At 42.4% G+C, this 115,343-nt stretch carries 113 protein-coding genes, 1 rRNA gene and 1 other annotated feature; of the genes, 30 read left to right on the top strand and 84 right to left on the bottom strand.

The annotated features are described in order from the left end of the window. Window positions 1-106 precede the first annotated feature (106 nt). Both A5868_RS00570 and A5868_RS00565 read right to left on the bottom strand, forming a co-directional pair. Entirely contained in the window at window positions 107-1,456 is a 1,350-nt protein-coding gene (locus A5868_RS00570) for an FAD-binding oxidoreductase (RefSeq protein WP_086305942.1), read from the bottom strand. Between the two features lie 170 nt (window positions 1,457-1,626). Further along, window positions 1,627-2,259, bottom strand: coding sequence for a GntR family transcriptional regulator (locus tag A5868_RS00565; protein ID WP_010782166.1), 633 nt, complete (start codon window positions 2,257-2,259; stop codon window positions 1,627-1,629). A gap of 367 nt (window positions 2,260-2,626) precedes the next feature. Between A5868_RS00565 and A5868_RS00560 the strand changes: the two genes are divergently transcribed. Then, the gene (locus tag A5868_RS00560; protein ID WP_086305943.1) at window positions 2,627-3,802 is read left to right on the top strand and encodes a NupC/NupG family nucleoside CNT transporter; all 1,176 of its coding nucleotides are present in this window, start codon (window positions 2,627-2,629) and stop codon (window positions 3,800-3,802) included. A gap of 103 nt (window positions 3,803-3,905) precedes the next feature. Here A5868_RS00560 and A5868_RS00555 read toward each other — a convergent pair whose 3' ends face one another. The 8 genes from A5868_RS00555 to rbsR all read right to left on the bottom strand — a co-directional run bounded on the left by A5868_RS00555 (window position 3,906) and on the right by rbsR (window position 8,942). Continuing rightward, window positions 3,906-4,223, bottom strand: a complete 318-nt coding sequence (locus tag A5868_RS00555; RefSeq protein WP_254908389.1) for a hypothetical protein — start codon at window positions 4,221-4,223, stop codon at window positions 3,906-3,908. 5 nt (window positions 4,224-4,228) lie between these two features. After that, window positions 4,229-4,558 (bottom strand): hypothetical protein, encoded by a 330-nt coding sequence (locus A5868_RS00550; protein WP_086305944.1) that lies wholly within the window; start codon window positions 4,556-4,558, stop codon window positions 4,229-4,231. Window positions 4,559-4,751: 193 nt separating this feature from the next. Then, window positions 4,752-5,054 carry a DUF5960 family protein gene (locus A5868_RS00545; RefSeq protein WP_086305945.1) on the bottom strand — a complete coding sequence of 101 codons (303 nt, stop codon included), beginning with the start codon at window positions 5,052-5,054 and terminating at the stop codon, window positions 4,752-4,754. A gap of 59 nt (window positions 5,055-5,113) precedes the next feature. Continuing rightward, window positions 5,114-5,515 carry a hypothetical protein gene (locus A5868_RS00540; RefSeq protein WP_086305946.1) on the bottom strand — a complete coding sequence of 134 codons (402 nt, stop codon included), beginning with the start codon at window positions 5,513-5,515 and terminating at the stop codon, window positions 5,114-5,116. Window positions 5,516-5,622: 107 nt separating this feature from the next. Continuing rightward, the gene (gene rbsU / locus A5868_RS00535) at window positions 5,623-6,510 is read right to left on the bottom strand and encodes a ribose/proton symporter RbsU (protein WP_010782172.1); all 888 of its coding nucleotides are present in this window, start codon (window positions 6,508-6,510) and stop codon (window positions 5,623-5,625) included. Between the two features lie 24 nt (window positions 6,511-6,534). Beyond that, window positions 6,535-6,930 carry a D-ribose pyranase gene (gene rbsD / locus A5868_RS00530; protein ID WP_086305947.1) on the bottom strand — a complete coding sequence of 132 codons (396 nt, stop codon included), beginning with the start codon at window positions 6,928-6,930 and terminating at the stop codon, window positions 6,535-6,537. 15 nt (window positions 6,931-6,945) lie between these two features. Further along, window positions 6,946-7,851, bottom strand: coding sequence for a ribokinase (rbsK, locus tag A5868_RS00525; RefSeq protein WP_086305948.1), 906 nt, complete (start codon window positions 7,849-7,851; stop codon window positions 6,946-6,948). Between the two features lie 98 nt (window positions 7,852-7,949). Then, on the bottom strand, window positions 7,950-8,942 hold the full coding sequence (rbsR, locus tag A5868_RS00520) for a ribose utilization transcriptional repressor RbsR (protein ID WP_010782175.1): 993 nt from the start codon (window positions 8,940-8,942) through the stop codon (window positions 7,950-7,952). A 168-nt stretch (window positions 8,943-9,110) separates the two neighbouring features. On the opposite strand from rbsR, the gene A5868_RS00515 reads away from it, so the two are divergent. Continuing rightward, window positions 9,111-10,043, top strand: coding sequence for an alpha/beta hydrolase (locus tag A5868_RS00515; protein WP_086305949.1), 933 nt, complete (start codon window positions 9,111-9,113; stop codon window positions 10,041-10,043). A 57-nt stretch (window positions 10,044-10,100) separates the two neighbouring features. Here the strand turns inward: A5868_RS00515 and A5868_RS00510 are convergent, their stop codons facing one another. The 31 genes from A5868_RS00510 to A5868_RS00360 all read right to left on the bottom strand — a co-directional run bounded on the left by A5868_RS00510 (window position 10,101) and on the right by A5868_RS00360 (window position 42,418). Further along, window positions 10,101-11,063, bottom strand: a complete 963-nt coding sequence (locus tag A5868_RS00510) for a sugar-binding transcriptional regulator (protein WP_086305950.1) — start codon at window positions 11,061-11,063, stop codon at window positions 10,101-10,103. A gap of 195 nt (window positions 11,064-11,258) precedes the next feature. Further along, window positions 11,259-11,612, bottom strand: a complete 354-nt coding sequence (locus A5868_RS00505) for a PTS glucitol/sorbitol transporter subunit IIA (protein WP_086305951.1) — start codon at window positions 11,610-11,612, stop codon at window positions 11,259-11,261. A gap of 28 nt (window positions 11,613-11,640) precedes the next feature. After that, a complete protein-coding gene (gene srlE, locus A5868_RS00500; RefSeq protein WP_086305952.1) occupies window positions 11,641-12,711 on the bottom strand; it encodes a PTS glucitol/sorbitol transporter subunit IIB in 1,071 nt (356 codons plus the stop codon). Between the two features lie 13 nt (window positions 12,712-12,724). After that, a complete protein-coding gene (gene srlA / locus A5868_RS00495) occupies window positions 12,725-13,258 on the bottom strand; it encodes a PTS glucitol/sorbitol transporter subunit IIC (RefSeq protein ID WP_086305953.1) in 534 nt (177 codons plus the stop codon). Between the two features lie 62 nt (window positions 13,259-13,320). Further along, a complete protein-coding gene (locus A5868_RS00490) occupies window positions 13,321-13,698 on the bottom strand; it encodes a transcriptional regulator GutM (RefSeq protein ID WP_010782181.1) in 378 nt (125 codons plus the stop codon). Between the two features lie 64 nt (window positions 13,699-13,762). Then, complete coding sequence (locus A5868_RS00485) at window positions 13,763-15,013, bottom strand: NAD(P)H-dependent oxidoreductase (RefSeq protein ID WP_086305954.1); 1,251 nt, start codon at window positions 15,011-15,013, stop codon at window positions 13,763-13,765. A 520-nt stretch (window positions 15,014-15,533) separates the two neighbouring features. Continuing rightward, window positions 15,534-16,175, bottom strand: coding sequence for an L-fuculose-phosphate aldolase (locus tag A5868_RS00480; RefSeq protein WP_086305955.1), 642 nt, complete (start codon window positions 16,173-16,175; stop codon window positions 15,534-15,536). 12 nt (window positions 16,176-16,187) lie between these two features. Then, window positions 16,188-17,243 carry an S-methyl-5-thioribose-1-phosphate isomerase gene (locus tag A5868_RS00475; RefSeq protein ID WP_086305956.1) on the bottom strand — a complete coding sequence of 352 codons (1,056 nt, stop codon included), beginning with the start codon at window positions 17,241-17,243 and terminating at the stop codon, window positions 16,188-16,190. 35 nt (window positions 17,244-17,278) lie between these two features. Next, window positions 17,279-18,505 carry an S-methyl-5-thioribose kinase gene (gene mtnK, locus A5868_RS00470; RefSeq protein WP_086305957.1) on the bottom strand — a complete coding sequence of 409 codons (1,227 nt, stop codon included), beginning with the start codon at window positions 18,503-18,505 and terminating at the stop codon, window positions 17,279-17,281. Window positions 18,506-18,842: 337 nt separating this feature from the next. Continuing rightward, the gene (locus tag A5868_RS00465) at window positions 18,843-19,196 is read right to left on the bottom strand and encodes a PTS glucitol/sorbitol transporter subunit IIA (protein ID WP_086305958.1); all 354 of its coding nucleotides are present in this window, start codon (window positions 19,194-19,196) and stop codon (window positions 18,843-18,845) included. Between the two features lie 21 nt (window positions 19,197-19,217). Then, window positions 19,218-20,222 (bottom strand): PTS glucitol/sorbitol transporter subunit IIB, encoded by a 1,005-nt coding sequence (gene srlE, locus A5868_RS00460; RefSeq protein WP_010782187.1) that lies wholly within the window; start codon window positions 20,220-20,222, stop codon window positions 19,218-19,220. Between the two features lie 42 nt (window positions 20,223-20,264). Further along, on the bottom strand, window positions 20,265-20,825 hold the full coding sequence (gene srlA, locus A5868_RS00455; RefSeq protein ID WP_010782188.1) for a PTS glucitol/sorbitol transporter subunit IIC: 561 nt from the start codon (window positions 20,823-20,825) through the stop codon (window positions 20,265-20,267). 3 nt (window positions 20,826-20,828) lie between these two features. Beyond that, window positions 20,829-21,308 (bottom strand): transcriptional regulator GutM, encoded by a 480-nt coding sequence (locus tag A5868_RS00450; RefSeq protein ID WP_086305959.1) that lies wholly within the window; start codon window positions 21,306-21,308, stop codon window positions 20,829-20,831. A gap of 39 nt (window positions 21,309-21,347) precedes the next feature. Then, window positions 21,348-23,189, bottom strand: a complete 1,842-nt coding sequence (locus A5868_RS00445; RefSeq protein WP_086305960.1) for a BglG family transcription antiterminator — start codon at window positions 23,187-23,189, stop codon at window positions 21,348-21,350. A 19-nt stretch (window positions 23,190-23,208) separates the two neighbouring features. Continuing rightward, on the bottom strand, window positions 23,209-24,009 hold the full coding sequence (locus A5868_RS00440; RefSeq protein WP_086305961.1) for an SDR family oxidoreductase: 801 nt from the start codon (window positions 24,007-24,009) through the stop codon (window positions 23,209-23,211). A 137-nt stretch (window positions 24,010-24,146) separates the two neighbouring features. Then, window positions 24,147-25,175: an NAD(P)-dependent oxidoreductase gene (locus tag A5868_RS00435; protein WP_086305962.1), complete on the bottom strand. Its 1,029-nt coding sequence runs from the start codon at window positions 25,173-25,175 to the stop codon at window positions 24,147-24,149. Further along, window positions 25,168-26,013, bottom strand: a complete 846-nt coding sequence (gene rhaD, locus A5868_RS00430; RefSeq protein ID WP_086305963.1) for a rhamnulose-1-phosphate aldolase — start codon at window positions 26,011-26,013, stop codon at window positions 25,168-25,170. The genes A5868_RS00435 and rhaD overlap by 8 nt, the downstream gene beginning before the upstream one ends. Before the next feature lie 26 nt (window positions 26,014-26,039). After that, a complete protein-coding gene (locus tag A5868_RS00425) occupies window positions 26,040-26,222 on the bottom strand; it encodes a hypothetical protein (RefSeq protein ID WP_086305964.1) in 183 nt (60 codons plus the stop codon). A 25-nt stretch (window positions 26,223-26,247) separates the two neighbouring features. Then, a complete protein-coding gene (locus A5868_RS00420; RefSeq protein WP_086305965.1) occupies window positions 26,248-26,943 on the bottom strand; it encodes an L-ribulose-5-phosphate 4-epimerase in 696 nt (231 codons plus the stop codon). 15 nt (window positions 26,944-26,958) lie between these two features. Next, entirely contained in the window at window positions 26,959-28,020 is a 1,062-nt protein-coding gene (locus A5868_RS00415; RefSeq protein WP_086305966.1) for a galactitol-1-phosphate 5-dehydrogenase, read from the bottom strand. A 19-nt stretch (window positions 28,021-28,039) separates the two neighbouring features. Then, a complete protein-coding gene (locus A5868_RS00410; RefSeq protein ID WP_010782197.1) occupies window positions 28,040-29,461 on the bottom strand; it encodes a PTS galactitol transporter subunit IIC in 1,422 nt (473 codons plus the stop codon). Window positions 29,462-29,545: 84 nt separating this feature from the next. Next, window positions 29,546-29,848, bottom strand: a complete 303-nt coding sequence (locus tag A5868_RS00405) for a hypothetical protein (protein WP_010782198.1) — start codon at window positions 29,846-29,848, stop codon at window positions 29,546-29,548. A 22-nt stretch (window positions 29,849-29,870) separates the two neighbouring features. Then, window positions 29,871-30,329, bottom strand: coding sequence for a PTS sugar transporter subunit IIA (locus A5868_RS00400; protein WP_086305967.1), 459 nt, complete (start codon window positions 30,327-30,329; stop codon window positions 29,871-29,873). A 226-nt stretch (window positions 30,330-30,555) separates the two neighbouring features. After that, complete coding sequence (locus A5868_RS00395; RefSeq protein ID WP_086305968.1) at window positions 30,556-32,646, bottom strand: PTS sugar transporter subunit IIA; 2,091 nt, start codon at window positions 32,644-32,646, stop codon at window positions 30,556-30,558. 148 nt (window positions 32,647-32,794) lie between these two features. Next, window positions 32,795-33,853, bottom strand: coding sequence for a zinc-binding dehydrogenase (locus A5868_RS00390; protein ID WP_086305969.1), 1,059 nt, complete (start codon window positions 33,851-33,853; stop codon window positions 32,795-32,797). 13 nt (window positions 33,854-33,866) lie between these two features. Then, window positions 33,867-35,135, bottom strand: a complete 1,269-nt coding sequence (locus tag A5868_RS00385) for a PTS galactitol transporter subunit IIC (RefSeq protein ID WP_010782202.1) — start codon at window positions 35,133-35,135, stop codon at window positions 33,867-33,869. Between the two features lie 186 nt (window positions 35,136-35,321). Further along, the gene (locus A5868_RS00380) at window positions 35,322-35,612 is read right to left on the bottom strand and encodes a PTS sugar transporter subunit IIB (protein ID WP_086306022.1); all 291 of its coding nucleotides are present in this window, start codon (window positions 35,610-35,612) and stop codon (window positions 35,322-35,324) included. A 261-nt stretch (window positions 35,613-35,873) separates the two neighbouring features. Continuing rightward, window positions 35,874-36,347, bottom strand: a complete 474-nt coding sequence (locus A5868_RS00375; protein ID WP_010782204.1) for a PTS sugar transporter subunit IIA — start codon at window positions 36,345-36,347, stop codon at window positions 35,874-35,876. Further along, window positions 36,347-38,422: a BglG family transcription antiterminator gene (locus A5868_RS00370; protein ID WP_086305970.1), complete on the bottom strand. Its 2,076-nt coding sequence runs from the start codon at window positions 38,420-38,422 to the stop codon at window positions 36,347-36,349. The genes A5868_RS00375 and A5868_RS00370 overlap by 1 nt, the downstream gene beginning before the upstream one ends. 374 nt (window positions 38,423-38,796) lie before the next feature. Continuing rightward, the gene (locus tag A5868_RS00365; protein ID WP_086305971.1) at window positions 38,797-40,257 is read right to left on the bottom strand and encodes an aldehyde dehydrogenase family protein; all 1,461 of its coding nucleotides are present in this window, start codon (window positions 40,255-40,257) and stop codon (window positions 38,797-38,799) included. A gap of 196 nt (window positions 40,258-40,453) precedes the next feature. Beyond that, window positions 40,454-42,418, bottom strand: a complete 1,965-nt coding sequence (locus A5868_RS00360; protein ID WP_176281382.1) for a MucBP domain-containing protein — start codon at window positions 42,416-42,418, stop codon at window positions 40,454-40,456. Between the two features lie 295 nt (window positions 42,419-42,713). Here A5868_RS00360 and A5868_RS00355 point away from each other — a divergent pair, with 295 nt between their 5' ends. Continuing rightward, on the top strand, window positions 42,714-44,201 hold the full coding sequence (locus tag A5868_RS00355) for a helix-turn-helix domain-containing protein (protein WP_176281383.1): 1,488 nt from the start codon (window positions 42,714-42,716) through the stop codon (window positions 44,199-44,201). Window positions 44,202-44,355: 154 nt separating this feature from the next. Here the strand turns inward: A5868_RS00355 and A5868_RS00350 are convergent, their stop codons facing one another. After that, the gene (locus tag A5868_RS00350; protein WP_086305974.1) at window positions 44,356-44,763 is read right to left on the bottom strand and encodes a DUF4809 family protein; all 408 of its coding nucleotides are present in this window, start codon (window positions 44,761-44,763) and stop codon (window positions 44,356-44,358) included. After that, window positions 44,756-45,433 carry an HAD family hydrolase gene (locus A5868_RS00345; protein ID WP_086305975.1) on the bottom strand — a complete coding sequence of 226 codons (678 nt, stop codon included), beginning with the start codon at window positions 45,431-45,433 and terminating at the stop codon, window positions 44,756-44,758. The genes A5868_RS00350 and A5868_RS00345 overlap by 8 nt, the downstream gene beginning before the upstream one ends. A gap of 397 nt (window positions 45,434-45,830) precedes the next feature. Between A5868_RS00345 and A5868_RS00335 the strand changes: the two genes are divergently transcribed. The 5 genes from A5868_RS00335 (at window position 45,831) to A5868_RS18730 (ending at window position 47,584) form a co-directional block, all read left to right on the top strand. Continuing rightward, window positions 45,831-46,034 (top strand): hypothetical protein, encoded by a 204-nt coding sequence (locus A5868_RS00335; protein WP_086305977.1) that lies wholly within the window; start codon window positions 45,831-45,833, stop codon window positions 46,032-46,034. 14 nt (window positions 46,035-46,048) lie between these two features. Further along, a complete protein-coding gene (locus tag A5868_RS00330; RefSeq protein WP_010782225.1) occupies window positions 46,049-46,261 on the top strand; it encodes a DUF2922 family protein in 213 nt (70 codons plus the stop codon). A gap of 68 nt (window positions 46,262-46,329) precedes the next feature. Next, complete coding sequence (locus A5868_RS00325; RefSeq protein ID WP_086305978.1) at window positions 46,330-46,755, top strand: hypothetical protein; 426 nt, start codon at window positions 46,330-46,332, stop codon at window positions 46,753-46,755. A gap of 56 nt (window positions 46,756-46,811) precedes the next feature. After that, entirely contained in the window at window positions 46,812-47,399 is a 588-nt protein-coding gene (locus tag A5868_RS00320) for a DUF2922 family protein (protein ID WP_086305979.1), read from the top strand. Between the two features lie 92 nt (window positions 47,400-47,491). Beyond that, window positions 47,492-47,584, top strand: coding sequence for a type I toxin-antitoxin system Fst family toxin (locus A5868_RS18730; RefSeq protein WP_114525190.1), 93 nt, complete (start codon window positions 47,492-47,494; stop codon window positions 47,582-47,584). 89 nt (window positions 47,585-47,673) lie between these two features. Here the strand turns inward: A5868_RS18730 and A5868_RS00315 are convergent, their stop codons facing one another. Then, window positions 47,674-48,414 carry a CPBP family intramembrane glutamic endopeptidase gene (locus tag A5868_RS00315; protein WP_086305980.1) on the bottom strand — a complete coding sequence of 247 codons (741 nt, stop codon included), beginning with the start codon at window positions 48,412-48,414 and terminating at the stop codon, window positions 47,674-47,676. Between the two features lie 100 nt (window positions 48,415-48,514). Between A5868_RS00315 and A5868_RS18870 the strand changes: the two genes are divergently transcribed. Next, on the top strand, window positions 48,515-49,399 hold the full coding sequence (locus tag A5868_RS18870; RefSeq protein ID WP_176281384.1) for a helix-turn-helix domain-containing protein: 885 nt from the start codon (window positions 48,515-48,517) through the stop codon (window positions 49,397-49,399). Between the two features lie 68 nt (window positions 49,400-49,467). On the opposite strand, the gene A5868_RS00305 is transcribed toward A5868_RS18870, so the two are convergent. Then, a complete protein-coding gene (locus tag A5868_RS00305) occupies window positions 49,468-50,331 on the bottom strand; it encodes an SDR family NAD(P)-dependent oxidoreductase (RefSeq protein WP_086305981.1) in 864 nt (287 codons plus the stop codon). 275 nt (window positions 50,332-50,606) lie between these two features. On the opposite strand from A5868_RS00305, the gene A5868_RS00300 reads away from it, so the two are divergent. Then, a complete protein-coding gene (locus A5868_RS00300; protein ID WP_086305982.1) occupies window positions 50,607-51,506 on the top strand; it encodes a LysR family transcriptional regulator in 900 nt (299 codons plus the stop codon). Between the two features lie 109 nt (window positions 51,507-51,615). Here the strand turns inward: A5868_RS00300 and A5868_RS00295 are convergent, their stop codons facing one another. Both A5868_RS00295 and A5868_RS00290 read right to left on the bottom strand, forming a co-directional pair. Continuing rightward, a complete protein-coding gene (locus A5868_RS00295) occupies window positions 51,616-52,584 on the bottom strand; it encodes an Rpn family recombination-promoting nuclease/putative transposase (RefSeq protein ID WP_086305983.1) in 969 nt (322 codons plus the stop codon). Window positions 52,585-52,774: 190 nt separating this feature from the next. After that, the gene (locus tag A5868_RS00290) at window positions 52,775-53,347 is read right to left on the bottom strand and encodes a TMEM175 family protein (RefSeq protein WP_010782233.1); all 573 of its coding nucleotides are present in this window, start codon (window positions 53,345-53,347) and stop codon (window positions 52,775-52,777) included. A 297-nt stretch (window positions 53,348-53,644) separates the two neighbouring features. Between A5868_RS00290 and A5868_RS00285 the strand changes: the two genes are divergently transcribed. Beyond that, entirely contained in the window at window positions 53,645-53,842 is a 198-nt protein-coding gene (locus A5868_RS00285; protein WP_086305984.1) for a hypothetical protein, read from the top strand. A gap of 53 nt (window positions 53,843-53,895) precedes the next feature. Here the strand turns inward: A5868_RS00285 and lpdA are convergent, their stop codons facing one another. The 12 genes from lpdA to A5868_RS00225 form a co-directional block, all read right to left on the bottom strand. After that, on the bottom strand, window positions 53,896-55,272 hold the full coding sequence (lpdA, locus tag A5868_RS00280) for a dihydrolipoyl dehydrogenase (protein WP_086305985.1): 1,377 nt from the start codon (window positions 55,270-55,272) through the stop codon (window positions 53,896-53,898). 13 nt (window positions 55,273-55,285) lie between these two features. Next, window positions 55,286-55,963 carry a 2-oxo acid dehydrogenase subunit E2 gene (locus tag A5868_RS00275; RefSeq protein WP_086305986.1) on the bottom strand — a complete coding sequence of 226 codons (678 nt, stop codon included), beginning with the start codon at window positions 55,961-55,963 and terminating at the stop codon, window positions 55,286-55,288. After that, window positions 55,956-56,198: a biotin/lipoyl-containing protein gene (locus A5868_RS00270; RefSeq protein ID WP_086305987.1), complete on the bottom strand. Its 243-nt coding sequence runs from the start codon at window positions 56,196-56,198 to the stop codon at window positions 55,956-55,958. The genes A5868_RS00275 and A5868_RS00270 overlap by 8 nt, the downstream gene beginning before the upstream one ends. Next, a complete protein-coding gene (locus A5868_RS00265; RefSeq protein ID WP_010782238.1) occupies window positions 56,195-57,181 on the bottom strand; it encodes an alpha-ketoacid dehydrogenase subunit beta in 987 nt (328 codons plus the stop codon). The genes A5868_RS00270 and A5868_RS00265 overlap by 4 nt, the downstream gene beginning before the upstream one ends. A 12-nt stretch (window positions 57,182-57,193) precedes the next feature. After that, on the bottom strand, window positions 57,194-58,195 hold the full coding sequence (locus tag A5868_RS00260) for a thiamine pyrophosphate-dependent dehydrogenase E1 component subunit alpha (protein WP_086306024.1): 1,002 nt from the start codon (window positions 58,193-58,195) through the stop codon (window positions 57,194-57,196). Between the two features lie 22 nt (window positions 58,196-58,217). Beyond that, on the bottom strand, window positions 58,218-59,450 hold the full coding sequence (locus A5868_RS00255; protein WP_086305988.1) for a RuBisCO large subunit C-terminal-like domain-containing protein: 1,233 nt from the start codon (window positions 59,448-59,450) through the stop codon (window positions 58,218-58,220). A gap of 66 nt (window positions 59,451-59,516) precedes the next feature. Beyond that, a complete protein-coding gene (locus A5868_RS00250) occupies window positions 59,517-62,405 on the bottom strand; it encodes a sigma 54-interacting transcriptional regulator (protein WP_086305989.1) in 2,889 nt (962 codons plus the stop codon). A 116-nt stretch (window positions 62,406-62,521) separates the two neighbouring features. After that, window positions 62,522-63,793, bottom strand: a complete 1,272-nt coding sequence (locus A5868_RS00245) for a PTS transporter subunit IIC (RefSeq protein WP_010782242.1) — start codon at window positions 63,791-63,793, stop codon at window positions 62,522-62,524. Window positions 63,794-63,837: 44 nt separating this feature from the next. After that, a complete protein-coding gene (locus tag A5868_RS00240) occupies window positions 63,838-64,134 on the bottom strand; it encodes a PTS sugar transporter subunit IIB (RefSeq protein WP_010782243.1) in 297 nt (98 codons plus the stop codon). A gap of 21 nt (window positions 64,135-64,155) precedes the next feature. Next, window positions 64,156-64,668: a PTS sugar transporter subunit IIA gene (locus A5868_RS00235; protein WP_425268415.1), complete on the bottom strand. Its 513-nt coding sequence runs from the start codon at window positions 64,666-64,668 to the stop codon at window positions 64,156-64,158. Window positions 64,669-64,698: 30 nt separating this feature from the next. Continuing rightward, window positions 64,699-65,739, bottom strand: a complete 1,041-nt coding sequence (locus A5868_RS00230; RefSeq protein ID WP_010782245.1) for a zinc-binding dehydrogenase — start codon at window positions 65,737-65,739, stop codon at window positions 64,699-64,701. A gap of 234 nt (window positions 65,740-65,973) precedes the next feature. Further along, window positions 65,974-66,792: a ZIP family metal transporter gene (locus A5868_RS00225; RefSeq protein ID WP_086305990.1), complete on the bottom strand. Its 819-nt coding sequence runs from the start codon at window positions 66,790-66,792 to the stop codon at window positions 65,974-65,976. Between the two features lie 225 nt (window positions 66,793-67,017). Here A5868_RS00225 and spxB point away from each other — a divergent pair, with 225 nt between their 5' ends. Then, a complete protein-coding gene (gene spxB / locus A5868_RS00220; RefSeq protein ID WP_086305991.1) occupies window positions 67,018-68,739 on the top strand; it encodes a pyruvate oxidase in 1,722 nt (573 codons plus the stop codon). 39 nt (window positions 68,740-68,778) lie between these two features. Here spxB and A5868_RS00215 read toward each other — a convergent pair whose 3' ends face one another. Beyond that, on the bottom strand, window positions 68,779-69,156 hold the full coding sequence (locus A5868_RS00215) for a PTS sugar transporter subunit IIA (protein WP_240318362.1): 378 nt from the start codon (window positions 69,154-69,156) through the stop codon (window positions 68,779-68,781). Between the two features lie 139 nt (window positions 69,157-69,295). Here A5868_RS00215 and A5868_RS00210 point away from each other — a divergent pair, with 139 nt between their 5' ends. Further along, on the top strand, window positions 69,296-70,915 hold the full coding sequence (locus tag A5868_RS00210; protein WP_086305992.1) for an ABC-F family ATP-binding cassette domain-containing protein: 1,620 nt from the start codon (window positions 69,296-69,298) through the stop codon (window positions 70,913-70,915). Window positions 70,916-70,982: 67 nt separating this feature from the next. Here A5868_RS00210 and A5868_RS00205 read toward each other — a convergent pair whose 3' ends face one another. Then, complete coding sequence (locus A5868_RS00205) at window positions 70,983-71,948, bottom strand: AEC family transporter (protein ID WP_086305993.1); 966 nt, start codon at window positions 71,946-71,948, stop codon at window positions 70,983-70,985. A gap of 14 nt (window positions 71,949-71,962) precedes the next feature. Further along, window positions 71,963-73,603, bottom strand: coding sequence for a malolactic enzyme (locus A5868_RS00200; RefSeq protein ID WP_010782251.1), 1,641 nt, complete (start codon window positions 73,601-73,603; stop codon window positions 71,963-71,965). Between the two features lie 122 nt (window positions 73,604-73,725). Here A5868_RS00200 and A5868_RS00195 point away from each other — a divergent pair, with 122 nt between their 5' ends. Beyond that, a complete protein-coding gene (locus tag A5868_RS00195; protein WP_010782252.1) occupies window positions 73,726-74,619 on the top strand; it encodes a LysR family transcriptional regulator in 894 nt (297 codons plus the stop codon). An 85-nt stretch (window positions 74,620-74,704) separates the two neighbouring features. Here A5868_RS00195 and A5868_RS00190 read toward each other — a convergent pair whose 3' ends face one another. The 14 genes from A5868_RS00190 to dnaA all read right to left on the bottom strand — a co-directional run bounded on the left by A5868_RS00190 (window position 74,705) and on the right by dnaA (window position 91,329). Continuing rightward, window positions 74,705-75,571 carry a DegV family protein gene (locus tag A5868_RS00190; protein WP_086305994.1) on the bottom strand — a complete coding sequence of 289 codons (867 nt, stop codon included), beginning with the start codon at window positions 75,569-75,571 and terminating at the stop codon, window positions 74,705-74,707. Between the two features lie 74 nt (window positions 75,572-75,645). After that, window positions 75,646-76,938, bottom strand: a complete 1,293-nt coding sequence (locus A5868_RS00185; protein ID WP_010782254.1) for an adenylosuccinate synthase — start codon at window positions 76,936-76,938, stop codon at window positions 75,646-75,648. 264 nt (window positions 76,939-77,202) lie between these two features. Continuing rightward, complete coding sequence (gene dnaB / locus A5868_RS00180; protein WP_010782255.1) at window positions 77,203-78,564, bottom strand: replicative DNA helicase; 1,362 nt, start codon at window positions 78,562-78,564, stop codon at window positions 77,203-77,205. A 129-nt stretch (window positions 78,565-78,693) separates the two neighbouring features. Next, on the bottom strand, window positions 78,694-79,146 hold the full coding sequence (gene rplI, locus A5868_RS00175) for a 50S ribosomal protein L9 (RefSeq protein ID WP_010782256.1): 453 nt from the start codon (window positions 79,144-79,146) through the stop codon (window positions 78,694-78,696). Further along, the gene (locus tag A5868_RS00170) at window positions 79,143-81,107 is read right to left on the bottom strand and encodes a DHH family phosphoesterase (protein WP_086305995.1); all 1,965 of its coding nucleotides are present in this window, start codon (window positions 81,105-81,107) and stop codon (window positions 79,143-79,145) included. The genes rplI and A5868_RS00170 overlap by 4 nt, the downstream gene beginning before the upstream one ends. 181 nt (window positions 81,108-81,288) lie before the next feature. After that, entirely contained in the window at window positions 81,289-81,522 is a 234-nt protein-coding gene (gene rpsR / locus A5868_RS00165; RefSeq protein WP_010742563.1) for a 30S ribosomal protein S18, read from the bottom strand. A gap of 23 nt (window positions 81,523-81,545) precedes the next feature. Further along, window positions 81,546-82,058 carry a single-stranded DNA-binding protein gene (gene ssb / locus A5868_RS00160; protein ID WP_086305996.1) on the bottom strand — a complete coding sequence of 171 codons (513 nt, stop codon included), beginning with the start codon at window positions 82,056-82,058 and terminating at the stop codon, window positions 81,546-81,548. A gap of 44 nt (window positions 82,059-82,102) precedes the next feature. Next, entirely contained in the window at window positions 82,103-82,405 is a 303-nt protein-coding gene (gene rpsF / locus A5868_RS00155; RefSeq protein WP_010742561.1) for a 30S ribosomal protein S6, read from the bottom strand. Between the two features lie 182 nt (window positions 82,406-82,587). Then, the gene (gene gyrA / locus A5868_RS00150; RefSeq protein WP_086305997.1) at window positions 82,588-85,092 is read right to left on the bottom strand and encodes a DNA gyrase subunit A; all 2,505 of its coding nucleotides are present in this window, start codon (window positions 85,090-85,092) and stop codon (window positions 82,588-82,590) included. A 14-nt stretch (window positions 85,093-85,106) separates the two neighbouring features. After that, window positions 85,107-87,056, bottom strand: a complete 1,950-nt coding sequence (gene gyrB / locus A5868_RS00145; RefSeq protein ID WP_010782260.1) for a DNA topoisomerase (ATP-hydrolyzing) subunit B — start codon at window positions 87,054-87,056, stop codon at window positions 85,107-85,109. Continuing rightward, a complete protein-coding gene (recF, locus tag A5868_RS00140) occupies window positions 87,057-88,175 on the bottom strand; it encodes a DNA replication/repair protein RecF (protein ID WP_086305998.1) in 1,119 nt (372 codons plus the stop codon). Next, a complete protein-coding gene (yaaA, locus tag A5868_RS00135) occupies window positions 88,162-88,404 on the bottom strand; it encodes a S4 domain-containing protein YaaA (RefSeq protein WP_086306025.1) in 243 nt (80 codons plus the stop codon). Before yaaA ends, recF begins: the two co-directional genes overlap by 14 nt. Before the next feature lie 235 nt (window positions 88,405-88,639). Next, window positions 88,640-89,770 (bottom strand): DNA polymerase III subunit beta, encoded by a 1,131-nt coding sequence (gene dnaN, locus A5868_RS00130; protein ID WP_010782263.1) that lies wholly within the window; start codon window positions 89,768-89,770, stop codon window positions 88,640-88,642. 233 nt (window positions 89,771-90,003) lie between these two features. Then, window positions 90,004-91,329, bottom strand: a complete 1,326-nt coding sequence (gene dnaA, locus A5868_RS00125) for a chromosomal replication initiator protein DnaA (protein ID WP_086305999.1) — start codon at window positions 91,327-91,329, stop codon at window positions 90,004-90,006. 543 nt (window positions 91,330-91,872) lie between these two features. Between dnaA and rpmH the strand changes: the two genes are divergently transcribed. The 6 genes from rpmH (at window position 91,873) to mnmG (ending at window position 97,673) form a co-directional block, all read left to right on the top strand. Then, on the top strand, window positions 91,873-92,007 hold the full coding sequence (gene rpmH / locus A5868_RS00120; RefSeq protein ID WP_006703104.1) for a 50S ribosomal protein L34: 135 nt from the start codon (window positions 91,873-91,875) through the stop codon (window positions 92,005-92,007). Window positions 92,008-92,144: 137 nt separating this feature from the next. Next, window positions 92,145-92,480 carry a ribonuclease P protein component gene (gene rnpA / locus A5868_RS00115; protein ID WP_086306000.1) on the top strand — a complete coding sequence of 112 codons (336 nt, stop codon included), beginning with the start codon at window positions 92,145-92,147 and terminating at the stop codon, window positions 92,478-92,480. A gap of 17 nt (window positions 92,481-92,497) precedes the next feature. Then, window positions 92,498-93,319: a YidC/Oxa1 family membrane protein insertase gene (locus A5868_RS00110; RefSeq protein WP_010782266.1), complete on the top strand. Its 822-nt coding sequence runs from the start codon at window positions 92,498-92,500 to the stop codon at window positions 93,317-93,319. A gap of 61 nt (window positions 93,320-93,380) precedes the next feature. After that, on the top strand, window positions 93,381-94,139 hold the full coding sequence (jag, locus tag A5868_RS00105; RefSeq protein WP_086306001.1) for an RNA-binding cell elongation regulator Jag/EloR: 759 nt from the start codon (window positions 93,381-93,383) through the stop codon (window positions 94,137-94,139). A gap of 217 nt (window positions 94,140-94,356) precedes the next feature. Then, window positions 94,357-95,754, top strand: a complete 1,398-nt coding sequence (gene mnmE, locus A5868_RS00100; protein ID WP_086306002.1) for a tRNA uridine-5-carboxymethylaminomethyl(34) synthesis GTPase MnmE — start codon at window positions 94,357-94,359, stop codon at window positions 95,752-95,754. Window positions 95,755-95,771: 17 nt separating this feature from the next. Continuing rightward, window positions 95,772-97,673, top strand: coding sequence for a tRNA uridine-5-carboxymethylaminomethyl(34) synthesis enzyme MnmG (gene mnmG, locus A5868_RS00095; protein ID WP_086306003.1), 1,902 nt, complete (start codon window positions 95,772-95,774; stop codon window positions 97,671-97,673). A gap of 165 nt (window positions 97,674-97,838) precedes the next feature. Here mnmG and aroD read toward each other — a convergent pair whose 3' ends face one another. The 3 genes from aroD to A5868_RS00080 form a co-directional block, all read right to left on the bottom strand. After that, a complete protein-coding gene (gene aroD, locus A5868_RS00090) occupies window positions 97,839-98,591 on the bottom strand; it encodes a type I 3-dehydroquinate dehydratase (RefSeq protein WP_086306004.1) in 753 nt (250 codons plus the stop codon). A 10-nt stretch (window positions 98,592-98,601) separates the two neighbouring features. Next, window positions 98,602-99,480 (bottom strand): shikimate dehydrogenase, encoded by an 879-nt coding sequence (locus A5868_RS00085; RefSeq protein ID WP_086306005.1) that lies wholly within the window; start codon window positions 99,478-99,480, stop codon window positions 98,602-98,604. Window positions 99,481-99,651: 171 nt separating this feature from the next. Continuing rightward, window positions 99,652-100,860 (bottom strand): MFS transporter, encoded by a 1,209-nt coding sequence (locus A5868_RS00080; RefSeq protein WP_086306006.1) that lies wholly within the window; start codon window positions 100,858-100,860, stop codon window positions 99,652-99,654. 148 nt (window positions 100,861-101,008) lie between these two features. Between A5868_RS00080 and A5868_RS00075 the strand changes: the two genes are divergently transcribed. The 7 genes from A5868_RS00075 (at window position 101,009) to A5868_RS00045 (ending at window position 106,537) form a co-directional block, all read left to right on the top strand. Then, the gene (locus tag A5868_RS00075; RefSeq protein ID WP_086306007.1) at window positions 101,009-101,899 is read left to right on the top strand and encodes a LysR family transcriptional regulator; all 891 of its coding nucleotides are present in this window, start codon (window positions 101,009-101,011) and stop codon (window positions 101,897-101,899) included. A gap of 119 nt (window positions 101,900-102,018) precedes the next feature. Continuing rightward, window positions 102,019-102,732 carry a 16S rRNA (guanine(527)-N(7))-methyltransferase RsmG gene (rsmG, locus tag A5868_RS00070; RefSeq protein ID WP_086306008.1) on the top strand — a complete coding sequence of 238 codons (714 nt, stop codon included), beginning with the start codon at window positions 102,019-102,021 and terminating at the stop codon, window positions 102,730-102,732. Window positions 102,733-102,798: 66 nt separating this feature from the next. Next, window positions 102,799-103,566 (top strand): ParA family protein, encoded by a 768-nt coding sequence (locus tag A5868_RS00065; protein WP_010782275.1) that lies wholly within the window; start codon window positions 102,799-102,801, stop codon window positions 103,564-103,566. Beyond that, complete coding sequence (locus A5868_RS00060; protein ID WP_010782276.1) at window positions 103,553-104,443, top strand: ParB/RepB/Spo0J family partition protein; 891 nt, start codon at window positions 103,553-103,555, stop codon at window positions 104,441-104,443. The genes A5868_RS00065 and A5868_RS00060 overlap by 14 nt, the downstream gene beginning before the upstream one ends. A gap of 47 nt (window positions 104,444-104,490) precedes the next feature. Beyond that, entirely contained in the window at window positions 104,491-104,685 is a 195-nt protein-coding gene (locus A5868_RS00055) for a DUF951 domain-containing protein (protein WP_010782277.1), read from the top strand. Between the two features lie 33 nt (window positions 104,686-104,718). Further along, on the top strand, window positions 104,719-105,819 hold the full coding sequence (ychF, locus tag A5868_RS00050) for a redox-regulated ATPase YchF (RefSeq protein ID WP_086306009.1): 1,101 nt from the start codon (window positions 104,719-104,721) through the stop codon (window positions 105,817-105,819). Between the two features lie 13 nt (window positions 105,820-105,832). After that, window positions 105,833-106,537 carry a DUF1129 domain-containing protein gene (locus A5868_RS00045; protein ID WP_010782279.1) on the top strand — a complete coding sequence of 235 codons (705 nt, stop codon included), beginning with the start codon at window positions 105,833-105,835 and terminating at the stop codon, window positions 106,535-106,537. Window positions 106,538-106,664: 127 nt separating this feature from the next. On the opposite strand, the gene A5868_RS00040 is transcribed toward A5868_RS00045, so the two are convergent. Together A5868_RS00040 and A5868_RS00035 are read right to left on the bottom strand one after the other, a co-directional pair. Further along, window positions 106,665-107,375, bottom strand: a complete 711-nt coding sequence (locus A5868_RS00040) for a DUF4811 domain-containing protein (RefSeq protein WP_086306010.1) — start codon at window positions 107,373-107,375, stop codon at window positions 106,665-106,667. Beyond that, window positions 107,372-108,838 carry an MDR family MFS transporter gene (locus A5868_RS00035; RefSeq protein ID WP_086306011.1) on the bottom strand — a complete coding sequence of 489 codons (1,467 nt, stop codon included), beginning with the start codon at window positions 108,836-108,838 and terminating at the stop codon, window positions 107,372-107,374. Before A5868_RS00035 ends, A5868_RS00040 begins: the two co-directional genes overlap by 4 nt. Before the next feature lie 142 nt (window positions 108,839-108,980). Here A5868_RS00035 and A5868_RS00030 point away from each other — a divergent pair, with 142 nt between their 5' ends. Together A5868_RS00030 and guaB are read left to right on the top strand one after the other, a co-directional pair. Next, window positions 108,981-109,463, top strand: a complete 483-nt coding sequence (locus A5868_RS00030) for a MerR family transcriptional regulator (protein WP_010782282.1) — start codon at window positions 108,981-108,983, stop codon at window positions 109,461-109,463. A gap of 95 nt (window positions 109,464-109,558) precedes the next feature. Next, on the top strand, window positions 109,559-111,043 hold the full coding sequence (gene guaB / locus A5868_RS00025) for an IMP dehydrogenase (RefSeq protein ID WP_010782283.1): 1,485 nt from the start codon (window positions 109,559-109,561) through the stop codon (window positions 111,041-111,043). 60 nt (window positions 111,044-111,103) lie between these two features. On the opposite strand, the gene serS is transcribed toward guaB, so the two are convergent. The 3 genes from serS to A5868_RS00010 form a co-directional block, all read right to left on the bottom strand. Continuing rightward, entirely contained in the window at window positions 111,104-112,384 is a 1,281-nt protein-coding gene (serS, locus tag A5868_RS00020) for a serine--tRNA ligase (RefSeq protein WP_086306012.1), read from the bottom strand. 44 nt (window positions 112,385-112,428) lie between these two features. Then, window positions 112,429-112,638: a binding site (T-box leader), on the bottom strand. 30 nt (window positions 112,639-112,668) lie between these two features. Then, on the bottom strand, window positions 112,669-113,850 hold the full coding sequence (locus A5868_RS00015) for a sensor histidine kinase (RefSeq protein WP_086306013.1): 1,182 nt from the start codon (window positions 113,848-113,850) through the stop codon (window positions 112,669-112,671). Further along, window positions 113,840-114,529, bottom strand: a complete 690-nt coding sequence (locus A5868_RS00010; RefSeq protein WP_010782286.1) for a response regulator transcription factor — start codon at window positions 114,527-114,529, stop codon at window positions 113,840-113,842. The genes A5868_RS00015 and A5868_RS00010 overlap by 11 nt, the downstream gene beginning before the upstream one ends. Window positions 114,530-115,132: 603 nt before the next feature. Between A5868_RS00010 and A5868_RS00005 the strand changes: the two genes are divergently transcribed. Then, a 16S ribosomal RNA gene (locus A5868_RS00005) occupies window positions 115,133-115,343 on the top strand; the annotation flags it as partial.

Raw genomic sequence — 115,343 nt, 5'->3', positions numbered from 1 at the left:
TTTTCAGAAATAGTGGAAATGCGTCCTAAAATGCCGCCTCCTTCAAAAATTGCCGCAAAAAAGAACCTAGCGTCAGACACTAGGTTCTTCACATATAAAAACAGCCTCATGCTTCACGATTTTCCGTAAATACATTCATCGGATCGTACTGTTGCTTCAGCCCTCGCAATTTATTCGCCGTCGGTACAGACCAGACACGCATCGTTTCCTCATGACTGGTATCACTGGAATAGGCACCATAGACCCCTTGACCAAATTCCAAAATAGGCTGGAACAATTGGATCGCCTCCGCCGCGGAGTCCTTGTTGAACCAATAAGCGATCATGATCTCCGCATCCCTAAATGACCACGCATTGAAATCGGAAGTCTTCTCGTTCACAGCGCCGCCAAGTGCACGCAGTTCAATGCCATAAACAAAATCCGGCTCAAGAAGCTTTTCCATTTCAGCAACGATCTCATAAGGAATATCCGCCACCAAGGTATTTTTCCCAAAGGCGGTATTTTTCCCTTCGATCCGTGCATGCTCATCTGGGAAAAAGTCTGCATAGTTCATCGCAACTTCCGTATTCGCGGTGCTATCACTTAATTGAAGTGCCTGTGCCAACACTTCTTTTGCTTGCGGTGTCTCTTCCCCGTACCAAAAGTTTCTCGCTTGGACTGTGACCGTTTGGTCCGCGCCTCGATTCAACAGCATGATACTCGTCAGTTGGTTGGAGGCCTGCTTGAACCACCCATGCCACGCTTGGATGAATTCAAAAAGGTCCGTTACCGTATAGCTGATCGTTTGAACGATGATCGGTGTAGTGAACACGGGATTTGTCGATACGACCGTATCCGCTTGGAAAAGAAATTCCGTCACCACGCCAAATTGCCCGCCGCCGCCTCGGATTCCCCAGAAAAGCTCCGGCTCGTGTGCGGCATCCACGACATGCTTTTCACCATCCGCGGTAATGATCGTCGCACCGACCACGCAATCGATCGTAAGTCCCATGGCCCGTACGACTGTCCCCATCCCGCCAGAGACGGCCAGACCGCCAACACCTGTATCTCCATGATCGCCACTGGAAAGAACCAAGTGATCGGCGTGCAGCTTCGTCGCAACGTCTCCCCAAAGAGCACCTGATTGGATACGGACGAGGCCTTTTTCTTTATCGACAACGGTTATTTGGTTCATTTTCGAGAGATCAAGAATCAGTCCGCCATCATTGACTGACGTCGCAGACAACCCATGGCCTCCGCTTCGCACGGAAAATGGAAACGGCGCTTCCTGCCCGTGCTTCACACTTGCGGCATAGGTGATCGCTTCACTGACCTGTTCTTCTGTTTCTGCTAAAAGGACGATTTTTGGCTGGCCGACTTTATAATCATTTGAACGAACGGTATCGTAACGAGGGTCTTCTGGAAATATCGCGATTTCTTTGAGCGAATGCGGCAATTCGTATAGCTTTTTTCCCATGATACATCCTCCATTTCACAAAAGGGTCGTTTATTAGGAAAGTGTCTCATGCTCGCTAAGAATAGTAAAAGAAGAAGGCTTCAAATCGGAAAGCGTTATCATTTTTTTACGATTCAATTCTGACCAATCAAAAAAGGACCCCTCACGGTCCTCTTTTTGATCCGGCAGCACTACGGATAAAACAACCGCTGCATCCGTTGCAAGACCAATTCGTTCCCTACAAAAAACAACGTGTCGCCGGCACAGATCTTCGCATACGGACCCGGTGACAACAGCAGCTCATCCTTTTGCTGGATCGCAATGATCGTCGCCCCGGTCTCGTGCCAAATGTTCAGCTCATTGACCGTACTTTCGAGGTGGGCCGCCTCGGATGTCAGGGTCAATTCATACGGAGCGAAGGGCGCACCGTTGTGGACGCGTTTTGTCTGAGACAACAATTGATTGAGCAAGTGGCTGACATTGTCCAATTCTTGCTTTTGCTTATCGACACTGGCTTGAATGTCATTTTTGATCTCTTGAATCGTTTGTACATCTTGGTACTTTTCAAAATAGGCCTGCGCTTTTTCCCGCGACAGAACGTAAGCGCCGCTGCCATGACGCACTTCCATGATCCCAAGATCGACTAATACATTGATGGCTTTTCGAGCCGTTTCCGGCGACACGTTGAAGTTGCTGGCAAGTGTCGAACGCGCGTGGATTTTTGAGCCTACTTGGTACCGTTTGTCCGCAATTCGTTCAGCGATCTCTACTGCTACTTGCTGATACCGCGGAAGTAAAACCCGTTTTTTATTTTCCCCTTCCATTTCGATCCCTCCTAGTTCGTCTATCATTCCGTTAAAGTGACTTAGCCTTAAATAAAGGAGGAAGTATATAGCTTACTTTGTACTCTATACACTGCGAAAAACGGAACTGACAGCTTTTTCTGAAGATTTCTTTTCAAGCATAGCATATTTTTTTTAGAAAATCTGTACTCAGATTAAAGGAGCAAAAAATGAAGTTGTTAGTGCTTTCGTCTTTAGAATTTATTCATAGAAGCTGATTTTTTGAGTTAATCTTCGCAATTTATCCTTAAAACAGCTAAGATAATCCAGATTATTTTTTTGCTATTCTGTTTTTCTTCGCTGAAACGTGTAGGAAATTCAGTTGAATTCATATATTAGGAGTGATTTTTTGCATTTTGTGATAGGTATTATTGGGCTGATCCTTGTTTTGGCTCTAGGTTTTTGGATTAGCAGCGACCGTAAGAACATTCGTTATTCGCCTATTCTGGTCATGTTAGTTTTGCAATTTTTATTAGGCTTTGTTTTATTGCGCACAACGGTAGGAACGACGATCGTTGGCAGTCTGGCTGGCGTGTTTGATGCTTTGCTGCGCTTTGCAGGAGCAGGAGTCGAATTTGTTTTTGGCGGCATCGCCAACAAGGGCAGCTTCCCTTTCTTTCTAAATGTCTTGATGCCGATCGTCTTCATCTCTGCCATTATCGGGATCTTGCGCTACATCAAAATCTTGCCCCTCTTCATGAAGGGCGTCGGCCTCGGTCTTAGTAAAATCAACGGCATGGGAAAATTGGAATCCTACAACGGGATCGCCTCCGCTATCTTAGGTCAATCGGAAGTCTTTATTTCCATTAAAAAAGAATTGCCTACCTTAACAGAACAGCGTCTGACCTCTATGAGTATTTCAGCGATGTCCACTGTTTCTATGTCGATCGTCGGTTCGTACATGGCACTGATCCAGCCACGTTATGTGATCACGGCACTTGTGTTGAATTTATTCGGCGGGTTCATCATCGCTTCCGTCGTGAATCCTTACCAATTGGAGGATGACGACTTGGTGATCGAGGAGGACAAGGAACAAACCTTTTTCCAAATGCTGGGGGAATACATCCTTGACGGCTTCCATGTCGCGGTCACTGTAGCGGCTATGCTGATTGGATTCGTCGCATTGATCGCCATGATCAATTTTATTTTCTCCAAGCTCACAGGCCTGACCTTCCAAGAAATTTTAGGGTATGTCTTTGCGCCACTGGCGTTTCTTACAGGAATTCCTTGGAAAGAAGCCGTGGATGCTGGAAGTTTGATGGCCACAAAGCTTGTGACCAATGAATTTGTCGCTATGACAGAATTGGCTAAAGGAAGCTGGGATTTTACCCCGCGTACAACAGCCATCCTTTCGGTTTTCCTAGTTTCCTTCGCGAATTTCTCTTCTATCGGGATCATCTCTGGTGCGATGAAGGGACTGAATGAAGAAAAGGGCAATCTAGTAGCAAAGCATGGCTTGAAAATTTTGCTAAGTGCCAGTTTGGTCAGCTTTTTAAGCGCGATCATCACAGGTTTGATCTTTTAACCCACGCAACCCTTCAGCTTTCTTTAATGCTGAACGGTTGTTTTTTTATTGAAAAACTTCTTCTTCTCAAAAAAAAAAGAGCCGCACACCTGTGCGACTGCTTTTAAATGGTTTTTATTAGTTTTAACTTGATGTAATACCCTTCTGCTGATTCGACGATCTGCTCGACTTTATGATGAGGGACAAACACAGGCTCATCTACTTCTAACAGCGTCACTTCTTTCCCATAGCCAGGAATACCGACGACTAAATTCTCTGTTTTTAAATGTAATTGCATCACACGCTGCAGGTGCTCGGATAGTTCCAGCAGCGCCTTTCTATCCTTGCCTCGATACCATGCAGGTTGATGCAGCAGTCGCAAGCCGCTTCGCAAGATCGTGTTTTGAACCGTCTCTTCTCGAATGACCTCTTTCCACATCATTGGATTTAAGCAGCCGCTTCTGCCACTGTGACGGTGACCCGCACGCCTGAAGCACGTCCAGCGTCGATCAACTGCTCCGCTGCTTCTGTTGAGCACGCGACATAAAAGACAAACGCAGAATAATCCTTCGCAAAGCTGTCTAAAAATTTCTTTCCTTCTTCTAACAAAAAATTCTCCGTCAGACTTTCATAAAAAATAACTTGCTTGTTTCGCAGGAAGGTTTGCGGCAATTGCTTGTTTACGCCAACAACTGCTACTTTTTCTCCTTGATAGTGCCGTTTGATATGGGTCCATATTTGTTGCTTGGATTCCGCTTTCTTTTCAAGAATAAACAATGGATTAGCTCCTTTTCAGTTTTAATTCATTGCGTACAGGAAATAGCCCTGCTGCTCGTTGGTCATGCAAGACCATCACCTCCCATTCTTGCTAAAAAATAACAAACCATATTATATCTATCATACCAGCTTCTTTTTTTAAAGCAAGTCAAAAAAAGCCGTTCAAGCATTTCTGCCTGAACGACTGGGGGTATTAACGTTGTTCTTCATCTAAAACTTCGTATTCCACGGGAGAGCCTTCGTAAAAGAATTGCGTCGAAACCCTGGCTTCCTGATCCATCGCGATCAGTTCTTTACGAAATGGGAAACGTACGGAACGCCCGCTTACGGTCTCTGAACCAGGCAGAATGTACGACAATTTGTCGTCCGGTGTTGGCTTGTTCAATTGATCCATCACCGCATCGATCACCTTTTGGGAATCGATCGTTTCTGCTTTTGCGGCTTTTTTATAATCTTCTAAAAATACGTCTTGTCCTTCAAAATAGGTCATATCCATTTTCTTCACCCTTTCTCTTTCACTTTACCATCTGGTGGCCGTTTACTGAACTAACACGCTTACGCTTCTAAATCTAACTGCCCTGCCTCCGTTTGGAAAACAGGCCAGCTGCCCGTAAGCTCCACTCGAATGACGTTCAACTCCGGCGCACTCTGAAAGGCTGTGATCGTTGCGTCCATCAAGTGGCCTTGCTTCGTCAGATGCTCTTGCGGCGTCAGTACCGTATCTTTATCTAACGCTTCACGGTATTCCTGATTTTTCTGTAGAATCTCATGAAATGCCGTTTTGACTATCCGTTCCGTCTTACGAGCAAACTTCGCTTCATTTTCCGCCGTATAAGCCACCTGAGATTTTTCTGCTAAAAAAGTGACGTAGATCAGCGGCACCGTTGAAACTGGCTTGACCGGTGAAACATAATAAAAGGCCTCTTCTAAAATATCCATTGAAACCGTCAGCTTCATAACCTCTCCCCTTTTCTTCTAATTGATTATAGCATTCAGCGGAAAATTCTTAGTTCATTTGCTCTCCAAATAAAAAAAGCCGCCAATACCCGGCAGCTTTCCTTCTTTTAGATCATCACTGTCATCGCAGCGGCAGCCAAAATCAGAACCAGCCCGATGATCGTAACGGTCATTTCTTTTTTTGTTTTCTTTTGTCCCAAGAACCAGATCCCTGTCAGTGTTGCCAGAACGACGGAGGTTTGAGATAAGATGAAGCCCGTCGCCAACCCATTCATATCTGGTTGCGCGGAGATCAAGTAAGTCAATGCGGCGAAGGCGAAAAAGAATCCTGAGAAGATATGCTTATACGACACTGGCTCTGCTAGTGCAGATTTTTCTTTGTCCTTCACACTTAAGATCACTGAATACACAAGGGCCACTAGCAGCATCCCGATCGCTTGCGGCAAGAATGCGTGCATGCCATCGATACTCGTTGCCTGCGGTGCCGCTGAATAGGCCCAATAGCCAATCTCACCAACGGCCAACAACAGAACAGCTTTTTTCAAAATGCTGGCCTTTTCTTGTGTTTTTTCTTCCGTCCAAACCGTCATCCAAGCACCCAAAATGATCAATACCAACGCCAATCCGCCTAACAGCTTCGCGCTCACACCCGGCCAGTCGCCTAAAGCGATCACGCCCCATAAAGAAGCGCCTAACAATTGAAAAGCTGTCGTGATCGGCATCGCACGAGAGGAGCCGATCAACGTAAAGGATTGGAAGGTAATGATTTGAGCAATCGCCCAGCCCACACCTGACAAGATCGAGAAGACCAGATCCATGCCCGATGGGAGTCCCATGCCGTTGACCATGGCAAAGATCAAGGCAAAAATCAAGGTACCTAACGTCGACCCTAAAATTTGATTGACCGGACGCCCGCCGATTTTTGAGGCGATCGTAGGGTAAAGCCCCCAACCAAGTAACGGCCCTAAACCGATTAAAATCGCTGTTGTATTCATAGTTGTTCCTCCTTCTATCGACGTTTAAAAGACGACGCCGCTTTCTAATAGGATGTTGGCATAGGGGGTCATTTCGCCCGTTCGGATGAATGCTTTGCTGTCATTCAACGCCGCCTTCATCTCGCTATGAGGAATAAAGGATACCGGTGTTTCAGGCAATCGTTCTTGGATTCTTTTCAACATATCAGGGTTTTCTGTTTTGATCTCTTCTGCCAAATAAATGCGTTGTACTTCAAGTTCTTCCAATACATTGTTTAGAACATCCATAAAACTAGGAATCCCATTATCGACAGCGAGGTCGATTTTTTCCGTTGTCATAGGGACGGGCATGCCGGCATCGCCAATACTTAATTGATCAAAGTGACCCATTTGAGCGATGACACGAGAGATATCTGAGTTTATGACTTTACTTTTTTTCATGAGAAGGTTCCTTTCTTAGTTCAATTCATTTTTATAAGGGATAGAAGGTTGTGCACCGAAACGTTGAACGGTAATTGAAGACGCCTGATTTCCATAGTGGATCGCCTCTTCTAAATTGCTGAAATCTTTTTTCAAGATGCTGCTCATGGCACCGATGAAAGTATCTCCTGCCGCAGTAGTATCTACGGCGTTCACTTTGAACGCTGGAACCACTCCGCTACGACCCTGCACATCGTAAAAAGCGCCTTTGCTGCCGATCGTAATGATCACCGCTTCGATGCCCAATTGATGCAACTGTTCTGCTGCCGCCTTCATGCTGGCTTCATCCGTCACAGTGATGCCGGTGATGATCTCTGTTTCAGTCTCATTTGGGACGATCATGTCGGTCACCTTCAAGAGTTCCTCTGGCACATGCTCCAACGCTGGCGCTGGATTTAAAATCGTTTTTACTCCCGCCTTTTGAGCTATCTCGAAGGCTTCGATCGTACTTTCTAAAGTGCTTTCAAATTGCGCAATGACAAAATCACTCGCTTCGATCAGATCTGCATGGTCTTGAACATCTTTTGGCATAAATGCGTTATTGGCACCTGAATGGATCATGATGCTGTTTTCTCCTTGATCGTCCACGATGATGTAGGCCTGTCCAGTCGCTTGATTCTCCAAGGTTTGTACACCGGCTAAGTCGATGCCTTCTTCTGATAATAGCTGATGCATCATTTCGCCTGCCGCGTCATTGCCGATCGCGCCAATAAAATTCGTCGCTGCTTCCGAACGTTTCGCCGCAACGGCTTGATTGGCTCCTTTTCCACCACCAGCAGAAAAAATTTCTTTTGTGTGCATCGTTTCGCCAGGTTTGGGCATTTTTTTCACACGAATCGTGCGATCCAAGTTGATACTTCCAATAATCGTAACCGTATTCATTTTAGTCACTCCATTTCAGATTCGTTCATTTGATTTAAATTAAAACGTTTTATTAAAACGTTTTAATTCGACACCAAAAATATAGCACAGCTTGAAAGCTATTTCAAGTGTGCTGTTGAAAAACGTTTGATCAATTTTACCGGCAGGGTCTTTTCTTCCCAATCTTTCGCGGGCTGCTCCACTCTTTCCAATAATAATGCGGCAGTGGTTTGACCCAATTCATAGATCGGCTGGGCGATCGTAGTCAGTTGCGGCGTGACATATTCGCACATATCGATATTGTCGTACCCGATCACACTGTAATCCTCTGGAATTTTTTTCCCCAGTTCAGCCAATCCTAAATACAACCCAAAGGCCAATTCATCATTGACTGCAAAAATAGCCGTCGCTTCTGTCTGTAAAATGTTCGCCGCCGCATGACGCCCACCGATTTTCGTTAATTCACCAAAGATCAGGTCCGCCTTTGGATAGATTTGTTGAAAGCCCATCAGACGTTTTTGGATGTTCGCCGGCGCGTCCTTTGGCAGCACGATGGCGGCCTTCTCATGCCCCAGCGTCTTCAGGTGTTCCCCCGCGATCCGCCCGCCAGAAAGATCATCGGTCAGGACGGCATCGCTGAATCCTTCCGCCTTCTTTTGATCCAACACGATATAGGGCAGATTTTTTTTCCGCAAGGTGTCATTGATGGCTTGGTTAGAGATCACCGAACTGGCGATGATGTAGCCGTCAACGCCGCGGCGGCTCAATTCTTCCAAATAATCGGTTTCCTTCTTTGTGTCTAGATCCGCGTTGCAGAGCATCGTCACAAAGTTTTCACGGTACAATACGCCTTCGATCCCCCGTACCAATGTACCGAAAAAGGGATTGGTAATGTCTGGCACCAATACACCGATGGTCTTGCTTTTCTTCATGATCATACGCCGGGCAAAATAATCAGGCTCGTAATTCAGTTCCGCCTTTGCGGCCAGAACCTTCGCTACTGTTTTGGGGCTGAATTTATTTTCATTGCCGTTTAAAATCTGGGAGACGGTGGCGATGGAGACTCCCGATTGTTTGGCGACATCTTTGATGGTAATTTTTTTATTTTTCATGCGATTTCTCCTGCTTCAAACTTCGCTACATTTTCTCATGAATACGCGGAGCTGTAAATATGCCTGTCCATGAACTTGCTATGGGGACGAATTTTTTTTATACTGCTAATGATATCCCTCGTGATCGTCTACTTAAAAAGAATTATCCCAGAAGAAAGAAGGAAACAAATGAATAGAGCCACAAAAATTATTCTAGCCATCGTTCTAGTCTTAGTGATCGGGCTGATCGCCGCCGGAAATTATTTCTACTCATACGCGGTGGTTCCTGCAAAAAAAGATTTCTTGGCAGGCAGCTCCTCCAATAAATCGACGGAATTAGTAACGGCTGAGACTTGGTTCAATGATAAAAATAACCGCACCGATTGGCAGCTTGACTCAAAAGACGGCTTGAACCTGTCTGCTTACTATCTGCCGGCAGAAAAAGAATCGCATAAAACAGTGATCATCGCTCACGGCTACATGGGGCAAGCCTCCGATATGCCTCAATACGCCAAAATCTACCATGACCTTGGCTACAATGTTTTAATGCCGGATGCGCGTGGTCACGGACGGAGCGAAGGCGATTATATCGGATTTGGCTGGGATGAACGAAAGGATTACCTTCAATGGATCGATCGCGTCATCAAGAACGATCCAGCCTCCGAGATCGTTCTGCACGGTGTCAGCATGGGCGGCGCGACTGTCATGATGACCAGCGGTGAAAAATTGCCGGAGAATGTCAAAGCATTCATCGAAGATTGCGGGTACAGCTCCGTCAATGGAGAGCTCAGCTATCAATTGAAAGAAATGTTCAATCTGCCCGCTTTCCCCTTGATCCCAGTCACCAGTCTCGTCACAAAGGTCCGCGCGGGCTATTTCTTTGGGGAAGCAGATGCCATCAAGCAACTGCATAAGAACACGCGTCCAATGCTCTTTATCCACGGTGACAAAGACGACTTTGTGCCTTATGCCATGTTGGATGAGGTCTACAACGCTACAAAAGGACCGAAAGAAAAATACGTCGTACAAGGCGCCAAGCACGCGGAAGCCTTGAGCAAAGATCCTGCGATGTATCAGAAAAAAGTCACCGATTTCCTACAAAAATACGTTACTAACAACTAAAAAAAACTATAGACAGCATCCATAAAATGGACGTTGTCTATAGCCTGAAACGAAACCCTAACAGGTCTCGTTTTTTGCTTGCTCCAATAGGTATTCTGCTAAACTATCTGTCACGGTGATATGGGTGAAAATGTTTGTCTTAGTCCCTACATAAAGAACATCTTTCTTGCTTTCTTCATAGCAGGCCACCGCGACATTGGGGATTTTACGAACATCCTCGACCCCTAGCCCAATCACATTTTCATTGATCTCACACGGGACCTCTTTCCCCGCCCGATCAATGAATTTCGAATTGACATCGCCGATCACATTCAATGTCTCCAGCCCGTCGATATCCTGCTGATCCACATAGCCGATCTCTGTCATCGTATTGTTTTTAGAAAACGGGCTGGCGATACCGACGAGGGCAAAATCCACATTTTTCCCCGCTTCTAGCACATCACGGATGCCTTCATTTTCAACCAAGCTCTTTTTGATAAAGGCATTGTCTACCAATGCGGGGGCATACAAATATTTACATTTCGCCCGCAGCTTTTTCGATAGATCATACGCCAACTGATTCGAATGGACGTCCACCATCTCAGAGCCTAACCCGCCGATCAATGGAATGATCGTCGCCTCTGCATGATTCTCATACGGGTATTCATCGACGATCCCCCGCAGCATTTTTCCCCAGGATAGACCGATCGTTTTTGCTTTAGCGATTTCTTTTTGGAAGGCTGTGATCGCCGTCTGGACAAGCAAGCGTTCGACTTCGTCTTTTCGCAAACTGCTGGTGTCTAGGACCGTCGCCTTCTTTAATCCAAAAGCCTCTTCCAAAGCCAGCTCCAGTTCAATAGAGTAGGCACTCTCGCTCTTGATGAAGATATCCACGATGCCTTCATTTTTCGCATCATTCAAATACTTTGAAACCAGTGAACGAGAGATGCCCAGATATTTGGCGATCTCCGACTGCTTCAAGTTTTTCTTGTAATACATCGTCGCAACTTTTACGATGTCTCGATTGTGTTTTATAGCCATTTTGATCCCATCCTCTGAACAACTTTTTCATCTTATCCACTATACGGGTGATTTTCTAGGCGTGCAAGTGGGACTAGTGGAGGACAACGCTCAGTTTCCGCAGCTTTCTTAGAGTCTCACTCTTTTTTGCTGAAACAAGACCTGTTTAGACACATAAGAGGATGTACCTTTTTTGGCACACCCTCATACATTGGGCTAACGGATCTCGATGACATCACCCAGTTCAAATTTTGGAAATTCACCTGGGCTGACAATGATCGCTCCCGGTAAAATTTCTCCGACCGCATTCCGAAAATAGATCGAAATATGACCCAATTCTTCAAAATTCGCATTTGCCAGCGAACCAACTTCTTCAATCGTGAATTCCTGATCGCCAAAGATCACTTTACCGCCGATCTTCAATGCGTCTTTCGGACGATCCTCAAACTCATGGATCACACAAATGTCTCTTAATTCTGCAGTGGCAGAAGGGCCAAACAAAATGATCAATCGTTCTTCTTCAAATGCTGGAACCATGCTGCCGACCTCAATAATTTTAGATTTTACCATCAATAAATCCGCTCCATTCAAACAATTTTTAATACATTCCGAAACTAGCTAACCACGCCAAGATCACGGCGGTGAAGCCTGTCAGCATCCGACTATATAAAATCGCCGGCACACCGATTGAAACCGTTTCCGGTTTTGCCTCTCCTAATGATAACCCAACTGGAATAAAGTCGCATCCCGCATGTGCACTAATCGCGAACAATGCTGGCAGTGCATACTGTACTGGGATGGAGCCATTCGCGATCTGCGTACCGATCAATACTCCGATAACCTGAGAGATAACGGCACCCGGCCCTAAGATCGGGGACAGGATCGGGATACTACAAACGAGGGACAAGACGATCATTCCAGGTAACGAACCCGCCAATGGAGACAGGACTTTTGCCAACCAATCACCGATCCCGGTATAGTTGATGATCCCTACGATCATACTGATGAAGGCCATAAACGGAATGATGTTCTTCAAAAGCATATCTACCGCGTCACGCCCTGATTGATAGAACGTGCTCATCACTCCGCCGATTCCCCGAGAGAAACGAACTAAGAAACTGTCTTTTTTCGCCTGCTGCTCTGCGTGGTTTTCCTTAAGCTTGGAATATCTTTCTTTAAATTCTTCGTCCGACTCTCGGCCTTCTTGCTTCGTTACGATTTTTTCCGTCGCTGCTGCGGATGCTGCGTCACTCTTGTGGGCATGATCGATCGCTGCCATTTGGCGTTCCTCTAAATCTGAATGTTCAACAAGTGCCACGTCTTCTGGACGAACACCAGATACGAAAATATCTTCTGTGATATGTTTAGACAATGGCCCCGATGGCGAAGATGGCAGAATATCCACTGTTGGAATTCGTTTCATTGGATACACACCGATCCGTGCTGTCCCGCCGCAGTCGATAACGGCGCAAAGCGTTTCATCCTCTGGAATTTGATTTTTAAATCCATCGCAAGCAATCCCGCCAGTCAAATCCGCGATCTGCTGCGCAACCGGATGGATACCGCCGCCGGTAACAGACACAACTTTATTCATTTTTTCTGTCGGCGTTAACGTCAAGCCGACACCCCAACCTTTATTCCCAGGTTTTACAAATACTGTTTTGTACATTCCGATTCCTCCTTTACGCCGTCGCTTTTTTTGCTTCTCTGGCCATCATAAATTTCGTCAAGCGTTCCGTAACGATCCCTCGCATCAAGATCACGACGATCCCCACTAAGAAATACCGCACCGCCAAACTTGATTGGCTAAATCCGGCTTTGGTCACGCCATTTGCGATTCCCAGATACACAAACAACTCTCCTGCATTCGCGTAAGGGAACAAGCCCGTCACTGGATGGACGAAAGATACCGCAGCATCATAAAATGCAGGCTTTTCTTCTTCTCTTACGAATTTCCCAAAGGTATACGCCATCGGATTTGTTAACATCAAAACAGCCAAGACAGGCATCAATGAATACCTTAAAATCATATATTTTGAACAATACCGAATCGCTCTGTCTACACGCTCTTCACCGATAAAGGAGATGACGGAATAAGTAAAAGTCAAAAGGACGATCAACAGCGGCACGATCCCTGTCATGTATCCCATAAATTGCTCCCCGCCAGCCTCAAACATCCCAATAAAGTTTTTCCCTGCCCACTCGATGTATTTCATAAATAAAACCTCCTCATTCACTTTTTAAAATTTACCGTTTAACTTTATAAAAACTACCGCTCTTAGGTAACCGCTTCCAATTTCCGCGAATAAATTTGCCCTAACCCTTTTTCAACATGAGGCGTCCCTTTCTCTTTGACCCCGCGATGATACGCAGCTAAGTGAGCACCTCTATAAGAGGGTTCTTCCTTGAAGCGTGCAAAAATCGTCAAGCCTCTGCAAATATAGCAATGGATGACTTTTCCTTCCGTATCCACCACCACAGCAACGACCGTCCGCAGCACTTTTCCCTTAACGACTTCCGTATAAAATTCATACTCCGTTCCAGCCTGTTCCGTCGTGATTTTCTTGATAAAACCCTGATAATACTTTACCTGCACGATACTCAGCAAACTTTGACTAAGCATCAACACGATCAGCACGATCACTAAGCCGCTCATACGCTACATCCTTTCCAAAAGCAGCTGAGGAAACGAGCTTCCCCACCTGCTCCAACGTTCTTTTCTAGTCACCAAATGTTGAATCTTGCAGCTTCCGTAAACGATAAACCGTGGTTGATTCATCAATCTCAATATCCTCATAAGTCAAGAATGTTCCGTCTTTGATGTCGCGCTTCGCAACAGAAGAGCCGCCCACTAAACCGATCGGTACATTATTATTTTTGACTAGATCTTCATGCGTTTCCAGTACGCCGCGAACACAATACCCGCCGATACCGTCGATTTTCTCACCGGCTTTGATGTCCTTTTTCGCCACAGCCACTGTTTCTGAGATCGGTGCGCCTAATGGCACGATCGCATGGTCATGGTTCAGTACAGCTTTGGCGATCGTGATCGGTGTTTCTAAACTTGCTAAGTGGTACGGACGATACAAGATGTGGTGATCGCGATCCCCCTTCTTCATCAAATAGCTCAACTCATGACGAGCCCCTTCATTTTGCCCTTTGACGATGACAAATACCCCTGGAGCCAAGCCGTCTACATATTCAACGACGCCATACTTGCTTAAAACACCGCCATTTTCTTTCAAATCAAGATCCTTCACGACAGAATCAACATCTCCGCTGATCCCGTGCATGCCCACCTTATCAGGAACAAAACCAATCGCATTAGACAATAGATTCATCTCCGCCATGGTCTTCGTGCCGTCTTGGAAAGCAGCCAGCATATGGCTAGACATTTGTTTGGCATCCGCTTCTGCTTGAGCAGTGTCAGGATTCGCGCCTACCTTCAATTTATTGTTCTTCCCCTTACCAGCAACAAGGACTTCCATCCCCATACTCTTGGCAAATTCGAACAATTCGGTCGTTGCTGCAGGCTCATCGCCATCAGAACCTGTATAAACCAAGTTCGCAGAATCATACATTTTTTTCATCAATGGCCCGATCGTGATGTCTACTTCCACATTCAATAGAACGATGTGCTTCTTCGCCAGCAGCGTTTCTAATGAAATCTGTGCACCTACCTCTGGAACACCTGTCGCATCCACAATAACTTCTACCTTGTCTGAATGAATAATTTCTTTAAAATCTGAACTGACCAGGATGTCCACTTTCTTCTCTGCACTGGCATTGTAAGCATCTGCCGCACGCTGCGCTGCCTCCTTGTGAATGTCACTGATCCCTGTCACTGCCATGCCCGGAATCGTTGAGATCTGAGCGATCATTCCAAAACCCATTTGACCTGCACCAATTACCCCAACTCTGATCGGTGCGCCATTTTTTTCTCTTTCCAAAAGCTTCCCATAAAGTGTCATTATTACCCCTCCATACTTTTTTGACATATGACAAAGCTTTTGACATATGCCTTAAAACACTTTTAGTATAACATCGCAAAACACTATGTCAACGCTTTCTTTTCACAAAGTATCTTTTTCTATCAATTGGAACATATGTGAATGAAGAACTGAATTCCGTAAAAAACGTGATATATAAGCAACCAAATGATAATAGTTATTAAAAGGCAAATCCGTGAAAGAAACTATCGTATCCTATGCACATTCTTAAAATAACTAATGATTAAATAAATAAACAAATCAAGAACCAACTATTTTTAAGGTAAACCACTTAAATTGAATGTTTTTTCACAAACGTATGAGAAGTTTTTCACTAACAATTGGAAGCCGTTTCAACAGATAGCACTTAGACCAATTAAAAAGTAGATGTTTCTTTTTTATATTGTGAATTTTTGAACTGCCAAAACTTCTTCCTTCTCCCTCTTACCTTAGAAGAAAAATAAAACCGCACCATCGGCTCACGCCAACGTTGCGGTTCCTATTAGTGTTGTCCGTATGTCTCGAATTTCTCCAAGACTTCCTTCATCTGCTCTTGATTCAACAGTTTTGGCGTGCCGATACAGCGGGCACGATAGTCCAGTTTTGCCAAAAACTCTATGTCCTTGGCGACACCAAAGGCACTGGAAAGATCTGGACCGATCGTCAACACCCCATGATTTCCTAATAAGATGCCGTTGTCCTTGTGGATAAAATTGAAGGCTTCTTCAGCCAGCTCACGCGTGCCAAAAGTTTTGTAGTCGCAACAGCGAACTTTTTCCCCAACAGAACCGATAATATAATGCAACGGTTCAATCTCTTGCTGGAGGCAGGCAAAGGTCGTTGCATATTCCGAATGTGTATGCACAACGGATCGAACCTCCGGGCGATTGCTATAAAAGATACTGTGCAGTTCATATTCGCTGGAGGGTTTGCGTGTGCCTTCCAGTACGTTGCCCTGAAGATCCATCAATACGATATCTTCAGGCTTTGTATCAAAATAAGGAATGCCGCTTGGACTGATCAACAGGGCTTCTTCTTCAGGCAAGTAGATACTAATGTTGCCCCCCGTTCCCGTTGTTAACTTTTCTGTAATGAGTTTTTTACCGTAATCGACGATCTGTTCACGTTCTTTTTGATGTTTCATCGTATACTCCTATCAATAAAAATTATTTTCAGGCTGTTCCTTGATGTACCGTTTCAGATCGTAGGGCGAAAAGATCCCACGATCCGTCACGACAGCACCGATCAGTTCTGGCGGCGTGATATCAAAGGAAGGATAGATCGCTTTGACACCTTCTAATGTATGTTTGATGCCGTTCAGCTCCATAACCTGCGCCGGATCACGCATCTCGATCTTGATACTTTCATGACTTGCCTTGTCTGTATCAGGGATGCCGGTAACAAAATACGGAACACCAAAATGCTGCGCCAAGAGTGCGATTTGATACGTCCCGACTTTATTCGCGATGTAGCCGTCTTGAGCAATCGTATCCGCCGCCGAGGTAAAGAGGTCGATCTTCTCGTGTGTCATCAGGTACGCGATCATATTGTCAGAGACCACGGTGGTATCGAACCCCATTTCCTCACAACAGCTAGCTGTCAACCGAGCCCCTTGAAGGTACGGACGGGTCTCTGCACAAAAGAACCGCAGCGTTTTTTTCTGTTCGATCGCTTCACGCAGCAGCATTCCGATAATGGTTTCACCAAAGCACTGCGTCAGTACCGTCCCATTATCAGGGATTTTTTCAATCAAGTATTTGGCTACTTGAGCCATCGTGTAATAGCGGCGATTTAAGGAATCGATCGTGTTTTGTTTGATTGCTTCTGTCGGATCTTCCTTGTTTTCCAGTGCTTTTTCTGCCACAGCGACGCATTTTTCTGTGATCAATGTCATCCGGTTCGCCGTTGTCGGACGGGCATTCGCAATGGTCGACGCGGCTTTTTTTAAATACGCGAGCTGTTCTTTACGTCCTAATCCCTTGCTCTCTTCTGCTGCCAGGGCCATCCCCATGCCTGCCGCAGTGTAGGGACCCGCACTCTGTGTGACCATATCCGTGATAGCTTGTGCCACCGCTTGATGCGTCTCGCACTCGACATACTCTAGCCGAGTTGGGTAGATACGACGGTCTAAAATTCGAACCTTTCCGTCTTCGTACCAGGCAACGTGTTCATATTGCAAAAGCGTTGGCATTGTATAATCTTGTCTTTCCAACTTCTTCACCTTCTATTTTATTCTCTTGATCTTTTTTAGCGGAGGGTTCCTTCGTCGATACCTGCTACTAGCTGACTTCCATTAGTAACCTGCTGCCGATTGATGATGAGCTGGATGCCCAGCTTGATCAATACCCGTTCCGCTTCGATTTTTTCCTCTGGTGCAATCATAGCGAGTTCTTTTACCTTTGAATCTCCGACAACTCTGCGGATGATCTCTGTTCCAGCATAACCCACAGCATCCGTCACTATCTCCTGGATCATTGTGTCTTTGAACACCTGATTTTTGTACAACGAAAAGGGCACAGCTTCGTCGTAAAGAGCGGACAGCTTCAGTTTTACCTTATCGTAGACATCGCTGATCGTCTGCTTGCTCCATTGATGGAACGCTTGATCCACTGTCGGATCAAATAGATTTTTGACCATCGGAAAATACAGATGGGCTAGAACATTGCCGATATCATAGCCCGCTGGCCCATAAAAAGCAAACTCCGGATCAATGACCTTCAATCCTTTTTGATTAATAAAAATTGAGCCCGTATGAAGATCTCCATGCAGCAATGATTGTGCATGATTCATGAAATTGTCCCGCAGCATTGCGACTTCGACCCGCAGCGGTTCATTCATATAAAGAGTATCTGCCACAAATTCTTCATTGCCTTCAGTCAAAATATTTCGCTGCTTGTAGTCATCATAGGGTTCAGTAAAAACTAGGTCTTCACTGATATCACACATTTCTGGATTGATGAATTCCTTGACCTGCTGCTTTTTCAGCCTACGATCCATCACAAGATCACTTGTCAGCAGCAACGTCCGTGACAAATAATCTGCGATCTCTTCACTAAAATTAGGAAAGGTCTTCTTTTCGATCAATTCATAACGCATATTCTGATAATCCGAGACATCCTCCATAGCCAAGGCGTGCATCTTGGGATCGTAAGAATACACCTCTGGCACGAACTGCGGCGCCAATGTGTTTTGCAGCTGAAGAATCTCCGCTTCGATCCGATTTCGATCAATGTCTAGTGGACGGCCCGAAGAACGCAGCACACGATCCGCCTGTTTGATGATCAGGCTTTCCTGTGTCGCCTCGTTCACCACACGAAAAACATAATTGATGTTGCCATCCCCGATCTCCGTCACTGTTAACGGCGCATCAGACGGAAACGCACCAATTTTCTCAACCACATAGCGCTTGACCATGTGCGGGTCCATTAGAAAATGCTGCTGATAATCCTCCGATTTTTTTGGTGTATGTTTCATAATATCGCCTCATTCATTTAAATTTTGCTCGTTCGCTCGCAGCTAGTTCAGTTAGGGGTATTTATTTTCCTACGCATACGATTCCGCTAAACATGCACCTTCATTTTTATGTTTAAGCATTTAGAAAAGGCTTCTCCTCTAATAAACTGTGAAAAGCGGCACTCGCAGCTACCTCCGAAGTAAGGAAATCATTTTTCAAGAACCGAAAAATGATGTCATTCTCGTCACGCCTATCATTTCTCTAATCACGCATACGCGTGAAGAGAAACTGACAAAAAAACACTCACCTAAAAGTGTACATTTAAACGAGTTAAATGCAACTTTTTGGTGAATGTTCTTAATGAATCGCAATCTTTGTTCCGACGGTGATTGTGGGCATTTCTTTTTCTTCTACATATAGTGTTCCTGGCAGCTCTGCGGTTTGAGAGCCGTCAAAGCGTAAGGTTATGTGACCTAAATCATCGAGGTTCTTCTTAACGACGTCTCCGACTGCTGTGATTTTGTAAAGCTGATCATCGAAGGAGAAGGTCATTCCTGCTGTGATTTCATCCGTGGAGGGCGTCAATTGGATGTTGTAACAATAATCTGCTAACGTCTCCGGGGCGTCGTCTCCGAAAAAGATCAGCATTTTCTCTTGCTGGAACATCTCAGCTTCTGGTCCAATGTTCGTCACTTGCGTCTCAAAAATCATCTTTCATCTCTCCAAACATTTTTAACTGTATAATCCGAAACTTGCTAACCATGCAACAACTACACGCGGCACACCATTTAAGAAACGTGAATATAAAACAGAAGGTACACCGACTTCAACGGTTTCTGCTTCCGCCTCTTCTAGCCCTAAACCTACTGGGATAAAGTCACAAGCATTTTGTGTATTGATGGCAAACAACGCTGGCAGTGCCAATTGCGGCGGGATATTTCCTTTACCGATCTCAACACCGATCAAGGTTCCCAAGATTTGGCTGATAACTGCTCCAGGGCCTAATAATGGTGATAAAAATGGCAGCGAGCAGATAAAGCCGATAATGATCAAACCGAAAACATTTCCCGCCAACGGTTTCATCAAGTTCGCAAACACCGTTCCGATGCCTGATCCTTGAATGATCCCGATCAGCAGTGATACGAAGGCCATGAAGGGAATCACGGTATTGATCATCGTCTGCACGCCTTCACGTGCGGATTGGTTGAAGGTTGCTACGACTTTTCCGGCACCCATCCCGATTTTCGCGATAAAGCTTTTTTGCTCCGCTCGTTGTTCTGTAATCTTTTTATCTGTTGAATATTTGAATTCACGCTCAGGCTTTTCTTCCGTGACGAATGCGGGCTTGCTGGCCGCTTCCGATTCATCGGCTAACATGATTTGGTTTTCACCGACAGCCGAAACATAAATATCTTCATGGATGTACTGCGCCAATGGGCCGCTTTTTCCAGTAGGTACAATATTTACTGTGGGGATATTCTTTTTAGGATAGATCCCGCAGCGTAAGGTGCCGCCGCAATCAATGATAGCTAAAGCGATTTCATTGTCTGGGATCGATGTTTTGAAGCCATTGACCGACTCCATCCCAGTTAATTCTTCGATCTTATTAACAATACTCGGCTTGTCTCCGCCGCCTGTCACATAAACAAATTTATGCTTTTCTTCTGTTGGTGTGATCACTAAAGGTCCGCCGTAGCCGCCTGAACCTTTTACAATTTTGATACTATTATAAGCCATTTTTGCTCCTCCTAGTTCTTTTTAACGTACTTATTTTTTTAGCTATTCTGTAACTGCGACGTCATCGGCTGTTTTACTTAATTGAATGCCTTGCTGTTTACAAACAAGTGCAGTCGTAAAGTCAGTCGTCCATCCGCCGATAAAGTTCATGACCAGCCCAACGAACATATAGCGAATCGCTAGTTCCATCGAATTCAGGCCTAATTGTGTGATCCCTTGTGCGATCCCCATCCAAACGAACAGCTCTCCTGGGTTGATATGAGGAAAAACACCGTTACTAGTATGACAAAATTGTGCATTCGCTGCGTAATAGCTTGGCTTATAGAATTCTGGCAAAAAGCGCGCCATTGTAAAGGACATCGGATTCCCTAACATAAAGGCTGAAACAAATGGCAGTACGAGATAACGAGTTACTGGGTTTCTTGAGGAGACTTTTGCGACTTTCGTGACCCGCTCTTCTCCTAGAAAGGCGATCAAGGTGTTCATTGCGACCATCAGCATCAACACAACAGGAACGATCCCTGTCATCCAACTGATAAATGTTTCGGCCCCTGTTTGAAAAAGACTCATGAAGCCTTCCGCGAAACTTGTAATATAATCCATTTTTTAAACGCTCCTTTTTGCAAATTTAGTTTGAATTGACAATTTCATTAGTGACAATTGATTCCCTATGTTGAAAATAGGTGATACTGGCGCTTTGTCTTGATGATTTCCTTTTTCTACGTCTAAATAAATTTTCTGTGCATTCGCCGCCGCTTGGCGAGTAAGCTTATTTTCCTTTACCAAAAAATCCGCTTCAGATAGCCGATGGATATCCGCTCCTACAAATTGCGGACGTGCTTTGAAACGTGCCAAGATCGAGATCCCCTGCATCATTTCCGCTTCTTGCACGATCCCCTCAGCGTCGACGCCTAGTAATAAGATCGTTCCTGAAGCGATTTTCCCTGGGCGTCGCCCGATCGCTACTTTTCCTTTGCGTTTCATTCGAATATAAACGGTATTAAAATTCTTGATCTGCTTCATTCCTAAAAAGATTTGAAGCCCGTAAGCCATAATTGCAATTGCTCCTAAAACAAAGATGTTCATCTCTTGTCCGCTCCCTTCTGAGCCATTCCTTGTACGCGACTATCCATTTACCAATAATTGGCGGTATTCCTCTTTGCTGGTGATTCCTTTGACCTGCTCACGCAATTCTTCATTAGAAGAAATCACAAAAATCGTATCGTAAAAGCTTAACAGTTCATCTTCCATTGCCAACGTCAGATTCTCTGGAATCGCGACTAGAAAAACAAGCTCGATCTCTTCAACGGATTTTCCTGCCGGATAGCTGCCGATCGTCACTAGAATTTCCTCACTTTGACGATTGATCCCATGGGGAAAGGCAATGCCGTTATCGATCACCGCCGATTCTTCCTGCGCCTTTGTCAAAATGTAGTCCTTGAAAGCATCCTCGATCTGTTCGTTGGCAACAAGCTTCTCTAACAAATCAACGAGGTTCTCTTCATACGATTTTCTGCTGTCTAAGTCTTCAAATGAAAACTGGATGTGTTCAAACGCGGCGGCCTTTGAGGCAACGATCCGTTTCCATTCACTTAAAAGCCAGTTTTCATTGAATAGATCCGTCAGCTTGATCACCGCTGTCGTTGCTTTCGTGTGCTTCAAGGGAATCGTGGTAAATACAGCGAAATAACGATCCAAATCCTTTGTCTCATATTCTTCTTCGGAATAATGGGCGATTCGGATGTTGGGCCCTAAAACAGTTTCTAACTGTCGCTTGATCATCAACGCTGTTCCCTTGCCGGTATTGCAGACAACGGCGATTTCCTTCATTTTCGGTTGCGCGTCTGATTTTAACGCCAATTCAAAATAGATCGCCAAGTAGGAAAGCTCCGACTGTTGCGTTGGCTTTTGCAAAAACGTCGTCAATGCCGAAATCCCTAATTCCGCCAGCTCATGTGAAAAGGCGTGCTTCTGCTTGAATTCTTCTCGAAAAATATCATAGGTCTCGATTTGAAAAATAAGACGGTTGATCAAAAACATAAAATGGGCACGGATGTTGTTGAATAATTGCTCTTGATCCAAATGAATAATGACTGCCGCATTGATTTGGTTCATCATGTATTGAAACAAGACCTTGACTTCTGGATTGTCCGCCTTGCTTTCGGACACCAGATTATTATTGAAAATATTCAACGGGAAACAGAGAAAGTCAAAATCAAATTGACTGATCGTCAGACTGTAGTCGGTCGCCAAACTGACAAACAACTCATCCAGCAAATCATCTTCCGAAAAATAATTGACGTAATACGGAACTGCCTGAATCAACGGATGCCCCTTTTTGATCCGCTGAATCGTCAGAACGATCGTTTTTTGCAGCAGACCCAATGTCCGAAAATCCAGCTTCTTATCTAACGCGATTTCATCGATACGCTGCAACAGCTCGTCACTTAACGCCGGCTGCTCCAAATAATCATAGGCATGCTGCAAATAGAGTAAACGCAGCTGTGCTTCTGCACCAGCTATCCGCAATCCTTTGTTAGGTGTACCAATTAAAGAAATTTGATAATTTAAAAGAATGGCTTTCAAATTCCTTAGATCCTTATTGACCGTTGATCGACTGACACCCAGCATTTCTGACAAATCATCAATGACCACATAGCCTTCCTGCTGCATAAAGCAATCAATCAATACCGCGATACGCTTCGTACTCGAATTAAAATCCGTTTGTTGTTTTAAACTGCCATTCATGATTTCTGAGAACTGTTTAGAATCCATGATTTTCAATGAATAAATATGGTCGATTTCTTCGATCATGGCAATATGTTCCATTTGGTCATTCAACAATTGAATAGCCTTTTTGGTGGTTTGCGGGCTCGTATCCGTTATTTTTTGCAATTCATTCAAACTCAAACGATCATGAGTCATAAACTGCTGCAATAATTGATACCAGCGATTGATCAATGCCATCTCATCCCCCCACCTTCTTTTATCCTCGTGTTTTCCCTCCGGCAACATTGGTTGTAACACCTGTAATATAGCTAGACCGGTCAGATAAATAATAGCATACTAGATCCGCGACTTCACTGAGCTTTCCACTTCTTCCCAAGGGGATCGTCGTTGTTTTGTCGTAATTTTTACGAAGATCCTCCACCGTGATTCCACGCGTGTAGGCCAACGCTGTTTCATAAGCTTCTGTTCTTAACCCTGTTTCTTCCATGATTCCAGGAGCGATCCCTACTACTCTGATTCCCTGTTTGCCTAGCTCTTTTGACCACGAACGTGTGAAGCTGTTTACCGCGGCCTTCGTAGCTGCGTAGGGGCTTTGTCCTTCTGACCCTTCAAGACCGCATTCTGAGGACATGTTGATGATCACCCCTGCTTGATTTTTCACCATTGTTCGTGCGACTGCTTGTGTCATTAGAAACAAACCTTTTTGGTTGATCGCCAACATTTTGTCAAACACGGCATCTGACAGCTCAAACGGACCATGAGGATCTTCCTCATCCACTAACAAGCGAGGAACATTGATTCCGGCATTGTTCACCAATCCATCAATTTGACCGAGCGCCTCCTCGACTTTCGCGACATTTTCTTCTACTTGTTTTCGATCTGAAATATCTGTCTGGAAGTAATGAAGATTCTCATGTGCGACTTTCCCAGGCTGAAGATCAAAATTCGCAACAACGACCCCCTGACCCAGCAATTCATCAATAATACTGGCACCAATTCCTGAAGAACCGCCTGTAACGATCACTTTTTTTCCTACAACGTCTAACCAATCTGACATTCTGTGTTCCCTCCTCTTAATTACACGCCAAGTATAAAGCGCTTTCTGCAAATGATTAATACGCTCTTTTTTTATTCGTCTGAAAAAAAGGTGTACTAATTTGTGAAAAGTGAACAAAAAAAGCATGAGTAGACATTCTACTCACGCTTTTTCAATACACGATTGATTTCTGTTTGTAATAGCTGCGGCGACCGTTCGATGGCGTCGATCGTATCCCCTGCAATGTGGGAGGTGACGAGGACATTGTCTAATCTCAGCAGCGGATCATCGGCTGCCGCCGGCTCTTCCCATAAAACATCAAGACCTGCCCCAGCAATTTGTTTCGTTGCCAAACACGCGATCAAGTCCGATCGATTGATAATATCTGGTCGAGCCGTATTGATCAGATAGGCACTTGGTTTCATCAGTTTTAGCAACGATTGATCAATTAAATTCTGCGTTTCTGGTACGACCCTCAAATGCAGCGATACCACATCTGATTCGCTGAATATTTCCTCTAAAGGCTTCCATTTGATACAAAAGCCTTCCTTGTCCAATGCAGCTTGATCCAGCAGTGCATCATAAACACTTACATCCATCCCTAAAGCAACTAAACGCTTCGCAACGATTTTCCCGATATGTCCTAAGCCGACCAATCCGACTTTTAAATTCGAAAAAGAGGTTTTATACGCATCATTGGAAAAATTTTGCGGCCATTCGCCCTTCTTAACCTGAATCGCAGAAGCAACAATGTTTCTTACCGTTGCGTACATCAAGCCAATCGTGAAATCAGCCACAGGCTCGGCATTACGGATCACATTAATTACTGAAAGTCCCTCTAGTTCCTTTACGGCCTCTAAATCAATGTGCTCCAATCCGCCACGACACGTGCCGATCATCGTTAACTTTGTCGTATGGGTCAGTAATTTCTGTGAAACAGGTGCCAAATGTACCAACAAGCAGTCTGCCTCCGATGCCGCTGTCAGTACCTCTGGAGACCATTCAAAACCATTCGGCCCTTCCTGTTCCAACTGTTTGATCACCTCGCGAAATGCGGAACGAGATGTTCCTGCCTGCCACTCAAACGTCTGGATAGTTATGGGTTGGGGAAGCGACAAGCCTTTCGCTGCTTCGGCTAATGAATCTGCGGAGACAAAAGGGTCTCCGATCACAACGATATTAGTCATTTTGTTCGCCTTCTTCCAACAATACCCCTGCTTTCGGTTTCACGTGAAACTTTTTAGCCAAGTCTAAAAGCTGTTGGTCTGAGATACGTTGTTTGATTTCTTGTCTGGTCGAGGAGATTTCTAAATAGATCTTTGCGGCCTTTTCTGCCGTTTCGACCAAGCCAAACGCATCGTCCATCGTTTGCCCTGCACCCATGATCCCATGATGCGGCCAAACGACGATTCTAGCGTGCTGCATTTTTTCTGCTGAAGCGGTGCCTAATTGGCGGGTTCCCGCCACCATCCAGGGTACCACGGAGACACCATCTGGAAAGACGACTAAACATTCGGTGATCATCTGCCATAACGTTTTCGTAAATTTCAGTTCATCCAAATCATGAATGAAGGTCATCGCCGATATCGCTGTGGCATGGGTATGCAAGATCACCCGATGCGCAGGATCTTGCGCGAGGCGAACGGCGTGGCATTGGAGATGCGATGCCAATTCACTTGTTGGCAAATCACCACCCTCCAATCCCCACAGCAACTCATACTTATCCCCTTTCGCATTTATGCGAATGATCGCTAAACTATCGGCAGGATTCTTATAGATATTTTTAAAATACTTGCCTGATCCTGAAACGAGAAACAACTCTCCGGCCAAACTTTTGACAGTAAAATCTAACGCTACTGTTTTTTTAATTTGGTCAGTATTGAGATAATAGCGAACTTCCTCCTGTGGCAACCGGTAGCTGATATTCCCGCCGTTCCGCTCTGCCCAGCCGTAAGCCCATAACTGGCTAGTGGCTTCGCACATTTCGCGGATAAAGGGCGCTTGGCTGATCTCATGAAGTTTCATTTTCTCATCCTCCGTTATTTAAATGATTAAAGGAGGATCGTAATTAGCCGGGCGACGATCAGAAAAGCCAATCCTAACCCACCATGAATCCAATACGTTTTGCTCTTAATAACATCTCCATTCGTGCCAATAACCAGTTTTTTAGCACCATCAAAAAAGAGTTTGATAAAAAAGGCCAACCCGATCAATACAAGCAACTCGCTAATCATTGCAATCCTCCTTTCCATTCACTATTTATTTTTGCCCATAATACGCATTCGCACCATGCTTACGCAAATAATGTTTGTCCAGTACACGTTGCGGCAGTTCCTCCGCAAACGAATTTAATTGGCGCGTCAACAGGTTCATTTTGCAGACTTCTTCCAATACCACCGCGTTCATCACGGCACTATGGGCGTCCTTGCCCCAAGTAAATGGTCCATGCCCGTGAAGCAAGACTCCTGGAACTTCTAGCGGCTTGATCTCACGCTGTTTGAAGGTCTCGATAATGACACAGCCCGTTTCATGCTCATAGCCTTCATCGATTTCATATTGACTTAAAAAACGCGCGCAGGGGACAGAGCCATAAAAGGTATCCGCATGAGTCGTTCCCATTGCGGGTACATCCAGACCAGATTGCGCCCAAGCCGCCGCCCAAGTCGAGTGCGTGTGTACGATCCCTCCGATTTCTGGGAACTCTTTATATAAAACCGCGTGAGTCGGCGTGTCAGAGGAGGGATTCAATTCTCCTTCGATCACATTATTATCAAGATCGACCACGACCATATCTGAAGCCTTCATTCCCTCATAACTGACTCCGCTAGGTTTGATCACAAAATACTTTGTCTCGGGATCATAAGCGCTGACATTGCCCCAAGTATATTTAATTAAGCCATGCTTCGGTAAAGCTAGATTGGCTTGAAACACTTCTTCTTTTAATTGTTCTAACATGGATTCGGTCCCCTTTTACTCTGGATTGACTGCAACAACGATTTTGTTATAAGCAAGCTCACGTTTAAACATTTTAGGCAATACCTTCGGCAAATCCGCCATCGTGATCTCATGACTGACCATCTCTTTGAATTTGATCCGATGTTTCGACATTTCTTCTAATGTCGCTTCCCATGCACGCCCTGGATAAGGCGCTGTATAAGAATTCCACGAACCAGTGATCGTCAATTCCGCGCGCATGATCCGCTCGGCTTCCTGTTCGGATAACGGCAAATCTTGATGGGAGATTCCCACTAATACGACGGTTCCATGCTTGCGGGTAATCAACAATGCCTGCTTTTGCGTAAATTTACTGCCGGCTGTCTCGATCACTACGTGTACCCCTAATCCTGTTTCTGCTTTGATTGCTTCTTCCAAATCTTGCTCTTTGCTATTGATGATCACATCTGCCCCCAGCTGTTTTGCCAAAGCCAATTTTTCATCAAAAATATCAACAGCGATCACCTTTTTCGCGCCAAATATTTTCGCGATTTGAATCGCAAATTGTCCGATCGGGCCGCAGCCAAGAACCGCAACGGTATCCCCGACCTTCATATTTGCGCGCTGCATCGCGTGCCAACTGATCGTCGCCGGCTCTACCCCTGCTGCGGACAACAGGTCCAACTCCTCCGGCAGGATGACACAATGGGCTTCCGGGACTTTCACGTATTCTGCAAAGGCACCATTACTGCCAGTACCGATTATGTTATAATTATCACTGAGACCATAGTATCCTTCTTTTGTATATTCAGAATTAGGATCTGGGATCAGTGGTGCAACAGCGATCTTGTCTCCGACGTGAACTTTAGTGACGCGTGATCCTACCCGATCTACCGTGCCGCTGAATTCATGTCCTAAAATGAGCGGGTACATTCTTGCACCATCTTCTAAGTTTGCGCGGGGTACATCTGAGCCGCAGATTCCCGCGTAAGCGACTTTGACTAACACTTCTTCCTCACCGATTTCTGGCACCTCTACCTCTTGCACTTCCAACACACCAGGCTTTACTAAAACGCCGGCTTTCATCTTTTCTGTCATACTCTCTCACCCTTTTCTATTAAGCGACCTTTGTTTTGGCCTCTGGAACCTCACCGTTATTTTTCGCCGCAGCCCGTTCAACATACCCGTAAAAGGCTTCTTTGTTTTTGCGGAACAAGAAGTAAACGACAAAATAAGCGACGATCGTCAAGCCAATCAACAATGGATTCTGACTTAAAAAGGCTAAGAAAATTAGGCCAAAAATCGGTTTTCCCAAAATATTGAAGCTTGTAACCATCAAGGCCCCTGCTGGCAACGTAACGCCAACGGTCTGCGCAATTTCTGTAAACATCGGTGCTGTGTAAGAACACATGTATAAGCCTAAGCTGAACCAAATCACACCATTGATCAGTGTTTTGGCAATATTTCCGTTAGATAAACATACCAATGCCTGCACCATATACGGAATCGCCAACAAGTCAACGACTGGTAAGGTTTGGTTACCTGGCAGGATCATTGCGATAAAGACCATGATCGGGATCAACAGGATTCCAGAGATCAATGTCGCAGGCTCCCCATACCCTGTTGCATCATTGACGCCAAGGTACCATTCGCGTCCTTCATTATTGCCGCGAACATTTTTACTAGCCGCTTGCGAGATCGGGTTGAACGCTTGAGAGAAAATACCTGCTACTTTCGGGAAGATCGCCATTACCGCACTCGTTGCGATCGCGACTTCTGTGATTTGACCCCATGCAGACAATTCTGCCAAATTACTGATATTTCCCAAGATTCCTAAAAACAGTCCCAAGAACAATCCCAATGAGATTGGTTCACCTAAAAATCCTAATTTCTTTTGTAGTCCTTGAGGATTCAAACGAACTTTGTGCAGACCAATCATATTCCAAATCGGGTCCATCAACAGCGCGAAGATCCCCGGCTCAATGTTGTGCATCGCGATGATTGTACAATTCGGATAATGATAATAGCTGGACCATCTTCTAGCCAACATTTCTGATAACAATAAGCTGTACATATTCAGCAAGCACATCAAAACAACTGCTAAGATCATATTTTTTGTTGCTAGATAGACCATCGAACCCCAAACCATATAAGAATAATTGTTCCACAGATCTGAAGGCTGGAAGACGTTGGTCCATTTGACTAGGAACAGCACCGTCTGCAAAACTAATGCGATCACTAGATAGATCATGCCCGCTTCTGTCGAGTAGGCCACTAGTGCCGTTGCTTGCCAACCCACATCGAAAGCAGGAAGATTGATTCCCGTTTGATCCACCATCTGTTGAACGACTTTAGAGATAATGGGGGTGTATGAGTTCAAAATCAATGTAAAGCCCATCAATCCTACACCTGCATACAATCCAGATAAAAATGCTTTTTGAGTCTTTACCTTCAATACTTTGGCAACCGCAAAAATCATCACAGGAACAAAAACAGCCGATCCAAACGTATCAAAAACGCTCTTTAACGTATCTAACATCTCATTACTCCTTTTTCATATTTATGTTTTTATTTTATCCATTGCTTTTTGTTCGCAAGAAACCAAAACAACCTTTTCGACTGATTATTTGTCTAATGTTAGTAACACACCGTCTACTTCTTCTAAAAATTCTTCTTCGCCGAAGCCTGTTAAAAAGCCGATCGCATTGACTACTGGAATTCCATAGTCGCCATCCGGCAAAGGGCTGGTATACGTAATAAAATCAAACTTTCCTGTTTTTGCTAAAGACAGCGCCTCGTTCGGATTCGCTTCTGTCGTATCGACGATATAGCCCTTTTCTTCTAGTGTTTCTCTTAATTTTTCTGCCACCATTGACGATGTCACTGTTCCTGATCCGCAAACAGATAATACATTGTATCTTTTCATTATTGTTCCTCCTTAGTTTTTTTTAGACGTTTTCTAACGCCATTTTTGCCACGATAGTATACATTTCTTCGACAGAGGATGCTTGCTCTAACCGCTTCAATGTCTCGACGTCTTGAAAGAGCCCCATCAATTTACTCAACATTTTAACTTGACCATCTGGGTCTTCTACCGCCATTAAGATCACCAATGATACTTGGACCTTGTCTTCTGGATTGATCATTGAACGGACTTCGATCGGTGATGCCAAAGTCGCGATCGCTAACGCTGACTGATACACATGCTCGCGGTCCGTATGTGGAATCGCAATGCCATAATCCCCCATTTGCAGCCCTGTTGGAAATCCTTTTTCCCTTTCCAAGACGGCTGAGGTGTAGCTGGGTTTGACATACCCCTGCTCCTCCATTTTTTTTCCCAAAAATGCAATCATCTCTTCATAATCCTGCGGCTTCATTTTGCTAAAAAGCAACTCTCGTTTGATCACTCGATCCCTCCTACTCTGTTTTTTTGCTTCTTGCTTAAAGAAAAGATACCACGGAAACGCTTTCTTTAAAATTTCTTTTGAACTCATTTTTTACTGAACCTGTTCCTGAATATTTGTATGACTTGCTGAAAACATTGATTTCACAAGCCTTTGTTCTTCCTTGATTGTCCTTCTATATCCTAAGTGCACAAAAAATCCCGCTCATAGACGAGTGGGAAAGTGACGCTCATTTTTTATATTCTCGAATGATTGATAGGAGAGCTTGTTTGTCTGTCGCCTGGTCTAAACGTTGGATTACCTTAGGATCACTGGCAATTTTCAGTAATTGCATCATAGGCTGGATATGCATCTTCTTATCAATTGCAGAAATAACGACTACGTAACGGTACACCTGCCCTTGGCTAGTAAATCCCTGAGATACCTTCGCCAAACACATTCCCAATTCTCGAGCGCCGTTTTCAGGAACCGTATGAGGAATCACTATTTGATTTCCCAACACGATGTTCGGTGTGACTTCTGGAAACTGTTCTTCAAGATGCGTTAAGTAACGGGGCTCAACGATCCCGCGATCAATCAAATTTTGCGTTGCCTTCTGTAAAATCGTCGGCCAATGACACGTGTTCGGTAAAAAGATAATGCTCTCTTCCGTAATCAAATCGCTTAAATTCAGCTTTGCTTCGTTAGTCAAAATGTCCTGATCTTGAATTTGAAAAATCGAATTGTACGAGATCATCAATTCTTTGCGAATTTTCCCTTCCGTTTCTTGATTCATCGCGATATGTTTTTTGACGATCGATAAAATGTGCTCGGGCTGCAGCTTGTAACTATCGATTTTATAGATCAATCGAATGACCTCGTTGACGATCAATGTCTTATTCATTGCTGATAGATCATTGCCTACAACGATCACTGGCAGCGTCGTTGCCAATGGGTTCGTCGAAAAAATCAATTGGACATCGAGGTGGGCTTCTTTTTCATAAAATTCACGGATTGAAAAGGAACTGACAAAGTGGATCATAGGGAACCAGTTATCCAGTGTCCGCTCTAATAGCTTTGAGCTGATAATGCCGTTGGGACATACGACCGCGGCTTTGACGATCGTATGCTCTAGGTTGATGGGCTTTTCTTTTTGCATATAAGCACCAATGAACATCGTGATTAGATAGATTTCCTCATTGGGTATCCGCTCTTCAAAAAAATCTTCTAAAGGGGCGATCGAGGACTTTACGATAAAAAATAAAGGGTCCAACTGATTTTTGACAATGTCTGTAAGGGTGTAATCCGACGTGAGCCCGTAGCGAATGCGGTAATATGCCGGTGTCAAATGCAACGCTAGGTTCTCAATCAATTGCGCCTTGTCATTTAGCTGAATGATCGTATTTTTTTCAAGCCGATCAATGAACTGCTCGATGTGTGTCCGCAAGTCGTCTTTGTTAAGAGAAAAAATACTGCTGAGGTCCGTGATTTTTAAAGAAAGAATATACAAACATAAGTAAAGATGCTCCGTATACGATTTCGGAAGCGAACCTTGTACTGTCAATACCTTGACGATGGCCGCATACTCATTGGTATCCATGATCTCTTTAGCCAACAACCCAAAACGCTGCTCGATAATGTGCTGATTTTCAACGCGTCGTTCTAATAAAACTAAGAAATAAGGCGCTGTTTGGATTCGATTGTCTGTGTATTGAACTTGCAGTTCTTCTTCAACGAAACGCAACATTTTTCTCTTTTCGTTGATCTCCGCTGCTTGTATATGCAAATAGGTATCAAAAATAAGACGGTTGTAGATAGATTCCATCACCTGATCCGTCACAACAAGGATCAGCCCACGGATAGCCTCTTCATCCCCTCGAAAGTAATACCCGCCTTTTCTGGAATAATCAATGGACACATGGTGTCGTTTCAATTGCTTCTTAAGCTTCTTGATATCTGAAACGATCGTGTTTTTACTTACCTCCAGACTTTCTGAGAAGTGATACAAAGAAAGGTAATCGGCAGAAAAAATCAACAATAAAATAACCAGCATCCGGTGATGTTCATCCAAGAAGCTGTGTTCATCTGCCTGTAATTGGCTTTCGCTGTTCATAATTCCAGAGAAAGCATCGATCACTTTCGTGTCAATCACAAAACTCCCATTCCGAGAGCGAATGATTTTACGATAGTTATTTTCCTGCAAATAGTCATTTATTTTTTTTAAGGCATAATCTAATTGGTTGCGGGTAAGATCGTATTTCTCCATGATTTCCTTTGAAGAAATGTTCACTCTAGAGGCGACTGATTGCAGAATTTGAACGCTTCGATTATCAAGATCCATCTATTTTCCTCCTCCATCAATGTATCCTCTAGTCTAGCCTGAACAGAAAAAATAGTAAACGGTTTCTTTTTGTCTTAGTTTTTAAATAACGATATCTGAAGCAAAAAAAAGCTGCACCCACTCACGTGATGCAGCTTGATAATGTGTATTAAAATTCTCCCGGATTGGACTCGATCATCACTTTGATCTCGTTGCCCTCCATGACCTTGTCGAAGGCGTCACGCCATTCGGTCAGTGGGAATTTCTTCGTGATCATCTCGTCGATATTGATGGCGCCTTTGGCAAGCAGATGGATCGCGATCGGCCAATCGTACGGATTTTGCGAACGGCTGCCGATGTATTCGATCTCTCGCTGAATGATCGATTCGGTGTCCAGCTCCACCATTTTATTGGCGAACAAGCCCACTTGGATGAATTGTCCTTGCTTGCGAATCAACGGCAAGCTGGCATTGACTGCCGGCACCGCTCCAGAGGCATCGTAGACTTTGTCGACACCGTAGCCATTTGTCACGTCAGTAACAACCTTAGCCAAATCTTCAGTCATCGTATCAACGATCACATCCGCGCCCAATTTTTTCGCCAATTCTAGGCGATGAGCATCTTTGGTGATCCCCGTCATGATGACGAATGCGCCAATTTCTTTAGCGATTTGTAATAGGAACAGACCAATAGGTCCAGGCCCCATAATAATGATCGTGTCCTTCAATTCTAGCTGGCTCTTTTGGTACATCGCATGCACACAGCACGCCAACGGTTCACTCATCGCCGCACCTTCGTAGCTCAAATGATCCGGTAAAACATGGATGCTTTCTTCCCGAGCTAAAACATAATTCGCCATCGAGCCGTTTTGCTGGGTGCCGATGCCTTTGCGGTGAGGACAAAGATTGTATTGTTTTTCTTTACAGTAGTCGCATTCGTTGCAGACATAAAACGTCGTTTCGCTAGTGACACGATCGCCCACGTTGACCTTGGTCACCTGCTCGCCGACTGCAACGACCTCTCCAGAAAATTCATGCCCTAATACAACGGGCGTGGTGGGGTTTTTGTATTCCCCTTTAAACGTATGGATATCCGACCCGCAAATTCCAGTGTACGCGACTTTAATGAGTACCTTGTCCGCTTTCGCTTCAGGTACTGGCAAGTCAATAAATGCCATTTGGTCATAACCGGGTGCTTGTTTTGAGACGCCCTTCATCATTTTCGTCATTTCTATCTGCCTCCTACATTACTTGTGCAACAAATTCAGAAAGTTTTAAGAAGATCCATTTCAGGAAGTTCCCACCTGTATCCAAGTTGGTGATTTCTGCCGCGCCTTCTGGGAATTTCACGATTCCTTGAGCCATTTCCGTAATGACTGGGGCAAAGTTTGTCGCCATCAATAACGCTGCGGCCATGACTACCGTCAATGAAATCACAGAGTGTAAAATGTTCCCTTTACGACTTGGAACAACCAGTGCTGCGAAAAATGGGATCGTTGCTAAATCCCCAAATGGCAACACGCGGTTTCCTGGTAAAATAACCGCTAAGAACAAAGTGATCGGTACCATCAAAAGACCGGTCGATAGGGCTGCAGGTGAGCCTGTCGCTAACGCCGCATCCATCCCTAGATAGATCTCGCGATCGCCATAACGGCTTTGCAATAATTTTTGCGCGCCTTCTTGAATCGGGATCAACCCTTCCATCAAGATTTTTACCATCCGCGGCATTAAGAACATCACACCACCCATGTTCATTCCGATTTGCAGAATGCCGATGAAGTCATAGCCGCCTAACAACCCAAGGAACATCCCGATGATGATTCCCATGATCATTGGTTCCCCAAAAATACCAAAACGTTTTTGGATCGTTTCCGGTTTTACATCTAATTTATTGATTCCTGGGATCTTATCCACGAGCCAACCAACTGGCAACGCTAAGATCGCGTATCCTTGAGCGGAACCAGTAGTGATACTGATCCCTTCTAAGCCATAATATTCTTGAACTTTTGGTGCTGTTTTGTCTGCGATGATTTGGATAATAATCGTAAACAAAATCCCACACAGGATGCCAAAGAAAAAACTTTTTGTTACAATATAACCAGTTGCTGCCACAGAACTAACATGCCAGTAGTTCCAGATGTCAATATTCAGTGTCTTGGTCCGATTTAATGCCAGCATAATTAAATTTACGATCAAAATTACTGGAATCATCACAGCCGCGATTGGTTGCGCCCATGTCCCGGCTGAGACTGCTGGCCAGCCTGCATCGATGATCGTCAAGTTCAAACCGAACCGCTCTACCATCGCTTGTGCTGCTGGACCAACGTTTGTTGTCAATACTGTGATGACCAAGTTGATCCCGATCATCCCGATACCAACTGTAATTCCTGAAATAATTGCTTTCTTCACTGGAACTCTAAAAATAATTCCGACAATGAAAATGATGATAGGGAGCATGACACTCGGGCCAGCACCTAAAATACTCTGTACCACATCCATTAAGCCATCCATTCACTTATTCCTCCTAATTCGTTTTAAATGTATTTAATTTTTTCACCGAAAAAACACGCCTGATCCTCATCACATCTATCATCCCGTTACTTTTTCAATGAAAACTTAAACCTAGATCGTCGGTCTGTCTCATGTAGACGAATCCACTAGCGCGACTATCCCTAGTGGAACTCGCCAAGTAGCTGCTTATTGAATATTTTTTGCGGCTTCAATGATTTGATTTTCTACTTTATCTGCTCCGATACCTGTCAAAAAGGCCATTGCTTTGATCGCTGGAATCTTGTATTCCGTTGGAAGCATCGTCGTTGAGATCAGCATATCCGCTTCGTCCTGTTTTGATGCCGCTTCAGAGATTTTGATTTGCATGATCTCTACAGGCATATTATTTCTAGCGAATAAATCCTCTACTTTTTTCATAACTACCGTTGATGTTGCGATTCCTGCACCGCAAGCGACTAATACGCGAATTTTTTTCATGATTGATTTCTCCTTTTTCATCCTATTGAATTCATTTTTCTTGAGAAAAATGAGTCCTATTTTCAAGCCGTATACCATTCCACTATCTTTCTTCATTCTTATCGCGGACTCTTTTGTTGCATTGTTTTTTCACTATTCGTTCTGGGAAAAGTGGAACTGGCATCCTTTTTCATAGTAGTGAATTCATTTTTCTTGAGAAAAATGAGTCCTATTTTCAAGCCGTATACCATTTAAAAACTCATTTTCTGTCTGACGACATTCTTATAAATGATTCTTCTTGATTGTTTGGATCAATTCCTCTTCTGAGGTTGCTAACAATAGTTCTGATAAGACGGTTTCGTTTTGTAAGAGTCCCATCAGTGATTGCAGCATTTCCAGCTGTGCATGGGGTTGATTGAGTCCTAGAACAAAGACGACTTGCGCTTTGATCTGAAAGTTGTTGTCCTCCATGCTGTAAAAAACTACGGGGTCTTGCAACGTGATCACTGCTACGAATTCTTCCAAGACACACTCGGCGTCTGTGTGAGGGATCGCCGCTCCGAAATTCATCAATTGGATACCTGTCGGGAACGTCTCTTCTCTCTTTTTGATTCGCTCTAAGAAGTCCTCCCGTACCCAGCCAAGATCTAACGCTTTTTGCGCCACCTGATCAAATAATTCTGCTTGGGACGAAAAATTTTCTTGTGCGAAAACCAAAGGTTCTTTTACATAGGAACTTAGTGTCGTTTCTGCCATTAATTTGCCCTCCAATACTCATCGTTGAAACGAATCAACGCCTCCCGAATCTCTTCCTTCGTGGTTGCTTTTTCTAACTGTGCTAATTCCTCTGCGCCTGCCAAACTCATCATTTCAAAAATCAAATCCAAATGTTCTTCTTTATCATTGGAACCCAGTAAGATAACTGTATGGATTTTCCGACCATCTTCTGTTAAAACGCCTTTTTTTACTAATCCTAAGCTGATTCCTACACCGATCGCTCCTGCTTCTGTGACCGTATGCGGCAACGCGATCTTATGACGCAGCACCGTATAGGCTGGCAAGATCGGCATTTCTTTTTTCAGCGCCTTGACGTATGCCTTCGTAATGACCTGCTGCTGTTCCAGCGGCCGTGCCAAGGCCTCCAAAACTTCAGACCAGCTAATTGCTTCTTCAAAAATCTGGATCGTTTCTCCCTTTAACAGGTCGATCAGATGCGGTCGTTTCTTTTCTAAAATCTTGGATTCTTTTGGCGCAAACAGACTGAGCAATTCTTCATAAAGGCTCGCTTCGTCTGTCACATTCGCGTGCTTTTTGACGACCGTCAATATTTTTTCTGGTGTGACGATCTCCGTTTGGATGATCGCTGTGGACCGCAAGACCCGCTCTCTTAATTGCCGCTTTTCCTGGTCAGACAAGAAGTTGTTTACGACAAATACTTTCTTTTCTGTCTTTAACGGAACGGCTGAGAAAATGAAATCCACATCATACTCTGTGCGGTAAAATTCCCGCGCCGACATGGATGTGACAAAATCAATTTCTGGCAATAAATTTTTCAACGTGTTCTCTAGCAGCACGGCGATAGAGATGCCATTCGGACAAACGATGATCGCACGCTTTCGATTTTCCGGATGGACGATCTCCGAGCTTTCCACGATGTGACTGCCAATAAATAACGAAATGAAAAACAATTCTGCATCTGGGACCGATTGTCCAAAGTATGTTTCCAAAGGACCGCTAGCTTCTTTGACTAGATAGAACAGCGAGAAAAGATTGGCATCCTTGTTTTCCTGATAAAAGCGCGTCTGCAGGTTCAAATGGTATTTGATTCGATAATACGCTGGCCGCATGTGGACGAGGAGGCGTTCCAATAGCTTTTCCTTCTCTTCCAGGCTGACACTGGCGATCCGTTCAAAATTCGCGATGACTTTTTCCAACGCATCCTTCATCTTGTTGATCTCTTTCACCGACAGAATGTCGCCGCGGGAAAGATTCGTGGTCAGCAGCAGCATCGTGACATATACCCGCTCGTTCTCACTTAGACCATCGACATCCCAGATGACCCGGTCAGCAGCTAGATATTCCTTCGTGTCTGCCAGCTCCCGGTAGTTCACCTTGAAGCTGTAGGAAATCAATTTGCCCTTCTGCGCCCGTCGAATCATTAAAATGATCAGCAGCGGCAATGTTTTTAACCGCTCATCTGTAAATTGGACTTCCAGTTCTTCCTCTACCAGTTCTACCCGTTTCCGAAAAATGTCGATTTGCTGCGGGTCGATATTCGCGAACTGGATGATAAAGTTGACACCGTTGTACATCACCGCCAAGTTATTCAACAGGTTTGAAAGGATGTTTCGCTTGTTCCATTCATCGCCTTGGATAAAGTAGCCTTTCTGCCGTGTATACTTCAGAGCCAATTCATTCTTCTGAAGCTCCTGATCCACTTCCTTCAGATCCCGCAAAACGGTGTTGCGGCTGACCTTCAATTCATCAATAAAATGATTCAGTGATAAGTAATCTTCCTTACTCAATAACATCAATTCAATAATAGATGCTCGTTCTTTGCTGGAAAACACGTAACTCTCTGCGGGTTCTCCCAGCTGCTCATCGCCTCCTTTATAGGTTGAAAGAATATCATTTGTGATCAGAAAGTGACCGTTCTTTGTTCGTTTGATCTCACTCAGCTTTTCATCTACTAAAGAATCATTGATTTTCTTTAACGCGTAATTCAATTGTCCTCGCGTCAAATCAAATTTTTCACATAATGCTTTACTAGTGATCTGCGGGTTGTTGACTAACTCAACAAAAATTTGATTGGTTCGTTCTTCTAAATTCATCGTCATCCCTCTTTACATCTTCAATTTAATTGAAAAACGCTTACATTTCCATCATCTTTGTTCCCAAATAGTTCAGTGTTTTTTATGCAACTTGGTACTTACAAAAACTTTTTTTCACAAAAAAAAATGCACAAAAACCAGAAACTCCGAATTGATAGCTCTAACGAATCGTTGCGTTCCTGTTTTTTGCTGCATATTATGCAACTTGGTGCTCTTGTTCTTTCCCTATTTTAGCAAGAGTCTCATTATTTGTCTGTTCTTTATGTAAGTTAGACTTGGCGGTTTTTTTCTGCTTTCTCCCTTAAATACAAAAAACTAGCAGTGATCTGCGCGCAAAGCGCACGCCTCACTGCTAGTTTTTGACGTTCCTTTTTTTAGAATGGGTACTGTCCTTTTCCTGATTTGGTCGTTACCCATTGTGTCCGAGTAAATTCTTCTAGCACCCACTCGCCGTTAAAGCGGCCGATCCCAGAATTCTTCTCGCCGCCAAACGGTGCGTTCGGCTGATCATCCACGGTCAGGCCATTGATATGGCACATGCCGGACTCGATCTCGTTCGCCAACGCCCGTCCTTTGTCTAGGTCCTTCGTAAACAGCGCACTCGACAGCCCGTATTCAGTATCATTGGCTGCCTGGATCGCAGCTTCCGTATCCTTCACCTTTAAGATCGGAAGAACCGGGCCAAAAATCTCTTCATGGAAAATATCTAATGATGGATCATCTGAGACCAATACCACTGGGTCCACCACTTGACCATGGACTACTCCTTCTACTAAGAACGTCGCGTTTGCGTCTTTTGCTCGTTGAATGATTTCTTGGATCTGATCTGTCTGCTTTTGATTGATGATCGGACCAATGACCGTTCCCTCTTTCGCAGGATCACCTACAGCCAATCCCTTCACGCGTTCGACGACCTTAGCAACAAATTCATCAAAGACAGCTTCAACAACAATAGCACGATTGGCAGCCATACAGATCTGTCCTGAGTGCATAAATTTGCTGACGACAAGTGCTTGTGCCGCTTCTTCGATGTCCGCGTCCTCTAAGACGATAAACGGGGAATTTCCGCCAAGTTCTAAAGCAACTTGCTTGATCTTCTCCCCACTCATGGCATGACTGGCAATGTTTTTTCCGACAGCCGTAGAGCCTGTAAAGGAAATGAAGCTTGGGATCGGGTGTCCGACAAAGTAATCGCCGATCTCGCTGCCGCTTCCGACAGTCACATTGACTAAGCCTTCAGGAACACCGGCCGCTTCAAAGATGGCCGCTGGCAAAAGTCCGCCAGTCACTGGACTATCACTCGCGGGTTTGATCACGACGCCATTTCCCGCTGCAAGCGCCGGCGCCAAGGAACGCATCGTCAAATGGAACGGAAAATTCCATGGGCTGATGATCCCGATCACCCCAACTGGGCGATGGGTCACGAAGCTTTCTTCCCCGGGGGTATTCGTAGGCAAAAGCTTGCCCTCTAGACGCATCGGAAAACTGGCCGCTTCTTCTGTGATCCCTTTTGCGAGACTGGCTTCCAGACCGGCTTTGATTTGTGTCGCACCGCCTTCTTTGATCAGCCACTCGACGATCTCCGCCTGCTTTTCTTCCATTAATGCGGCTGCCTTTTCGATGATCGCACTGCGTTCCTGCGGTGTTTGCTTCATCCATTCCTTCTGTGCCTGTTGAGCGGCTTGATAGGCCTCATCGACATCCTCTGTATTCGCACCTTGGATCTTCAGGATCGTTTCTTGCGTATAAGGATTCTTATCCTCATTTACATGCGTTGAATCTTTACCTTGTCTCCATTTTCCGCCAATAAATTGTTTGTCGAACTGTTTTTCCATAGTCTCCACCTCTCCTATTATCCTTCCATCATAGAATACGGTTTCATTAAAAAGCAAAAATCCGGCTCAAAAAAAGTATGCAGCTAAAAAATATGCTGCATACTTCTTTTACGTCTATTTTCCAACAAAATCGTTGCGAGAAGCTGCTCGAGATTTTCTAAAAAATCCAGGGACTAGCCTCTTGCCAATACGTTCTTTAATTTACGCGCTTTTTTCTCAAGTAGCCATATATACACACAGAGACGGTCATCACTGCCCCAATCAGTACATAGCTTACATTCGCTTGATCACCCGTTTTTGGGTACGACTTTCCCGTGTAGGTCTCTCCACCTCTAGACACCCCTGTATAGAAGGTTGTCGTCTTTTGCTGACTGTTTCCATGGTTATTCGTTGGTGCTGCAGAATTCTTTTTGTACACATAAGTGACGGTTTGTTCTTTATCCGTGAAGAACCCTTTTTCATTTTCAGGTGTTTTTATCAACGTATACCCCTCAATTTTTTTAGCTTCTGACGTGTAGGCCTCATTGATTTTTCCTGACAATAGAATGGCGTCAGCCACTGCTTTTCCAGAGTCATCCACGTAGTTCACAGTGACCTTCTGAGCTTGATCCGGTTTCACAGGTGTCGGTGTATTTTTCGTATAAATGTACGTGACTGTTTGCGGTTCTGACGTGAAAGCACCCTTTGCATTCCCTTGAATTTCTTTGAATGTGTACCCGTCGATCGCTTGTTGTTCCGTCGTATACGTTTCTCCGACATTCCCAGACTTCGTTGCGTCGGGTGCAAGCTTAGTTCCCTCTTTATCTTGATACTTCACCGTGACGTCGCCCCCAGCCACCGGGATGACTGGATTTTTCGTATAGATATATGTCACTGTTTGCGGTTCTGACGTGAAGACACCCTTTGCATTTCCTCGAACCTCTTTAAACGTGTACCCTTCGATCGCCTTTTGTTCCGTCGTATATGTTTCCCCGATATTCCCAGATAATGTTTCATTCGAAACATCCGCAATTTGATTACCCGCCGTATCGACATAGTTTACTTTCACATCGGCACCCTTCACGGGGTTCTTAGAATATACATAGGTGACTGTTTGCGGCTGGTCGCTGAATACGCCAGTCGGACTTCCTTGAACTTCTTTGAATGTGTACCCGTCGATCACTTTTTGTTCCGTTGTGTATGCTTCTCCAATGTCCCCAGACTTCGTTTCATCGGGTACAATCTGATTTCCTTCCGTATCCTGATACTTTACAGTAACGTCCCCGCCGGCAACACCATAAGGTTTGAAATTGACTGTCAGTATGTGATTAAGGATTCCTGAAACAGAACCGCTGGATAAATTTGTTTGAATGTATGGTCCATCTGGAAAATGTGTAGCTTCACTTGTATTCTCGAAATGCTGTCCTGCCAAGTTGTCGTAATCAACATTGGTATTCGTCAGAGTAAAAGTTATTCCGTCCATCGCAGGAATCCCTGTATAGCTCAACGTGTCTGTCGGCATACTAATATATAAGTTGCTGTAATCGATCCCAGTTCTAAAATCCGTCAGTCCTAAGTCTTCATAGCTGATAAAAAAATTCTTATAATTAGTTTCATTCAAATTAATTGTAAGGTTCCGATTGTATACATTATGTGGATCGATTGAAATACTTTTGAATTGTGAGGTGAATGCCGCATCTAATCCATTAGGAAAAAGGGTCGTAAGATCACCATCTACTACGAGTGAGGTCTTACTTACCAACGCAGAATTCGATAGATAGTTGTTATCGGCAAATAAAAGCGACGTGTAGCCACTTATTTGAACATCAGAAGAATATTGCAGGCCTTCAAAATTTCTTATCGAGTAATACGGATTTGCAGTGGAACTGGCTTCGAAATCAATTTCTGAGGAAGCAAGAAGGTCTTTGGTTATCTGATTCGGATCACTTAAATTCAATGCTTGAGCAATGTAATTTTGGAGATTTTTATCCGGCATCCAAGAATCTATAGGTTCTGCTCTGTTACTCGTTGCATCCCTCTCTGATAAAGAAGGATCACTTTCAACATAGGCTCCGACCGTCGGAGTCGTTGATTCATCTGTTGCAGCTCCCCATACAGTTTGTATCGGATACACACCTTGTAAAAGCAGTACGATTATAATTAGTTTGACACTCTTCTTCATGTTTATCCCTCTTTCCATCTTTTCCCCTTTAGCGCTCCCCATCAGAAACAGTGATTCGGTGAAATATTTTCTTAATTATACAGTGAGGACCGCTTCCCGTTACGCCAAAAAAAAGGCGAAAAAATGAAAAAAATGTCATAGTTCACGTCACTCACTCTAAACTCGCCTAAAAACCAAGCGAAAGATGTCCCATTGATTCCCGCTAGCAGGGCGCTAAAAGTAAGCAATTTAATTGTGACATAATGATCTACTATGTTATATTTGTTAAAATTTTATTAGAGTGATGGAGAAATCAATGGATGACTACTTTTTAAATCGTGAGCAAAAAGCCACGTTAAACCTATTGAATTATGTTCTGTCTAGTCAAAAACAGGCTCATTCGAATAAAGAAATCATGGACCACTTGCATCTATCCGGGACTTATTTAAACAAATTGTATGAATCCTTGCACGCGCTAAGCCAAATATATCCAGAGTTCGAGTTTCAGGCCTCTTCTAAAGGATGCCTTGTCCACTTTAACGAGGAGTTTTCTCTAAGCAAGATACACAACTCATTTTTAAAATCCAGTATTGAATACAAACTGTTAGAAGAATTATTTTATGATCGCTTCGATAATCTTACCGCTTTTTCACATAGAGTGAATTTTAGTGTCCGTACGGTTCAACGTGCCATTGAAAAATTAAAAAAGCTATTGTCCCATTACAATCTATCCTTGAATTTTTTCAAACAAAGGCCTTTGGAAGGACAGGAATTTATCCTCCGATTCTTTTTCGAACGGTTGCAATGGGAGCTGTTCGATGAGACTTTGTTCATTCAATCTATGACTCGCAGTTCTGTAAATACTCGCTTATTTGACCGATTGAAGCAGCATCTTCCTTGGCTAAACGAGATTGATTACTTACATGTAATAAACATTATTGAGATTTCTACCTTGAGGATTCGCAAAGGGCATTTCATTCAGGATCTGCCGCCATCTATCTATGAAATTTCGAATCCGCAGATAACTTTTGATACCTTTAAAAAAACCATAATCCGGCCACATTTCATACAATTTCAACAAATAACAGTTGATTTTGAAAAGGAAGCTGTTTACTTATATAGCCTTCTTTCGTTGGCCGTCGATACGACTGGCAATACGGACGAGCCTTCAGTGATCACTAGCAATAAACAGTACATAGAAATATCCGATTTTTTCTTGCACCTTGTTCAAAAATCCCTTTCTAAACAAGTAAGCCAAACAGATAGAAACGACATTCAGCATCATTTTTTGTCTCTGTTCATTCGATTTACTCTTTTTAGGACCAATACGACGATCAGTCCGGCTCTTTTGGAGAAACAGGACCCTAACAATGAGTCCATTCATACGCTTTTATCTTGGGTCTTGGATAGATGTGCGACCAATTATTCAAAATATAAAACTATTTTTTTAGACCCCTTGTTCACTTATAGAGTGCTGTCCTTTTTTAAATGCATCATAAAAAAATACTTGCCTACAATTAAGATCTTGCTTCTGTCAAAAAATGGTCCTATCGAAGTTCTTAATTGGAAAGAAGAGCTGAAGCAGCTCAATGGAGGAAAGATCGAATATAAAACTCAAAACCGTGACATTGACCTGATACTCTCAGATTTTCCGATCGACAAGCTGACCCATAGAAAAAACTCGCCGGTAGCCAAATTTTTAATATGGGACCCCGCTTTACAGGAAAAGAACGTAAACAATGTGGACCGATTAATCCAAAAAATCCAAAAGGAAAAATTAGAAGAACTGTTTCAAAGCATCTGATTGCTTTGAAACAGTTCTCTTTTAGCGGCAATAGCCACTCATTATCCATATTCCTTGTATCTAACAGCCGGGTTTGGCATCAATGAAGAAAGATGCACCCTTACCTCTTTTCAACGAACCACATCCTGCCTGTTTTAAAAACAAACGTAGCGAACTAGTCGACCGCTAGTCTAATCTCATAAGGTTCGATTCCAAAAAGCTGTGTCAAAATCTGATTGACCTGCTTAAATAAAGCTTCCGTCTGGTCAAAGCGCTGCTTGGTTTGGAGGTGCTGACCCTGCGCCTGATAAAGGATCTGATCCCCAAGGATTTTAGGCTTTATCACCTGCGCACCCTTTTTCAAAACGACCTCTTCTTCACTGATCCCTACAGGAATGATCGACTCGCGCCAGCCATTTTTTAGCGCGATCGCTTGGACTAACGAGGGAACATCTAACTGGTCCACTATTGCGGAGCGCTGGTCTTCAAAATGGATCGTGAAGGTCTCCGTGTTTTGCAGCCCGCAGGCATTGCAGCCGCCCTCTATCAAAAAAGCTTTGCTGGAGATCGCTGCTCTAGGCATCCTGTGCCCTCACTTCTTCGTAGATTTTCGCCAATGACGCGGCATCTTCGGTCTCAAATGAAGAGACAACGACATCCGCATGAGCCAAATCCTGCTTTGGAAACGCTGGATTCGCGAATCCCACACAGACCATCCCTGCATTGCGAACTGCGCCCGTTCCATTCTTTGTGTCTTCGATCCCTAAACAATGTTCAGGGCGAATCCCGATACGTTCCGCTGCTGCTAAATACACATCGGGTGCCGGCTTCGAATGGGTAACTTCCTCTGTGCTGACGACCTCTGAAAAATACTCCGACAAGCCGATCTCCACTAAGTTCTTTTTGATTTCCGCCAATGAAGAAGACGACGCCACCGCCAATTTCAAGCCGCCCTCATACAAACGCTTCACGAACGCTTGAGCATGAGGAATCACCTGTACGCCATCTCGCTGGATCATCTCTTGACGCAGCGCGGTCATCTGTTCCACATATTCCGGTACCGACAACGGCAATGAAAATTCTTGTTTCATTTGCTCCCACATATAGTCGCTCGTCGTTCCCATGAACTGAAAATGGTAACTCTCCTCCACCTCATGGCCCGCTTCTTTTAAAATCTGTGATTTACTTTGGAAATACGTATATTCAGAATCAACCAATACACCATCCATATCGAAAATAATCGCTTCTAACATTGATACCCTCCTTGAACCTCTTGTATAAGATACATTCTTGGAATAGTTTACCATAGGAAACGCTTTAATGAAGAATTTGTTTGGAGGATTGACAGGTTAGATCGAAGCCCCCACAGATGAATCTGCCAATTTGGTTTAGACGAGCACGCCTTGTCTTACTTTTTTACAAGGGAAAATCCTCTATTTTCGCAACGTTTGCTTCACCTTGTCAACTGGCAAATTTACCAAACACCCCCCAAATTTACCAGTTAAAACGCTGGAACCCGCATTGGACCGTTTCAAACCTGCAAATTTGGGGGGTAAACGGCAAATTTGCCGTTTGCCTTATTTTTTTGAATCCGCTATCTTTTAGTCACCGGCCGGAACCAAAAAAAAAAAAGAAAACGGAGGAACCACCATGATTCAACCATTAGGAAAAAAAGTACAAGTACAGATCGACCAAGGATTAGAAAAAATGAAACGAGTGAACTTTCAAAACGTGATCGACGACCCAACGGAAGAAGCCATTTTGGAATTAGGCGAGATTATGACCGCCTTTGCCCCAGAGAACAGTGAATTTGACTGCGTGATCTTGACCAGCCAAACAGGGTATGTGAAATAGAAGGAGGAGAAAAAATGACCAAATTAGTCGCGATTTTTAAAACCAGTGAAGGCAAGAGCCATTCGTGGAGCTACGCCAATCCCGATACGACGAAGCAGCCCAGTGAAGTCAAAGGACTGTTGGAACGCTTCGCCGGATTGAAGCTATTTAAGAAGGACAACGTCGTTTTATTCGATACGGTAGAAAGTGCCGAGTACGTCGAAACCATCGAAACACCGATTTTTTAACTAATAACCATTGAGGAGAGGTGGAGTTTTTTCCGTCCTCCTCTCAACAATAAAGGAGGACGAGATCCATGAGAGAACAGAAACTCACTTTGAACCAGAACCAATTATTCCATTTACAAGCACCGACGTTAGAAACTCGCATCACTCGTTTTTATCAACTGACACAAAACAGCAGTACCGCCATCCAATACATTTTAGCCACAAAGGTCCGCCAACAATTAGGCGCACAGGAATTCAAAGGATTCCTCAAGGATCTCGTCCGTCATTTGTTTTTACACACGAAAGCTACTCGCACGATGAAACGTTTCTTCCATTACTTTGCGGATTATTTCATGGCGCCCGAATTTCGCGCACTGCGATTGAAACTGTTCCCAGTCCGCAACTTTATGGAAAAAGCTTCGTCCCTTGTCCGTTCCCTTTTGGCTCCTGTCCGTCCCAATGAAGAAACGGAAACATCCGAAGAAACTGTAAAAATAGAAACAACCGAAACGTGAACATAACTATTAATTAACCTACCTACGCAAAATTAGAAAAGAAAGGACAACCACCCATGACCAACGAACGAACAGACTTAGTCACGACCTTCGCCGATGGCAACGGCAAACCCTTCAACTGGCGCTATACAGATGTGGATACGAACTTAACTCCGCAAGAAATGAAAGCCGCCTGCGAACTATTAACGTCACTGGATATTTTTGAAATCGACGGTGTGAAGCAATTCGATACCGTCCTTACAGGCAAACTTGTCACGAAAAAACGCCTGAAGATCTTCGAAGGCGAAAACTTAAACGAAGACCTCAACCAAAAACCAGCATTGGAGGAAAAAACAGGCTGCTTCTCCTTGCCCCTTGTGGAACGCGCCATTGAAACAGCCTTAGTTCCGATAAAGACGACCACCAACGATTTCCCGAAGGTCTCGCTGGCAGCCACTACAGCAGTCGACCAACCGTCATTAATAAAAAAACCAGTACCAACCGAAAACCAAAGCACAAGCTCTAGTGAAGAACCTGTCAGCCTTCATTCCGAATCCGCTCCCTCGTCCAACCAAGCGCAGGAGCTGAGGAGGAAGCCGCGGGAAAACCTATGGAAACGTCTGATCCATCGGAAACAAGAAAACGTGCCGGATCAAGGTCAGTGATCCCTCGTTCGTTCTTTGAAAACTAAATAATTTGCGTAGGAAAACAACCAACTGTCGTCACCCCTTCTCACCAGCGGAAGGAGGTGAGGCCTTTGAAGGAGCTGATCCGCTACATCTTAGCACCGCTCTTCGTGGGATTGGTCATTGCCCTTGTCAACCACTGGTTGCAAGAGCACGATCCGTGACGACGGGACTCACCACGAGCTGCTTCTATTTACATCTTGCTAAATGAAGCCTAGCAGAAAAAATCTGCTAGGCTTCTCAATGGTATCGTTTAATGGCTACTTTTTAAGTTCGCTATTGGTGCAATCCCTCTGCTGAAATAGAGTAAAAATATGCCATAACAAAGGCTCAAAAGTAGTACGGCAGTGATATTTTTCTCGATCGATCCTGCGTTAGAAAGCGTCGCTAATACATTGAAAGCACCGTGAAAAAGAATCACTGTGTAGATTGAGCGTTGCGTATAGTAGATTAGAGAAAAGACAAGGCCTAACAGCAGAGCATTGATGATTTGTAACCCGACTAAGATGCTCGCAGTTTCAGGATTCAAACTACTTGCCATGTGCAGCACTCCGAAAACGAGACTAGAAAAAAGAAGAAAAACTTTTGGCGATTGGTTTCTTAAGACATACAGAAAGATTCCGCGAAAGACCGTTTCTTCCACAAATCCAACCAACAGCATTTGCACCATGATCAAAGCCATCGTTGACAGCGGCAATTGATGATTCACACCGAAGAGGCCCGGTTGGATCAACACGATCACTGTCATAAAAAGAAGCATTCTTTTGTTTAGCGGCGGTTTTTGAAACCCAAAGGCGCGCAAGGTTGGCTCTTTTTTCTTCATATAAAGGACACTTGCGACTCCGCAGATCGAAAAGGCCATTATCTGGCAGACAATGATGCCGTTATCGTTCAAGTTGAACACGATCCCTGCGGCTGAAAATAGGCTGATGACCCCGGTCAGTGCCACGGCTGCACCGATTAATTTAAGGTATTTTTTGTATGATTTATCCATTTGAATTGCCTCCTGTTTGCTTTTTTTATACTATAGCATGCAAAAAAAGACGAAAAACCAGTATAATTCCTGTATACAGGAATCGGCGAAGGGAGACAGTATGAGGGAAGAAATCATAAAAGACATTCGGAAACAAAAAGGCCTTACTCAAAAGGAAGTCTATACCGGCATTGCTTCTAAAACCTTTTACAGTGATTTTGAAGCTGGAAAACATTCTGTGGAAGTCTCGAAATTCCAAGGCTTTTTGAATAATCTTGGAATCAGTCAAACTGAATTTGATTATTTTAGAGACAGCCGTGAGAAAAATGAAGAGAAGCTTTTAGACCTTGAGATTGACCGTTTGTATAAACACGGGGAATTCGAAGCCCTTTATGACCTCTTCGAAGACTATAAGCAGCATCCCCATACAGAAATGCGGTATTTGGCGCTCAAGGCTTACTTGCTGGTACTGATCACGAACACAAATTTTTATAAGTTTTCGCGAGCACCGTTTTCGGAGATTCGTGTATATCTAGACAACACGAAGATGTGGACGTTAAAAGAGATCAAATTAGGGAAGTTGATTCTTCTTTCGTTTTCTGAGAAGGAGAAGGCGGAGGAGGCACAGCTTTATAACCGGCTGCTTGATGAATTAGCTAAATACGAAGCATTCGATTCTAACGTCTATTATAAAGAAATCGGCGATCTCTATTTTAACCGGATTCAATGGCTATTAATGATCCATGACATTTCTGAGGCCGTAGCTGCGTTGCTGCTGTATGGCGATGCCATCGCCAAGGCAGACGACTTATACTTGTCTTTACAATTTCGTTTTATCACCTGTCTGGTGAATACCTATTTGGATTACCCCACCTATTCACGCGAGTTGAATAGTCTAATGGAACAATTAGATCCGATCCCCACCTCTGAAACCCATTTTTACAAAATAATTTCTCAGCTGCATCTGGAAAAAGCAAAAAATTATTATCAACGGTATCAAGAATAATCTTTAAAAAAAGAACGATGCTTGGAGGGTTCCCCCCTCTCTCGCAGTCGTTCTTCTTATTTTTTAAACTATAGGCGGTATTCTGGAACAGAAATGGCGATTTTTTTCCATTTCTCCGCCACTTCTTCTGCTGTTTGACAGTTCTGTCCTTTGATGTCCAGAGGATAATCGACCTCTGCGCCTTCTTGCCAACGAATCCCATGAAATTGACCATTGCTTGCACGTAGAATCCAGGCGGATTCATGACACTCCGACGATGCTAAGTAAACGACGCCTGGAACGACGCTCTCGGGCTTTAGATCCAACGGCTCTCGATCGGCGCCCCACATTCGAGTCCGCGCAACTGGTGAAACAGCGTTTATTTCGATCCCTATTTGGCGACTCTCATTTGCCAGCACGTTCATTAGACCGATTTGACTGAGTTTTGTCACAGCGTAGGCTGTCAGGCCTGGTTTTGCGTATTCGGGATATATTGCGCGACAGGAGGTGGTGAGTACGATCCGTCCATAGTTTTGCTGTTGCATCTGAGGCCAGACTGCTTGGGTCAGCCAGATCGGCGCTTCCATTTGAACGGCGACGGCGCGTTGGAGAAATTCCGGTGTCAGCTCTGTGATGCTTTGATAACCAACCCAGCCGGCATTGTGGATCAGAATATCTACGCGACCAAATGTGTCTATCGCTTCTTGCACAAGTGCGTGACAGCCTTCCCGTGTATTGATCGTCGTTTCAACGGCACGTACAGAGCCACCTTGTGCACGAAGCTGTTCTGCCGCTTTTTGTACGATCGTTGGATCATCGCCACATCCATCTACGTTCGTTCCGCTGTCTTGGATAAGCACGTGGGCACCTCTTTTGGCTAGTTCTTGTGCATACGCAAATCCCAGTCCTCGAGCACCGCCAGTGATGATGGCTGTTTGATTGTTGAAAATCATGGTTCGTCACCTGCTTTCTCTGTTTTCCTTATCAAAAAGATACGACCTGGATGATGTTAAGCGACAGTAGCTATTTTTACAGAGCTGCCCGTAAACGCTCTTATAGCAAAATCTGAAAAGAATAGCACGTTCCAATCTTTTGTGAACAGCACACCTTTTTTTGAGTATTGTTTGTTTCTCACTCTCATTGTAAACTGGATTTGATGATAAGAAAAATAGCAAAAACCGATGACAGTTATCTGAAAAAAAGATTGTTATAAGAGGAGGCGGAGGCGTTGGAATTACGTCAAATTCGTTATTTTGTTGTCTTAGCTGAAGAACTGCATTTTGGACGAGCAGCGAGTAAAATCCCTATCGCACAGTCCGCACTCAGCCAGCAAATCAAGAAGCTCGAAGAGGAATTAAACGGTCAATTGTTTTATCGGGACACGCATCAAGTCCTGCTGACAGAGGTTGGCGAAGTCTTTTTGAAACAGGCAACAAGCATACTGACAGCTGTTCATGAAGCAGAAGCAGCCGTGGAACAAACGATCAGCGGCGAGCACGGCACGTTGAGGATCGGCTTTGTCGAGGCCGCTCTATGGGATATTTTGCCGACGTTGATCCACTCCTATAAGCAAAAATATCTTCACGTAGACATTATTCCGCACCAAATGACTACCGCTATGCAGCTAGATGCGTTAATACAAGATCAGATTCAACTTGGGATCGTTGGTTCGCAACGCCCTGACCCGGCTATTCAATACCATCTGATTCGTGAAGAACGCTGCTTACTAGCACTTCCCCCTACACACCCGCTGACCAAAAAAGGGACGATAGCTATTCACGATCTCGTCAATGAACCCTTTGTCGCAATACGTCGAGAAGCTGGCGCCTTTTATTTTGATCAATTTATCCAGACCTGTATGGCGAATGGCTTCAGTCCAACTATCGCTCTGACCGCTGACAATATGCAGTCACTGTTGGCATTTGTCGCAGCTGGGATGGGCATTGCTTTGATTCATGAATCTTCCAAAAATAGTCGCTTCGATCTTTGCTATCGCGAAGTTGAAGGAAATATTCCAACTCTCTACAACCTTTTTTTCGCTTGGAAACATCAGAATACAGCCAATGCACTGACTCACTTTTTAAACGAAGCGTTGCCCCTCTTCCCTGACAAACCGAATGCGACCTAACCAAACAACGATTCCCCTATTGATTGGAAGCGGAAAATCCCCCGACATCTAAAAATGCCGGGGGACACGACTCTCGTCTGCTATTCATTTATCACAATTGGGCATATCGTTATGTTTTTTCTGACTTTAACTGCTGTAGAATTTCTACTTCTAACCCTGTCGCTTCTGAGATTTTTTCCATCGGAAGCCCCATCTCCAGTAAATTCAAAGCAATTTTACGCTCTCCTTCAGCCTTACCTTCTTTATGTCCTTCTTCATGTCCTTCTCTATGTCCTTCTTTGCGTCCTTCAGCTTGGCCCTCTTTCCTACCCTTTCTAAGGCCTTCTTCATGTCCGTAGTCAAAACCTTCTACTTTTGCAGATGAGATCACGGCGTCATTGATGTCTTTTGCTTTATTGATCCTTGTAATCATCGTTTTCTCCTCCTCGTTTAATTTGAAGTAATTGATTTTTTTCTGGGCTTCTTTGATATAGGCAGGCGCTTCTTGCAATGCCTCCCCGGTTTTTAAAAAGTATTGCCAGTGGTACGCTTTACTATCCTTTTCTATATTCTTGTTTTTGAGGCTTAAAAAGCAGAGTGTCAGCAGTTCTTTGCCTTTGCCTCCAACAAAAGGGCGCTGTGTCGTCTTGTTGAGTAGGCGGTATGTTTGCAGGGCGTCTTGTTCCTTATCAAACAAGTGGAAATCAATAATGTTGATGCCATAGGCGGGACGCAAGGCAGAAAAATTATTTTTCACGACAAAATCCTCCGACTCCCTGTTTCCAAAGGGGGCACGAAAGGCTTCCGTCAAGTAGAACACGGTCCGCTCTTGGAAGAACTGATGAGGCTGTATCTGACACTCGATCGTCGCCTGGCTGCCATCCTCGGCAACGGCTAATATATCCACTTCTGTCAGCCCAATTTCTAAGTGCTCGTATGATTTTTTGTAACTATCGATATGGTATGTTTCTTTTGGCGTGAGGGTCTTGAATTCAATGTCCAACAGGTCTTTGACAAAATTTCGAAGGATGTTCGCGGAATCTTCGGAGGTCAGCATTTTCTTAAAGATCAAATCGTTTGTGGGTAAGTACTCTAGCATATCATCACGGCCTTTCAGAATAGTAGTCTCGCGGCTATCATGAAAAGCGTTTTCTCGCCCTCATTATAGCACGCTCAAATAAATAACATCTATCCTAAAATACGCCAAAAGAAAGAAATTTTTTTCGGTTTCTATTCCCTTTTGAATACAAAAAAACAGCAACCCTGAAAAGCGGCTGCTGGTATCTCTTTTATAACGTCTCTTCGATCGATTTTTCTGGAATAAACCACATTAATAAAATTAGCACATTGACGATCAGCACAGCGATCGGTGCAATCAATTTTCCTAAGACCAAGGCGACGATCGCTAATGTGATGGAGAGATACAATTTCGGGTAATGCTTGAACAATTTTCCGATTTTAGACTCTTTCCCATTCACCCGCACAAGCGCTCGGACCAATAAATAATAAGCAAAATCTGTTCCTAAAGTGACCAAGCCATATAATGCCTGCGGCGCCCATTCAAAGGGGTAGTCCCCGACCCACGCGGTGACATACGGGAACAAGGTCATCATCAAAATCAAAAAGTTGTTGGCCCACAGGACCCATCCGTCTACTTTTCGAACCAATTGAAAGAGGTGGTGGTGGTTGTTCCAATAGATCGCCAGGCTTATAAAGCTGATCAGATAGATGATAAATTTATGCTCCATATGTAAAAATGCAGACCAATCTGACCCATTCGGCTCATGCAATTCTAAAACCAACAACGTCATAATGATCGCGATGACCGCATCCGTAAAAGCTTCAATTCGTGACTTCGGCATATCCTTCTACTCCTAACCAATTAATTACTAATAAAAAATAAGTTCATTTTCCTGTGTTCATTAAACAAAAGAATCTCTAGAATATCAAGGAATCCGTCACTCTCTATCATAATCCTCAAATCTCATTAGATTCTTTCCATGAAATGCCTTCTTTTCTATAGATTCTTATATTGTTGCCTACAAGGTAGCATATCCGCCGAAAGATTCCGATAAATACGTCTTAAGTTGGACGAAACAGGAAAAAAATTTTGCTAAACTATGGTTAAGATATAAACAAATGGAAAGAAGGAATGAAAAATGATGAAAGATTATCCTATGGTTGTACGAATTTTAGCTGTTGTCGGCTTTTTCCTAGTTGCTAGTTTGGTTTTAAGTATTGTTGGTCCAATTCTTTCTGGCCTATTGCACCTCTTCTTTAAGATCGGTATTCCGCTAGCGATTGCCTACTTCCTAGTTACTTGGTTAACCAAACGTCGTGGCCGTCGAACCTATTAAACACTAAAAATGCCAAAAACGTCGAAAGCAGCGCTTTCGACGTTTTTATTTGTCTAATTCGGTATATGGATTGCTCGTTTATCAGCCGCGAGTACAGCTTCGCGAAAAATTTCACTAACTGTTGGGTGCGGATGGATTGTTTCGATCACATCTTCTGCCGTCGCTTTTCTCTGAAGCAATGCCGTCGCTTCCGCGATCATATCCGTTGCTCGATCGCAGAGCAGATGGACACCAAGTAGTGCTTGCGTCTCTGCATGGATCACTACTTTAGCAACACCATACATTTGCCCCATCACCAATGCTTTTCCACTGGCTTTTACTGGAAATTTTCCAACCACGTACGGGATCTTTTTTTCTCTCGCTTGTTCTTCTGTCATCCCTACTCCCGCAAACTCTGGATCGGAATACACACAGCCAGGAACGTCTTTCCCTTCAAATACGTTGTCCGCACCTAGCGCATTTTCCGCCGCGACTTCTCCTTGTGCTGAGGCATAGTGAGCCAATAATACTTCACCGACGCAATCACCGATCGCGTACACATTTGCCTGCGTTGTTTGCAGGTTAGCATCGATCACGATGCTTCCTCGCTGAGTCGCAATCTTTGTATGCTCTAACCCAAGCCCCTCAACGTAACTGCGACGGCCAACTGCGACTAGGAGTTTTTCTCCCGTTAGCGTTTCTTCGCCTAAAGAAACAGTCACCCGCTGCTCTTTCTGACGAACAGCCTCTACTCGCTTACCCAATAGGAAACGTACCCCTTCTTTAGTTAGCTTTCTCCGCAGCAGCGCCGCCAATTCCTGATCCATCGCCGGTAGAATCTCCGGCTGTTCCTCCACGATCGTGACTTGACTGCCGAAGCGTTGATAGATCGAAGCAAATTCGATCCCGATCACACCACCGCCAATAATGATCAACTCTGCGGGAAGCTGTTCCAACTGTAACGCAGCGCTGGAATCGAGCCAAGAAATGTCATTCAGCCCTTTGATTGGCGGAAGAACGGGTGTTGACCCTGTCGCCAGAATGATCTTATTCGGTTTCAATCGTATATCTCCTGTCGGCGTCGTAACACCCAACGTCTCCTCATCCAGAAAACGCGCTGTTCCTTTGATCACTTCGATTTGATTGCTTTTCATCAGCCCTTCAACGCCTTTGACTAATTGCTTCACGACCTGTTCTTTCCTTCTTAAAACCGCAGTCCAATCGACGGATTCTACGGCGCATTCAATTCCAAATTTTTTGCTGTTTTTAACTTGCACTAACATATCTGCAGAATGCAATAACGACTTCGTTGGAATACACCCTACATTGAGGCAAGTTCCGCCAATTTGATCTTTTTCTATGAGTGTAACGGCTGCTCCGAGCTGTGCTGCGCGAATGGCTGCGACATATCCTCCCGGTCCACCACCAACAATGACGATCTCCTTTTTCACGTCCAGCCCTCCTTTATTCCTTTGGTATTTTTTCCATTGGATGCTCCAATAGGTCGCATAGATACGTTAAAAAACGCGCACCAAGAGCCCCATCGGCTACTCGGTGATCCAACGTTACTACTGGATGCATCACGGAGGCCGCAACGACTTGACCCTCCTCGTTGATCACGGCAGCTTTGGTGATCTTCCCGACAGCTAAAATACCAATCTGTGGTGCATTGACGATAGAGGAAAACTGCTCGACGTTAAACATGCCTAGATTACTGATCGTAAAAGTTCCGCCAGTCAGTTCTTCCACAGCAAATTTTCCAACATTGCTTTGTTCTTTGATCGTTTCCAGATTCGCTTGGATCATTGCCAAGGATTTATTCGGAACATCGGATATTACAGGCACCAGCAGTCCGCGCTTTGTATCACTGGCGATGCCAATGGCTACCTCGTCTGCTTTTGTGACACATTCCCCATCAAAATGCTGATTGATTTCGGGGTATTCTTGGAGCGCTTTTGCGACTGCCTTTGCAATGATGGCTGTATAGGAAACCTTTGTCGGCAGTTCTTTCCGATAACGTATCAATTCGTCGCAGCGAATCGTCGTACTTAATTGAAACTGAGGAACGTCGGTCCAGCTTCGGATCATTTGTTTCGCCATTGCTTTTTTGATCCCGCTGAGTTTTTTCCCTTCGCTACTCATCCACTTCGACCCAAGCAATCACTTCACCGATATCTACTGTGGCATCCTCTTCCTCCACGATCTCTGTCAACGTACCATCCAGTGCTGATTCTACGTCGGTCGTCGCTTTGTCTGTTTCGATCTCTACTAAAACGTCACCCTTTTTGACAGGATCACCTACTTTTTTATACCAAGTAAGGATCGTCCCTTCGTCCATATCCAATCCGATTTTTGGCATGATTACTTCTTTTTTCATTCGCCTTCTCCTCCTTTTAACGTTACTTTTACTGCTTCGATCACCTGTGTCTCATCTGGGACATAGGCCATCTCAAGATTTCTGGCAAAAGGTACGGGAACATCAGGAGCCGTCACTCGTAAAATAGGCTTTTTCAAGCTTTCAAATGCGAACTCCTGGATCTGCGCCACGATTTCTCCTCCGAAGCCTGATTTTTTGACCGCTTCATGAACGATCACCGCGTGACCCGTCTTCTTGATCGACTGTAAGATCGGCGCCATATCTAAAGGCTCGATACTCTTAACATCGATGACTTCCGCACGAATCCCTTCTTCTTGAAGCTTCTTCGCGGCTTTTAATGCGACATTGACCATCGCAGAATAGGAAATGATCGTGATATCTTCCCCCGCTTGCTTCACTTCACTCTCATACCCTACTTCATAGGCTTCTTCTGGAACCTCCGTCTTTAATTTATACAACGCTTTATGCTCCACGAAAACGACAGGATTATTGTCTCGGATTGCACGTAATAACAATCCTTTTGCATCATAGGCATTTGACGGCATGACGACTCGGATACCTGGAACGTGCGCCAAAATGTTTTCCAGGGATTGAGAATGCTGCGCCCCATTTCCTAAGCCTGCACCGCATTGGGTCCGAATCACTAGTGGAATACTGACACCGCCGCCATACATATAGCGCATCTTCGCGGCCTGATTTAATAGCTGATCAAAACAGACGCCGATAAAATCCATATAAGACAGCTCTACTACCGGTCTCCTGCCGATCATCGCCGCACCGATCCCAGCGCCCACGATGGCTACTTCAGATATTGGGGTATCTCTGACACGCTCCGGTCCAAAATTATCTAACAAATCATAACTGCAGCGTAGTTGTCCGCCATAAACGGCAATGTCCTCACCGATCGTAAAAATATTCTCATCACTATTAAAGGCAATGTGCAACGCTTCGTTTACTGCTTGCCGCATGGAAAGTTTTCGCATGGTTCTCCTCCTTTACGCTTTGGAAAATAGTGTCCAGTCAATCGTTTCAAAGGTGGGATCATAAAGATCGTCCAACATCTCCTCGATCAACGGCTCTGGGTCTTGCTTCGCCTGTTCAGAGGCTGCCAATACAAGCTGCGTTTCTTCTTTTTTGATGGCAGCCAATACGTCTTGATCGACCCCATACTCTTCCTTCAAAAGCTTTTCGCAATGCAGGATTGGATCTTTTGCTTTCCACTTTTCGACCTCTTCCCGTGTACGGTAATTTTCATTATCACCAAAATAGTGCCCCGCCATACGGAAGGTATCCATTTCCAGCAAAACAGGCCCATTCCCTGCTAAAGCATATTCTTTTGCTTCCGCAAAGAGATGATACACTTCTACGATATCGTTTCCGTTGACGGTCACGCCCTTCATGCCGTAGCCAATCGCACGGTCCGCGATATGCTCGACGTTCATCGACTTCTCCGTCGAGGTCGAGATGCCATATTTGTTATTCTCACAAATAAAAATAACCGGCAGCTTCCAAATCGATGCCATATTCAGTGCTTCATGAAAGGAGCCTTCATTCGATGCCCCATCACCAAAAAACGAAACGGCTACGTGCGGCTCCTTTGCTACTTGCAGGCCTAACCCCGCACCCATCGCCATCGGAATGCCGCCTCCGACGATCCCGTTTGCGCCAAGGTTCCCTGTCGTCAGATCCGCGATATGCATCGATCCGCCTTTTCCTTTACAGTAGCCCGTCTCACGCCCCATCAATTCAGCGAACATTCGGCGTAGATCTGCCCCCTTTGCGATACAGTGCCCATGTCCTCGATGGGTAGAGGTGATGTAATCGTCGTTGCTCAAATGAACGCAGACTCCTGTGGCGATCGCCTCTTCGCCATTATACGTATGGACAGCTGCTCGGGTGATATTGGCTTTGGCTAATTCGATGGCTTCGGCCTCAAACTCACGAATGCGTACCATCGTCCGGTACATCTCTATCATTGTTTCTTTAGAAATAGTCATTTTCAAACGAGTCCCCCTTATTTTAAGACCAGAAAGCCAGCGCCTGCTGCAATTCTTCATACGTCTGCGCCGCTTCTGTGACTGGCACTTCTTGCATCACTGCTTCGATTGCTTGAAGCAATGCTTTTGCGCCTGAAACCGCACCTGCCGGATGTCCATAAATACCGCCTCCAGCCATTAAGATCGTTTCATTGCCTAACAACCCCATCAAATACTCGATCGTCCCAGGATGAACGCCTCCAGCGACCGTTGTAAAGGCAGATTCGATTCCTTGCATCGGTGTCGACAACGCACTGTGTGTCTCGACCAGCTCATCTGTCGTCGTGCCAAAACGCCCGCTATCTGGATAAACCAGCGGCATGTCCATTCCGATCAGCCGGGGCAATTTTCCGCAGCTCAACGCTGCCGATAGGCCATTATTTTCTGCTTTGTAATAAGCGCCTGCGCCGGCACAGTGACCAAAGATGGGAATCTCCACGTTTTGATCTTTTAAGAAACGGACTAAGTCTTCGGTAGCGCCCCAACCTAATGCGTTGTAGTTGACCATTAACGCATTCGCACCTGCTTCGATGGCTAACTGCGCCCGCTCGATGATATTTCGTCCGGTAATATTAACGGCGTACAAGGTAGATTGCTCTTTTCCTACCTCTTTTAAATAGCTCATGACCGTTTTTACCCGATCAACCATCGGTGAATAAGCTGGATCACTCAACAGCTCATCGTCCTTGATCACGTCTGCGCCACCCAAAGCCGCGTTTGCTGCACCTTGTGCACTCGCTTCTGGGGGAACCCCGATACATGGTTTCAAGATCGCACCTACTAATGGACGATCCATCACGCCTAATTTTTTCCGAATGCCGCTGACACCCAGTAACGGTCCGGTAAATTCCTTCAATAAAGACTCGGGAAATTCCACATCGACCAATCGAATGCCTGATTGTCCTAAGACATTGCCGGCAACAGTACTGATGACCATCGCCATATAAGGCTGAAAATTCGTGATCGGGAAAGCGACCCGCGCCACACATGAAATGCCATCGGACATAGGATAAATTCCTAAGACCTTTGCGCCGTAACGCTCAATGACTTCTGGCGTCTCGCCCTCTACGTGCGTCCACGTGCCTGCGCTTTGATCTCCAGCTACTAATTTTACCCAGTCATAAAGATCTGGTTCCTTTTCTGAACGCATGTAATAGGTCGCAATCAAAAAATCCTGCCCTAACCCTTCCGCCATCTTCAACGTTTCAAATTTCATTCTTCTCCTCATCTCTTTTCAAAAATTTATAGATCAAAGACGGCTCCGAAACGAAACCGTCTTCTACTAACTGTTCAAGTATTCTATGACTTGGTCTCTTTCGTTACTTGCTGCAATTTGATCAACGAGTTGGTGATTGGCAATGACATTGTAAATGTTGCCGAATAGATGACTTGTTGCTTCCGTAAAAGCCAGCATCAAGACAACTTTTGCCTCACGTCCATTGCCCCAAGGAATCGGCTGCTTAGGAATCAAAACAGCGATTTTTGCGTATTTTACCTCTGAGAAGTACCCATGAGGAATAGCTGCTCCCGTTTCTAAAACAGTCGGGACCACTGCTTCTCGGTCCATAACGGTCTGAAGAAAATGTCCTTCAACAGCTCCTGATGCCTGTAGTTTTTGACATAAAAAGGCAATTGCTTCTTCTTTCGTCGCTACCTCTTCTTGCAAAAAAACCAACTCCGGCTGGAATAATTGCGGAGATGCCACATTCAACTGGTGTTGACGTTCCTTTACCTGTGCTAAAAATTGGCGGACGGCTGCTTTCTTCTGGATATCATTCATCATTATGAGAGGGATATCCGCTGTCGAGACATTGAAGGCGCCCGCAATGCCGATAATGTTGTATTGCTGCGCCGTTTCTTTGATTTGTTCTTCCATCGTCTGTTCGCTCAACAAGCTTAAAAAAACAAACTTCACTTTCGGCGATAGCTCCAACACATCGTTTTCCAAGTGTTCAAAAAGATATCGGGCACAACCTCGTCCGGTTAAGCAAAAGCAGATAAATGCTTCTGCTTTAAGCGTGTTGTTTCTTTTTCCCAAGACAACACTCTTCTTCTGTTCAACCAACGAATCGGCCACTTCATCCAAGTTCATCTCGATCAACTGTGTTTTGCGAATGGCATCTAATACCATCAACGTATCGACGCGTGTCACTGTTCGAACATTGATCCCTAATTCCTCTGCGATCTGATCCCCAAAAGTCTCCGGGGAACCCATATCAACGAGAATCAACACACCCCGTCCTTGATTGTTTTGCTTCACCATCTCTAACAAACGGCTATAAATAAATCGAGGACTCTCATCTAAGCTGATACACAATGCGGCTAAGTGTGAGCTTCCCATCAGTTCATTGGCGACAGCGACCATTTCAGCGGCAACTTTTCCATGTGTGACAACGATCGTGCCAATATTTTTCCCAACGTTGACTTTTGCATCCGTCGTAGCGGACAAATACATCGCAATAAATCCAATTTCTTCATCCGGCAGCGGGATTCCGATATATTTAGGGGCAAGCTCAGCCATTTGATTGGCCACTCTAAATTGCTTTGGGTAATGCTTTTTGACATTCGCCAAATTCGGATTCAAGATACCTTCCCCACTGCGTATCCGTTTGATCGATGCATTAAAATGCGTCGCTAAACAAAAGAGCAGCGTCTGATCCAATTCACCTAATTCTTTTTTCGCAATCGTTAACATCTCTTCCGCCATTTGTACCAGATCTTGTTCGACGATCGTCTGAATATTGTCTTTTAACTGCTGCACTTGCTTCCCATTCTGAATCGTCGTGATGTAGCGGGATATTTTCTTTTCGATCAACTTCCAAATAGTTGAATCGATCTCTTTTTCCGTCAAATAATTGCCTTGCAGTTTCACATATTCCGTATCAATGATTCGATACAAGCCTTCGGAAAACTCGTATGGATCATTGATTGGCTGTGTTGGTACAGAGACCCTATCTGTTGGATAAACAATCAAATCGTTTGCCGAAAAATGTTTCAGCTCCGGCGACAATTCCTGATTTTCTGGCAAAGTGTGGAGCACCAACGTCTCATTATCGATCAAAATCTGCGAACCGCTGTCGGATTGGTGCATACAAGCGAGATATCCTTTTGCACACGCTACTTGGATCTTGCTCCGAAGTTCACCGATATTTCCTGGGTACTGCAAAAGCAGCAAACTTCTGACGGCCTCTGCTTTAATGAGGATCTCCCGTTTCACCCGAATGGACTCTTGGCGGAAGAAGGTCGTAATGATGTCGTATTTTTCATCTACTCCTCGAGACGACAAAGGGGGTACCGTGATCACCATAGGAATACGGCGCCGGAAGGTATCTAATAGACTCGTCTCTACATCCTCTGTCGTTGCTGCGATGATCATGACCTGTGCTTTTCTCAAATCACGATCTCCCAGACGACGATAGACCCCTTTATCGATTAATTGGAACAACATCTCTTGCCCATCTGGCGGCATCCGATGAACTTCATCAAGGAATAGAATGCCTTGATTGGCCTGATCAATCAGTCCTTCTCGATTGGATTCTGCACCTGTAAAAGCGCCCTTTTTGTAACCAAATAACTGTGCTGTCAGTAATTGTGGATTTTCTGCGTAATCTGCACAGTTCAACTCCACAAAAGGAATCGTTTCGTCTCTTTTGTTATTCACCATAAACTTGTACATGGCTTCTGCTAAGATGCTTTTTCCTACCCCTGTTTCACCCACGATCAAGGTATGTAATCCGATTGGCGGATACATCGCTGCTGCTTTTGATTGCTCTACCTGCATGCTCAAACTCCGCTGCGAACCGATGATCCCAGAGAAAGCATCCTTTTTCACTTCTTGGACAGCAGGCTTTTTCGTATCTGCGCTCAAGCCTTTTTGATCCATAAAATGGATCGTACTGTTCAACGTGATGCGATACCCCTTTTGAGTCAACTCTTTCGTCAGCTGCGTCATGCTGATTTTAGAATCCGCTTTCAAAATTAACTGGATATCTTTTAATAAAACCGCTTCACGGCGTTCTCTGGAATTATCTATCCCCGCACTTTTCCGCATGGATGTTACTTTGCTTCGAGAAGTTCTCAATAATTCAGCAAGTTCTTGATCTGTCAATGGATTTTTAGGGTCTTCTGCCTCTACCAAACGAAGCAGATGTGTCCATCCCGATGATTTCATCTTTTCTCCTCCTTAAACAGATTTCAACAACGATAAAATAAGCGTCGTGATTTATTTCATCGTACTATGAAGTACCCTGCTGAATAAAGTTCTATTTGCATACAAACCTTACAAATTTAGAACTTCACGAAGCCTAAGAGGTCTAGGATCTTATACATTATGAAGGTGATTGGGTTCCCTCCCTCAGATAAACTACTGATTAACGACGTGCCCTCTGGAAGCTCAGAACCAACGATCTTCGCAATCTCTGTATGTGCACCTGCCATTGCTGTCGCACACCAAAAGTAAATCGCGAAAACCACCATTGCTGCTAAACAAATGTGTAAAATATTTTCCTTCGCATAAGCAGTTATCCCGATAATGAACCACGGAACCGCCACTAATGAAGCTGTCGCAAGCATTCGGTTTCCTGGAATAATCGACATGAATGTCACAACGGGTGTCATGATCAAAATAGAAGACATCGTTGCGGGATTCCCCATGATCGTAGAAGCATCGATTCCGATCCATACCTCGCGGCCCTTCATGTATTTCCCAGTAAAGATTTTTGCCTGATCAGAAATGGATATCAAGCCTTCCATCATGATCTGGATCATTCGAGGCAAAAGAATCATCACAGCAGCCATATTAAAACCAAGCAGCATAATTTTTCGTACATCATATCCTGCAACAATACCGATCAGCATCCCCAAAACTGCCCCGATCACGATGGGTTCGCCAAATATTCCCATTCGACGTTCCATTGTTTCCGGATCCGCTTTGATATCTTTGATCACCGGAATTTTTTGAAGCAGCTTCACGACTGGAATCCCGATCATTGCAGGAGCAATGATCGCACCCGTCGGCCAGGAACAGCCTGGGATTCCATAAAACTCTTGGTATTTAGGTGCTACGATATCTGCCCATTTCAAGGATACGGCCATATAGATACACGCGGCTGCAACGGCGAATACCGCATTTTGAGTTGCTCCATAAATAAGTGCAGCACTGGCGGCAAATGACCAATAATTCCAAAAATCCACATCCAACGTCTTCGTAAAATTCAAGAAAATTAAAGCAATATTCGTGGCAATCAAAGCAATGATCACCATTCCAGACGCTGGTTGTCCCCAAGCCATTCCCATCAAGCCCCAACCAATGTCTACTACGTCAAGATTCCAATGCATCCGCTCAACCATCGCCATTGTTGCAGGCGACATCTGTGCGATCAACATATCTACAATTAAATTTAGACCAATAAAACCAACTGTCGCTGTTAATGCCGAACGAATTGCGTCACCAACTTTTAGCCCTAAAACAAGACCGATGATTAAAAGTGCCACACAAAGAATCCCGTTACTACCAAGCCCTGTAAACCATTGAAATCCCTGATTGATTACATCAAACATCAAGTTCCCTCCATTCTAACGATTCTTTTTCATTTTCCACCCATTTACTCAGCTTTAAGAATTTGACGCATTTCTTCTAACGCTTCTTCTTTTCCAATTCCTGAAATAAAAGGAACGCCATTGACTTTAGGTGCATTCAACTCCGTGGATACCGGTGTCATCAATAGATACATATCTGGTTTCATCGTACTTAACACAGTTTTTAATTCTGTCGCCCGCCGTTTGTTTAATTTAACTTTGATGCCTAATTCCTTTGCCAATTTTTTTACTTCATTTTCTCCTGCCGTCGATGTCGCAAACCCTGCCCCGCACACCACTACTACGATTTTTTCTTCAGCCATTTTTAAAACCCCTTTCTTTGATTACCAGCCTCTTTTTTGTTCACGTTTTGCAAATTCTTGGTGCATGATCGCTTCAATTTCTTTTGTTGTTTCCGCAGCCAATAATGCATTGACCACCTCTGAATCTTGAATGATCTCCATCACATCTTTGATCATATGCAAATGTTCATCATTCAGACTAGCCGCCAGCATAAAGACGACTCGGACATCTAATAAACACGTTGGATCTTCCATACTTGAGAACTTCACACTGTTTCGCAGAACGGCCACACCAATACCTGGTTTATATACCTGTGAACGTTCACTGTGGGGAATAGCAATCGGTACGGGCATCGTCGGAACACCTGTCGGAAACTCTTTTTCCCTTTCCAGTACAGAAGCTCCATAACAAGGCTCGACCATCCCATATTTAGCCATCTCAGCAGCCAGCAAATGAATCAATTGATCCCGATCTGTTTCCTCAGAAATCAATCCGTGAATGTCATTTTTACTAAAGATCTGATTTTCAGTAGTTGTTTTATCCAAACCGTACACCTCCTTTTTTACCTGAAAAACAGCTTTTGACTATGGAATGATGACTCCTTTGATCATTTTTCCAGCACGCATGTCCGCAAATCCTTGGGCCAAGTCTTTCAATTCATAGTTGTGCGTAATAAATTTTTTGGAATCCAATTGCTTGTTCAATACTAGATTAAGCGCCTTCCGATTGATCTCCGGCGAATAAGCAGAGGCTCCATATACCATGATCTCCTTGTAATGAATCGCATTTGTATCTAACAGCTTTGCACTAGATGGATGAATCCCGCCAAACAATATGACTTTCCCCCGTTTGCGTGCCAGATCCACCGCATCTGCTTGTGCTTGCCCTGCTGGACAGGCACTGATAACAACGTCCGCTCCCTTTCCATCTGTTTTTTCTAAAACAAGTTCTTTTAATTTAGGATCTGAACTGCTCATGTTGAGAACATTATCAAATCCTTGACTCCTAGCAAGCTCCGCCTTGTCACTATTCATTTCTACAATCACGACCTCTTTGACGCCGCGTATCTTCGCGATTTCACTGTGTAAACAACCGATTGTTCCAGCGCCAATGACCACAACCAAATCATCCATCACGATGTTTGTGTTGATCTGCGCGCATAAAACCGACGAGGCCGTCTCAGCAATGACCGTATCAATAGGATCGATATCTTTAGGAATAGCATTAAAACAGCCATGATCAATAATTTCTTTTGGAAATGCGATGTATTCTGCAAAACCGCCGGCGATCCCTTCTGCTGTTCCGATCATTCGAATGTTGTCGCATAAATTTTGAATGCCATTTTTACAATACCAACACTCTCCGCAGACAATTACAGGCGCAATAGAAAGCCTGGTCCCTTCCGGAAAGCGATCATACTGGCTTTCAATAACCTCCGCTACAATCTCATGCCCCGAGATCGCAGGTAAAATCGAATTTTTGGACCCTCCACCGTATGTCCGTAAATCAGAACCACAAATTCCACAACCGATCACTTTCACTTTGATGCCATCGGACGGACACGAAGGTTCTTCGACATCCTCATATCGAACGTCATCCGGTCCGTATAACACTTCTGCTTTCATTTGATCACTCCTTTTTATTCTTCACTTTATTACCTAGCAAGAACTATGCCAAAAGTATGCAATAAAGCGTTTGTCCGCAACTAAGAAAGCGCTACCAATGATTTTTAGTAATTTTTTGCTTTCTATCTTGGCAAGAATGAACAAACAAAAGACTTCATTTTTGTTTGTTCATTCTTGCGACGCAAAAAAAGCCACAGAGAAAATTCTCCATGACTTTAAGAAACTATTGGTTAATCAGCCTAGCGCTACATCTAAAATCATCATGATTATGAACCCTGACATTGCACCGAATACACCATAATGATGTTTACTATCCGTCGTTGCCTGTGCTTCAGGAATCAGCTCCTCTACGACAACATAGATCATCGCCCCCGCCGCAAAGGATAACGCATAAGGTAATAACGGCTCGACACTTGTTACTAAAAGCGCCCCGATCACCGCCGCGATCGGCTCTACAAGACCGGATGCTTGCCCATAAAGGAAAGACCGTGTGCGGCTCAAGCCTTCCTGCCTCAAAGGAATAGATACGGCCGCGCCTTCTGGAAAGTTTTGAATCCCGATCCCTAATGAGACGGAGATCGCTGCTAGAACAGCGGCTGTTGGATTAGCTGCCTCGCTTGCGGCTCCGAAAGCAACCCCCACAGCTAAACCTTCTGGAATATTGTGCAGAGTGATGGAAAACACGAGCAAGATCGTCCGCTTTAAATGACTCGGCAACCCTTCTTTTTCTTTGTTTGGCCCAAAATGCATATGGGGAATCGTTTTATCCGCGAGATATAAGAACAAACCGCCCAAGCCAAACCCTAGACTAACGACTAACCAGGGGATCGATCCATTCTCTTCTGCGGCCACGATAGCCGGATCTAGCAGCGACCAGAAACTCGCTGCGATCATCACGCCAGAAGCAAAGCCCAGCATCAAATTTAATACATTCCGATTAATATTTTTAAAGAAGAACACCAGCGCTGCTCCCAATGCGGTCATTCCCCACGTGAACAATGTCCCTACTAATGCCTGTTGCCAAGCATCTAAGCTTAATAGCCACTCAATCATAACGGCCTCCTCATTTGATTCCTCGTTGTTGCCTGATCTCACATTCCTACAGCAAGCAGAAACATCTATTTACTGCCTCGCCATGAAAACGTTTATTCCCATTAACCATATCATGTTTTAGGCAACCCTGTAAACGTCTTTCGGAGACACATTCTTTGCCGGTTTTTTCAAGACGCGTTATACTTTCCGGGTAGGAAACTTACGAAAAGAAAGCGAGTGAATAAAATGTCAAAAATCAACGCAGACGTTGCTATGGTCAATGTTTTAGAAGCTTGGGAAATTGATCATATTTATGGAATTCCCGGTGGATCATTCAACTCAACAATGGACGCTCTTTATCACGAACGCGAAACGGTTAAGTATATCCAAGTACGTCATGAAGAAGCGGGTGCTCTTGCCGCAGCAGCAGATGCTAAGTTAACAGGGAAAGTCGGTGCCGTCTTCGGTTCTGCGGGACCAGGTGCTAGTCACTTGATCAATGGCTTGTATGACGCGCAAATGGATCATGTCCCAGTTTTGGCTCTGTTAGGACAGGTTGCCTCTACTTCTATGAACTATGATGCTTTCCAAGAATTAAATGAAAACCCCATGTTCGCCGATGTCAGTGTCTATAACCGGACCGTTATGACGCCGGAAAGCTTGCCTCATGTCATTGATGAAGCAATCAAAGCCGCTTACAAAAATAAAGGTGTGGCTGTTGTCACGATTCCTGTAGACTACGGGTTTGAAGACATCGAAGACACAAAAGTTGCCACTGCGAAAAATCATAAAACAGGTGTCATCCTTCCTGATCAGGAAGACTTGAAGGCCGCATTGCCAGTGATCGAAGCAGCAAAACAGCCTGTTCTTTACATCGGACAAGGCGTGCGCAGCGGCTTTGATGCCATCAAAGCCTTCTCTGAACATTTTTCAATGCCGGTCGCAGCGGCTGTTTTAGCAAAAGGGATCGTCCCAGATTTATATGAAAACTTTTTAGGTTTTGCGGCACGTGTGGCAACCAAACCGGCCAATGAAGCGTTGGCGGATGCCGATTTGATCGTCTTTGTCGGCAGTGATTTCCCATTTGGCCGCTACTTCTTCAACCCAGAAGCGAAGTTTATCCAAGTCGACATCGATGCTTCTAAGTTCGGTCGTCGCCACAATGTGGATTATTCTGTTTTAGGTGACGGTGCGACGGCCCTTCGCCGCTGGGTAGAACTTGGCGAAGCACGTCCAGCAGATGACTGGTTCAAAGCAAATCAAGAAAATATCCGCAACTGGCACGCTTGGCGCAAGAGCTTCTATGATGACGACTCTACCCCATTACGCGCAGAGCCTGTTTTTAAAGAAATCAATCGCATCGCCGAAGAGGATGCGGTCTTCGTTAGTGATGTGGGGAATGTCACGGTGAATACGATCCGTCACTTGGAAATGAACGGCGAACAACAATACACGACCTCTGGCTGGTTTGCTACAATGGGAAATGGGGTTCCAGGAGGAATCGCCGCTCAATTGACCTATCCAGACAAACAAGTCTTTACCTTCAGCGGTGACGGCGGATTTGCGATGCAAATGCAAGACATCATCACTCAAGTAAAATATGAGCTGCCGATCATCAACGTAGTCTTTTCAAACAATGCCTTTGGCTTCATTGAAGCCGAGCAAGAAGATACAGAGCAGCAAAAATTTGGTGTCTTCCTAGAAGGTGCTGATTTCGGGAAAGTCGGTGAAGCAATGGGCGCAGATGGCTTTACGATCACTGAGTACAGCCAACTAGAGCCTGCATTCACAGCGGCCAAAGCAAGTAAGCGTCCCGTCGTGATCGATATCAAGATCAAAGACGAACGTCCATTGCCAGTCGAAGCTCTAGAATTAGAACCCGAAAAATTCTCCCCAGAGCAAATCACGGCTTTCAAAGAAAAATATCACGTTCACGACATGCCAACCTTGCGTGAACTCTTGAAATAAAGCAAAAAGGATGTGCCAAAAATTTTGGCACATCCTTTTTTACATTCTACGAATCGTTTGTTTTGCTTCTATTTCCAATTGCTTCGTCAATTCATCTGCCGGTAACTCTTGATTCACCAACGCCTGCAAGACCATCGGCAAGTTGACTCCTGTCACCAAATACTGCCGCGAATCATTGATCACACAATAGCTGGCGTAACGAAATGGCGTGCCGCCGAACATATCTACAAGCCAAACGAGCTCATCCACTTCATCCAAGAACGTTTTGGCAAACGCCTCGATCTTCTCTTGCAGACCAGTGGCGCCCGGTTCTATATTCATCGTCTTCACACCCTGTTGTTCGCCCAAAATAGATTCAGCCGTTTTTAACAGGCTGTCCGCTAAATGGTCGTGGGTCGCGATAATTATCCCGATCATACTGACACATCCCTTCATTGCCAAGTCTATCCTATTTTAAATCCCAAGTAAATTCTTAACGGTTGACTTGAAACTTCAGATGTTCCCCGATATAATGCAAAGAGGCCTTGCGCCAATACTGATAAAGCGAGGAAAATCATTGATTACAGTAAATGACGTTAGTTTACAGTTTCCTGACCGTAAATTATTTGACGACGTAAATATTAAATTCACTCCCGGCAATTGCTACGGGTTGATCGGAGCCAATGGTGCCGGCAAATCAACCTTTCTTAAGATTTTAGCAGGCGATATCCAGCCTTCTACCGGCTCTATTACTTTAGGACCCAATGAACGAATGGCTGTGTTAAAGCAAAATCATTTTGACTTTGAAGAGTACACGGTTCTTGAAACAGTCATCATGGGCCACGAACGCTTATACCAAGTCATGCAGGAAAAAGACGCCGTTTATATGAAGGAAGATTTTTCTGATGAAGACGGTATTCGTGCAGCAGAACTGGAAGGGGAATTCGCTGAACTTGACGGCTGGGAAGCAGAGCCTGAAGCAGCCGTTCTTTTACAAGGGCTAAATATCCCTGAAGACTTGCATCAATTAAAAATGAGCGAATTAACGGCTGGCCAAAAAGTAAAAGTCTTGCTAGCACAATCACTTTTCGGCAAACCAGATGTTCTATTACTAGATGAACCGACGAATGGGCTGGATATCCAATCCATCAACTGGTTGGAAGAATTCCTGATCAACTTTGATAATACCGTGATCGTTGTCTCCCATGACCGTCACTTCTTGAACAAAGTATGTACACACATGGCGGACCTAGATTTCGGAAAGATCAAATTGTATGTCGGAAACTATGACTTTTGGTTGGAATCAAGCCAATTAGCAACAAAATTACAGTCGCAGCAAAATGCAAAAAAAGAAGAACAAATCAAGGAATTACAAGACTTTATCGCACGATTCAGTGCCAATGCATCCAAGTCTAAGCAAGCGACTTCACGGAAGAAAATGTTGGACAAGATCACATTAGACGACATCCAGCCTTCGTCACGTCGTTACCCATTCGTACAATTCAAACCTGAACGAGAAATCGGGAATGACTTATTGCAAGTCGATAATGTCAGTGTGACGATCGATGGCAAAAAAATTCTAGACAACATCTCTTTCACGTTGAACCGTGACGATAAAGTGGCCTTTGTCGCTGAGAATGACTTAATAACTACTACGCTATTTAAAGTCATCATGGGGGATCTTACACCCGACACAGGGTCTGTGCGCTGGGGTGTAACGACCAGCCAAGCCTACTTGCCAAAAGACACGACAAAAGAATTTGACAGCGCGATGCCGATTCTTGATTGGCTGCGTCAATATGCCAGCAAAGAAGAAGACGACAACACCTTCCTACGCAGCTTCTTAGGTCGGATGCTGTTTTCTGGAGATGAAGTGATGAAGCCCGTGAATGTTTTATCCGGGGGCGAAAAAGTCCGCTGCATGCTTTCAAAACTGATGCTCTCTAAATCAAACGTCTTAGTCTTAGATGATCCAACCAATCACTTAGATTTGGAATCTATCTCTGCATTGAATGATGGGTTGATTGCGTATAAAGGCTCGCTTTTATTCGCCTCTCATGACCACCAATTCATTCAAACGATCGCCAATCGTATCATTGCGATTTCTGAAAACGGGGTCGTTGACCGTGCAGAAACGACGTACGATGAATTCTTAGAAAATCCAGAAGTCCAAAAACAATTGAGCCAATTGTACTAGGAAAAATCCAGACACCAAAAAAGCATCCGCGAAAGTTTCGCGGATGCTTTTTGCTTCTTCTGACAGCTTAGATAAATTGAACTAATTCCATCAAGATCGGCACAACGACTACGAATAAGATCGTACTTGTTGTAACTAAGTTGGTGGCATATTTAACGTCGCCGTGGGCTTCATTTGCTAAGATCGGCAATACTGCCAGCATTGGAGTCGCAGATTGTACGACCAATGTTTGTTTCAATAATGGCGCTAAGTTTGCACCGAAGAAATTTGAGCCGATCGCAATCAAGGCAATCAACACAGCCGGTGCTAAAACGAACCGTCCTAATAGAGCAACAACCGTATCCCGATCGAATCGAATACTCTTCAATCCCGCATCATACAAAACGATACCAATATAAAGCAGGGACAGCGGGGTTACGATGCTTCCGACATACCCGAGGGTGGCATTGATGAATCCGGGCACAGGGATGCCAATTAATAAGAAGACGATCGCTACAATAAATCCTAGTAAAGGTGGCGGCAATAATTTCTTCCAGTTTAATTTGGCTTTGTTTTCGCCCTTGACCTTCGTTGGGTCATCGTTTGAGATCAAGAATACTCCAAATGCCCAAGTGGAGACGGTGTTCGTCACGTAATACACCAAGAAGTAAGGCAACGCTTTTTCACCGAACAAGGCAATGTTCAATGGCAAGCCAATGAAGATCGTGTTTGCGTTGACGACCGCATTCATAAATATCCCGCGACGCCCTGGACGGATCTTCAATATTTTGACCAAAGCATAGGCCAAAATATAAGAAATAATCACTGCTCCAACCGGGTAGATCAAACTACCCGATAATTGGAACAAGCTTTCTTTCGTTAAGTTCTTTAACACAGATACAAAGATCGAAGCTGGCAATGCCACGCGTGTGATCAAAGATGAAATACTTTTACCAAAGCTTTCATCAAACCAGCCTTGCCTTTTTAATATATAGCCTAAAGCAATCATGATAATGATGCTTAATACACTTTGAATCGATTGAAAGAAAATCATCTTTTTTCCTCCTCTTAATCAACATCAAGCGGTTGGTATTCTGGATACCATTTCATATCTTCTACGGCTTGTTTGATGTCTTTGATTTCTTCTTTATTCAATTTTTGATCAACGACGCTTTTCACTACGACTTCAGCGATCGTTTGAGAAAATTCAGTTAATTTAGACACAGGCGGCAATACGGCTGCACCTGGTTTGCTCGTATCAACGATCCCGCCTAATGCGTGGCTGGCTTGTGAGAGCATCTCACCATTTACGCGTGTCGCAGTAGAAGCAATGATTCCAAGTCCTAAGCCTGGATACATCAGCGCATTATTTGCTTGACCGATTTGGTACGTCACACCATTGTATTTCACATCATCAGCCGGAATCCCAGTTCCGATCAAGGCTTTTCCATCGGTCCATTTGATTAGATCTTCCGCAGTTGCTTCTGCTAATTTCGTCGGGTTAGACAATGGGAAAATAATAGGACGATCGGTATTCGCCGCGATTTCTCGTACGATTTCTTCTGTAAAGGCACCTGGTTGAGTAGATGTCCCAATGATAATTGTTGGGTGGATCGCTTTGACCGCCGCTGTAAGATTGGTTAATTCCTCCGCATTTGAAAATTCACTGCGTTGACGAACAAATGCTTTTTGTCCTTCTGTCAGCTCTTCCGTATCTTCAAAGAGCACCCCTTGTTTATCTACCATATAGAAGTGTTTCCGTGCTTCTTCTTCTGATAACCCTTGACGTTTCATTTCATCCATCAATTGGTTCGCGATCCCAACGCCGGCTGTTCCAGCACCAAAAGTCATCACCGTTTGTTTGGTCAACTCTTCTTGAGAAATGTTTAAAGCACCTAAGACACCTGCTAGAACAACGATCCCGGTTCCTTGAATATCGTCGTTGAACGTAGTGATTTTGTCTTGGTATTTCTCTAAAATCGTGGCTGCATTGGACCGACCAAAGTCTTCCCAGTGCAACAAGACTTCTGGAAACAGTTCTTCGACGGCTGCTACGAATTGATCGATCACTTCGTAGTACGTGTCACCATACACACGTTCATGTTTATTTCCTAAATATAATGGATCACTCAATAATTCTTGATTGTTCGTACCGGCATCGATCGAGACAGGTAATACTTGCGAAGGATTGATGCCCGCAGCTGCGGTGTACACCATCAGCTTACCAATGGCGATATCGACACCATTCACGCCCCAGTCGCCGATTCCTAAAATTCCTTCTGCGTCAGTGACAACGATCAATCGAATGTCACGTCCAGCAGCAGCATTCTTCAAGCTCTCTTTGATGCTTTCTGGGTCATCAATGGAGATAAATGCGGCATTTTGCGGTTCAACGAACAACTCATTGTACTGTTCGATCGAATCCGCTACCGTTGGGTCATAAACGATCGGCATGAATTCAACAACGTGCTGCCCCATCAACTTATAAAACAGCGTCCGGTTCGTGTTGAAGATTTCCATTAAGAATAGGCGCTTTTCCAAGTTCGTTGTTTTGCTTTGGTATTGACCATAGGTTTGTTCTGCCTGTTCGTCTAACGTCTGAACCTTTGATGGCAGCATCCCAGTCAACCCGTATTGCTTCCGTTCTTCTTTGGTAAATGCGGTTCCTTTATTTAAAAATGGATTGTTTAAAATTTCAATGCCTGTCATGGTGTACTCCTCCTTATTGATTACAGTTAGGACGATACACGCTTTTACAGTCTATAGTCAAAACAAAAGCTTGGGATAAATTTTATTTATATGATACGCTGTTTTCACAAAAGGAGATTGTTATGAACTTTAAAGACCTAGAATATTTTCAACGCTTAGTCCGTGAAAAGAACTTTACAAAAGTGGCGAATGCCTTTCACGTTAGTCAACCTACCATCACCTATGCGGTAAAACGATTAGAAGAAGAGCTGGGCACAGAATTGGTTTATCGGGATCAATCCCACAAACAATTGATCATTACGCAGTCCGGGCTCATTCTTTCTCGCCATATCTCAAACATTTTAAAAGAAGTCACGATCGCAGTTACTGAAATCGATCGCTTAAAAGAAGAAACTTTGGATTTTGGCCTACCGCCGATCATTGGAAATTTTTACTTTCCAAAGCTGTCTTCTTACCTTTTTAAGAATAACCTGATGAGTCATATTCATCTGGTGGACGGCGGCTCTCGAGACCTGTATGGTCTTTTACGTCGGGGAAAGATCGATCTCGCTTTACTTGGCTCCACCCAACCGATTCGTGACGATGATTTGACTAGTGAGATTTTGATCGAAAAGAAATTTATGATCGTCGTTAGTCCAAATCACCCTTTGGCACAACGTAAAGAAGTCGCTTTTTCAGAACTAAAGGATGAACCCTTTGTTCTCCTGAATGAACATTACGTCCATCCGACCGCCTTCAAAAAAATGGCGCAACAGGCGCATTTTGATCCTCAAATCATTTATCAAAATAGTAATTTGAACATTTTAAAAGGAATGATCCGTGAACAGATCGGCATCGGTTTCTTAGCAGAATTAGCTATTTCACCCGACGATCATTTAGTCATGATCCCTATCACCGATCAGCCGCAGCCGTCATTTATCATCTCGCTTGTCCAACGAGAGCAAGTGTTGAATTCAACACTACGGGGACAATTAATTGACTTGATCCGCGACTTCAGCCATCAAAATAGCGAATAAAAAGACGTCCCAAACTCAACTTGCGAGTTTGGGACGTCCTTTTTATCTACAATCTGAGAAAATCCAATAGCTTTTCTCTTGTTTATTACTTTCGTTTTTCACCTCGTGTAAAAACAGCAATGCATCCTAGACCTGTATGACTAGCGATCGTCGTTCCTAGAGGAAAAATCTGTACTTCTTTTGGCTGGATACGTTCTTCCAAATGACGCTTCACTTCCTCAGCACCTTCTTGATCCCCACTAGTCGTAATGAAAATCGTTTGATTTGCTGGATCAGCTGTTGCTTCGCCGATTTTGTCAGCCACTAGCTGCAAGGCTTTTTTACGGCCTCGTACCTTTTCAACATTTTGCAATTTGCCCGCAACATCCACAGTAATGATCGGCTTGATATTCATCAATCCTCCGATCGCAGCACTTGTCTTAGAGATACGCCCACCCCGTTGCAAATGATGCAAATCATCGACCGTTACCCAGTGATGATACGTTAATTTATTCTCTTCTAACCACTGATGCAATTCGGTTAAAGGCATTCCTGCTTGCTGTTTTTTTGCTGCTTCATAGACCATTAGTCCTTCACCGCCGCTAGCAGCAAGGGAATCTACGACATACACTTCAGCCGCTGGCAGCTCCTCTTTTAAAAGTGCGACGGCTTGCATCGCGCTTTGATAGGACCCGCTCATACCTGAAGAGAAACAAATATACAAAATTGGGATATTTTTTTCTGCATAGCTGCGGAAAAACTCTACATAACGTCCAACATTTACTTGTGATGTTGTTGGCATCGCGCCATCTTTGATTTGTTGATAAAAATCATCGATTTTAAAACTGCGACCCAAGTCATCAGCGAATTCCTTGCCATCTATTGAAACATACATCGAAATAAAATCAACATTGTTCTCATCCAGTATTTCATAAGGCACATCGCAACATGAATCTGTCAGAATCTGATACATTTTAAAATCCTCCAAACACCCACTTAGTAGTAAATCTATTTTACTCGATAATTGGTTGCTTGTCTCACAATATGTTAGATTTGTGCCCAGACACTTTCCAGAATGTTTGTTTGTGTCCGATCGGGACCTACAGAGAAGGTAGAGATGCGAACACCGACAAGTTCAGAGATACGGCGAACGTAATTCCGCGCATTTTCTGGTAAGTCTGCTAAATCACGACAACCAGTGATATCTTCACTCCAGCCAGGCAATTCTTCATAGACAGGTTTGCAGCGATTTAATTCTTTTAAGCTTGCAGGGTAATGATAAATCAATTCGCCATCTAACTCATATGCCGTACAGATTTTAACCGTTTCTAAACCGCTCAATACATCGATAGAGTTCAAAGATAGATTCGTGATCCCTGAAACGCGTTTTGAATGACGCATCACTACAGAATCAAACCAGCCAACACGACGCGGACGCCCTGTCGTTGTACCATATTCGCGACCAACTTCTCGAATTTGATCGCCCACTTCATCAGAAAGTTCGGTTGGGAAAGGACCGTCACCCACACGAGACGTATAGGCTTTGCAGACACCTACTACTTTGTCGATCTTCGCAGGCCCCACACCGCTGCCGATCGTTACGCCGCCAGCAACTGGGTTCGATGAGGTCACGAATGGGTACGTCCCTTGATCAATATCCAGCATAACGCCTTGCGCGCCTTCAAACAATACACGTTTTCCTTGATCCAAAGCATCATTTAGAATAACGGAAGTATCCGTCACATATTGTTTGATTTGTTGTCCGTACTCGTAATATTCTTCAAAAATATCATCAAAACTCATCGCTTCATCATCAAACATTTTAACGAATTGGCGATTCTTTTCTTCTAAATTGATTTTCAAACGTTCTTCGAAAATTTCTTTATCCAATAAATCAGCCACACGGATACCTACACGGGCTGCTTTATCCATGTAGGCTGGTCCGATCCCTTTGATCGTCGTACCGATTTTATTTTCACCTTTTGCGTCTTCTTGCAATTGATCCAATTTGATGTGGTACGGCAAAATCACATGCGCACGATCCGAAATACGCAGATTATCCGTCGTGATCCCACGTTCGTGTAAATAAGCCAATTCTGTTACTAATGATTTCGGATTAACGACTACGCCATTTCCGATGACACTTGTTTTTTCTTTATAGAAAATCCCAGAAGGAATCAAGTGTAATTTATATGTTTCATTGTCAAATTTGATTGTATGACCGGCATTGTCCCCACCTTGGTAACGAGCAATGACCTCTGCATTCTCACTTAAAAAATCCGTGATCTTTCCTTTACCTTCATCGCCCCACTGCGTCCCTACAACTACTACAGATGACATCTGAACACCTCATTTAATTTTATTTAATCCTGAATCATTGTATCAAGAATAAGCCTATACTTCAATGAAAATTCGAATATTAGAATATAAAGATTATAAAAACAGGCGAAATCACGAACATTATTTTTCAATATTCATAAAAATGATTTAAATTTCGGATATCCCTTCTTTTACCGCCTGGTTCGAGTTAAACGCAGACAGTATCACGCTTTCGGTTTAGACTGCGAAATTTCCAACAAAAAAAGCGCAAGGTTCAAACTTGCGCTAAAAGTCTTCTCTAGGCGATAAGGAAGAGAATTTATTGTATTGCTTGATAAAGAGCAGCTCAACAGTCCCTCGAGCCCCGCTCCGATTCTTTTCAATGATTACTTCGATCACATTTCGATTTGCTGCAGATTCTTCGTCTTCCTCGCCTTCACGATCATAATAGTCATCACGATACAAGAAAGCCACGATATCCGCATCCTGCTCGATAGATCCTGATTCACGGATGTCACTCAATACCGGACGCTTATCCTGACGCTGTTCAACACCACGAGAAAGCTGAGACAAGGCAATAATCGGTACTTTCAGCTCTTTTGCCAGCTTCTTCAACTGACGTGAGATCTCGGATACTTCTTGTTGTCGATTCTCACGCCCTGTTCCTTCGATCAATTGCAGGTAGTCGATCAATATCAAGCCAAGGTTTCCTTTTTCTTTGGCTAACTTGTGACACTTCGCTCGAATCTCAGAAACTTTGATTCCGGGAGTATCATCAATAAAGATATTGGCGCGAGATAGACTCCCCATCGCAACGATCAAGTTTTGCCATTCTTCTTCTGATAATTGTCCTGTTCGTAGATGACTCGCTTCAATAGACCCTTCCGCGCACAACATCCGATTGACAAGTGACTCTGCACCCATTTCCAAACTAAATATCGCAACTGCTTTATCTGTCTTCGTGCCTACATTTTGGGCGATGTTCAAAGCAAAGGCTGTTTTACCAACCGCCGGACGCGCTGCTAAGATGATTAATTCCTCCGACTGTAATCCAGCAGTCATTTTATCTAACGCAGCATAGCCCGTAGGCAAGCCCGTAATTTCTTCATCATTTCTCGCTAATTGATCAATATTTTCAATCGCGGTATTCAACACCTCACTGATGGTCAAAAAACCGCTCTTATTGCGTCGCTCTGATACTTCCATGATATTCCGTTCGGCAGCATCTAAAATCGTTTGTACGTCGTCTCCTTGCTCGAAACCCTCGGTCACGATATTCGTAGCCGTTTGAATCAAATTCCGCAAGAGAGATTTCTCTTCTACGATCTTCGCATAATAGCCTACATTGGCTGCCGTTGGAACGCTTAAAGCCAATTCAGATAAGTAACTTAAACCACCCGCATCTTCCAGCTGATTTTGTTGTTCTAGTAATTCTTTCACCGTTACTACATCGATCGCTTCGTTGCGGTCGTTTAGTTGAATCATTGCACGGAAAATCAATTGATGACCGCGACGGTAAAAGTCTTCTGGAACTATGTACTCCATAGCCGTAATCAACGCATCTGTCTCCAAAAAAATAGAGCCCAGCGTCGCTTGTTCGGCTTCAATACTTTGTGGCGGCACACGATCTTGTAACATTTCGCTCATGTTTGTTTACGCTCCTCTTCGTCCATCTATTTTACAAAATCTATCCACTAAATACAACAAAGAGTATAAGGAATTCTCTTACTTTCAAGAATCCTCATACTCCTCTTGTCATTATTCTTTTCGAATGATTTATTCTTCTACCACATGGACTTTAATTATTCCTTCTACTTCTGTGTGTAGTTTGACAGGAACGTTCGTATAGCCTAGTGTACGGATTGGATTTTCTAGCTCAATTTTGCGCTTATCAATTTTCAGATCATACTGTTTCTTTAAGCCTTCCGCAATTTGCTTCGAAGGAATCGAACCAAACAATCGTCCATCTTCGCCGCCCTTGGCTTTGATTTCGACAACCGTCTCTTCCTTTGCTAAAAAGTCCGCCAATTCTTTTGCTTCTGCTAATACTTCTGCAGCTTTTTTATCTTGCGCTTTCTTTTGTCCGCTTAGTTCTGAGATACTACTTTTTGTAGCCTCTTTCGCTAGATGATTTTTTAGTAAATAATTTTGTGCGTATCCTGTTGGGACTTCCTTAACGTCACCTTTTTTTCCTTTACCTTTAACATCTTGTAAAAAAATTACTTTCATTCTTCTGTCCCCTCCGTTAACTGTTTATTGATTGCTTCGAGCAATTGTTCTTTTGCTTCAGCAATACTGCTATCCTTCAATTGAGTAGCGGCATTTGTAAAATGGCCGCCACCACCCAATGCTTCCATCACAATCTGGACATTAATCGTCCCAGAGCTGCGTGCACTGATCGCGATTACCCCATCTGTACGTTTGATAATGACAAAGGCTGCATTGATATCCACCATCGACAATAATGTATCCGCAGTCTTGGCTGCTGTTACGCTATCGTACTCTTGGGTATCTGTCCCTGTAGCAATTACGATGTCATCCCTAACATAGTCACTCTCACCTACCAGCTTACTGATTTCCAGGTAAGACTGAATATCTGTACTCAATAAATATTGTACTAAAGAAGCATCCGCTCCACAAGTCTTTAAATAACTAGCGACATCGAATGTTCGAGCCGTGGTCCGTACTGCAAAATTTTTCGTATCGACTGTAATTCCAGCAAGCAGCAAAGTAGCTGTCATCTTGCTCATTTTTTGTCGTTCATTGCTTTCAAATTGAATCAACTCTGTTACCAGTTCTGAAGCGGAGGATGCAGAAGATTCAATATAAGTTAATAATGATTTCTCAGGAAATTCTTCTCCCCTTCGATGATGATCAATAATAACAATATTTTCAAACTGCTCATATAATTCCTGGTCAATGGATAACGAAGGTCGATGATAGTCTACCATCACTAACAGGTCGCCTGGCTTCCGCTGCTTCTTAGCCATTTCGGGTGAAATCAACAAATCTTCTAAATCCCCGTTTTGATGAATCTCTTCCAAACAACGTTCTACATCAGGAATCGTCTCTTCTTCGTTGATTACAATTTGAACGTTCTTATCATGGTATCGGGCTAAACAGGCAACACCAAACGCCGAACCAATGGCATCCATATCGGGAAAACGATGCCCCATAACGAAAACATTGCCCGTTTGATTGAACACATTCTTCAAGGCCGTTGACATGGCACGAGAACGTACCCTTGTTCTTTTCGCCGCACTCGCTGAATTTCCGCCATAGAAGACAGGTTTATTTCCCTCACCAGCATTTTTAACGACTACCTGATCCCCGCCTCGCACTAGGGCAATATCCAGATTGTTTTGCGCTTCATCGCCAATGACCTCTAGAGACTCCGTTCCATAACTGATTCCCATACTAACAGTAATCAGCATCTCTTGCTTCTCTGCTGAAACACGAATATGCTCTAACAAATTGAAATTATTCTCAATCATCTTTTCCAGATCATCATACCTAGCGAAAAGAAAGAAACGCTCCGCATTCACACGCTTATAGAAAATCTGATAGGAGTCCATCCAGTCAGAAATAATTGTTGTAATAAAGGAATTCAAATTTGAAATCTCCTTATCATCTCGACGATCTATCACATCATCATAATTATCGACAGAAAGAATCCCCACAACTGCTTGTTGTTGCTTTTCTTTATTCTCTAATGCGTATTCCTTCGTTATATCAATCAAATAAACGACACGCTTCTCATGATTCAAATCAAAATGATAGAGGATATCACCTATTTTGTAGATACTTTTTCCCTTTTCAGCTCGTTGCAGCAGCTCATTGACCATGTCCTGCTGATCCTCTTTTGTCAGATCTTGCACACTTTTTGTTATCGCTGGGTTTGTCCAAATAAACGTATTATTTTCATCCCAGGTAATGATCCCTACTGGCATATCCTCGGACACATAGTCCAACGCTTCTTGGGCACGATGAGAGGCATATTGAATTTTTTGCTGATTGCTGATTTCAATACGATTTCTCAAAAAGACCGTATAAATCCATAACAAAAGGTCAATTAATATAACAATCCCTGCTGTCAAAATAGTAAATGGCAACAAAAAGATCGCTGCTAATTGAATCAATAATAAACAGAGGAAGAAAAAAGACCATTTTATTTGAGGTTTATTTTTCATTTATACCCTCCTATTTTAATCACGCTTGTTTAACTACTAACAAGCAAGTTTCAAGTAAAACAAGTTAATTGTCCAACAGTGTAATTCTATCACAATCTCCTCTAGCAAGCGACTTTCTTGAATGTTTCACGTGAAACAAAAAAAGAGACTTCAAAAATGAAGTCTCTTTTAAAATTACATTTTATTCTTCAGAAACGAATGCTAATAAGCCCATAATACGAGCGCGTTTGATAGCGATCGTTAATTTACGTTGGTTTTTAGCACTTGTTCCAGTTACACGACGAGGTAAAATTTTACCACGTTCGCTAATGAAACGTTTTAGTAATTCAATATCTTTATAATCGATGTACTCGATATGATTTGCAGCAATATAGTCTACTTTACGACGTTTGCGACCTCTTCTTTGTTGTGCCATTCCGTTTCCCTCCTATTCAATTGTTAGAATGGTAAATCATCATCTGAAATGTCGATTGAGGACCCACTGAATGGATCTGAATCTCGATCGAAGTCAGGCATAGTGTTCTTAGCTGACTGAGAGGATTGATCATAGTTGTTGTTGTTAAAATTATTTGACCCGCCTTGGAAATTGTCATTAGAATTGCTTAGATTCTGTTGACGTTGTTCACTCGCATTGCGAGATTCCAATAATTGGAAGTTTTCAGCAACAACCTCAGTCACATAGACACGTTGTCCTTGCTGATTTTCATAATTTCTTGTTTGGATGCGTCCCGTAACCCCTAAAAGAGTTCCTTTACGCGCGTAATTAGCTAAAGTTTCAGCAGATTTCCGCCAGATCACACAATTGATAAAGTCCGCTTCGCGATTCCCGCTTTGATTCGTAAAATTACGATTCACCGCTAAGGTAAACGTTGCAACCCCAGTACCATTTGCTGTATAGCGTAAATCAGGATCCTTTGTTAAACGACCAACTAATACAACATTATTAATCAAAGTAAAGCCAGCTCCCTTCTCGTCAATTGTTTCACGTGAAACAATTATTCTTCAATCTTAACGATCATGTGACGAATAATATCGTCATTGATTTTTGCAAGACGATCGAATTCGTTAACTGCACTAGCTGTTGTTGGTGCAGTTGCATTGACGATATGGTAGATACCTTCACGGAATCCGTTCATTTCGTATGCGAAACGGCGTTTTTCCCAATCTTTTGAATCGATAATTTCTGCACCATTATCTTTCAAGATTGTATCGAAACGTTCTACTAAAGCAGTTTTTGCTTCTTCATCAATGTTCGGACGAATGATGTATGTGATTTCATACTTCGTATTTTGACTCATTGATTTTCACCTCCCTATGGACTATAAGGCTCTTAAATTTTTAAGAGCAAGGAGAGCGATCTAAATTTTATCTAGACTACTCACAAATAATCATTATACATAATCGTCCTACAAAAATCAATTGTTTATTTACTTTAAGTTACGAAAAAAGACTGGGATTGCTCCCAGCCTTTAAAACTTTTTTATTCTTCAGCATCTTTTGTTGATTCATCCGAAGTTTCAACCATTTCATTTGTTTCGGTCTCTTCAAGTTCTTCATCTTCTTTATCAACGATTGCCATGGTCACGACTTTCGTATTTTCTTCCATCTTCATCAATCGAACGCCTAAAGTAGCGCGACCTGTTTGCGAAACACCCCCGACATTGAAGCGAATAATGACACCTTTGTCAGTAATCAATAAGATGTCTTCATCACCATTCACAACAGTCAATCCGGCAAGTGGACCGTTTTTATCTTTGACATTCGCAGTCTTGATACCTTTACCACCACGGCCTTTAATTGGGTATTCTGAAGCTTTGGTTCGTTTACCATAACCTTTTTCAGTAAGAACTAAGACCTCTTGATCCTCTTTCAATACTGCTGAACCAATCACATAATCTTCATCACGTAAGCGAATTCCGCGGACACCGCTAGCGGTTCTTCCCATATCACGAACGGCTTTTTCTTTAAACGTTACAGAATAGCCATCATGAGTCCCGATGATGATTGTTTCATCACCTTCCGTAGACATTACATTGACCAGTTCATCGCCTTCACGTAAGCCAATTGCGATCAATCCATTGGCACGAATATTTGAGAAGGCTGTTACAGTTGTTCGCTTGACAGTTCCTTTTCTCGTTACGAAGAATAGGAAATGGCCGTCTTCTGCTTGCCCATTAACCGAGATCACTGCTTGAATCGTTTCACTTGAATCGATCCCTAATAAATTGATAATAGGAATTCCCTTAGCTGTGCGTCCGTATTCAGGAACTTCATACCCTTTTGCCCGATAGACACGACCACTGTTTGTAAAGAACAGCAACGTATCGTGCGTGGAGCAGGAAATCAATGTCTTCACAAAGTCATCGTTGTGAATCCCCATTCCTTGAACACCGCGTCCACCGCGGCGTTGTGCTCGGAATTCCGTTGATGCGACCCGTTTGATATAGCCGTTGTTCGTCAAAGTAATGACAACATCTTCTTCTTCAATCAAGTCTTCGTCTTCAAGGCTCAAGACCTCGCCCACTAGCAGCTCTGTTCGACGAGCATCGCCATATTTTCCAGCAATCTCTGCTAATTCCGTACGGATGATTTCTTCCACACGCTCAGGACGCGCTAGAATGTCTTCTAAGTCGCTGATCGTCTTCAACAGCTCTTGGTACTCATTTTCTATTTTCTCGCGTTCTAAGCCCGTTAAACGGCGTAAACGCATATCTAAAATTGCTTGCGCTTGACGATCAGATAATTCAAAGCGTTCAATCAACGTGGCTTTTGCGATATCATCCGAAGCGGAGTTGCGGATCGTAGCAATGATCTCATCAATATGATCCAATGCGATACGCAGACCTTCTAAGATATGTGCCCGTGCTTCGGCCTTTTTCTTATCAAAGATCGTCCGGCGAGTAATCACATTTTTTTGATGCTCGATATAGTTTTCTAGGATTTGTTTCAAGTTCAATATTTTTGGTACGCCTTTTTCGATTGCCAGCATATTAAAGCTAAACGACGTTTGTAAAGAAGTCATCTTATATAAGTTATTCAAAATGACTGAGGCACTAACGTCGCGGCGAACCTCGATAACAATACGCATACCTTCGCGAGAAGATTCGTCCCGCAGATCAGTGATTCCTTCGATTCGTTTATCCCGATGCAATTCAGAAATACGTTCAATAAGCTTCGCTTTATTGACCATATAAGGCAATTCGGTAACCAGGATTCGTTCTTTCCCGTTCTTTTGTTCTTCAATCTCAATTTTTGCCCGTACGGTAATTGAACCCTTCCCTGTTTCATACGCTCGACGAATACCGGATTTCCCCATGACTAACCCGCCAGTTGGGAAGTCTGGTCCTGGAATGCAGTCCATTAATTCCTGCGTTGTTGCCTCAGGATTTTCCATCAATAGTTCGATTCCAGCTGTAACCTCTCTCAAGTTGTGAGGCGGAATATTCGTCGCCATGCCGACGGCGATCCCAGTTGCCCCGTTGACTAGTAGATTAGGAAATCTTGCTGGTAATACCACAGGTTCTTGCTCACTGTCATCATAGTTTCCTTGAAAATCAACAGTATCTTTGTTAATATCCCGCAACATTTCCATTGCGATCTTACTTAAACGCGCTTCGGTATAACGCATCGCCGCAGCACCATCACCATCAACAGAACCAAAGTTTCCGTGACCATCTACTAACATATTGCGATAGCTGAAGGACTGAGCCATCCGAACCATCGATTCATAAATCGCACTGTCTCCGTGAGGATGGTATTTCCCCATAACATCCCCAACGATACGGGCTGATTTTTTGTGAGGCTTGTCTGGTGTCACTCCTAGTTCATTCATTCCGTATAAAATCCGACGATGAACGGGTTTTAATCCATCCCGAACATCTGGTAAAGCACGTGCTACAATAACGCTCATCGCGTAATCAATGAAGGAGTCTTTCATTTCACTGGTTAGATTGACGGCTTGTATATTCTCTCTTCGATCTTCCAAATCGATCCTCCTCACTAAATATCCAGGTTCTTAACGTAGTGCGCATTTTCTTCAATAAACGCACGGCGCGGCTCTACTCGATCGCCCATCAGCATTTCAAAGACTTGATCGGCTTCGATCGCGTCATCAACGCTTACCTGCAGCATCAAGCGATTATCTGGATCCATTGTTGTTTCCCATAATTGATGGTCATCCATTTCTCCTAACCCTTTGTAACGCTGAACATTAGGTTTCGGTGTTGCTGGCAGTTCAGACATTTTTTGTGACAATTCTTCTTCTGCATTTTTACTTGGTTGGATATAAGTAATATTCTTCCCTTGTTTAATCCCGTACAACGGTGGTTGCGCGATATAAACATACCCTGCCTCCACGATTGGGCGCATGTAGCGGTAGAATAACGTCAACAGCAACGTCCGAATATGAGCCCCATCGACATCGGCATCAGTCATGATAACCAATTTATGGTAACGTGCTTTCGATACATCAAAGTCTGCTCCAAAACCAGTTCCCATTGCTGTAAACAATGATCGGATTTCTTCGTTGGCCAAAATTTTGTCCATGGAAGCTTTCTCGACATTCAAGATCTTCCCGCGAATCGGTAAGATTGCTTGAAATTCTCGATTCCGACCTTGTTTCGCTGAACCACCAGCGGAATCTCCTTCGACGATGAACAATTCACATTTCTTCGGATCGTTACTTGAACAATCGGCCAATTTACCTGGCAAGTTGCTGATTTCTAACGCACCTTTACGACGTGTCACTTCACGAGCGCGTTTTGCTGCCAAACGTGCCTTAGCAGCAAGGATTCCTTTTTCAACGATTCGACGGCCAACAGAAGGATTTTCCATCAAAAATTTCAAAAAGTTCTCAGAGAATAAACGATCTGTAACCGTACGAACTTCAGAATTCCCAAGTTTTGTTTTTGTTTGTCCCTCGAACTGTGGTTCCGGATGCTTAATCGAAATAACCGCTGTTAATCCTTCTCGTACATCTTCACCAGAAAGATTTTCATCATTGTCTTTCATGATTTTCTGCTTGCGTGCGTAATCATTGATTACACGCGTCAACGCTGTTTTAAACCCAAATTCATGCGTTCCGCCTTCATACGTATGAATATTATTAGCAAAACTCAAGATATTGGTATGGTACCCATCTGTATACTGCATGGCTACTTCAACCGTGATATCTTGTTGCTCCCCTTCAACATACACAGGCTCCTCAAAAATGACTGCCTTACTATGGTTCAAATGTTCAACGTAACTTTTGATCCCGCCTTCGTAATGGTACTCACGCAAAACCGGTTTTTCTTCACGTTTATCTTCTATCGAGATCTTCAATCCTCGATTTAAGAAAGCCAATTCTCGAACCCGAGTAGCTAATTTATCAAAGTTAAAGACTGTTGATTCTGTAAAAATCTCAGTATCCGGCATAAAATGAACCGTTGTTCCATGTTTCTCTGTTTCACCGATCACTTTTAAGTCATCTACAACAGCACCGCGACGATATTCTTGGAAATAAATTTTTCCATTTTTAAAGACGCGTACATCCAAGGACGAAGACAACGCATTTACGACTGAAGCCCCCACACCGTGAAGCCCTCCAGACACTTTGTATCCGCCGCCGCCGAATTTCCCACCGGCGTGCAAGATCGTATAGACGGTCTCCAAGGCAGGACGACCTGTTTTCGCTTGGATATCGACGGGGATTCCCCGGCCATCATCGCTGACGGTAATACTATTGTCTTCTTCGATCACTACATGAATGTGAGACGCAAATCCCGCTAGAGCTTCGTCAATGGAGTTATCCACGATTTCCCAAACAAGGTGGTGCAATCCTTCTGTACTGGTTGAACCAATATACATCCCAGGACGTTTTCGAACTGCTTCTAACCCTTCTAGTACCTGTATCTGACTAGCATCGTACTCTTGGGCACGTTCTAATAAACTCTTTTCCTCTTCTGTCATCTATGTCTCTTTCCTTTCTATCTGCCCTTGATGGACATAAAAAATATCCGGATGGACCGTCATTTTCCCTTTCACATGATTCAATGTTGTTGTTGTTAAAAATGTTTGGACCTTGTTTTCGATCGTCTCCAATAAATGGATTTGACGACTATCATCAAGTTCACTCATGACATCATCTAAAAGTAAAATTGGATATTCACCTGTTTCTTCTTTCATCAAATCAATTTCTGCTAATTTGACACTTAGCGCAGTCGTCCTTTGTTGACCTTGTGAGCCATAGGTTTGGACGTTCTTTTGATTAACTTTAAAGATTAAATCATCTCGATGAGGACCTAAAAATGTATTTCCTTTGAAAATTTCCCGCTTGCGGTTTTTCTGTAATTCTCTTAGAAAAACTGTACGGATTTCTTCAACACTTTCATTTTCAAGCGGAAGACTCGCCTCATATTCGATTGCTAATGCTTCTTTTTGGTTCGTGATCTTCCCATGCAAGTCATTAGACCAACGTTCCAGCTTTTTAACAAACTTCAAACGATTGGCTAAAACTTTACTGCCAAAATCTACCAATTGCTCTGTTAAAATATCGAGATATATCTCATCCGTCTGCTTTTTCTCAGATAATTGTTTTAAATAAAGATTTCGCTGCTTTAACGTCTGCTGGTATTGAGCCAAATCATAAAGATAGACTGGATTGATTTGGCCTAACTCCATATCAATAAAACGTCGTCTGGTCTGCGGACTTCCTTTTACTAAAGACAGATCCTCAGGTGCAAACAAGATAACATTCAACTGTCCAATATAGCTGCTCAGCTTCTTTTGTTCAATATGATTAACTTTGGATTTGCGTCCTTTTTTAGTCAACAGCAATTCCAATTCCAGCTCGCTTGTCCCACGTTCTATACGCCCTTTAATTTGAGCGAAATCATCCTTCCAGCCGATCAATTCTTGCTCACTGCTCGTACGATGACTACGGGTCAATGCTAAAACGTAAATACTTTCCAAAAGATTGGTTTTTCCCTGAGCGTTTTCTCCTAAAAAAACATTTAATCGGTTAGGAAATTTCAAGACCAGCTCTTGATAATTACGATAGTTTTTCAACTCTAGCTTATTCAGCTGCATCGTGTTCTTCCTTATTTTTGACCATAAAAAAAGTTCCTACCTCAGGAATCTCAATCATCATTCCAGGATAGAGCTTTCGGCCGCGGCGATTTTCTAACTCGCCATCTACAAATACTGTTTCTTCTGCTAGAAACCACTTGGCTTGTCCACCGCTAGAGATTACATTGATCTCTTTCAATAACTGACCAAGCGTCATGAACTCTGTTTCTAAAAAAATTTTTTGTTTCACATTCATCCCTCATTTTCATGCTAGAAACACCTCTTTATTATACCCTTTTTTAAGAGATAAAACAAATTAACTCGTTGTATTTTTCGATTTAAGAAGTTCTAAGCCGTTTTTATTAATTCACTCAAAAAAAAGTAAAAGGCCTTAAAATCGATTTTAAGACCTTTTACTGGAATTGCGTATTTTACAAAATATTTTCATATTTTTCAAAAAATTTGTGAAACTCACTAGATTTCCTTTAATTTGTGCGCACTGGAGTAATTAATTGAATAAAGGATACGTCCCCTTCACTTGGTTCAAGAGTAAATGGACGGATTGCTGAAATAAATTGGATCTTGATACTCATATCCCCAAAAGCACGCAGAGCATCTTTCATATAGTCAGGGTTAAAAGAAATTTCTAACGGGTCTCCACTCACTTTTTCGTAAACCAATTCTTCTTCAACTTTACCAATTTCTGGCGAGTTTCCGTAAAGAATGACTGAGTTATCGGCGATTGCTAAGCGAACGATATTGTTGCGTCCTTCATGAGAAAGCAACGATGCCCGTTCAATTGCTGCTAAAAATGTTGGAACAGAGAACGTGATTTCCGTATTAAAGCTTGTGGGAATCAAACGATTGGTATCCGGATAATTTCCTTCAAGCAAGCGAGAGTAAAAATACATCGTAGGTGTTTTAAATAGGACTTGATTTTCCATGATGCTGATTTCGACCTCTGCTTCTTCATCAGATAGTGAACGAGAGAGTTCCACTAAGCTTTTCCCAGGAATAACAATATCAAAATCTTTATTGGCATTTTCTATAGGAACAATTCGTTGGCTTAATCTATGGGAATCCGTCGCTACAGCTAACAATTGTTCGTTAGACATTGTGAAATGAACCCCTGTTAAAATTGGACGACTTTCGTGTTGAGAAACAGAGAAAACTGTTTCTCCGATTAATTTTGTCAACATGTGGACAGGCAATTTCAATTGATTTTGCTCTTCTACTACTGGCAAATGTGGATAATTATCTGCATCTAAACCATTGACTGTAAAGTGAGCCGCACCAGATGAAATCAATACTTGATAATTTTCTTGTACTTCTAGAGTAAACGTTGTTTCTGGCAAACGTCGGATGATTTCGCTAAAGAATCGCGCTTGTAAAACAATTGTCCCCGGTTCAGAAATCTGTAATTCTGCTTTTTCATCATCCGCAGCTAGAAAGGTTTCTATGGAAATATCTGCATTACTACCTGTTAAGTTCAGGCCTTCGTTATTTAGTTCAATTTTCACTCCCGTTAAGATTGGGATGGTTGTTTTAGTAGAAATAGCTCGTTGCACTGTTTGTAATTCTTGAATAAAGCGAGCACGGTTAATCGTAAATTTCATAATGAAACTCCTTTTTAAATTATTTATTTATTTTTAGTGAAGCCATACGTACGTAAAAGGATACTGTGTGATCATAGGCCTTTTCTTTTTATTTATTTAAGTAAATTAAATAATAAAAGTAGTAGGTCCTGTTAATCTTGTGGAAAAATCAGGTCAAAGAGTGCTGCATCAAGTTTTCCACTTGTGGACAACTTGTGGATAAACAAACTCTTTTTTTTATTATTTTCCACAAGCTAACCAAGAAGCAAATTTTTGATTTCAGCGATTTCTTGTTGAATCATGCGATCATTTTTCACCAATTGGCTAATTTTTTCATGGGCATGAATAACGGTTGTGTGATCTTTGCCTCCAAATTCAGCCCCGATTTTTGGTAGTGAACTTTCGGTCATTTCGCGAGCTAGATACATAGCAATTTGTCGCGGAACAACAATTGCTTTCACCCGTTTTTTCCCTTTTAAGTCCTTTACTTGAATATGATAAAATTTTGCAACCTCTTCTTGGATTTTGCTGATGGAAAGCTGTGCATTGCTTGTTCCTTTTAGACTTTTTAACGCGTCAGCAGCGATGCTAGTTGTAATATCTGCACTGTTCATTGTGGCAAAAGCCTGCACACGGACCAGGGCCCCTTCTAGCTCACGAATGTTTGAATCAATTTGTCCAGCGATATAGCTCAAGGTATCATCAGGAATTTCAAGATTCTCAGCTTGGGCTTTTTTACGCAAGATAGCTGTCCGTGTTTCTAGATCTGGTGGCGTGATATCTACGGATAGGCCCCATGCAAAGCGTGAAACCAAGCGTTCTTGGAGTTTCGGTATTTCATTTGGTAAACGGTCGCTAGTCAGTACAATTTGTTTATTGTCATTATATAAGTTCTCAAATGTATGGAAGAATTCTTCCTGTGTCGCTTCTTTATCTGCGAAAAATTGAATATCATCAACTAATAATAAGTCGACTTTGCGATACTCTTGACGAAATTCTTCTGAAGTCTTGTTTTTGATCGAGTTGATAAAGTCATTTGCAAACGTTTCACTAGAAACATATTTAACTTTTGCATGAGGATTAATGGCTAACATTTGATGACCGATCGCGTGCATCAAATGTGTTTTCCCTAAACCAACACCACCATAGAAGAAGAGCGGATTATAAATTGATCCAGGTTCTTCTGCAACAACTAACGCAGCAGCGTGTGCCATTTGATTTCCTTTTCCGATTACAAAGGTATCGAATGTGTATTTCGGATTAAGCATAGCTCGCTTTGTCGTATCTACTTTGGGAGCTTCCTCTTTTTCGACAATGCTAACCGGTGGAGCTTCATCAGGTGTTACAAAGAGAGGCATAATTTCATCTCCTGTTACTTTGAACCCGATTTCGACGATTTTTGCTGCTAAATGCTTTTCCCAATAGCGTTTATGCAAATCGCTTGTGACTTCGATCGTTAATTGATTATTTGTTAAAGCTAACGGTTTAGCTGTACCAACCCAAGCGTCATAACTGGCAGGATTAAGGTCATTTTTATAACTGTCCTTCAATTCCTGCCAGAAATTATCCAATGAGGTCAAATAAGTCGCCTCCTATATTAATAAAATTCAGATAGCCTTACTTTATCATTTTTTAAAAAAGTTTTCCACAACCTAAAACGAATTAACAGGAATTTCCTTTTTTCCACAAAATGTATAAAAATTCAAAAAGCTTTCCACGAGCATGGAAAAAGATATGCACAGTTGATTGGATGTCTGTTAAAATTTCTCTTTTTCCACGAACCGATACACAGGAAACAGAAAACAAACGTATTGATAGGCAAAGAGTAAAAAGACTTATGCACAAAACTTATCCACCATGTGCATAAGTTTTTAAGAGACTAAACTTTTGGGGAAAAACGTCTTGAAAATTCTATTCATCTTTTTTTAACAAAAAATGTTTTGCACAACTTATAAGGAATTATCCCCAGTTTTTGTGGATAATTTTTTTGTTCTTAAACACTCCTTCTTAATTAAATGCTTTATTTAAAGACTCTTTTTTATTTCATTATTGACAAAGTAGGGGATCAGTCGTTATAATATTCGGGTATGTCTATGTAATGTTAGCTATGGAGGTGTATTTAAATGAAAAGAACTTATCAACCAAATAAACGTAAACGTCAAAAAGTTCACGGTTTCCGTAAACGTATGAGCACTAAAAACGGCCGTCGCGTATTAGCAAGCCGTCGTCGTAAAGGAAGAAAAGTACTTGCTGCTTAAGCCACTGCCGGTCAGTGGTTTTTTTTGTATCCAAAATACGCTTCATAATGAATTTTTCTAGTAAATAAGGATGATTCCTTAATTTGAAGTATGGTATTATTGTCAGGTATAGATTTAAAGGAAACGAAGGAAGCTAGATGAGAAAAAAATATCGGGTCAAAAAAGAACGAGAATTTCAAACAGTATTTCAAGAAGGTGCTTCTTTTGCGAATCGAAAATTCGTAGTTTATCGTCTAGAACCTTCTGGTCAAAAACATTTTCGAGTAGGTTTATCTGTTGGTAAAAAAGTTGGAAATGCCGTTGCGCGAAATCAAGTAAAACGTCAAATTAGATCTGTTTTGCAAGAGTTGAAATCAGATTTACCACCAATAGACTTTATCGTCATTGCACGGCCAGCTACGAAAGATCTGCCTCATGATGAAATGCGTTCAAATCTTATACATGTTTTGAAATTAGCGAAAATACTAAGTTAGGAAGGAAACAGATTTAGGTGAAGAAATATAAAAAAATATTATTGATGGCAGGAATGGTGAGTCTTGTTTTCCTATTGTCTGCTTGTGGAACGGGTGAAGTTAGCGCCCAGAGCACAGGGATGTGGGATCGATACGTTGTTTATTACTTTGGACAAGCAATTAAAGGCTTATCGTTTGGAAATGTCGGGATCGGGATTATTTTATTTACAATCATTATCCGAATCATTTTGATGCCATTGATGCATTTCCAAACAAAAAGTATGCGTAAAACGCAAGAACTACAACCAAAAATCAAAGAATTGCAACAAAGATACAGCACTCGTGATCAAGAAACACAACAAAAGTTACAAGAAGAAACGAAAAAGCTTTATGCGGAAAATAATGTGAGCCCTTACGCAGGCTGTTTACCATTACTTGTTCAAATGCCAGTTATGATGGCCTTGTATCAAGCGATTTTGCGAATTCCAGAATTGCGTTCAGGTCATTTCATGTGGTTGAACTTGAGCCAGTCGGATCCTTACTTTATTCTGCCTATCCTTGCAGCTGTCTTTACTTTTGCGAGTACTTACTTATCAAGTATGAGTCAGATCGAATCAAATGCTTCAATGAAAATCATGAACTTTGCAATGCCTGTAATGATTTTTGTTATGGCGCTGAATTTGGCAAGTGGTTTATCACTGTACTGGGTAATATCGAATGCTTTCCAAGTAGTTCAAACGCTATTAATCAATAATCCTTTCAAGATCCGTCGCGAAAGAGAAGAAGTTGCAAGACAGATTCGAGAAAAAGAACGGGCACTGGAAAAAGCAAAACGTCCGAAGAAAAAACGTAAAAAATAGAAAATGCTGAATTAGCTTAAATAAAAGTAGTTTATTGCTTATAAATAAGGAGGTTTAGAAAATGCCTATTTATGAAGGTCCAACGATCGATGAAGCAATTTCAAAAGGATTGCACGCTTTGGGGATGCCAAAAGAAGAAGTCGATATTGAAATTTTAGCAGATGCAAAAAAAGGATTTCTAGGAATGGGAAAGAAAGACGCGAAGGTCTCGATTGAACCAACCAAGAATGATATTTCTGAAGAGCCTGTTGAATCAGTAGAAGTACCTGTAAAAAAGGTTGTGGAAGAAGAAAATACACCTTTATCTGATAGTGAAGAACTATCAGAAACTACGAATCAATTAGTGGATTTAGATGCAGAGGAAGCGATAAAAGAATTAGCCCTTTATTTGACTGACATTACGAAGGGTATGGGCGTGCCAGCGTTAGTTAAGATCCAACATGAATCCAATGGATTGATCGTCATGAATTTAGAAACGAACAAACAAGGAATGCTGATTGGAAAACATGGTAAAATATTAAATGCTCTTCAATATTTATCGCAAGTCTTTCTCCATCGTGTTGCCAAAGATAAATTATCAGTGGTGGTAAATATTGGTAACTATCGTCAAAAACGCGAAGAAGTTTTAACTCGTTTGGCTCAGCGGACTGCTGATAAGGTGAAGGAGACAGGTCGACCCGTCTTTTTAGAACCGATGCCTGCATTTGAAAGAAAAATGATCCATTCGGCTTTAAGCAAGGATGAGTATATTAAGACTCATTCAGAAGGCGAAGATCCTTATCGTTATCTGGTTGTTGAACCGGCGAAAAAGTATTTTTAAATAGAGAAGCTGCCCAAGTTGCTTGGAGCAGCTTTTTTATTTATTAAAAATTGAAGAAGTAGAGTTATTTCAGCGTGGACGCTTGAATTGTCAAAAAAAATATGCTAATCTTACACCAGAATTTTGTAGATAAGCAGTCAAAGTGCTCAATCTACTCCTTTATTAAGGGGTGGAGTAGGCACTTTTTTTATGCTTTTAAGCAATAGGAGGAAAAATAGTGGCAGAGATTACCTTGGAATTTGATACGATTGCAGCAATTTCAACGCCCCCAGGTGAAGGCGCAATCAGCATTGTGAGATTAAGTGGCGATCAAGCAGTAACTATTGCGGATAAGGTGTATCGTAGTGGGAAAAAAAGCTTATCAGATGTGCCATCACATACCATCCATTATGGACACATTATTGACCCTGTGGAGCAACAGGTCGTGGATGAGGTAATGATCAGTGTTATGCGCGCACCGAAAACATTTACACGTGAAGACATTGTTGAAATTAACTGTCATGGAGGTATCGTGGTAGTCAATCAATTACTACAATTGATTTTACGTTCAGGGGCACGCTTAGCAGAGCCTGGTGAGTTTACTAAAAGAGCATTTTTGAACGGACGGGTGGATCTATCGCAAGCAGAGGCTGTAATGGATTTGATTCGAGCAAAAACGGATCGAGCAATGAGCGTTGCGATCAATCAACTTGACGGTAATTTATCGCATTTAATTCGTCAATTACGACAAGAAATCTTAGGGACGTTAGCACAGGTTGAAGTAAATATTGATTATCCTGAATATGATGATGTAGAAGAATTAACGACACAACTACTATTAGAAAAAGCACAACAAGTTGGACAGCAAATCGACGCTTTACTATTAAATGCGAAGCAAGGAAAAATCCTGAGAGAAGGACTTAGCACGGCTATTATAGGTCGACCTAACGTTGGTAAATCCAGTTTGTTAAACCATTTGCTACACGAGGAAAAAGCGATTGTAACAGAAATAGCTGGGACAACACGAGATGTGATAGAAGAATATGTCAATGTTCGTGGAGTGCCGTTAAAATTGATCGATACAGCGGGTATTCGGGAGACAGACGATGTGGTGGAAAAAATCGGAGTTGAACGTAGTCGCAAAGCGTTGAGTGAAGCAGATTTAATTTTGCTAGTCTTGAACCAAAGTGAGGCGCTCACTACAGAGGACAAAGAATTACTTAAAGCAACGCAAGGTTTAAAACGAATAATTCTACTAAATAAGACAGACCTTCCAAGTCGACTATCTCAAGAAGAACTTAATATGTATCTTGGAACGGATGAAGTTTTTGCCATCTCAGTTTTAGAAAAAGCTGGCTTAGATCAATTGGAAGAAGCGATCGCTAAACTTTTCTTTGGTGGTCAGACCGGCGAAAAAGATGCTACTTATGTATCAAATACGCGTCACATCGCCTTGCTCGAAAAAGCGGGACAATCCTTAAAGGAAGTACGCAATGGAATCCTAGCAGGTATGCCGGTGGACTTAGTTCAGATCGATATGACTCGCTGTTGGGACTATTTAGGTGAGATTGTTGGAGACAGTGTACAAGATGAATTAATCACTCAATTATTTAGTCAATTTTGTTTAGGAAAATAGAGAAAAGGAGCAATTACGTGGAATATCAAGCAGGAAATTATGATGTCATTGTTGTCGGAGCTGGGCATGCTGGTTCGGAAGCAGCGTTAGCAGCTGCACGAATGGGACAAAAGACGTTATTGATTACAATCAATTTGGACATGGTGGCCTTCATGCCATGTAATCCATCTATAGGTGGGCCAGCCAAAGGTGTTGTTGTACGAGAAATTGACGCACTTGGTGGAGAAATGGGCCGCAATATTGATAAAACATACATTCAAATGCGGATGTTGAATACCGGTAAAGGTCCGGCTGTGCGTGCGCTACGCGCGCAAGCAGATAAACACGCCTATGCGGAAGAAATGAAGCATACCATTGAAAAAGAAGAAAAATTAACCTTGAAACAAGGTGTAGTCGATCGTTTAGTAGTGGAGGATGGTATTTGTAAAGGCGTCGTAACTTCTACAGGTGCGGTTTATTCAGCAAAAGCAGTCATTATCACAGCAGGTACAGCTTTACGCGGAGAGATTATTATCGGCGAATTGAAGTATTCTTCTGGTCCGAACAATTCACAGCCCTCAATTAAATTAGCTGACCATCTACAAGAATTAGGTTTAGAGATTCATCGTTTCAAAACAGGAACGCCCCCTCGGGTAAAATCAGGCTCTATTGATTACAGTAAAACAGAGATCCAACCAGGAGACGAAAAACCAAATCATTTTGGTTTTCAAACGCCTGATAGCCAATACTTACAGGATCAAATCCCTTGTTGGCTGACATATACAAACCTAAAAAGTCATGAAATCATTCAGAATAATCTGCATCGTGCACCAATGTTTACAGGAATTGTCGACGGTGTCGGTGCGCGCTATTGTCCATCGATTGAAGATAAAATCGTACGGTTTGCTGATAAAGAGCGTCATCAATTGTTCTTAGAGCCTGAGGGTCGCAACACGGAAGAAGTGTACGTACAAGGTCTATCTACTTCTCTACCCGAAGATGTGCAAAATGACGTTTTACATTCAATTGAAGGATTAGAAAAAGCAGAGATGATGCGTACGGGTTATGCGATCGAGTATGACATGGTTGCCCCTCACCAATTGCGCCCAACGCTAGAAACAAAAGTAGTCGAGAACCTTTACACGGCTGGTCAAACAAACGGGACTAGCGGCTACGAAGAAGCGGCAGGGCAAGGGTTGATGGCAGGGATCAATGCGGCATTGAAGATTCAAGGAAAAGCCCCCTTTATCATGAAACGCAGTGATGGATATATCGGTGTGATGATTGATGACTTAGTTACAAAAGGAACCAATGAGCCTTATCGCTTGCTAACCTCGCGCGCAGAGTATCGTTTAATTTTACGCCATGACAACGCAGATTTACGTTTGACTGAAATTGGACATACTATTGGGTTGGTAGAAGAAGAAGACTACCAAGCTTTCTTGATCAAAAAGACTCATATCGAAGCGGAGATGGCTCGTTTACGATCGGTTCGGGTAAAACCTACCAAAGAAGTGCAAAGCTTCTTACAAGGCAAAAATAGCGCAGAATTGAAAGACGGTGTTCTAGCGAGTGATTTCCTAAAACGCCCAGAAATTTCCTATCAAGAATTAATGCAGTTTATTGCGTTTAATGAGAACCTTACAGAAAAAGAAATTGAGCAAGTAGAAATTCAAATCAAGTATGAAGGTTACATCAAAAAAGCGATGGAGAAAGTAGAAAAATTGAAGCGAATGGAAGCAAAACGTATTCCAGAGCGCATTGACTACGAGTCAATTAATGGTTTGGCTACAGAAGCAAAACAAAAATTACAAAAGATTCAACCGCAAACAATTGCACAAGCTAGCCGTATTAGTGGTGTAAATCCAGCAGACATAAGTATTTTAATGGTTTATGTGGAGCAAGGGAAAATCGCTAAGGTGAGCAGCGAAGAGGTCTAAAAGATAAAGAAGAAAAGTAACTTGCTGCAAGCATTGAAAACGATCGAGCTTTTTTAAAAAAGGCTCGATCGTTTTTTTTAGTCTATTTTTCAATGACCGCACGTTAACTTTTTAAGTTACAACACAAAAAAACAGGTGAACAATTTCACCTGTTTTTGAAAGAACTTATTGTTTTAATGTCTCTAAAATTTTACGTAGTTCAACAACAGGAACTTGTCCTGGCGCGGAAGCAGTTGTAGCCGAACTGAAAGTAGCTGCAGAACCAAAGACTTGTCCTGATACTCGGCTAATCATACCCAGCGCCCCCATAGACATGGTTATTAATGGAACTTGCGCATAGGTTTCATACATTTCTCGAGTCGCATCCAGCAAAGTTAAAACATCTTCGGAAGCTGTTGGCATTACCGCAATCTTACAAATATCTGCGCCTTTATCTTGCATTGAACGCAAACGATGGATAATTTCCTCTTTTTCTGGTGTTTTTTGAAAATCATGATTACACATAATAATTTTTATTTCGTTCTTATGTGCGAGATCAATAAGTTCGTTTACTTGTTTCTCTGGCATAAACAATTCGACATCCAGAAGATTCAAGTTTCCATTAGAAATAATTGTCTTATAGAGTTCAAAATAATCACTCTCTGAAAGGTCGTATACGCCGCCTTCATTCTTCGTTCGAAAAGTAATTAGAAGTGGTTTTTCTAAAATGGCTTTTAAGTTATGAGAAAGAGAAGCAACGGCCTGAAAATTCGAAACCTGTTCAAAAAAATCGATTCGCCATTCTACCAGATCACAATCTAATGTATGAATCAATTCGGCTTCTTTCTCTAACTCTTCTACGGTATTGCCTACCATCGGGACAATGATTTTTGGAAGACCGTCACCGATCGTAATGTGATCAACGGTTACTGTTTTCATTTTTTTCCTCCTAATCTTTGAATAAAAGATCTTTAATGTAGTCAACAGGCATATCTTCACCCGTAAATAATTTAAAAGCGGCTGCTCCCTGATAAAGCATCATACCAAGTCCATTGATCGCTTTTTTTGCGCCATTTTCTTTCGCAAATTTCAATAATTTCGTTTCACGCGGAGAATACACAACATCAAAAACAACCAAGTCTGGACGTATAACTGCGGGATCATTAATCAAGCTTGTGTCTTCTAGAGGCTTCATGCCTACACCTGTTGCGTCAATATAAATACTGCTTTCCGAAATAGAAGTTTTAAATGCTTCTTGATCAGCTAGATCAGTAATAGTTGCTTTACATTCAGTATTTTCATTGATCTTACGTACTGTTTCTTCAGCATTTGAATAAACAGTATCATGAATATTGAAAATTCTTAATTCCTTTGCTCCATCAAAGGCAGCTTGAATGGCAATTGCTGTCCCTGCACCGCCAGCTCCTGTCAAAGTAATAATCTGTCCTTTTACCTCGACTCCTTCATCTTTCAGAGCTTCCATCGCACCAATACCGTCAGTATTGTAACCTACCAGATGCCCTTTCCCCTCAACATTCGTTACGGTATTTACTGCACCAATTAAAGTTGCTTCTGGGGATACTTCATCTAGATAAGGGATAATGGCTTGCTTATTAGGCATGGACACATTCGAACCACGTATTCCCAAAGCACGAATACCTTGAATAGTATCCTTCAGCTCCTTGTTTCCAACTTCAAAAGCTAAATAAGCGTAATCAAGTCCCAATTTAGCGAAAGCTTCATTGTGCATCGTAGGAGACATGCTGTGGCGAATTGGTGTCGCGATCAAACTAATTAATAAAGTGTGTCCAGTTAAGCGTTCTGTCATGGGTAAATTCCTCTTTTCAATTTTTTTGTTCGTAGTTTCTCAAGCGAAGCGTTTTATAAATAAAATGATTATGAAAAAAATCACAAGTTATTATCTTTATTTTAAAAGCTATTCCTTTGAAAAACTAATGCTTTATATTGATGAAACTAATAAAGCAAATAAATAAAACGACTAGTTTAATACTAGTCGTTTTATCAATTTCGTATATCGATGAACGATGACGAGAGAAGCTGCTAACCCGATAATATTTAGAAGAAAAACGAACCAAAAAACGTAGGTAATCTTCTGCTCGCTGAGAACGCCGGTTATATAAGGCGTGACCATAATAGAAACGGAGGTTGCTAATGAATAATAACTCGTGCATTTTCCCTTCTTTTTAGGAAATAATTCCAACATTAGCGCTAGCCCTAATTGCCAAATGCCACCTGCTGCGAAGATACCTATGCAGATTGCGGCTAGAACGATTGTCAAAAAGCTTGGATAAATGAGCATGGAAAGCAGTGCTAGCCCAGAAATTGAAAGGCAAAAACTGATAAATTTCGGAACGCTAATCCCTTTTTTAACAATCCCTGAAGTAAAGAAAACAGAAATAAAAGATCCGGTGCTATAAAGGCTTACGAAGATCAAGCTATTCTCATGAGAGACGATGCGCATACTTTCAGCGTATTGAGGAATCCATAAAATAAACACATTAAATAAGGAGACCGATACAAATGAGAAAATCAGTAAAGCAATCCCATCGATTTTAAAGTTTCCTCGATTTACTAGCGTATTTTTTGTTGAAGTATCCGTGTCTTTTTTTATGATCGTTGTAGACGTGGGAAACCGAGCAAATAATAAATAAGCCATATTAGCCAAAAGACATAAAGCGCAGAGAATAAAAGGCCAACCAAAAAACAGATTGTGTTGTAATAAATAGCGTGTGATAAAAGGCAGCAGAAATTGTCCAAGAGAAATAAACGCTTTGTTCAATACGCTTAGAGAACTGTTTACCCTCTCATCAGGATAAGCTTCAACCAATGTTGGATAGGTACTGGTATCAAGAAACGCATTGCTAATACCGCCAAACATGGCTAGGAAGAATGCCAATTGATAATTTGAACTCAACAACATACCACAGAAAAAGATTATATATGAACCTATAGCAATTAACACTGTCTTTTTGCGACCAAATCTATCCGAAAAGTAACCAGAAAAGTAAAGACTTAAAATTCTCCCTAATCCAATAGCGCTCATAACCAGTGTCACTTGAGCAGTAGTAGCTTGCCAGTGTATTTTTAAGCTTGTCATGTTTTGCGACAATAGAATGGCAGCCATCCCCTGAAAAACATAGTTGAAGTACAAGCTAGAAATTAAGAAACGATAATTTTCTTTTTTCACAATGAGACCCCTTTCATGTGATTCACTTCACTTGAAGTCACCCACATAATAACCCACAATTGTCATAAAAACTAATGATTTATATCGATAAAATTGATAAACTCTATCTATTAAATGAATAAATTTTATACTTAGAGAGGTGAGTAAAGTGAACTTACGACAATTGGAATTTTTTGTAACATTAGCACAAACAGAGCATATGACGCAAGCTGCGAAAGATTCAAATACATCACAACCAAATATTAGTCATGCGATGACGATGCTAGAGCAAGAGATCGGAGTCACCTTATTTGAAAAAAAAGGAAGAAATATTCAATTAACACGTCACGGGCGGATTTTTTATGAATATGTTGCACCGGCATTAGCTGAAATCGAAAAGGGGCAACGAAAATTGCAAGAAATGGTTGATCCAGACTCAGGAGAAATTCAGTTCGGATTTATTTTTACTATGGGAGCGAACTTAGCCCCAAAATTGACACAATCGTTTCATCAAAAAGGACATCAAAAAATTAATTTTGAGTTCCAACAAGGAAATTCCAATCAAATTATTCAAATGCTGCTTGAAGATTCTATTGATATTGGCATTTGTTCAAAGGTAAGCAACGATCCAGAATTGATTTATCAAATATTGACGCAGGAAGAGATGGTGGTAGTCGTACCCTTGGAACACCCGTTGTCAAAATTTGATACGATCTCTCTATCACAGACAAGTGACTATCCCTATGTTTATTACAGTAAACAAAGTGGTTTACGTCCGTATTTAGATCAACAGATAAAAAATAGCGATTTAAATTTAGAAATTGTGTGTGAATTGGAGGAAGACCACAGTATTTTGGGTTTTGTAGGTCAAAATTATGGCATTGCTATTATGCCTGATATCCCGTCAATTAGTTCATTTCCGGTAAAAAAAATCGCTATCAGTGATGTTTTGGAGGATCGTAATATATACTTAGCGGTGAAAAAAAATAATTTAGAAATTCCCGTGTTAAAAAAGTTCTATGATTTCTGTTTAAAAAGTGCGAATAAAAATTGGAGTTAAAGCTTTCTTAATCTCATTGTGAAACATACGTAAACCATTGCATGTAAAGCAATAATAAGTTAAAGTAGAGAATAGTCTGTGAAACATTTTGCTGTTTCACGAATATGAAAGGATTTCTTATGACACCAGAAGAATTTCAAATGGAATTAGAGAAACAGGGGATTGAACTATCCAAAAAACAGATGGCTCAATTTGACACCTATTTTCATTTATTGGTTGAGTGGAACCAAAAGATGAATCTCACGGCAATTACAGAACATAAAGAAGTATATCTGAAGCATTTTTATGATTCTATTACGTTATCTTTTTCTGACACGTTCAAGCCGCTGGGGAAACTATGTGACGTAGGATCTGGCGCAGGATTTCCTAGTCTGCCATTAAAAATTATTTTCCCTGAACTAGAAGTTACGATTGTCGATTCTTTGAATAAACGAATCACTTTTTTGACATCCTTAATAAAGGCATTAGAATTAGAAAAGGTTGATTTATATCATGATAGGGCAGAAACGTTTGGACAAAATTCGAACTTTCGAGAAAGTTATGATTTTGTGACTGCTCGAGCGGTTGCACGATTAAGTGTTTTATCAGAACTTTGTTTGCCATTGGTTAAAAAGAACGGCTATTTCTTTGCCCTAAAGGCAGCTCAGAGTGAGGAAGAGTTGGAAGAAGCTAGACCAGCGATCGCTCTATTGGGCGGAAAGTTGATTCAAGCGGAAGATGTTTCATTGCCAAATGGTGATACGCGCCATATTATCACGATACAAAAAAAGAAGGAAACACCTAAAAAATATCCACGTAAACCAGGTTTGCCTAATAAGCAACCGTTAAAATAAAGGATATTCAATTTATTTTCGATTAATGGAAATAGATTTAATTTGTATGAACTAGGAGGAAATTAGATGGCACGGATCATATCTGTTGCAAACCAAAAAGGCGGTGTTGGAAAAACAACGACAACCGTCAATTTGGGTGCGTGCTTAGCTTATGATGGTAAAAAGGTCTTGCTGATTGACAGCGACGCACAAGGAAATGCTACAAGTGGTTTAGGAGTGCGTAAACCGGACGTAAAACAAGATATTTATGATGTTTTAGTCAATGAAGTTCCTATTAAAGATACAATAATTGAGACATCGCGAGAGAATTTATCCATCGTACCAGCTACTTTGCAGTTGGCTGGGGCAGAGATTGAATTGACTTCTATGATGGCAAGAGAATCACGCCTGAAGAGCGCTTTAGCAGAAGTAAGTGATGATTATGACTTCATTTTAGTTGATTGCCCCCCATCTTTAGGGCATTTGACGATCAATGCATTCACGGCAAGTGATGCTATTTTAATTCCTGTTCAATGTGAATACTATGCATTGGAAGGATTGAGTCAGCTGTTAAATACAGTTAGATTGGTTCAAAAACACTTTAATCCTGGACTAGAGATTGAAGGTGTTCTCTTAACGATGTATGATGCACGAACGAACCTTGGTGCAGAAGTGGTAGAAGAGGTCCGTCGTTATTTCCAAGAAAAAGTTTACGATACGATTATTCCAAGAAATGTCCGTTTATCTGAAGCCCCTAGTCATGGAAAGCCGATCATTGATTATGATCCACGTTCAAAAGGTGCCGAAGTTTATCAAGCTCTAGCAAAGGAAGTGTTAGTTCGTGAGCAAAAATAAAGGATTAGGCCGAGGGATCGATGCCTTGTTCCAAGACCTTTCTGAGATTGAAGAAGTCGATATGAAAAAGGATCAAGTCATTGAGATTCCATTGAGTGATTTGCGTCCAAACCCCTATCAACCACGGAAATCTTTTGATGAAACGACATTACAAGAATTAGCCAATTCGATTGAACAATCGGGTGTTTTTCAACCAATTATTGTTAGAAAATCGGCAGTTAAAGGATATGAGCTGATTGCTGGAGAACGTCGTTTTCGTGCATCTAAGTTAGCAGGAAAAGAAACAATTCCAGCGATTATCCGTGAGTTTGATGAAGAAGCGATGATGCAAATTGCAGTATTAGAAAATTTGCAGCGTGAGGATCTAAACCCGTTAGAAGAAGCGGAAGCTTATGAAATGCTGATGAAAAATTTAAAATTAACACAAGCAGACGTAGCCAACCGTTTAGGAAAAAGCCGACCGTATATCGCCAATTATTTACGTTTGTTAACCTTGCCTAAATTAGTAAAAGAGATGGTACAAGACGAACGTTTATCAATGGGACAGGCTCGAACGCTATTGGGATTAAAGAAAAAAGATCAGATTCTAAAACTGGCCAATCGCGCGGTTAAAGAAAATTTGACTGTTCGTCAATTAGAACAAATTGTTAATGAATATAATGAAGGAAAAGCGAAAGACAAGAAAAAAGGTCCTCGTTTGACGAAAGAAAAGCCTTACTACTTACGAGAAAGTGAAGACCGTTTGATGGATAAATTTGGAACAGGTGTCGAAATCGTTGAAAAAGACGGAAAAGGCAAAATTGCGATCGAATATTTATCACCTTCAGACTTAACACGTATCCTAGATATTTTAAATATTCATTTCGATGAATCCTGATCATTACTGAAAATGACTATTGAATATGAACGAGGAGGGTTTGCCAGATGTATGATTTAGGTGATATTGTTGAAATGAAAAAACCGCACGCTTGCCAGACAAATCGCTGGGAGATCATTCGTATGGGTGCGGATATAAAGATAAAATGTGTCAATTGTGGTCATATAGTTATGATGACACGACGTGATTTTGAGAAAAAAATGAAAAAAATCCTTGAGAAGAAAAGTGATTCTGCTCAATAATAATTCCTTAGTAGAGAAAGAGTGAAGTAAAACATGGCCTTAACAGCCGGAATCGTAGGATTGCCCAATGTTGGTAAATCTACCCTATTTAATGCAATTACTAAAGCGGGAGCAGAAGCTGCCAACTATCCTTTCGCAACGATTGATCCAAATGTCGGGATGGTAGAGGTGCCTGATTGGCGCTTAGAACGTTTAACTGAATTGGTTCATCCCAAAAAGACAGTGCCAACAACCTTTGAGTTTACAGATATCGCTGGTATCGTAAAAGGTGCTAGTAAAGGCGAAGGACTAGGAAATCAATTCTTAAGTCATATTCGCCAAGTAGACGCTATTTGTCATGTGGTACGTTGCTTTGATAATGAAAATATTACCCACGTAGAGGGTCGTGTTGATCCGTTGGAAGATATCGAGACGATCAACTTAGAATTAGTCTTGGCGGATCTAGATTCTGTCAATAAACGCTATACACGTGTAGCAAAAGTTGCAAAAACAAAAGAAAAAAATGCGGTAGCAGAGTTAGCTATTTTAGATAAGTTGAAACCTGTACTAGAAGAAGGACAATCAGCTCGTACGATTGAGTTTACTGAAGAGGAAGAAAAGATTGTCAAAAGTTTATTCTTATTAACAAGTAAGCCCGTGCTATATGTTGCGAATGTTGATGAAGATACGGTAGCTGATCCGGATAGTAATGAGTATGTTCAAATTGTTCGTAATTTTGCTGCTGGTGAGCATTCTGAAGTCATTGTTGTTTGTGCGGAGGCGGAAGAAGAAATTGCTGAGTTAGAAGACGAAGACAAGGCTGAATTTTTAGAAGCAATGGGAATCGAAGAATCTGGACTTGATCAATTGATCCGTACAGCATACGATTTGTTAGGATTAGCAACGTATTTTACAGCTGGGGAACAAGAAGTTCGTGCATGGACTTTCCGAAAAGGAATGAAGGCTCCTCAAGCAGCAGGAATCATTCATACCGATTTTGAGCGCGGATTTATACGTGCTGAAACAGTATCTTTCGAAGATTTAGATAAATATGGCAGTATGCACGCTGCAAAAGAAGCAGGGCGCGTCAGATTGGAAGGAAAAGATTACGTTGTACAAGATGGCGATGTAATGTTGTTCCGTTTCAACGTTTAGGAGGAAAGAAACAATGGAACCAGAAAAATTACAAGCGCTACAAGCTGAGAATATTCAACTTGAAGCGAAATTAACTAAACGTAATGAGCAGTATATTTTTGACTTAAAAAAATCCTTAAGAGCAGCTAACTTAACGGAGGAACAAACAATCACGGCCTTGAATGAGATGCTGCCGGTCTTAGTTGAAGAACAAAAAACAGGGAAAACAGCACGTCAATTGTTCGGTACTGTTTCAGAACGGCTAGACGCAATCGTTAATAAACCTGTTGAACAAAAAAAATCTACCACAGCTTCATTAATGTGGCTGGATAACTTCTTGTTATTATTTGGACTTTTGGGAATAGTATCGGGTATTATGGGTCTGTTTGTTTCACGTGGAACACAAGCTGTTACCTATGGTATCACTGCTTTAATCGTTGCCTCAGCTGTGGGAGGCCTAGTTTTTTATATGATGTACTTGTTTGTTTATCAGTATGAACAACCTGGTGCAGATAAATCAAAAAAACCTAAAACTTGGAAGACCATTCTTTTATTAGTATCTGTAACGCTCGTATGGTTTTTAGTATTCAATGGTGCGGCATTGTTACCACCATCATTGAATCCTATACTTGATCCAATCGTTTTGATTGTGCTATCCGGGCTTGCACTTGCTTTACGATACTACCTGAAAAAACGTTTTGGAATTATCAGCAGCCTAGCTACTGCACCAAGGAAATAACAAAAGGGGCAACGTTCATCTTTCAGACGTTGCCCCTTTTGTATATCTACCTATACGGAATAACTAAATTAAAAGAACAGAACAAACAAAAAGACTATGCCAAAATTAAATTGGCATAGTCCTTTTTTTATTCTTTTTCTACTTTAGCAATTAATTTAGCCACCGCTTGATGTTGATACTCAGAAGTTGCTTCTTGGATGATCTTCTGTTGGGTGGTTTGATCCATTGTTGGGTTTTGCATCATAGCTGTTTTAACTTTTTCTTGGACAAATAATTTAGCATCATTTTGCATAGTACTCTTATTTTCTTGCGCTAATTTTGCTAATTTTTTTGCCTGAGTTGTACTTAAAACAAACCATTCGTTTTGAACGTCAAAGGTATTTCTTTCTTTGACTAATTGATGATTTTTGCTAGATAGTCCAAACCAGAATTTGGTAGTATCATTTTTGTATACCCAATAGGTTTTCTCCGTTTTTAACTGAGATTTCTTTTGATTCGTTTTTACGATATTGCTAACATGATCTGTTCCAGTTGTTTTTGGCTTTTTCTGGGAGTCATTTGTTTTATATAAGTAAATCTTTTCTGTACCATCTCCGAGAGGCTGGTATAACAACATATTCATATCTTTGTTGTCGGCTGTTGAAAGAAGGGTTTGTGTTGTTGTTTCAGTCACTTTTTTCATTCCATAATGGTAATGATCATTTGCTGTAATGAGGGCGAGACTGATTAAAAAGATACTCGCAAAGATTATCGAAAGAACGGTTTGCCAAGTTTTTTTAGCAAAGATATTCGTTAATGCGAAAGCTAATACACTAATAATTGTTACAACAAAAATCATTGTGTCATACCTTCTTCCATTTTTTTATTGGTTTTCAGGAAAAAAGTGATGATAAAACCTACGACACCAAATAACACAGCGACATAAAAAGCGGCATGATAACCAGAGAGTGTGGCGCTAATTGCCTGATTTTTATAAGACAACGGTAGTGTTTTCAGTAAGTGTGCTGCAGGTAAGTTATCTTTTGTAACATTTGTTAATACACTTATCAAAATAGCTGTTCCGATAGAACTTGCAACTTGACGGAACGTATTGTTCACGGCTGTCCCGTGGCTGATTAAATTCATTGGTAAAGCATTCATTCCTGAAGTAGTGACAGGCATCATAACCATCGAGATACCAAACATACGCATTGCATATAAAATAACGATCATAGCAATAGGTGTTTCAGCAGTTAAAAAGGCAAAAGGTAGAGTAGCGGCTGTCAGGATCAACATTCCACTAATTGCTAATCGTTTGGCACCGTGTTTATCGAAGATAGCACCAGTTATCGGCATCATCAATCCCATGACCAAAGCCCCAGGCAACAACATCAATCCTGAGTGGAAAGCAGATTCTCCACGAATATTTTGAATATATAGGGGAAGTACCATTTCAGCGCCAACCATTGCCATATTTACGACACCACTTAAAATAGCAGCAATTGTAAATATAGGCGATTTGAATACACGTAATTCCAAGAAAGGATGCTCTAATCTTAGTTGTCTCCATACAAACAAACCAATCACTATAACACCAACAACTAAAAAGCTGATAACTTTTGCGCTGCCCCAACCGTCATTACCGACAGAAGAAAAGCCATATAGCAGGCTGCCAAAGCCGACTGTTGATAATATGGCTGATAATACGTCGATACTTGGATTGGATAGCTGAATGACGCTCTTCATTAAGAAGAGGGCAAGTACCAAAACGAAGATTACGATTGGAATGACCATACCGAACAGGTCGCGCCATGTATAGTGATCAATAATCCAACCAGAAAGAGTGGGGCCTAAGGCTGGAGCAAGTCCAATAACGATTCCGGCCATTCCCATTGCTGAGCCGCGTTTTTCTGGAGGGAAAATTGAAAGCATAATGTTTTGTAATAGCGGCATTGAAATACCGACACCCGCCGCTTGTATTAATCGTCCTATTAATAAGGTAGAAAAATTTGGTGCGACAAAACAAGTAATCGTGCCGATCAAGAAGATTGTCATTGCGGTCAAGTACAACCTTTTCGAGCTAAATTTATTGATCAGCCAAGCGCTGATGGGGATCATTATCCCGTTCACTAGCAAAAAGCCAGTTGTCAGCCATTGAACACTAGAAGCAGATATATCAAAAGCTTTCATTAGTGCAGGAAAAGCTGTTGTTAACAATGTTTGATTTAAGACCGTACAAAAAGTTCCTATTAATAGTACAACGACTAATAAAGAACGATTGTAAGGTTTTCCGTAAATATCGACCGTTTGTTTATTACTCACGATCTAACGCCTTCTCTCTATGAAAATTTTCAGAAACAATAAATGTTCGTTTGTTACTTTACTGCTATTTTATTTTTTTGTCAACTTACTTGACACGGTTGTTATCGAAAGTATAATCATAAAGTGAAGAGAGGGATGCGTTTTGAAGAACAATACGGTTAAACAGCTCCTAGAAAGCGATGAATTATTAGTAGGGATCAGTGAATTAAGTAAAGTAACGGGTGTTTCACCTAGACAAATTCGCTATTGGGAGCAAAAAGGCTATGTTGAATCGACCGGTGAAAAAAGTGGGAATCGAAAATTTAGATTGCCAATGGTAATTAAGGTAGAAATTATCAAGCATTTTTTAGACGAGGGATACACACTGACTGCAGCGGTTGAAAAGGCACAAGAGCGACAGGAGAACATTCATCAGGCTAAGATATTGATACGTGAAGTATTTAAGGGGATACAGAATATTGAGGATCGTTACACAGTAATCTCTCTAGATGATTTCTCAAATAAAGAGGGTTTTTATTTGATTCGAGACAACAAGACAAACCAAGCAACGTATCAGACGCTTCCATCAGATGAACCAATCACGACGGAATTACTCGAAAAATGGTTTGAATCAGCAGAAAAATAAAGGTTAGATGAGGATTTCAACACAAGTTGTTGACTTCACTCGTGCATTCTGTTAGTTTTTTTATTAAAAATAATTCTGGGGAGTGGTTACGAACAATGTCTAATTGGGAAACGAAATTTGCAAAAAAAGGTCTGACATTTGATGATGTTTTATTGATTCCGGCGGAAAGTCATGTATTGCCAAATGAAGTAGATATGAGCGTACAATTGGCGAAGAATATCAAGTTGAACATTCCATTAATGAGTGCAAGTATGGATACTGTAACAGATAGTAAAATGGCAATCGCTATGGCCCGGCAGGGTGGCCTTGGAGTCATCCATAAGAATATGAGTGTTGCTGCCCAAGCAGATGAAGTTCGTAAAGTAAAACGTTCAGAGAGTGGTGTGATCATTGATCCATTTTTCTTAACACCAGAACATAAAGTACAGGATGCGGAAGATTTAATGAGTCGTTACCGTATTAGTGGCGTTCCGATCGTAGAAACGTTAGAAAATCGAAAATTAGTAGGCATCATAACAAACCGAGATATGCGATTTGTAACGGATTATGACATGCTAATTAATGATGTCATGACCAAAGAAGGTCTTGTAACAGCGCCAGTAGGAACAAAACTACAGGATGCTGAGAAAACATTGCAAAAACATAAAATCGAAAAATTACCGATTGTTGATGATGAAGGACGATTAAGTGGTTTGATCACTATCAAAGATATCGAAAAGGTAATCGAATTTCCAAATGCGGCAAAAGATGAACATGGCCGATTGTTAGTGGCTGCAGCTGTCGGGGTTACCAGTGATACTTTTGAACGGGCGGAAGCGTTGCTTAAAGCAGGTGTTGATGCAATTGTCATCGATACCGCTCACGGCCATAGTGCCGGTGTTTTACGCAAAATCAGCGAAATTCGGAAAACGTTCCAAGACGCTACTTTAATCGCAGGTAATATTGCAACTGCTGAAGGAGCAAAAGCATTATATGATGCTGGAGTTGATGTCGTAAAAGTAGGTATTGGCCCTGGTTCAATCTGTACAACACGTGTTGTTGCCGGCGTTGGTGTTCCTCAATTAACGGCAATCTACGACGCAGCTTCTGTTGCTCGTCAATATGGCAAAGCAATTATAGCGGATGGAGGAATTAAATATTCTGGGGATATCGTTAAAGCTTTGGCAGCTGGCGGACATGCAGTTATGCTCGGTTCAATGTTAGCTGGAACAGATGAGTCTCCAGGCGAATTTGAAATTTACCAAGGACGTCGGTTTAAAACGTATCGTGGTATGGGATCATTAGGCGCGATGGAAAAAGGATCTAGTGATCGTTATTTCCAAAGTGGGGTCAATGAAGCCAATAAATTAGTGCCAGAGGGTATTGAAGGACGCGTTGCTTATAAAGGAACTGCAGCAGATATTATCTTCCAAATGATTGGTGGATTAAAAGCTGGTATGGGCTATGTTGGTGCAGGTAATTTAAAAGACCTTCGAGAAAATGCACAATTTGTTCAAATGAGTGGGAATGGATTGAAAGAATCACACCCTCACGATGTTCAAATTACTAAGGAAGCACCAAACTATTCAGTTGAACAATAAAAATTAGTACGGCTTTGTATATAAAAACAGCGACTTCATAAAGTAGAAGTCGCTGTTTTTTTAATTTTCCTTTTTAATGACTTTTGTATTACCCATATAAGGGACTAATACTTCTGGAATGGTAATCGAACCGTCTTCATTTTGATAGTTTTCTAAAATAGCAGTTACTGTACGTCCGACAGCAAGGCCAGAACCATTCAAAGTGTGTGCATATTGAACTTTACCATCTTCGTCGCGATAACGAATCATTGCGCGGCGAGCTTGGAAATCTTCACAGTTTGAGCAAGAGCTAATTTCTCGATACGTATTTTGAGCAGGGACCCATACTTCTAGATCATATGTTTTGGCAGCCGAGAATCCCATGTCGCCAGTAGATAAAGTAATAACACGATAAGGCAGGTTTAATTTTTGTAAAATCACTTCTGCGTTTTGAGTCATTTTTTCTAGCTCATCATAAGAAGTTTCTTTGTCGCTAAACTTAACCATTTCTACTTTATGGAACTGGTGCAAACGAATTAACCCGCGAGTATCACGACCTGCACTGCCTGCTTCAGAACGAAAAGAAGGAGATAGGGCAGTAAAATAAATTGGTAAGTCCTTACCATCTAAGATTTCATCTGCATAATAGTTAGTCAAAGGAACTTCAGCAGTTGGGATCAAAGTTAGATCGCGATCCTCCACCTGAAAGACATCTTCTTTAAATTTAGGAAACTGTCCCGTACCAAACATTGATTTACTATTGACCAAATAAGGAGTAATCATTTCAGTATACCCTTGCTCATAAACGTGCTCATCTAACATAAAATTATAAACAGCACGTTCTAATCGAGCGCCTAATCCTTTGTAGTAAACAAAGCGGCTTCCCGAAACCTTTGCACCGCGTTCGAAATCTAAAATATCAAGGTTTTCTGCAACTTCCCAATGTGGTTTTGGTTCGAAAGAAAATTGACGCGGAGTACTCCAGCGACGAACTTCCACATTGTCGTCTTCATCTTCACCGATGGGTACAGAATCATGAGGCAAGTTTGGTAAGGTTGTTGTGATTTCGGTTAATTGTTCATCAATACCCGCTACCTGAGTATCGAAATCTTTGATTTTAATACCAACTTCCTTCATTTCAGCAATTTTATCAGCAGCATCATTTTTTTCACGCTTCAATTTTGCAATTTCATTTGAAACATCATTACGGTATTTTTTTAATTCTTCCGTTTTTACTAAGAGTTGACGGCGTTGTTCATCTAGATCTAAGAAGCGCTTTAAGACGTCTTCCTTTACGCCTCGAGTTGCTAATTTTTCATTTACTTCAGAAAAGTTGTTACGAATCATTTTTACATCTAGCATTATTTTTCCTCCTTTAAAATAAAAAACACCGTCTCATCCCGTTAAATAGGGACGAAACGGTGTTGAATTTCGCGGTACCACCCAAATTCAGCAAAAGCTGCACTTGAACGACGTATATCGACGTCAACCGGTTTTTCTTTCAAAAAACACAGACATTGAAACTGGATTTCCGTAGAATGTTTTGTTGATTTCCACCAGCCATCAACTCTCTAAAAAAACAAAACTACGTACTTGGTTTCCTGCGTATCATATTGAGACAAGTATAAGCAATTGGAAAAATAAAGTCAATAATTATCTGGAAGGGTCTTCAACTGATTCTTATAGAGCGGTAGATGAATGATAAACGACGTCCAATCATTATTTGACTGTGCGTAAATATAACCACCATGTAAATTGACGATATTTTGAGCAATAGCAAGGCCTAATCCGGTACCACTGATTTCTTGAGAACGAGAGCCGTCAACTCTGTAAAAACGATCAAATAATTGATCCAGAGCTTCTCTAGGAATAGCTTCTCCATTATTTTTGACAGTTACGACAGCTTCATTTTTTGTTTTTTCTATCTCAATGACTATTTTATTAGCACCAGTGCCGTATTTTAAGGCGTTTGTAATTAGATTATTAAACACGCGGACGAGCTTTTCGGTATCGCCATCCATAACTAATTGGCTTTCCTTTGTATCAACTTGAATCATAATATTCTTTTTCTTAGCTTCTAGTTCAAAATCAGCAGCAAGTTGCTCCAATAGCTGTACCATGTCAAAAGAAACATTATTGACTGGAACAGAAGGTTGACGCACCTTCGAATATTCAAATAAGTCTTCTACTAAAGATTTCATCTGTTTAGCCTTTTTATAGGCAATACTGGTATATTTGAGAATTTCTTCGTCATTTTGGTATTGACCGTCTTCAATTAAACCAAGATAACCAATGATTGAAGTTAATGGAGTACGGATATCATGACTGACATTCGTAATTAATTCGTCTTTTGATTTTTCAATTTCGCGTTCATCCTCAATAGCGGCAACGGTACTGTCTACTAGCCCGTTAATACTGTCAACGACCTTACTAAGATCTCCACGCAATTCAAATGGAATCCGATAATCATAATTTCCATTGGCAATATAATGCAATTCATTAATGATATGACGTAATTGCATCTGTCTATAGCGTCTAATTAAACGCCAGAAAACAATGAGAATATCAATAATAATAAAAAGAGGAATAACAAAATTACGTCCACTCCAGAAAATGTCGCTACCAAAATTACTAGCGAAAATATCCTTTGAACGATAAATTGCATCACTCAAATCAGGAGAGTTGCTGAGCATCTGAGTAAAAAGTACCATAATTGCTACATTTAATAGAAGCAATAAGATGACAGTAACAATTCCTTCAGCAATTAATTCGCTGACCTCTTTTGAAGTAAGGGTAATACGTTTCTTCTTTTCTACTTTATTTGGCATCTATTTTATAACCCACACCCCAAACGGTTTGGATCACTTTTTCACCATCAGTCGCTTCTTCGATCTTATCACGTAAGTGGCTGACATGGACCATGACCGTTTTTGCTGAGACGATACTTTCTTGTTTCCATACACGTTCAAAAATTTCGTCCGCACTGAAAACACGATTGGGATGACTTGCTAATAAGTAAAGAATTCCAAACTCTAGGGCAGTTAGTTGAATTTCTTTTCCATCGACCGTCGTTACTTCGTGTGAATCTTTATTGATAATCAAGGATTGAATTTCAAGAATGTCTGGCTGATCTTCAGCAACGTGCATCTGTGTTCGACGTAGTAGAGACTTCACTCGCGCCATCACCTCTAAAGGGTTAAACGGTTTTGTTACATAATCATCAGCACCAGCGACTAATCCTTTGATTTTGTCCATATCTGTTGTTTTAGCAGTAAGCATTATGATAGGGATTTGAGATTCCTTTCTCAATTCTTTAACAACTTGCATGCCATCCATAACGGGCATCATAATATCTAATATAAGTAAGTCGATATCATTTGTTGTACGAAGTTTGCTTAAGGCTTCTTTTCCATCATATGCTTTAACAACTTCATAACCTTCGTTGTGTAAATAAATACTCAGCAGTTCTACAATTTCTTTATCATCATCTGCAACCAATACTTTCATTAAATGTTCCTCCGTCCATAAAAAAGTAATTACATCCATATTTTACCAAAGAAATCACGGGAAGGCGAAAGACAGCATCATGAGTTAAGGAAAAATCAAAAATAAAATGACGAAGATTAATTTATTATAGCAAAGGAAAGAGTGCTTTCTAAAATGGAAAAGCGAACGAAATCTATATATATACCTTTATCTATCGTTTTTAAAAAAAGTCGATAAAATCGCTATTTTTCCGTTGACCAGACTCATTAAAACTGCTATATTAATCTATGTTCTGAAGCAGAAAAAAATCTTTCGGAGCACCTAAAAAAGTTGTTGACAAATAATTGGTTACCAGTTATTATAACAAAGTCGCATAAAGCGATGGCAACACTTTTTTGAACAAACTTCAAAAAAGTTGTTGACATTCACTCAGTAACCTGTTAAGATATAAAAGTTGCTGAAACAAAGCGACAAACAACGTAGACCTTTGAAAACTGAACGAATAAAACAAACCAAATGTGTAGGGCGCTTCTATTCTATAGAAGCAAACAACATAGCAAGCAATATGCTAGCAAGTCAATTATTACAATTGAGCTTAACAATCGCAAGATTGTTTCAAACGCTTTATATGAGAGTTTGATCCTGGCTCAGGACGAACGCTGGCGGCGTGCCTAATACATGCAAGTCGAACGCTTTTTCTTTCACCGGAGCTTGCTCCACCGAAAGAAAAAGAGTGGCGAACGGGTGAGTAACACGTGGGTAACCTGCCCATCAGAAGGGGATAACACTTGGAAACAGGTGCTAATACCGTATAACAATAGAAACCGCATGGTTT

Origin of the sequence: Enterococcus sp. 12F9_DIV0723, from assembly GCF_002174375.1 — a bacterium.
Taxonomy (GTDB): Bacteria; Bacillota; Bacilli; order Lactobacillales; family Enterococcaceae; genus Enterococcus_A; species Enterococcus_A gilvus.
Note: the sequence above shows the minus strand (reverse complement) of the source record. Positions and strands in the feature narration are given on the sequence as shown.

Excerpts from the sequence above, each read along its gene's own strand:
- A5868_RS00570 (WP_086305942.1), bottom strand. The coding sequence starts at position 1,456 with ATGGGAAAAAAGCTATACGAATTGCCGCATTCGCTCAAAGAAATCGCG.
- A5868_RS00565 (WP_010782166.1), bottom strand. The coding sequence starts at position 2,259 with ATGGAAGGGGAAAATAAAAAACGGGTTTTACTTCCGCGGTATCAGCAA.
- A5868_RS00555 (WP_254908389.1), bottom strand. The coding sequence starts at position 4,223 with ATGATGTGGAAAGAGGTCATTCGAGAAGAGACGGTTCAAAACACGATC.
- A5868_RS00545 (WP_086305945.1), bottom strand. The coding sequence starts at position 5,054 with ATGGATATGACCTATTTTGAAGGACAAGACGTATTTTTAGAAGATTAT.
- A5868_RS00540 (WP_086305946.1), bottom strand. The coding sequence starts at position 5,515 with ATGAAGCTGACGGTTTCAATGGATATTTTAGAAGAGGCCTTTTATTAT.
- rbsU (WP_010782172.1), bottom strand. The coding sequence starts at position 6,510 with ATGAATACAACAGCGATTTTAATCGGTTTAGGGCCGTTACTTGGTTGG.
- rbsD (WP_086305947.1), bottom strand. The coding sequence starts at position 6,930 with ATGAAAAAAAGTAAAGTCATAAACTCAGATATCTCTCGTGTCATCGCT.
- rbsK (WP_086305948.1), bottom strand. The coding sequence starts at position 7,851 with ATGAATACGGTTACGATTATTGGAAGTATCAACTTGGATCGCACGATT.
- rbsR (WP_010782175.1), bottom strand. The coding sequence starts at position 8,942 with ATGAAAAATAAAAAAATTACCATCAAAGATGTCGCCAAACAATCGGGA.
- A5868_RS00515 (WP_086305949.1), top strand. The coding sequence starts at position 9,111 with ATGAATAGAGCCACAAAAATTATTCTAGCCATCGTTCTAGTCTTAGTG.
- A5868_RS00510 (WP_086305950.1), bottom strand. The coding sequence starts at position 11,063 with ATGGCTATAAAACACAATCGAGACATCGTAAAAGTTGCGACGATGTAT.
- A5868_RS00505 (WP_086305951.1), bottom strand. The coding sequence starts at position 11,612 with ATGGTAAAATCTAAAATTATTGAGGTCGGCAGCATGGTTCCAGCATTT.
- srlE (WP_086305952.1), bottom strand. The coding sequence starts at position 12,711 with ATGTACAAAACAGTATTTGTAAAACCTGGGAATAAAGGTTGGGGTGTC.
- srlA (WP_086305953.1), bottom strand. The coding sequence starts at position 13,258 with ATGAAATACATCGAGTGGGCAGGGAAAAACTTTATTGGGATGTTTGAG.
- A5868_RS00490 (WP_010782181.1), bottom strand. The coding sequence starts at position 13,698 with ATGAGCGGCTTAGTGATCGTGCTGATCGTGTTGATGCTTAGTCAAAGT.
- A5868_RS00485 (WP_086305954.1), bottom strand. The coding sequence starts at position 15,013 with ATGACACTTTATGGGAAGCTTTTGGAAAGAGAAAAAAATGGCGCACCG.
- A5868_RS00480 (WP_086305955.1), bottom strand. The coding sequence starts at position 16,175 with ATGAAACATCAAAAAGAACGTGAACAGATCGTCGATTACGGTAAAAAA.
- mtnK (WP_086305957.1), bottom strand. The coding sequence starts at position 18,505 with ATGAAACATACACCAAAAAAATCGGAGGATTATCAGCAGCATTTTCTA.
- A5868_RS00465 (WP_086305958.1), bottom strand. The coding sequence starts at position 19,196 with ATGATTTTTGAGACGCAAGTGACGAACATTGGACCAGAAGCTGAGATG.
- srlE (WP_010782187.1), bottom strand. The coding sequence starts at position 20,222 with ATGGCTTATAATAGTATCAAAATTGTAAAAGGTTCAGGCGGCTACGGC.
- srlA (WP_010782188.1), bottom strand. The coding sequence starts at position 20,825 with ATGGATTATATTACAAGTTTCGCGGAAGGCTTCATGAGTCTTTTTCAA.
- A5868_RS00450 (WP_086305959.1), bottom strand. The coding sequence starts at position 21,308 with ATGAACATCTTTGTTTTAGGAGCAATTGCAATTATGGCTTACGGGCTT.
- A5868_RS00445 (WP_086305960.1), bottom strand. The coding sequence starts at position 23,189 with ATGGCATTGATCAATCGCTGGTATCAATTATTGCAGCAGTTTATGACT.
- A5868_RS00440 (WP_086305961.1), bottom strand. The coding sequence starts at position 24,009 with ATGTCAGATTGGTTAGACGTTGTAGGAAAAAAAGTGATCGTTACAGGC.
- A5868_RS00435 (WP_086305962.1), bottom strand. The coding sequence starts at position 25,175 with ATGACTAATATCGTTGTGATCGGAGACCCTTTTGTCTCCGCAGATTCA.
- rhaD (WP_086305963.1), bottom strand. The coding sequence starts at position 26,013 with ATGAAACTTCATGAGATCAGCCAAGCGCCCTTTATCCGCGAAATGTGC.
- A5868_RS00425 (WP_086305964.1), bottom strand. The coding sequence starts at position 26,222 with ATGATTAGCGAGTTGCTTGTATTGATCGGGTTGGCCTTTTTTATCAAA.
- A5868_RS00420 (WP_086305965.1), bottom strand. The coding sequence starts at position 26,943 with ATGTTAGAACAATTAAAAGAAGAAGTGTTTCAAGCCAATCTAGCTTTA.
- A5868_RS00415 (WP_086305966.1), bottom strand. The coding sequence starts at position 28,020 with ATGACAGAAAAGATGAAAGCCGGCGTTTTAGTAAAGCCTGGTGTGTTG.
- A5868_RS00410 (WP_010782197.1), bottom strand. The coding sequence starts at position 29,461 with ATGTTAGATACGTTAAAGAGCGTTTTTGATACGTTTGGATCGGCTGTT.
- A5868_RS00405 (WP_010782198.1), bottom strand. The coding sequence starts at position 29,848 with ATGAAAAGATACAATGTATTATCTGTTTGCGGATCAGGAACAGTGACA.
- A5868_RS00395 (WP_086305968.1), bottom strand. The coding sequence starts at position 32,646 with ATGGATCTTGATAATCGAAGCGTTCAAATTCTGCAATCAGTCGCCTCT.
- A5868_RS00390 (WP_086305969.1), bottom strand. The coding sequence starts at position 33,853 with ATGACGAAAATGATGAAGGGCGTCTCAAAACAAGCACCCGGTTATGAC.
- A5868_RS00385 (WP_010782202.1), bottom strand. The coding sequence starts at position 35,135 with ATGGATGGCTTAATGGATGTGGTACAGAGTATTTTAGGTGCTGGCCCG.
- A5868_RS00380 (WP_086306022.1), bottom strand. The coding sequence starts at position 35,612 with ATGAAAAAAATTCGCGTATTAGTCGCTTGCGGTGCAGGAATCGCAACA.
- A5868_RS00375 (WP_010782204.1), bottom strand. The coding sequence starts at position 36,347 with ATGGCAGAAACGACACTAAGTTCCTATGTAAAAGAACCTTTGGTTTTC.
- A5868_RS00370 (WP_086305970.1), bottom strand. The coding sequence starts at position 38,422 with ATGAATTTAGAAGAACGAACCAATCAAATTTTTGTTGAGTTAGTCAAC.
- A5868_RS00365 (WP_086305971.1), bottom strand. The coding sequence starts at position 40,257 with ATGGAAAAACAGTTCGACAAACAATTTATTGGCGGAAAATGGAGACAA.
- A5868_RS00360 (WP_176281382.1), bottom strand. The coding sequence starts at position 42,418 with ATGAAGAAGAGTGTCAAACTAATTATAATCGTACTGCTTTTACAAGGT.
- A5868_RS00355 (WP_176281383.1), top strand. The coding sequence starts at position 42,714 with ATGGATGACTACTTTTTAAATCGTGAGCAAAAAGCCACGTTAAACCTA.
- A5868_RS00350 (WP_086305974.1), bottom strand. The coding sequence starts at position 44,763 with ATGCCTAGAGCAGCGATCTCCAGCAAAGCTTTTTTGATAGAGGGCGGC.
- A5868_RS00345 (WP_086305975.1), bottom strand. The coding sequence starts at position 45,433 with ATGTTAGAAGCGATTATTTTCGATATGGATGGTGTATTGGTTGATTCT.
- A5868_RS00335 (WP_086305977.1), top strand. The coding sequence starts at position 45,831 with ATGATTCAACCATTAGGAAAAAAAGTACAAGTACAGATCGACCAAGGA.
- A5868_RS00330 (WP_010782225.1), top strand. The coding sequence starts at position 46,049 with ATGACCAAATTAGTCGCGATTTTTAAAACCAGTGAAGGCAAGAGCCAT.
- A5868_RS00325 (WP_086305978.1), top strand. The coding sequence starts at position 46,330 with ATGAGAGAACAGAAACTCACTTTGAACCAGAACCAATTATTCCATTTA.
- A5868_RS00320 (WP_086305979.1), top strand. The coding sequence starts at position 46,812 with ATGACCAACGAACGAACAGACTTAGTCACGACCTTCGCCGATGGCAAC.
- A5868_RS00315 (WP_086305980.1), bottom strand. The coding sequence starts at position 48,414 with ATGGATAAATCATACAAAAAATACCTTAAATTAATCGGTGCAGCCGTG.
- A5868_RS18870 (WP_176281384.1), top strand. The coding sequence starts at position 48,515 with ATGAGGGAAGAAATCATAAAAGACATTCGGAAACAAAAAGGCCTTACT.
- A5868_RS00305 (WP_086305981.1), bottom strand. The coding sequence starts at position 50,331 with ATGATTTTCAACAATCAAACAGCCATCATCACTGGCGGTGCTCGAGGA.
- A5868_RS00295 (WP_086305983.1), bottom strand. The coding sequence starts at position 52,584 with ATGCTAGAGTACTTACCCACAAACGATTTGATCTTTAAGAAAATGCTG.
- A5868_RS00290 (WP_010782233.1), bottom strand. The coding sequence starts at position 53,347 with ATGCCGAAGTCACGAATTGAAGCTTTTACGGATGCGGTCATCGCGATC.
- A5868_RS00285 (WP_086305984.1), top strand. The coding sequence starts at position 53,645 with ATGATGAAAGATTATCCTATGGTTGTACGAATTTTAGCTGTTGTCGGC.
- A5868_RS00275 (WP_086305986.1), bottom strand. The coding sequence starts at position 55,963 with ATGAGTAGCGAAGGGAAAAAACTCAGCGGGATCAAAAAAGCAATGGCG.
- A5868_RS00270 (WP_086305987.1), bottom strand. The coding sequence starts at position 56,198 with ATGAAAAAAGAAGTAATCATGCCAAAAATCGGATTGGATATGGACGAA.
- A5868_RS00265 (WP_010782238.1), bottom strand. The coding sequence starts at position 57,181 with ATGCGAAAACTTTCCATGCGGCAAGCAGTAAACGAAGCGTTGCACATT.
- A5868_RS00260 (WP_086306024.1), bottom strand. The coding sequence starts at position 58,195 with ATGACTATTTCTAAAGAAACAATGATAGAGATGTACCGGACGATGGTA.
- A5868_RS00255 (WP_086305988.1), bottom strand. The coding sequence starts at position 59,450 with ATGAAATTTGAAACGTTGAAGATGGCGGAAGGGTTAGGGCAGGATTTT.
- A5868_RS00250 (WP_086305989.1), bottom strand. The coding sequence starts at position 62,405 with ATGAAATCATCGGGATGGACACATCTGCTTCGTTTGGTAGAGGCAGAA.
- A5868_RS00245 (WP_010782242.1), bottom strand. The coding sequence starts at position 63,793 with ATGTTTGATGTAATCAATCAGGGATTTCAATGGTTTACAGGGCTTGGT.
- A5868_RS00240 (WP_010782243.1), bottom strand. The coding sequence starts at position 64,134 with ATGGCTGAAGAAAAAATCGTAGTAGTGGTGTGCGGGGCAGGGTTTGCG.
- A5868_RS00230 (WP_010782245.1), bottom strand. The coding sequence starts at position 65,739 with ATGAAAGCAGAAGTGTTATACGGACCGGATGACGTTCGATATGAGGAT.
- A5868_RS00225 (WP_086305990.1), bottom strand. The coding sequence starts at position 66,792 with ATGATTGAGTGGCTATTAAGCTTAGATGCTTGGCAACAGGCATTAGTA.
- spxB (WP_086305991.1), top strand. The coding sequence starts at position 67,018 with ATGTCAAAAATCAACGCAGACGTTGCTATGGTCAATGTTTTAGAAGCT.
- A5868_RS00215 (WP_240318362.1), bottom strand. The coding sequence starts at position 69,156 with ATGATCGGGATAATTATCGCGACCCACGACCATTTAGCGGACAGCCTG.
- A5868_RS00205 (WP_086305993.1), bottom strand. The coding sequence starts at position 71,948 with ATGATTTTCTTTCAATCGATTCAAAGTGTATTAAGCATCATTATCATG.
- A5868_RS00200 (WP_010782251.1), bottom strand. The coding sequence starts at position 73,603 with ATGACAGGCATTGAAATTTTAAACAATCCATTTTTAAATAAAGGAACC.
- A5868_RS00195 (WP_010782252.1), top strand. The coding sequence starts at position 73,726 with ATGAACTTTAAAGACCTAGAATATTTTCAACGCTTAGTCCGTGAAAAG.
- A5868_RS00190 (WP_086305994.1), bottom strand. The coding sequence starts at position 75,571 with ATGTATCAGATTCTGACAGATTCATGTTGCGATGTGCCTTATGAAATA.
- A5868_RS00185 (WP_010782254.1), bottom strand. The coding sequence starts at position 76,938 with ATGTCATCTGTAGTAGTTGTAGGGACGCAGTGGGGCGATGAAGGTAAA.
- dnaB (WP_010782255.1), bottom strand. The coding sequence starts at position 78,564 with ATGAGCGAAATGTTACAAGATCGTGTGCCGCCACAAAGTATTGAAGCC.
- rplI (WP_010782256.1), bottom strand. The coding sequence starts at position 79,146 with ATGAAAGTAATTTTTTTACAAGATGTTAAAGGTAAAGGAAAAAAAGGT.
- A5868_RS00170 (WP_086305995.1), bottom strand. The coding sequence starts at position 81,107 with ATGAAAAATAAACCTCAAATAAAATGGTCTTTTTTCTTCCTCTGTTTA.
- rpsR (WP_010742563.1), bottom strand. The coding sequence starts at position 81,522 with ATGGCACAACAAAGAAGAGGTCGCAAACGTCGTAAAGTAGACTATATT.
- rpsF (WP_010742561.1), bottom strand. The coding sequence starts at position 82,405 with ATGAGTCAAAATACGAAGTATGAAATCACATACATCATTCGTCCGAAC.
- gyrB (WP_010782260.1), bottom strand. The coding sequence starts at position 87,056 with ATGACAGAAGAGGAAAAGAGTTTATTAGAACGTGCCCAAGAGTACGAT.
- recF (WP_086305998.1), bottom strand. The coding sequence starts at position 88,175 with ATGCAGCTGAATAAGCTAGAGTTGAAAAACTATCGTAATTATCAAGAG.
- dnaN (WP_010782263.1), bottom strand. The coding sequence starts at position 89,770 with ATGAAATTTACGATTAACCGTGCTCGCTTTATTCAAGAATTACAAACA.
- rpmH (WP_006703104.1), top strand. The coding sequence starts at position 91,873 with ATGAAAAGAACTTATCAACCAAATAAACGTAAACGTCAAAAAGTTCAC.
- rnpA (WP_086306000.1), top strand. The coding sequence starts at position 92,145 with ATGAGAAAAAAATATCGGGTCAAAAAAGAACGAGAATTTCAAACAGTA.
- jag (WP_086306001.1), top strand. The coding sequence starts at position 93,381 with ATGCCTATTTATGAAGGTCCAACGATCGATGAAGCAATTTCAAAAGGA.
- aroD (WP_086306004.1), bottom strand. The coding sequence starts at position 98,591 with ATGAAAACAGTAACCGTTGATCACATTACGATCGGTGACGGTCTTCCA.
- A5868_RS00085 (WP_086306005.1), bottom strand. The coding sequence starts at position 99,480 with ATGACAGAACGCTTAACTGGACACACTTTATTAATTAGTTTGATCGCG.
- rsmG (WP_086306008.1), top strand. The coding sequence starts at position 102,019 with ATGACACCAGAAGAATTTCAAATGGAATTAGAGAAACAGGGGATTGAA.
- A5868_RS00065 (WP_010782275.1), top strand. The coding sequence starts at position 102,799 with ATGGCACGGATCATATCTGTTGCAAACCAAAAAGGCGGTGTTGGAAAA.
- A5868_RS00055 (WP_010782277.1), top strand. The coding sequence starts at position 104,491 with ATGTATGATTTAGGTGATATTGTTGAAATGAAAAAACCGCACGCTTGC.
- ychF (WP_086306009.1), top strand. The coding sequence starts at position 104,719 with ATGGCCTTAACAGCCGGAATCGTAGGATTGCCCAATGTTGGTAAATCT.
- A5868_RS00045 (WP_010782279.1), top strand. The coding sequence starts at position 105,833 with ATGGAACCAGAAAAATTACAAGCGCTACAAGCTGAGAATATTCAACTT.
- A5868_RS00040 (WP_086306010.1), bottom strand. The coding sequence starts at position 107,375 with ATGATTTTTGTTGTAACAATTATTAGTGTATTAGCTTTCGCATTAACG.
- guaB (WP_010782283.1), top strand. The coding sequence starts at position 109,559 with ATGTCTAATTGGGAAACGAAATTTGCAAAAAAAGGTCTGACATTTGAT.
- serS (WP_086306012.1), bottom strand. The coding sequence starts at position 112,384 with ATGCTAGATGTAAAAATGATTCGTAACAACTTTTCTGAAGTAAATGAA.
- A5868_RS00015 (WP_086306013.1), bottom strand. The coding sequence starts at position 113,850 with ATGCCAAATAAAGTAGAAAAGAAGAAACGTATTACCCTTACTTCAAAA.
- A5868_RS00010 (WP_010782286.1), bottom strand. The coding sequence starts at position 114,529 with ATGAAAGTATTGGTTGCAGATGATGATAAAGAAATTGTAGAACTGCTG.